This window comes from Pseudomonas sp. NPDC087690, assembly GCF_044743175.1.
Lineage (GTDB): Bacteria > Pseudomonadota > Gammaproteobacteria > Pseudomonadales > Pseudomonadaceae > Aquipseudomonas.
Map to the genome: position 1 here is coordinate 294,580 of NZ_JBIUVX010000002.1, position 111,748 is coordinate 406,327.

Here is a 111,748-nt window from a genome sequence, read left to right on the forward strand (position 1 = left end):
CTACGTTCTCAACATCTCCGACATCGTCTACAAGATCTTCAACCGCTCCTTTGAGACCGTTGATTCGTTCGTAGCGTTGTGCGATCGCATGATCGCCGCGATGCACGAAGACGAAGCGCGCCTGAACATCAAGAAGCCGGACATGGAACCGCGCGCCACGGATCACATTCCGGGCATGCACGCGATGATCCAGACCTTGATCGACAAGGGTTACGCCTACGCCCCGGGCAACGGTGACGTGTACTACCGCGTCGCCAAGTTCATGGGCTACGGCAAGCTGTCGCGCAAGAAAATCGAAGACCTGCGCATCGGCGCCCGCATCGAAGTCGACGAGTCGAAACAGGACCCGCTCGACTTCGTGCTGTGGAAAGCCGCCAAACCGGGCGAGCCGAGCTGGGAATCGCCATGGGGCGCCGGGCGTCCGGGCTGGCACATCGAGTGCTCGGTGATGTCCACCTGCTGCCTCGGCGAGACCTTCGACATTCATGGCGGCGGCAGCGACCTCGAATTCCCGCACCACGAAAACGAAATCGCCCAGAGCGAAGCGGCCACCGGCAAGACCTACGCCAACGCGTGGATGCATTGCGGCATGATTCGCATCAATGGCGAGAAGATGTCCAAGTCCTTGAACAACTTCTTCACCATTCGCGACGTGCTGGAAAAGTACCACCCGGAAGTCGTGCGCTACCTGCTGGTGTCGAGCCACTACCGCAGCGCCATCAACTACTCGGAAGACAACCTCAAGGACGCCAAAGGCGCACTCGAGCGTTTCTACCACGCGTTGAAAGGCCTGCCGAGTGTGGCGCCTGCGGGCGGTGAAGCGTTTGTTGAACGTTTCACTGCGGTGATGAACGACGACTTCGGTACGCCGGAAGCCTGTGCCGTGCTGTTCGAGATGGTGCGTGAGATCAACCGTCTGCGTGAGAGCGATCTCGATGCGGCGGCGGGTCTGGCGGCGCGTCTGAAAGAGCTGGCGAGCGTGTTGGGTGTGTTGCAGCTCGAAGCCGATGACTTTTTGCAGGCGGGCGCTGAAGGGCGTGTCGATGCGGCTGAAGTTGATGCGCTGATTGCGGCGCGTCTGGCGGCTCGGGCGGGTAAGGATTGGGCTGAGTCCGATCGGATTCGTGATCAGCTGACGGCGATGGGTGTTGTGCTGGAAGACGGCAAGGGTGGGACTACCTGGCGTCTGGCTGACTGATAGCTGTGTTTAGCTTCAAAACAAAACCCGCCTTGTGCGGGTTTTGTTTTGATCGTTCCCACGCTCTGCGTGGGAACGATCAAGATCGCAGCCTTCGGCAGCTCCTACAGTGATTGCATTTCCATGTAGGAGCTGCCGAAGGCTGCGATCTTTTGATCTGTGCTTTTAGCCGAGGTTGCTTTTGCTCTGCGCGTAGGTCTTGATGTCTGACGCAGCCGGATGCTGCGTCGATGACGATTCTGCAACGGAGGAATCATGGCCAATCACTACCGCGAACTGTTCGCGACCCCCGGGGCCACCGGGTTAGTGCTCGCGAGTTCCATCGCCCGATTGCCTCAGGCAATGATCGGCATCGGCATCATCACCATGCTCGTGCAGCAAACGGGTGTTTATTGGCTGGCCGGTACCGTCGCCGGTACCTTCACCCTGTGCAACGCGCTGCTCGGCCCGCACATCTCGAAACTGGTAGACCAGCATGGCCAGAGCCGCGTGCTGCCCATCGTCACGGCGTTCAGCATTGTCATGTTGCTGGCACTGATCATCGCCGTTTATTTGCGCGCGCCAGCCGCACTGCTGTTTGTGCTGGCGGCACTGGCGGGGACGATGCCGAGCATGCCGTCGATGATCCGCGCGCGATGGTCGCAATTGTTCCGGGGCAAGCCGCAGCTGCACACGGCGTTTTCGCTGGACACGGTCCTCACCGAAATGGCCTACATCGTCGGTCCGCCGCTGGCGATCGGTTTGAGCGTGAGCTTTTTCGCTGAAGCCGGGCCATTGGTCGCGGTCGGGTTGCTGGCCGTCGGGGTGACGGCGTTTCTCTTACAACGGCAGACTGAACCCAAGGTTGTCGTGGGCCACGCTAGCCATAGTGGCTCGACCTTGCTGATCCCCGGCGTTCGCACCATTTTTCTGGCGCTGTTGGCGATGGGGGTTATCGGCGGAGCAATCGATGTCGCGGTTGTGGCCTTCGCCAATGCGCAAGGCTGGCCAGCGTCAGCAACCTTCATCCTTGCCGCTTATGCATTTGGTTCGCTGGTGGCAGGCCTGACGTTCGGGGCGATGAGGGTTTCCCTGGCGATTGAAAAACAGTTCCTCATCGGGATATTGGTCACAGCGTTCACCGGTGTGCTGCCCATTTTTGCAACGGATGTTTATGTGCTGACCGTGGCGCTGTTTATCGCCGGCATCTCGTTTGCGCCGACGATGGTCGTGGTCATGAAAATGGGCACGATCATTATTCCGCCGTCGCGGATGACCGAAGGGCTGACGTGGATGACTACCGGTATCAGCGTGGGTGTTGCACTCGGCGGCATGCTGGCGGGGTTGGTTATTGATGCCTTTGGCGCGCGCGCGGGATTTGCGGTGGCCATTGGTGCAGGTTTGATGATGGTGGTGGTTGTGCTGGTGGGGTTGCGCACATTGGAGGCGGCTTCGGCTGTGCATGTTGAGCCGGAATTTTCGCCCTCACCCTAACCCTCTCCCGCAGGAGAGGGGACTGAATGGGGGATGTTCGAGAGATACGCCGACCTGAGCGATTTGCGCCGAATCCATAATTGCCACGATGTTTCAGGTCGATGTCCAACGCCATCTCGGTCCCCCAAGAGAGGGGACCGATTGGGGGATGTTCACGAGAAACGCCGACCTGAACGTGCTGTGCCGAATCCATAATCAACCCGGTCTCTCAGGTCGATGTACAACGCCAGACACCTCGGTCGGCTCCCTCTCCTGGGGGAGAGGGCTGGGGTGAGGGGAAGGGCGGTTCACTCAACCTTCAATCTGACGCAACCGCTTATAAAGCGTATTCCGACTCACCCCCAACCGCCGCGCCAGATGCGAAATATTCCCTCCGGAAGCCTTCAGCTCCCGATTCAAAGCCTCCACATCATTCAGATCAACCCCCAACGGCACCGCGCTCTCCACCGGCTCCATCTCCAGATCAACAAAAAAATCATCCGGCAAATGCTCCGGCCGTACTGGCTGTTCCTCGGCCATCGCCAAAGCCACTTGCATCACGCTACTGACTTGCCGCAAATTCCCCGGCCACGGATGCCGATCGAACAACTCCAACACTTCCTGACTCAATCCCGCCCATTGCGTCGGCTCACGATGCTGTTCCCACAGCCGTTTAAACAACGCCTCCTTATCACTGCGCTCGCGCAGCGGCGGCAGTTCCAGGGTCAATCCACCAATGCGGTAGTACAAATCCTCACGAAACCGCCCCAGTTGCACTTGTTCACGCAGCGAGCGGTTAGTCGCCGAGATAATCCGCAGATCCACCGCAAACAACTCGCTACTCCCCACCGGTTGCACGCAACGCTCCTGCAATACCCGCAGCAACCGCGCCTGAGTCGGCAGCGGCATATCGCCAATCTCATCAAGAAACAGCGTGCCTTTATCCGCCTTGCGAATCAGGCCGGTGCTGCCTTTCTGGTTGGCGCCGGTGAACGCGCCTTTCTCGTAGCCAAATAACTCGGACTCAACCAGTTCGGCGGGGATCGCTGCGCAGTTGACGGCGATAAATGCCTGTTTGCTACGCGAGCTGGCTTGGTGCAGAGCTTTGACGAAGACCTCTTTGCCGACCCCGGTTTCGCCATGGATCAGCAGCGGAATGTCTTTCTCCAGCAAACGCTCAGCCTGACGCACGGCTTTTTCCACGCGGCTGTCGCCGAAGTGCAGGGTGTTGAGACTGATGGCGGTGGGCGCGGCGGTTTTCGGTTCAGCAGCAAAAACGCGCGGTTGAACCGACGCCTGTTTCGGCCGCTTCAACAAGCATTGAAAACGGTTGCGACCAGAGGTCTGCAAGGCAAACGGCAAGCCGTCCGGCTGATTGATCAACTCCAATAACGACACTTTGAACAGGCTCTCAACGCTGACCCGCGACAAACGCACGCCGAGCAGATTATCGGCACGGCGATTGGCCGACAGCACTTGACCGCTCTCATCAAAGATCAACAACCCGGCCCACTGACTGTCGAGGTTGTTCAACCCGGTGTTGAAGGTCAGTTGAAAATGCTGGCCATGGAACAGATTGAGGATCAGCCGGTTCTCCACGGTCTGGCTCATCATCTTGACCATGCCCAGGGTGTGCGAGGGCGGCAGGTAGCTGTCGCTGGACACGTCGAGCACCGCAATCACCTTGCGCTCTGCATCGAAAATCGGCGCGGCGGAACCGGTCATGAAGCGGTTGGCTTTCAAAAAATGTTCATCGTGTTCGATATGCACCGCTTGCTCGCAGGCCAGCGCCGTGCCGATCGCGTTGGTGCCACTGGTGCGCTCCACCCAACTCGCCCCGGCCTGAAAACCCCGCGCCAGATTCGGCTCGATAAAGCGCTGCGTGCCCCACGAGGTCAGCACCTGGCCCTGATTGTCGGCGAGCATGATCAGGCAGTTGGAATTACTGAGGATGTTTTCGTAATAGGGCAGGACTTCCTGATGCGTGGTCTGCACCAGCGAATGATGGCTGTCGAGCAACTGCGCGATGCCGGCGGCAGGCAGTTGATCGAAGGCCGGCGTGCTTTGGTGGTCGAGACCGAACGCGCGGCAACGTTGCCAGGATGTCTGGACGATCGCGTCGTGGGACAGCGGCGGGGCAGGTGCGGCCATGGCAGTGGGCCTCTGATGCAGCGATTTTTATTGTTGTTATGAACCCGATCTTCGAAACCTGCACAGATCCCTGTAGGAGTGAGCCTGCTCGCGATAGCGGTCTATCAGACGGATTTGCATTGACTGACACACCGCTATCGCGAGCAGGCTCACTCCTACAGGGATCTTCCGTGTTTACGAGATCGGGCAAAAAGCGTTCATAGAGTGTTGTTCACTATTGTTCATTGTCAATCGCCCAACTGTTCAAATGTGTTCAGCAATGAACGCTCAATCCCCACGCTTTCAACGATTTTCACACCAAATCAACCACTTGCCATTTCTGGCACGAAACTCGCTCCCGTGCACAGGTCGCTTGACTCCAATAATAAAAAGGCCGAGCCATGTCACTCACCCTGGAGCACGTCAGCCGTACCGTCGAGGGCCAGACCTGGATCGACGATGCGTGCCTGAAATTCGAAGCCGGTTCGTTCAACGTTTTGCTCGGCCGTACGCTGTCCGGCAAAACCAGCCTCATGCGTTTAATGGCAGGTTTAGACAAACCCGACAGCGGTCGCATCCTGATGAACGGCGTCGACGTCACCCAGCGCCCGGTGCGTTTGCGCAACGTGTCGATGGTTTATCAGCAGTTCATCAATTACCCGACCATGACCGTGTTCGAGAACATTGCCTCGCCGCTGCGCCAGGCCGGTGTGTCCAAAGAGATCATCCACAGCAAAGTGCAGGAAACCGCGAAGATGCTGCGCATCGAGAAGTTTCTGCAGCGCTATCCGCTGGAACTGTCCGGCGGTCAACAGCAACGCACGGCCATGGCCCGTGCGCTGGTCAAGGACGCCGAGCTGATCCTCTTCGATGAGCCGCTGGTCAACCTCGACTACAAACTGCGCGAAGAACTGCGTCAGGAAATGCGCGAGCTGTTCAAGGCGCGCCACACCATTGCGATTTACGCCACCACCGAGCCCAACGAAGCGCTGGCACTCGGCGGCACCACGACCATTCTTCATGAGGGCCGGGTGATCCAGAGCGGCCCGTCGACCTCGGTTTACCACCAGCCGCAAACCGTTCTGGCCGCCGAATTGTTCTCCGAACCGCCGATCAACCTGATGCCCGGGCGCATCGCCGGCAACGAAGTCAGCTTCGCCAACTTCGTACACTTCCCGTTGAACGTCGATCTGCGTCCGGTGGGCGAGGGCGAGTTCCGTTTCGGCGTGCGCCCCAGCCACATCTCGCTGGTGCCGAGCAACGATGACGATCTCGAACTGGCGGTCACCGTCGAAGTCGCCGAGATCAGCGGTTCGGAAACCTTCCTGCACGTGCGCAACGAACATTTCCTGCTGGTGCTGCACCTGCCCGGCGTTCACGAATACGACGTCGATGCGCCGATCCGCATCTACATCCCGACCCACAAACTGTTCGTTTTCGATGCGCAAGGCCGTCTGGTGCAAGCACCGGGCCGGCGTGTCGCGAGGGTTGCCTGATGGCCGAAATCCGTTTGCAGCACCTCGCCCACAGCTACAGCAAAACCCCGAGCGGCGCCGAGGATTACGCGATCCGCGAGATGGATCACGTCTGGGAGCAGGGCGGCGCCTACGCGTTGCTCGGGCCGTCGGGTTGCGGCAAGTCGACCTTGCTCAACATCATTTCCGGCCTGCTCAGCCCCTCGCAGGGCCACGTGTTGTTCGACGGCAAAGCGGTCAACGACCTGACGCCGGAGAAACGCAACATCGCCCAGGTTTTCCAGTTTCCGGTGGTGTACGACACCATGACCGTGTTCGACAACCTGGCTTTTCCCCTGCGCAATCAGGGCATGGCCGAGGCGAAAGTGCACAGCAAGGTGCAGGAAATTGCCGAAGTCCTCGACCTGCAAAACCTGCTGAGCAAGAAGGCGCGCAACCTCACCGCCGACGAAAAACAGAAAGTCTCGATGGGTCGTGGCCTGGTGCGTGATGACGTTTCAGCGATCCTCTTCGATGAACCGCTGACAGTGATCGACCCGCACCTGAAGTGGAAACTGCGGCGCAAGCTCAAACAGATCCACGAGCAGTTCAACATCACCATGGTCTACGTCACCCACGATCAACTAGAGGCCTCGACCTTCGCCGACAAGATCGCGGTGATGTATGGCGGCCAGATCGTCCAGTTCGGCACGCCACGGGAATTGTTCGAGCGGCCGAGCCACACCTTTGTCGGCTATTTCATCGGCAGCCCGGGAATGAACCTGATCGAAGTGCAGCCGCAACCCGGCGGCGTCGGTTTCGCCTCGACGCACTTGCCGTTGTCCGACGCCATGCAGCGCCATATCGAGCACGGCCAGTGGAAAAATCTGAAGGTCGGTATCCGTCCTGAATTCATTCACGTGTGGGACGAACCGTTTGATGACGCGATGCAGGCAAACGTCGTACACGTCGAAGACCTTGGCACCTACAAGATCATGACCCTCGACCTCGATGGCGCGCCGTTGAAAGTGCGCCTGGCCGAAGACAAACCAGTACCGCAGGGCACCGCGTACATCAGTTTTCCGGCGCAGTGGCTGATGGTCTATGCCGATGAGTTTCTGCTCGAAGCCGATGAAGAGGTGCAGCCATGAACAAGGTGCAGAACAACAAAGCCTGGTGGCTGGTGTTGCCGGTGTTCCTGCTGGTGGCGTTCAGTGCGGTGATCCCGATGATGACCGTGGTCAACTATTCGGTGCAGGACATCTTCGACCAGTCCAGCCGCTACTTCGTCGGCGCTGACTGGTACAAACAAGTGCTGCTCGATCCGCGTCTGCACGACTCGTTGCTGCGCCAGTTCATCTACTCCGCGTGTGTGTTGCTGATCGAAATTCCGCTGGGCATTGCCGTTGCGCTGACCATGCCGACCAAGGGTCGCTGGTCATCGGTGGTGCTGATCATTCTGGCGATTCCGCTGCTGATCCCGTGGAACGTGGTCGGCACCATCTGGCAGATCTTCGGCCGTGCCGACATCGGTCTGCTCGGTTCCAGCCTCAACGCGATGGGCATCAGCTACAACTACGCCGCCAACACCATGGACGCCTGGGTGACGGTGCTGGTGATGGACGTCTGGCACTGGACTTCATTGGTGGCGCTGCTGTGTTTCTCCGGATTGCGCGCAATTCCCGACGTGTATTACCAGGCCGCGCGGATCGACCGCGCTTCGGCCTGGGCGGTGTTCCGCCATATCCAATTACCCAAACTGAAGAGCGTGCTGCTGATCGCGGTGATGCTGCGCTTCATGGACAGTTTCATGATCTACACCGAGCCGTTCGTGCTCACCGGCGGCGGGCCGGGTAACGCCACGACCTTCTTGAGTCAGACGTTGACCCAGATGGCCGTAGGGCAATTCGACCTCGGTCCGGCAGCGGCGTTTTCGCTGGTGTACTTCCTGATCATCCTGTTGGTGTCGTGGCTGTTCTACACCGCCATGACGCACTCCGACGCCAACCGCTGAGGCCCGGCCATGAGCAAAAGAAAGCTTATTCCGTTGCTGGTGTACATCCTGTTCCTGCTGGTGCCGATCTACTGGCTGCTGAACATGTCGTTCAAGAGCAACACCGAAATCCTCGGCGGCCTGACGCTTTTCCCACAGGCATTCACGCTGGCGAACTACAAAGTGATCTTCACCGACCCGAGCTGGTACACCGGTTATCTGAACTCGTTGTATTACGTGAGTTTGAACACGGTGATCTCGCTGAGCGTGGCGCTGCCAGCGGCGTATGCGTTTTCGCGCTACCGTTTTCTCGGCGACAAGCATCTGTTCTTCTGGCTGCTGACCAACCGCATGGCGCCGCCGGCGGTGTTCTTGCTGCCGTTCTTCCAGTTGTATTCGTCGATTGGCCTGTTCGACACGCACATCGCCGTGGCCCTGGCGCACTGCCTGTTTAACGTGCCATTGGCGGTGTGGATTCTCGAGGGCTTCATGTCCGGCGTGCCCAAAGAAATTGACGAAACCGCCTACATCGACGGCTACAGTTTCCCCAAGTTCTTCGTGAAGATTTTCATCCCGCTGATCGGTTCCGGCATCGGTGTCACGGCATTTTTCTGCTTCATGTTTTCCTGGGTCGAACTGCTGCTCGCACGCACGTTGACCTCGGTCAACGCCAAGCCGATTGCGGCGGTGATGACGCGCACGGTGTCCGCTTCGGGTATCGACTGGGGCGTGCTGGCAGCGGCGGGGGTGTTGACCATTCTGCCGGGCATGCTGGTGATCTGGTTTGTGCGCAACCACGTGGCCAAGGGCTTTGCCCTCGGTCGGGTCTGAGGAGCTGATGATGGAATGGATGAGCTGGACGACACCTACCGCAGCGTTCTTCATCGTCATCGGCTTGATTCTGGTCGGTATGACGACGTGGGAATTGCGTTCGCCGAGCATCTTGCGGCGAGGTTTTCTGCCGATTGCCACCACCCGTGGCGATCGCTTGTTTATCGGTCTTCTCGGCAGCGCCTACCTGCATTTGCTGGTGATCGGCGCCACCGACTGGAGCATCTGGGTAGCGTCCGCGTTGTCCCTGGTGTGGCTGTTGGCTGTGATGCGTTGGGGCTAGTCGAGTCGTTCGGCAACGCGGCTCCACAACTTAAACAGGAGGTCTCTATGTTCGACAAAAACAATAAGCTGCGACATAGCATTTCATTGGCAGCCATGCTGGCACTCAGCGGTTTGAGCGCATCCGCCTGGGCCGATGCCTACGAGGACGCGGCGAAAAAATGGATCGGCAGTGAATTCAAACCGTCGACCCTGACGGCCGAGCAGCAACTCGAAGAACTGAAGTGGTTCATCAAGGCGGCCGAGCCGTTTCGCGGCATGGACATCAAGGTCGTCTCCGAGACTCTGACCACACACGAATACGAGTCGAAAGTGCTGGCCAAGGCCTTTAGCGAAATCACCGGGATCAAGCTCACCCACGACCTGCTGCAAGAAGGCGACGTGGTGGAAAAAATGCAGACGGTGATGCAGTCCGACAAGAACATCTATGACGGCTGGGTCAACGACTCGGACCTGATCGGTACGCACTTTCGCTACGGCAAGACCGAATCGATCACCGACCTGATGGCCAACGAAGGCAAGAACTTCACTTCGCCGACCCTCGACATCAAAGACTTCATAGGTATCTCCTTCACCACTGCACCGGACGGCAAGATCTATCAGCTGCCTGACCAGCAGTTCGCCAACCTCTACTGGTTCCGCGCTGACTGGTTCGAGCGCGCCGACCTGAAAGCCAAGTTCAAGGAAAAGTACGGCTACGAATTGGGCGTGCCGGTGAACTGGTCGGCCTATGAAGACATCGCCAAATTCTTCAGCGAAGACGTCAAGGAAATCGACGGCAAACGCGTTTATGGGCACATGGATTACGGCAAGAAAGACCCGTCGCTGGGCTGGCGTTTCACCGATGCCTGGTTCTCCATGGCCGGTGGCGGCGACAAAGGCATTCCCAACGGCTTGCCGGTGGACGAGTGGGGGATTCGTGTCGAGGACTGCCACCCGGTCGGCTCCAGCGTAACCCGTGGCGGCGACACCAACGGCCCGGCAGCGGTGTTTGCCACCACCAAGTATGTCGACTGGCTGAAGAAGTACGCGCCACCGGAAGCGGCGGGCATGACCTTCTCCGAATCCGGCCCGGTGCCGTCCCAGGGCAATATCGCTCAGCAGATTTTCTGGTACACCGCGTTCACCGCCGACATGACCAAACCGGGCCTGCCGGTGGTCAACGCCGACGGCACACCGAAATGGCGGATGGCGCCATCGCCGCGCGGGCCGTATTGGGAGGAGGGCATGAAGCTTGGGTATCAGGACGTGGGTTCGTGGACGTTCATGAAATCCACGCCTGAAAAACAGAAACTGGCGGCGTGGCTGTATGCCCAGTTTGTGACCTCGAAAACCGTGTCGCTGAAGAAAACCATCGTCGGCCTGACGCCGATTCGCGAGTCGGACATCAACTCGCAGGCGATGACCGATCTGGCGCCGAAGCTCGGTGGCCTGGTCGAGTTCTACCGCAGCCCGGCCCGCGTGCAATGGACCCCGACCGGCACCAACGTGCCGGACTATCCGCGTCTGGCACAACTGTGGTGGAGCCACATCGCCGAAGCGGCCAGTGGCGAGAAGACCCCGCAACAGGCGCTCGATGGTCTGGCCAAGGATCAGGACGCGATCATGACGCGTCTGGAACGCTCCAAGGCTCAGGCTGTTTGCGCACCGAAGATGAACCCGGAACGCGATGCCCAGTACTGGTTTGATCAGCCAGGAGCACCGAAACCGAAACTGGCCAACGAGAAGCCGAAGGGCGAGACCGTGAGCTACAACGAGTTGCTGAAATCGTGGGCGGATGCGCGCAAATAACAGCTGAAATGTGAAAGGCGAACGGCACCGCAAGGTGCCGTTTTCTTTGCTGCCTGATCTACCGCAATCGCGAGCAGGCTCACTCCTACAGGGGATTGAGGCGTACGCATCATCTGTGAACGACACAAAAACCTGTAGGAGTGAGCCTGCTCGCGATAGCGGTGTGTCAGATAACAAAGATGTGACTGACCCGCCGCCATCGCTTGCAGGCAATCTCCCACAGATTGCAGTGGTGTTCACAAAACTCAAAAACACCCTGGCCACTGCAGCAGCTATTAAAGGGCATCGGTCAATGCCAGCTTCATGCTTGAGTTTCTTCAAAGGTATCAAGCATGGCATCAGGCAATGGCGAATCGAAATCTTCAGGCAGCACCAACTTGCCTTTCATAGCGCCAATTCGTGGTGTGCCGGTTTTTCCTGTGTGAGCGAGAAGGCGCTGCGCCCGACTTTGGGCTGCCAGAGTCTCGATTTCTGCAACCAACTCACAAAACATATCTCTGCTCATAGTTTGCCCCGCATCGTTCTTCTATCTGCAAAGACATTCACCATAGAACGGTCGACTCAAGGCTGGCTGTAGGACGAAACGGATGTTAGGGCGGGAGCTTTCGGAGTTTGTGCGGAGACGAGAGCGTATCGGTAAGAAATCGTACAAACTCCCGATTTCCATTCTGACATTCAACATGGATATCGCCTGATCCGACGCCATCGCGAGCAGGCTCACTCCTAGAGGTTTCTGTGGTAGTCACATATTCCGGGTACACCCGAAATCACTGTGGGAGCTTGCCTGCAAGCGATGGGGCCATCGGTGTTACCGCAGGAAACCCGAGCCGGAACACGGTCAGCGCCCCCGGCAAGCTCTTAACCTCCGCCACACCCTGATGCAGGCTCATGATCGAGCGCACGATCGCCAGGCCCAACCCGGTGCTGCCCTGCGAACGTGAGCGGCTGCTGTCGACGCGGTAGAAGCGGTCGAACAGATGTGGCAAATGTTGCGCTTCAATCCCGACGCCGGGGTTGCTGACCAGCAGGGAGGCCTGGGTCGCACCTTGTTCGATCAGCAATGTCACGGTTTTCCCGTTCGGGCAGTGGCGCAGCGCATTGGACAGCAGATTGGAAATCGCCCGCTGAATCATCAGCCGATCCCCCAGAACCGATGCGCTGCCGAGCACATTCAAATGAATCTGCTTATCCTGCGCCGACAACGAAAACATCTCGGCCACCTTCGCCACTTCAACCTCCAGCGCCACCGGTTCAAACGGCGCTAGCGCCGACGGATGACTCACCTGCGCCAGAAACAACATGTCCGAGACAATCCGCGCGACCCGCTCCAGCTCCTCGGTGCAGGACACCAGCACATCCTTGTATTCCTCAACCGAGCGCTCGCGGGAAAGCGTCACCTGCGCCTTGCCCATCAGATTGTTGATCGGCGTGCGCAACTCATGCGCCAGATCGTCGGAGAACTGCGACAACTGCTGCACCCCGGCATCCAGCCGATGCAGCATGAAGTTGATGCCCCGCGCCAGTTCGCTCAGCTCCTGCGGCATGTTTACCACGGACAATCGATGGTCCAGATCCTGGGTCGAGACCATCGCAGCCACTTTGCGAAATTCACGCAGCGGCGCGAGCCCACGCTGCACCGCACCCCACGCGGTGAGGCCGATAAACACCAGCAACAGCGGCAAGGCAATCAGTGTCGAGCGCAGATAGGCACTGAGCAAGGCCTGATCGTGGGCGTTGTCCATCGACAGCAGCACCGGCACGCTGCTGCCATCCTTGAGGCGAATCAGCTTCGACACGGTGAGGAATTTCGCTCCCTCAGCATCAATGCTGTCGGAGTAGGCCAGTTGATCAGTGGTCGCCCGCACCGCCTTCAATTCAACCCGTGGATCGCTCAAGCCGCTGCCGGACTTGAGCAGCGGCGAACGCAAATTCAAGCGGTCATAAATCGTCAGCGTGAGGTTGTCATGCCCCATCACCTGATCAAGCAGGATGTGCGGTTTACCGCTGATTTCATTGGCGTCTACGTACAGCGACAGGCTGTGCTCAACCTGCGCCATCTTCTTTTCCAGGCTGTCCCGAGACAGCGCATTGAGCTCATGGGTCAAGGCGAAATAGGCGAGGATCGCCAAAAACACCACCAGCAGCGCGCCGAGAATACTCACCGTCAGACCCAGGCGCATCGACAGGCTGGCCGGCTTCATTCTCGTGCCTCCAGCACGTAGCCGACACCGCGCAGGGTGTGGATCAGTTTGCTGTCGAACGGGTCGTCGATCTTCGCTCGCAAGCGGCGTATCGACACCTCGACCACATTGGTGTCGCAATCGAAATTCATGTCCCACACCAGCGAGATAATTTGTGTGCGCGTCAGTACTTCGCCGGACTGGCGCATCAGCAGATGCAGCAGGGCGAACTCCTTGGTGGTCAGGTCGATACGCTGGGCACCACGAAACGCGCGGTGGCGGCCGGGATCGAGTTCCAGATCAGCGACTTTCAGCACCTGCGGCACCGGGATGTTTTCGCTGCGGCGCATCAACGTACGCACCCGCGCCAGCAGTTCGGGAAACTCGAACGGCTTGACCAGATAATCGTCGGCGCCCAGATCGAGGCCGCGAATCTTGTCGGCCAGACGTCCTCGCGCAGTCAGCATCATCACCCGCGTGGAATGGGTGCGGCGCAGTTGTTCCAGCACGCCCCAACCGTCCAGTTCGGGAAGGTTCACATCGAGAATAATCAGGTCATAGGTCTGTTGTTGCGCCAGATGCAAACCATCGGCGCCGGTGGCGGCGTGGTCAACGACATAACCACTTTCGGTCAAACCCTGATGCAAGTATTCGGCAGCTTTAAGCTCGTCCTCGACGACAAGGATTCGCATGATCTATCACCACTTTTATTTAATGGATATTTAATTAAGGTGGCCGGGAAAGTTATTGTTTTTGTAGGGGGTTCCGGATGGTGTTGTCTGTCTTGCAAGTAAATGTCCTACAGGGATTTCTCACTGCGCAGGCGTGCACGGTAAAGGCTGAAGTGGCTACAGAGTCAACGCGTGATGGCTTTAAATCGGCCTCTCGCGACAGTCTGTCGCAGCAGAAAAGCCAAAGTCCGCATGGCTTTGATTCCGGCAAGTGCTGTTCAGCGGATAACTACGGTGTATTTGTTTCGATGTATTACGGAAATGCCCTTTGCACTTCGCATCCTAGAGCAAAACAACTTCTGCAAACCGTGGATAACGGATTTGTAATGTTTCAGTCACCTTGTCGATAAGTTCAAAACCCTACCGTGGCGGCATCAAAGGTTCTTCACTAAAGGAAGTCTTCCATTGCCCGGTTTAATTGAACGGACGGCGCGATCACGCCTGCAAAAAGCCGTCAGCGGCATGCTCTTGTTGGCCAGTGCGAGCCTGGCCAGTGCCTCGACCCTGACCCTCGATCAAGCCCTGCAAAGCGCCTTCGCCAGCAACCCGGATTTAGCCGCTGCGCAATGGGAAATCGGCATCGCCGAAGGTGACCGCCAACAGGCCGGCCTGATCCCCAACCCCGAAGTGTCGTGGGAAGCCGAAGACACTCGCCGCGAGTCGCGCACGACCACGGTAATGCTCAGTCAGCCAATCGAACTGGGCGGCAAACGCGGTGCACGCATTGATGTCGCCAGCCGCGCGCAGGACGCCGCCGGCATCGAATTGGAGCGCAAGCGCAATGCCTTGCGCGCCGATGTAATTCAGGCGTTCAACAGCGCGCAAACCGCGCAACAACGCTTGCAGCTGTCGCGCCAGTCGCTGCAATTGGCCGAGCACGGTTTGCGTGTGGCGCAGGGGCGAATCGAGGCGGGTAAATCGTCGCCGGTCGAAGGCACGCGAGCACAAGTGCAGCTCTCGGAAGTGCGCCTTGAATTGAGCCGCGCCGAACGCGATCAGGCCACCGCCTACCAAAAACTGGCGCAGCTCATGGGCGCGCAGCTACCGACCTCGACCAAGGTGCAGGCGCCCACGCAAAGCATGCCGGCCGTTCCACCACCGACAAGATTGCTTGAGCGCTTGAACGAGACCGCCGAACTGCGTCTGGCCAAACTGCAGATCGATCAGCGCGAAGCATCGCTGGGCCTGGAAAAGTCCCAGCGCATTCCCGACCTCACCGTGAGCATCGGCAGCCAGTACAGCGAAACCGAGCGCGAGCGGGTCAACGTGGTCGGGCTGTCGATGCCGATTCCGTTGTTCAACCGCAATCAGGGCAACGTGCTGGCGGCGGCGCGTCGAACCGATCAGGCGCGGGACTTGCGCAATGCCACCGAACTGCGTTTGCGCACCGAAATCCAGACCAGTCTAGAGCAATGGCAGACCGCCAACGGCGAAGTCACCGCGTTCAACCAGACCATCCTGCCCGCCGCGCAAAGTGCGGTCGATAGCGCCACGCGCGGTTTTGAAATGGGCAAGTTCGGCTTCCTCGATGTACTCGACGCCCAACGCACACTGATCGCCGCGCGCAGCCAGTACATCCAGGCCGTCAGTGAAGCCACCGACGCCCGCGTTCGCATCGAACGGATCTTCGGCGACCTCAGCGTCCGCCCTTGAATTTCACTTTTCAGACAACTGCGCGCAGGTACGGCGCAGAGGAGTTTCCATGGATAAAAAACTGATGGTGGTCGCGGTGGCGACGTTGGCGCTGGGCATTGGTATCGGCTCGCAGTGGTCAGGTAACGCAAGCATCGACGCGCATGCCGACGAGTCTGCCGAACATGCCGATCACGCTGAAGAAGGTGCAGCGGCTGAACATGCCGAAGAAGGGCACATCGAATTGAGCGGCGAGCAGATCACGGCTGCCGGTATTCAACTCGCCGAAGCAAAGGCGCAGAACATCAGCCGCGGCCTGCCGTTCCCCGGCGAAGTGCGCTTCGACGAAGACCGCACTGCCCACGTCGTGCCACGCGTGCCGGGCGTGGTCGAGTCGGTGGCAGTCAACCTCGGGCAAACGGTGAAGAAGGGCCAGTTGCTGGCGGTGATCGCCAGTCAGCAGATCTCCGATCAACGCAGCGAGCAAGCCGCCGCGCAACGTCGTTTGGCCTTGGCGCGTACCACTTATGAACGGGAGAAAAAACTCTGGCAGGACAAGATTTCTGCCGAACAGGATTTCCTCCAGGCGCGCCAGGCACTGCAAGAAGCCGAAATCGCCGTGAGCAATGCGCAGCAAAAGATCAGCGTGCTCAGCGGCAGCGTGGTCGCCACTGGCGGCAACCGCTACGAATTGCGCGCACCGTTCGATGGCGTCGTGGTGGAAAAACACCTGACGCCGGGCGAAGTCGTCGATGAATCCACGGCGGCCTTCACGCTCTCGGATTTGTCGCGGGTGTGGGTGACGTTCGGCGTTTCACCAAAGGATCTGAACAAAGTGCAGGTGGGCAAAGCGGTGACCGTCAGCGCCCCGGAATTGAACGCGGAAGTGGTCGGCAGCGTGGCCTATGTCGGCAGTTTGCTCGGCGAGCAAACCCGCACTGCGACCGTTCGCGTCACTCTGGAAAACCCGCAAGGCTCGTGGCGTCCCGGCCTGTTCGTCACTGCGCTGGTCGCCACCGACAGCCGCGAAGCCAAAGTTGCCGTGCCGGAAACCGCGATCCAGACGGTAGAGGACAAACCCACCGTGTTCGTGCGCACCGATGACGGCTTCGAAACACGAACGGTGGCGTTGGGCAGCCGTGCGGACGGCCACGTGGAAATCACCCAAGGCCTGGAACCGGGCGCGCAAGTCGCCAGCGCCGGCAGCTTCGTCCTCAAATCGGAACTGGGCAAAGCCTCAGCCGAGCACAGTCATTGATTGCGGAAGACTCCCATGTTCGAACGCCTGATCCAGTTTGCCATCGAGCAGCGCATCATCGTCCTGCTCGCCGTTCTGCTCATGGCCGGCCTCGGCATCGCCAGTTATCAGAAACTGCCGATCGACGCCGTGCCCGACATCACCAACGTCCAAGTACAGATCAACACCGGCGCCGCCGGGTTCTCGCCGCTGGAAACCGAGCAGCGCATCACTTTCCCGATTGAAACCGCGATGGCCGGTCTGCCGTCACTCGAACAGACCCGATCGCTGTCGCGCTCCGGCCTGTCGCAAGTGACAGTGATCTTCAAGGACGGCACCGACCTGTTCTTCGCCCGCCAATTGGTCAACGAGCGCTTGCAGATCGCCAAGGAGCAATTGCCCGAAGGCGCGGAGGCGGTCATGGGGCCGATTTCCACCGGCCTCGGCGAGATCTTCTTATGGACGGTGGAAGCCAAGGAGGGCGCACTGAAGGACGACGGCACAGCCTACACGCCGACCGATCTGCGGGTGATTCAGGACTGGATCATCAAGCCGCAATTGCGCAACGTGCCGGGCGTGGCCGAGATCAACACCATCGGCGGTTTCGCCAAGGAATACCAGATCGCGCCGGACCCGAAACGGCTGGCGGCGTACAAGCTCACGCTGACCGATCTGGTCACCGCGCTGGAACGAAATAACGCCAACGTCGGTGCCGGTTACATCGAGCGCAGTGGTGAGCAATTGCTGATACGCGCTCCGGGGCAAGTGGCGAGCACCGAGGACATCGCCAACATCGTCATGGCCAATGTCGACGGCACACCGATCCGGGTGAAGAACGTCGCTACGGTGGAAATCGGCCGCGAACTGCGCAGCGGCGCGGCCACGGAAAATGGCCGGGAGGTGGTGCTCGGCACCGTATTCATGCTGATCGGCGAGAACAGCCGCACTGTTTCGCAAGCGGTCGCCAACAAGCTGGAACAGATCAATAAATCCTTGCCCCAAGGCGTGATTGCCGTGCCGGTGTACGACCGCACGCACCTGGTCGACAAAGCCATCGCCACGGTGAAAAAGAACCTCATCGAAGGCGCGATTCTGGTCATCGCGATTCTGTTTCTGTTCCTCGGCAACATCCGCGCGGCGCTGATTACCGCCATGGTGATTCCGCTGTCGATGCTGTTCACCTTCACCGGGATGTTCAGCAACAAGGTCAGCGCCAACCTGATGAGCCTCGGCGCGCTGGACTTTGGCATCATCGTCGACGGCGCGGTGGTGATCGTCGAAAACACCCTGCGAAGGCTGGCCCATGCGCAGCAGCATCACGGGCGTTTGTTGACCCGTGCCGAGCGCTTCAAAGAGGTGTTTGCCGCGGCGAAAGAAGCGCGACGACCGCTGATTTTCGGCCAGTTGATCATCATGGTCGTGTACCTGCCGATCTTCGCCCTGAGCGGTGTCGAAGGGAAAATGTTCCACCCGATGGCGTTCACCGTGGTCATCGCTTTGCTTGGCGCGATGCTGTTGTCGGTGACCTTTGTGCCGGCGGCGATTGCGCTGTTCGTGACCGGCAAGGTCAAGGAAGAAGAGGGCGCGGTGATGCGCGGCGCACGTCGTGTTTATGCGCCGGCGCTGGCCTGGGTGATGAGTCATCGTGCTGTCGCGGTGGGCGCTGCTTTGGGCGTGATCGTGCTCAGCGGTGTGCTCACCAGTCGCATGGGCAGCGAGTTTGTGCCGAGCCTCAGCGAGGGTGATTTTGCGCTGCAAGCGCTGCGCGTGCCGGGCACCAGCCTGACGCAGTCGGTGGACATGCAGCAACGCCTGGAGACGTTGATTCTGGCGAAAATGCCGGAAGTCGAACGCGTCTTCGCCCGTACCGGCACGGCGGAAATCGCTTCTGACCCGATGCCGCCGAATATCTCTGACAGCTACGTGATGCTCAAGCCGAAGGAGCAGTGGCCGGATCCAGGCAAATCCCGCGAAACCTTGATGGCGGAACTGCAAACTGCTGCGGCGACGTTGCCGGGCAGCAACTATGAACTGTCGCAACCGATTCAGTTGCGCTTCAACGAGCTGATCTCCGGTGTGCGCAGCGATGTTGCGGTGAAGGTCTTTGGCGATGAGATGGAGGTGCTCAATGCCACGGCGGCGAAGATTGCCGCAGCGATGCAGAAGGTCGATGGCGCCTCTGAGGTGAAGGTCGAGCAAACCACCGGGTTGCCGGTGCTGACCATCAACATTGATCGCGATAAAGCCGCGCGTTATGGGCTCAACGTCGGTGATGTGCAGGACACCATTGCCGTTGCGGTGGGTGGACGGCAGGCGGGGACGTTGTATGAGGGCGATCGGCGTTTCGACATGGTTGTGCGTTTGTCCGATGCCATGCGCAAGGACATCGACGGCTTGGCGGCGTTGTTGATTCCGGTGCCGGCGGTGACTGGCGCGGCGAATCAGATCGGCTTTATTGCGCTGCAAGAAGTCGCCAGCCTCGACCTGGTGCTCGGGCCGAATCAGGTCAGCCGCGAGAACGGCAAGCGTCTGGTGATTGTCAGCGCCAACGTGCGCGGGCGTGATATCGGTTCATTCGTCAGCGAGGCCGGCGCAGTGATCGAACGTGATGTGCAGGTCCCGGCTGGTTACTGGACCAGTTGGGGCGGGCAGTTCGAACAACTGCAGTCAGCGGCCAAGCGTTTGCAGATTGTCGTGCCCGTGGCGTTGCTGCTGGTGTTCGGCCTGCTGTTCATGATGTTCAACAATCTGAAGGACGGCTTGCTAGTGTTTACCGGGATCCCGTTTGCGTTGACCGGGGGCGTCATGGCGTTGTGGGTGCGCGATATTCCGCTGTCGATTTCGGCGGGGGTCGGGTTTATCGCGTTGTCCGGGGTGGCGGTGTTGAACGGCTTGGTGATGATTGCGTTTATTCGCAATTTGCGTGAGGAGGGGCGGTCGCTGTCGGATGCGATTCACGAAGGTGCTCTCACTCGTTTGCGGCCAGTGTTAATGACAGCACTGGTGGCGTCGCTGGGGTTTATTCCGATGGCGCTTGCCACCGGCACCGGCGCCGAAGTGCAGCGGCCGCTCGCTACCGTAGTGATCGGCGGAATCCTCTCCTCGACGATTCTCACACTGCTGATCTTGCCGGCGCTCTACCAACTCGCCCATCGCCGGGATGAGGACACCGTTCCATCTGAATAGGTAATCCCCCCTGCAGGAGTGAGCCTGCTCGCGATAGCGGTCTATCAGTCAGATCTACATTGACTGACCCACCGCTATCGCGAGCAGGCTCACTCCTACAGGTTTGTGTTCGACTTCAGAAGAGGGCCCGGGAGATAACGGATATGTAATTTCCCCGCCACCGTCACGAAAGGTGCGCCTTGTTACCTTGATCCCGTCAGCTACTTAAACGAGGAATCAAAGATGAAACTTGCCCAACTCAGTGCTTTCGCAGTCGCTCTGGTGATCTCTTCCGTGGCCCTGGCCGAAGGCGGCGGCGACCGTACTTTCGAGCGGATGATGACCAACAACGACCGCTCCATGGAGCTGTTTGTCGCCAAGGAAAAAGCCGCCGGCAACCCGGTTGTCGTCACTGACAAGAAAGACGACAAAACCCGCGATCTGTAAGCCTGCTGCAGCTGAACAAGCCCTTCATCGCGCATCGATGCCGGGCTTTTTTTACGCCAGGACGGGAAGGAAATGGATATGAAATTACTCAAGTTGATCGCATTCGCCGCTGTCATGGCGATGTCGGTGAATGTGCTGGCTGAAGGCGGTGGTGACCGCACCTTTGAACGCGCGCTCAGCGCCAATAGCAAAGCCATGGAACAGTACGCTGCCAATCAGGGCAAAGCGCCGCCGGTGGTGAAGGATTACGAATACGGCATGAAGCTGGACGTGGTCAAAGTGGTGAGCGTGGTGAAGCCGCAGCCTGGGTGCAAAGTGGTGCCCACCGCGATGACCTACGAGGATTCCAAAGGTCAGATCAATACCATCAAGTACAGCGTGATGGGCGTGTGTCGGAACGGCGGCAGCTGAATCTGTAACGTCTAAACGCGGTCCACTGTAGGAGCTGCCGAAGGCTGCGATCTTTTGACTTTGATGTTAAAGATCAAGATCAAAAGATCGCAGCCTTCGGCAGCTCCTACACGTTCTGTGCGCGGGAGACTTCGAGTCTGTCGGGTTTGCTCAGTTGCCCGGGTTCCAACCTGCGTACAGCTGCCACCCTTTCGCGTGGAACCAAAAGGGTCAGCTCCACCTTCAAGCTGAGTAAAACATTATGAAAAAGCCAACCCCAAATCCCCCAGAAACAGACGCAATCCCCGACGCCAACTCAACATCCCCCTACGCCTCCGTCGACACCCGAAAACTCCACGAAGCCGCCGACCGCGCCCTCGACTTCTAGCTCAAACCGTCGGCCGCCATCATGTCCGCACCGTACATCCCCAACCAGATGTTCCTGGTCAATCCCAAAGCCGACACCGAATCATTACTGGCCAACGTCAGCGAATCCCTGGCCTCGGCCACAGTGATGCTCGGCGACTTCGCCGCGCTGTTGGGCGGCACCCATCGCGAGACCCTGCTGGGTATCGCTCAGGTCGTCATGCTCGGCGAACTGGCGGTGAACGAAGCACTGGATAACGTCGATGTCCACCGCATAACCCTTGTAGGAGTGAGCCTGCTCGCGATAGCGTCGGTACAGCCAACATCTTCATCGACTGGTCCAGCGCCATCGCGAGCAGGCTCACTCCTGCAGTTGACCGAGTGAAGTCCAGACATAAAAAAAGCGCCCCGAAGGACGCCAAAGGATTCACCTCTTACCAAAGGAGCAAGGAGCTTCTAAAGGTGAATTTGCATCAACCGCGCAATCAAAGAATCGCCAACGGATACTCGACAATCACCCGCACTTCATCCAGATCCGACTCGAACGCCGTGGCGCGGGTGGTGGCCTGGCGCAAGCGCAGTGACAGGTCTTTCATCGAACCGCTTTGCACCACGTATTTGACTTCGATATCGCGCTCCCAACGCTTCTGATCGGTCAGCGGATTGCCCTCGGCATCGCGGCGCATGTACACCGCGTTGGCGTTGGAATAGTCGGCATCCGTACCGCGCGCGTAACGGGTCATGAACGACAAACCCGGTACGCCGTAAGTGCTCATGTCGAGGTCATAACGCGCCATCCACGAACGCTCTTTCGGCGAGTTGAAGTCGCTGTACTGGATCGAGTTGTCGAGGAATATCGAATCGGACTGGCGCAGGTAATCGAAGTCGTCATTGCCGTTGTTGCGCTGGTGGGAGAGGGCGACCGAGTGGGCGCCGAGCTTCACGCCAATGCGCGCGCTCCAGATGTTGTTGTCGAACTCGCCGAGCAGTTGTTTGCCCTCGTCGACGGCCTTGTAATAGTTCAGGCCACCGAACAGCGACACATCATCGGACAGTGGATAGGTCCAAGCGGTACCGGCGTAATACTGATTCCACGCGTCTTTGAGGCGACTGGAATAGAGGCTGACGCTGAGGTTCTTGTTCAGCGCATAGTCGCCGCCGCCATAAGCAATCCATGGTGAGTTGACCGGTCCGGCGTAGAACGTCGCGAAGTTTTCACGCAGGTCGCTGGACACCGGCTGGCTCATTGCATGCAGTCGCCCCCCCTGTACCGACAGACCTTCGATGCTGGTGTTGGTCGCCGTTACACCGCGAAAGCTTTCCGGCAGCAAGCGTGAGTCACCTGCCGCGACAACCGGGTTGGCCGGGAATACATCGCCGATCCTGAGCACCGTATCAAACGCCCGCACTTTTGCCGCACCACCGACCTTGGTGTATTCATCCCGCGCCTCGCCGTCGCTGTTGACCGGTAGCACATCAAACGAGCTGCGACCACCATTGCGCCCGTCGCCGGTGTCGAGCTTCAAGCCGATCATTGCAAATGCATCAACACCCACCCCGACGGTGCCTTGAGTGAAGCCGGATTCGAACTTGCCGATCAGCGCATGTGCCCAGGCTTCTGAATAGCCATTGCCTGTAGGGCTGGACTGGCCGTTGCGGTGATCTCGATTGAAGTACAAGTTGCGGTTGAGTAGCGTCAGGCTGCTGCCTTCGATAAAGCCTTCCGGCTTGTCCTCCGCCAACACTATGGATGGTGCGCAACCAGCCACTACCGCTAATGCGGCCATCGACATTCTTGAATTGTTAACCATCATTCACTCCTGAGGTTGGGCAGAACGGGAACGTGCTTCGGCGTGGGTTTTATTGTGCGGCGGGCAAGGCAAGGGCCGCCGGCATGGTCGCCGGGTGACATCGTTGCAGGCTGCTGATAACGCCAAGGTGATGAGGGCGTTACAATTTCGTCATGTGCAGGTGTATCGATTCAGATCCGCCAACCCGAAAATGTGGCGAACGCGCAGGGCGACAAACGGTCGATAGTGGCCACTGAATCAACACGGTTTTACCCGGTCGTATGGGCGGCTGCGCGCACCGCGTCCCGAAGGTGAGGGCGTGGGCAGCGCGGCCGATTCCGTCGTCAAGACCTTGGTTTTAGGGATGTGTTGAATGAAGCGCGCAACAACGATGCTGCTGACTGTGACCGCCGCCGTATTGCTCGGTGGCTGTGTCGCGGATTTTGATGATGACCACCGCCATGGCCGGCATTACGACCGCGATCACGGGCGCAATTACGATCATGATCGGCGCTGGGACGACCGCGATGACCGCCGCGATGGCCGTCGTTACTATCGTGATCGGGATGATGACTGATTGATTGACCGGCCAGAGGGCGTTCCCGTCAAGGAACACCCTCTGTCATTGCCTCTCAATTAAAAATGAGCGCTCGCCTGGACGCTGGATCGCGCAGGCCTTGAGGCCTCGATGTCCAGCAAATGGGTGGCGAGGATGTCGCTCAGAAAGCGGAATTGATCGTTGATGCCGACCACTTCATTGCTGAAATGGTTGCTCGCAGCAGGCATCAGCAGATCGTCGAAATCTTCGTTGAACACCAGCGCCTGAGTCTTGTGCGATACGGCGTGCTGATCGTAATAGTTGCTGCCGAACACCGGGAAACTCACGGAGAGTGTGACGTGGGTGTGAATCATGTTGTGAACTCCTCGTTGTGTCTCGGATGGGGCAATCGTGCCTTTCGTTGGCTGCGAGCGGAAGGCATTCGTGGCGATGGTGAATATCGACGGCAGTGATGGTCCGGGTATTTGTGGTGAATTTTCTGGCCCCATCGCTGGCAAGCCAGCTCCCACAGGGATATGTGTTGTAAACACAATCTCATTCACAACATGGGGCCCTGTGGGAGCTGGCTTGCCAGCGATGAGGCCGGTACATCCAACATCAGGCTGAATTGACCCACCTATACTCAAATCTGCATCCTCCCAATTTGAAGGAAACCCCTACCGTGAATCCGCGTGCGCTGCTCGTCGCCGCCCTGTTGCTACTGGCCGGTTGCGCCACCTCGGCGCGGGCACCGGTGTCAGCGCCGCAAGCCGTGTTCGTCTCGCCGCAGACCTGGCAGCAGATCGACCGCGAAATCGTCAGCGCTTCGCAGCAGTCCACCGAGCAGGTCAAGCTGTTCGCCCGTGGCTCGATGGAACATTGGCGTACTCGCGTCTATCAGCAAACTGAAGAAAATTTCATCCCGTGGTTCAGCAGCTACTGGACCCAGGAATGGCTATCGATGAAGGTCAGTTGGTACACGGTCAGCGCTGGCGGCGAACAGGACGCTTCAGCCAAGCGCCTGGCGGCGTATCTGCTTGAGCAATATCAGGAAAGAGTGCTGGCGCCGGTGGCGGTGGAGATCGACCCGGACGCGATCCTCGGACAGGCCACCGAGTTTTATACGCAACTGATGGCCAAACAGATGCCGCTCATCGCCCAGCGTCACGGTGTGCCCGTCGCGCAGCTCAACGGGCATTTGCAGAAGATCCCGGCCATCGCCCTCGGCCCGCCGCCGGCACGGGATGCGTCGCTGCTGCAAGTGATCAGCACCGCGCCGTTGAACACCTTGCCGGCGTATGCCGCGCTGATCGACAAGATCCACACCGAGGGTGGCGCCAAGGGCATTGCCTCGACGGATGCCGGCATGGCCCCGGTGGCCAAGCGTGCCAGCCAGCGGATGGAGGCGGAAATGGCCCCGCGCGGGGCTGCCAGTGCGGTTGCCGCCGCTGCAGGTAAATTGGCTGGCGGGCTGATTTCGGTCGGTGTGGCGGGCATCCGCGCGATCATCCAGGCCAATGATCGGCCCGACAGCGAAGCGTTGATCCGCAGCAGTCTTGGCAGCACCTTCGACAAAGCCTGGCTGAAACTGGTGCAGAACCCGACGACTGGCGTCATGGCCGGCACATTGCACATGGCCGGGCAGGTTGAGCGCAATCTGGGTGAGGGCGATGAGCCGTCGGTCGGGTTGGGTGTGAATCATGTCGAATGGCAACCGCCGCAATCGACCAGTCAGCAGATCGAACCCAACGTACAAGGAGAATGATCATGGCTTACATCGATATTTTTGTGGCGCCGGTGCCGACTGCCAATCGTGAGCAGTACAAAAAACACTGCGATATCGCGGCAAAACTGTTCAAGGAATACGGCGCGCAGGACGTGGTGCAGTGCTGGGGCGATGACGTGCCGGACGGCAAAGTCACGTCATTTCCGATGGCGGTCAAACTCGAGGAAGGCGAAACGGTTTCGGCTGGTTGGCTGATCTGGCCGGACAAAGCCACCCGTGATGCCGGCATGGCAAAAATGATGGAAGACCCGCGCATGCAACCGGACGTCAACCCGATGGGGTTTGACGGCCAACGGATGATCTTTGGCGGCTTTAAAAACATCCTCGAACCCTGAGGCCAGCGCAAATCTCTTGTAGGCCTTCGTCTGCTCACGATGGCGCTTGCACATTCAAATCGTCATTGACTAACACACCGCTATCGCTGGCAAGCCAGCTCCCACAGGTTTTTTGTGAAGCCAGCAATGGTGGGCGCACCGCACGACCTTGTGGGAGCTGGCTTGCCAGCGATGGCGTCTGCACATTCAACACCTCATTGGCAGACCTGCCGCCATCGCGAGCAGGCGAAGGCCTACAGGTTTTGTGTTCACTCCGATGTGGGGGTGATACGGCAGCTTTTGCGCTCGCGGATCTGCTCGTCCGTCGGGCGTTCGCGGACGAATTCAAAGCGCGGCTCACCCTCGCTGTAGTGCACCAGCCAGCCCCATTCCAGTTCCTTCTCATCCTGACCGGGATGCGGCGGGCGGGCCCACCACGGTTCTTTGCTGAGGATCTCGCGCATGGCCGCCTCCGGTTTGATGGCAATCCTTGAACTATAGCTGCCTGTCGCGAGTCGTCAGATCAGGCTGTGTAGAATCCGGCAGGTCACGATGAACAGGGGAGCAGGGCCATGACCGATGAAACAAAACGACTGTTTTTCGCCCTCGATTGCCCTCCGGTGCAACGCAAGGCGATTGCACAATGGCGAGCAGAGCTGGGCTTGCGAACCGGCAAACCGGTACCGGCCGACAATTTTCATCTGACGCTGCTGTTTCTCGGCGCGGTGCCATTGGCGCAGATCAACGAAGTCTGCGAGGCCGCCGGCCAAGTGCGTACGCCGGGTGAGGCGCTGAAGATTGCGCTGGATCGCTTGCAGGTCTGGCATCGCGCCGGGGTGTTGTCGCTGGCGCCGGAGCAGGCGCCGCAGGCGTTGTTGCGCCTGGTCTATGCGCTGGAGCAGGCGATGTTGCCTTTTGGCTTTGAAGAGACGCCTCGCGAGTTTCGCCCGCATCTGACGCTGGCCCGTGAGTACCGCGCGCCGGAGCCGGAATCCGCTACGCCGCCGGCGTTTTTTCTGCGCGCTGAACGCTTTGCTTTGTTCGAATCACACAAGGGCCGCTATCGGATTCTGCAGGATTGGCCGCTGATCTGAAGGCACAAAAAAAGGCGCCCGAGGGCGCCTGAGAATTCACCTGAACCGAGGGAGCCAGGTGAGGCCGTTCATAGCAGGGTGCAGCGGTGGTAAGGCGCTGCGTGAACGGGAAATTTTTCAGCACTGCATTGCTTCATTGTGGGAGAGAGCCTGCTCGCGAAGGCGTCGGCACATCCAATATTTTCGTCGCCTGTCTTACCGCTTTCGCGAGCAGGCTCGCTCCTACATTGTTGATCATCGGTGTTTTTATTTACCGAGCTTCACCCGGGTCCAGCCACGGGTCATGATCCGTTGCGTGGCAATCGGTTGATCCGGTACCGCATACAACGTTGCCATCACCGCTTGCGACGGGTACGAGCCCGGGTCGTTGCGGATCGCTTCATCCACCAATGGCGTAGCCGCCGCGTTGGCGTTGCTGTAGCCGTTGCTGTTGGTGATCTCGGCGATGATGTCCGGACGCATCAGGAAGTCCATGAACAGGCAGGCGTTCTCGACGTTGGCGGCATCACGCGGGATGGCGACCATGTCGTAGAAGCTGCCGGCGCCTTCCTTGGGAATGCTGTAGTCGATGACCACGTTGTTGCCCGATTCCACCGCGCGGGCCTTGGCCTGCAGCACGTCACCGGAGTAACCGACCGCCACGCAGATGTTGCCGTTGGCCAGATCGGAGATGTACTTCGAGGAATGGAAATACGCCACGTTCGGGCGAATCTTCATGAACAGCGCCTCGGCTTCCTTGATGTGCGCGGTGTCCTTGTCGTTCACCGGGTAACCCAGGTAGTGCAGGGCGGCCGGAATCATTTCCGTCGGCGAGTCGAGGAAACTGATGCCGCAGGCTTTCAGTTTTTCAGCGTTTTCCGGTTTGAACAGCAAGTCCCAGGAATTGGTCGGGGCGTCGGCGCCGAGCACTTCCTTGACCTTGGCCGGGTTGAAACCGATGCCGATCGAGCCCCACATGTACGGGAACGCGTGGGCGTTGTCCGGATCACTGGCGGCGGCGTTTTTCAGCAGCACCGGGTTGAGATTCTTCCAGTTCGGCAGCTTCGATTTGTCCAGCGTCTGATAAACGCCAGCCTTGATCTGCTTGGCCAGGAAACTGTTCGACGGCACGACCAAGTCATAGCCGGATTTGCCCGCCAGCAAGCGCGCCTCAAGGGTCTCGTTGCTGTCGAAAACGTCGTAGGTCACGCGGATGCCGGTCTCGTCTTCGAACTTCTTGACGGTGTCCGGCGCGATGTAATCTGACCAGTTGTAAACACGCAGCACCTTGTCGTTGGCCTGGGCGCCCATGACGATTGCGCCCATTAAGGACAGTGTCAGCAGAGTCCTGCCAAACATTTTCATCGGTACAACTCCATTCTTTTTATTCACATTGCACGAAGCCCCCTCACCCTGACCCTCTCCCGAGGGAGAGGGGACTGACCGAGGGGCTGACTATATTTGTGTAGGAGCTGTCGAGTGAAACGAGGCTGCGATCTTTTGATCTTCAAAAACAACGTCAAAAGATCGCAGCGTGCCGCAGCTCCTACTGGTCAAGCGGTGGCGGCTTGTTGCGGTTGCTGCCACGACTCATTCGCGGTTTGATCCATCGCTTCCTGAATCGCCCGTTTGCGGTTGGCTTCTGCCTTGCGGCCGAAGTACCAGACCAGGAAGGTCACCAGCGACACCGCCAGCAGAATCAGGCTGGCCACGGCGTTGATTTCAGGCTTCACGCCCAGACGCACGGCCGAGAACACTTCCATCGGCAAGGTCGTCGAACCCGGCCCGGAAACGAAGCTCGCCAACACCAGGTCATCCAGCGACAGGGCGAACGACATCATCCCGCCCGCCGCCAGCGACGGCGCGATCATCGGAATGGTGATCAGGAAAAACACCTTGAACGGTTTCGCACCGAGGTCCATCGCCGCTTCTTCGATCGACAGATCCAGCTCGCGGAGGCGGGCGGAGACTACCACCGCGACATAAGCGGCACAAAACGTGGTGTGGGCGATCCAGATGGTGACGATGCCACGCTCCTGCGGCCAGCCGATCAACTGTGCCATCGCCACGAACAGCAGCAACAGCGACAGACCGGTGATCACTTCGGGCATCACCAATGGCGCAGTCACCAGGCCACCAAACAGCGTGCGGCCCTTGAAGCGCGTTACACGGGTTAGGACGAAAGCGGCGAGAGTGCCCAACGCTACGGCGGCAATCGCGGTGTAGCAGGCGATTTCCAGCGAGCGCACCACCGAGCCCATCAACTGCGTGTTGTCGAGCAAACCGACGTACCACTTCACCGACCAGCCACCCCACACCGTCACCAGTTTGGATGCGTTGAACGAGTAGATCACCAGAATCAGCATCGGCAGATAAATGAACATCAAACCGAAGATCAGCATGAACTTGGAAAAATTGAAGCGTTTCATCCCCGCGCCTCCATTTCTTTGGCCTGACTACGGTTGAACAGCAGAATCGGCACAATCAGGATCAACAGCATCACCACCGCCAGCGCGGACGCCACCGGCCAGTCGCGGTTATTGAAGAACTCTTGCCACAGCACGCGACCGATCATCAGCGTCTCCGGGCCACCGAGCAGCTCCGGAATCACGAACTCACCGACCACCGGAATGAACACCAGCATGCAGCCAGCAATAATGCCGTTCTTGGCCAGCGGCACGGTGATTTTCCAGAAGTTGTTGAAGTTGCTCGAGCCCAGATCCTGCGCGGCTTCCAGCAAGCTACCGTCGTGCTTCACCAGGTTGGCGTACAGCGGCAACACCATGAACGGCAAATACGCGTACACGACGCCGATATACACAGCGGTGTTGGTGTTGAGGATCTCGATCGGGTGATCGGTCAGCCCGGTCCACATCAGAAACCCGTTGAGCAAACCGTTGTTGCTGAGTATGCCCATCCACGCGTAAACGCGGATCAGGATCGCGGTCCAGGTCGGCATCATGATCAACAGCACCAGCACCGTTTGCATCTCTTTACGGGCAGTGGCGATGGCGTAGGCCATCGGGTAGCCGATCAGCAGGCAGAGGATGGTGCTGATCAGCGCCATCTTCAGCGAGCCGAGGTAAGCGGCGATGTACAACTCGTCGCCCGCCAGCATCGCGTAGTTGCCCAGGTTCAGCAGCAGTTGCAGCTTCTGCTCGGCGTACGTGTAGATCTCGGTGTACGGCGGGATGGCCACGTCGGCTTCGGCGAAGCTGATCTTCAGGACGATGAAGAACGGCAGCATGAAGAACAGGAACAGCCAGATGAACGGGACCCCGATGACCAGTTGGCGGCCATTGGGGATTATTCGGTTGATGCGGCGTTTGAATTTGCGCATGTTCATGAGCGAAGTACCACGCCGCTGTCGTCTTCCCACCAGACGTAGACCTTGTCGTCCCAGGTCGGACGCGCACCGCGGCGTTCGGCGTTGGCCATGAACGACTGGACGATTTTGCCGCCGGGCAATTCGACGTAGAACACCGAGTGACCGCCGAGGTAGGCGATGTCATGCACCTTGCCTTCGGACCAGTTGTAGCGGAATTCAGGTTGGGTGGTGCTGACGAGCATTTTTTCCGGACGGATCGCGTAGGTGACCGACTTGTCCTGCACCGAAGTGCTGACGCCGTGACCGACGTAGATCTTCTGCTGCAGGTCCGGGCTGTGGATGATCGCGTGACCTTCAAGGTCTTCCACCACGGTGCCGTCGAAGGCGTTCACGTTGCCGATGAACTCGCAGACCATGCGGCTGACCGGTGCTTCATAAATGTCGACCGGGCTGCCGATCTGCGCGATCCAACCGAGGTGCATGATCGCGATGCGCTCGGCCATGGTCATGGCCTCTTCCTGGTCGTGGGTCACCATCACGCAGGTCACGCCGACGCGTTCGATGATCTGCACCAGCTCCAGTTGCATCTGCGAACGCAGCTTTTTATCCAGTGCGCCCATCGGCTCGTCGAGCAGCAACAGCTTCGGACGCTTGGCCAGCGAGCGGGCGAGGGCGACGCGCTGACGCTGACCGCCGGACAACTGGTGCGGACGGCGTTTGGCGTATTGAGTCATGTGCACCAGACGCAGCATCTCATCGACACGGGCATCGATTTCGCTGGCGGGCAAACGGTCTTGCTTGAGGCCGAAGGCGATGTTCTGCGCGACGGTCATGTGTGGGAACAGCGCATAGGACTGGAACATCATGTTGATCGGCCGCTCGTACGGCGGCATGTCGGTGATGTCCACGCCGTCGAGCAGAATCCGCCCTTCGGTCGGGCGCTCGAAACCGGCGAGCATGCGCAGCAGGGTCGATTTGCCCGAACCGGAGCCACCGAGCAGGGCGAAGATTTCGCCCTGATGGATCTCCAGGGACACATCGTCCACGGCCACGGTTTCGTCGAACTTCTTGGTGACACGATCGACTTTCACCAGCACCTTTTTCGGTTGCTGATGACCTTCAAGTGCCTTCCTGTAAGTGCTGGAGGCGTTTGCCATGTGAAACTCCCAACAGGTTTCGTTCGCCGGGCCAATGTGGCCGGGCTTAAGTGGATTGCAAGCCTGTAAGCGCAATTTCAGTCATTACACATCCCCTGTAGGAGTGAGCCTGCTCGCGATGAGGCCATGTCAGTCGACATCTCTGTTGACTGGTCTATTGCTATCGCGAGCAGGCTCACTCCTACAGGGGAATTGCGCATTCCTGACTGACCTTGCACTGCCGAGGGCTTGTTCGGCGCCGCCGTCCTGGCTGCCTGGGTCGTACTTGTTGTTATTACGGGTGTTGTTGTTCACGAATGACGGATGTGCGCAGGCACACCCGACGTCCGTGGGGGCAGTAAATCGTTATGTATTCTTTGCTTGGGTCAGCGCTGGTTGCGCCGCGCCGCCCGTTGCCGGCAAGCCGCGCCGAATGCCTGGAAAATCTTCAGGTAGTTCGGGTTGTCGAGCACTTGCCATTCCGGGTGCCATTGCACGCCGAGGGCGAAGGTCGGGCTGTGTTCGACCGAGACCGCCTCGATCAAACCGTCCGGCGCCACTGCTTCGGCACGCAGGCCGGGGGCGAGGCGGTCGATGCCCTGGCTGTGAATCGAGTTCACCTGGAACTCGCCCGGCAACTCCAGCGCTTCGAACACGCCGCCGGCCAATACCGTCACGGCATGGGCCGGTGCGTATTGCACGGCCACATCCGGGCTGTCGGCTTCGCGGTGATCGAGCATGCCCGGTAGCTCGTGCACCTTCTGATGCAGGCTGCCGCCGAACGCCACGTTCATTTCCTGGAAGCCACGGCAAATGCCGAGCACCGGAACGCCCGCCGCGATGGCTGCACGCAATAAAGGAAGGGTGGTGGCATCCCGCGCCGGATCATGATCCGTGCCGGGGGCGCTGGCCGGGCCTTGATAGTGGAAGGGTTCCACGTTGGAGGGCGAGCCGGTCAGCAGCAGACCGTCGAGTTGACCGAGCAGGTCTTCGATTTCAGTCAGCTTGCCAAGGGAAGGAATGACCACTGGCAGCCCTTCAGCGCCAACGCTGACAGCACGTACGTACTTGTCGCCGCTGATGTGATAGGGGTGCAGGCCAATCTGTTTGACGCACGCAGTAACGCCGATCAATGGCTTGAATGCCATTTTTATTCACCTCGAAGTTTGACACTTGAACGAGCTTTTCCGGAGCTTAGCCTCGTTGATTTTAATTAACAACTGCCATGTAAAAAATTCTAAACGCCGTTCATCATATCTTCATGATTCTCGGGGCTCTGGCGCCTGTATTGGCACGCAAGTGTTAAAAAAAGCCCGAAAAATAAACCCTGAGCGGCCATCTGTTCGCTATTGACTTCACTTTGCCGTTCGGGTTGACTGGCTCGGCGAAACAGCAGTGAACATAATAATTAACAGCTAAATTGGTGCATCATGTCGGTCCCTCTGCGTACCGTTCAACTCAACGAAGCAAACGCATTCCTTAAGAAATATCCTGAGGTTTTGTACGTCGACCTTCTGATTGCGGATATGAACGGTGTGGTGCGCGGCAAGCGCATCGAACGCACCAGTCTTCATAAGGTTTACGAGAAAGGCATCAACCTGCCGGCCTCGCTTTTCGCCCTCGACATCAATGGCTCCACGGTGGAAAGCACCGGCCTGGGTCTGGACATCGGCGACGCCGACCGCATCTGCTACCCGATCCCCGGCACGCTGAGCATCGAGCCGTGGCAGAAGCGCCCAACCGCACAACTACTAATGACCATGCACGAAATCGAAGGTCAGCCGTTCTTCGCTGACCCGCGTGAAGTGCTGGCCAACGTCGTACGCAAATTCGATGACCTCGGGCTGACCATCTGCGCAGCATTCGAACTCGAGTTCTATCTGATCGATCAGGACAACGTGAACGGCCGTCCACAATCGCCACGTTCGCCGGTGTCCGGCAAGCGTCCGGTGTCGACTCAGGTCTATCTGATCGACGATCTCGACGAATACGTCGATTGCCTGCAAGACATCCTCGAAGGTGCGAAAGAGCAGGGCATCCCGGCTGACGCGATCGTCAAGGAAAGCGCCCCGGCGCAATTCGAAGTCAACCTGCATCACGTCTCCGACCCGATCAAGGCGTGCGACTACGCGGTACTGCTCAAGCGTCTGATCAAGAACATCGCTTACGACCATGAGATGGACACCACCTTCATGGCCAAGCCGTACCCGGGCCAGGCAGGTAATGGTCTGCACGTACACATTTCGATTCTGGATAAAGAAGGCAACAACATCTTCGCCAGCGAGGATCCCGAGCAGAACGCCGCACTGCGTCACGCGATCGGCGGTGTGCTGGAGACCCTGCCTGCGCAAATGGCGTTCCTCTGCCCGAACGTCAACTCGTACCGCCGCTTCGGCGCGCAGTTCTACGTACCGAACTCGCCGAGCTGGGGCATCGACAACCGCACCGTTGCGGTACGTGTGCCAACCGGTTCGGCCGACGCTGTGCGTATCGAACATCGCGTGGCTGGCGCTGACGCCAACCCGTACCTGCTGATGGCTTCGGTGCTGGCCGGTATTCACCACGGTCTGACCAACCAGATCGAGCCGGGCGCTCCGGTCGAAGGCAACAGCTACGAGCAGAACGAACAGAGCCTGCCGAACAACCTGCGCGATGCATTGCGCGAGCTGGACGACAGCGAAGTCATGGCCCGCTACATCGACCCGATGTACATCGACGTGTTTGTCGCGTGTAAGGAGAGCGAGCTGGCCGAGTTCGAGAACTCGATCTCTGACCTTGAGTACAACTGGTATCTGCATACGGTGTGATGGGTTGAGGCCCTCAAAAGCTGAAGAGCCCCTCACCCTAACCCTCCCGAAACGTCGGACCGCCCCGAGGGAGAGGGGACTGACCGGGTTGTATCGATATATCCGGCGACCTGAACGATCCAGTCGATTATGGATTCGGCAAAGATTTTTCAGGTCGGCGGAGATTCTGAGCATCCCCGAATCGGTCCCCTCTACCCCTGGGAGAGGGCTAGGGTGAGGGCAGCCATCCCAAGCCAGACATCGCAGCCAGACAACACCCCCAATCCCCCTTGTCGAGCCACAACAATGACAACGACCCGCAACGACTGGGAACAACGCTTCCAGTCCCTGACCATCGAAGCCCGCGCATTCATCAACGGTGAATACCGCCCGGCCATCAGTGGCGACACGTTTGAATGCCTGAGCCCCGTCGACGGCCGTTTCCTCGCCTCCGTGGCCAGCACCGATGAAGCCGACGCCAACCTCGCCGTTGAAGTCGCGCGCCAGTCTTTTGAATCCGGCGTGTGGGCGAAAAAAGCCCCGGCCGAGCGCAAGCGCATTCTGATCCGCTTCGCCGATCTGATCCTGCAGAACCAGGAAGAACTGGCGCTGCTGGAAACTCTCGACATGGGTAAACCGATCAGCGATTCGATGAGCATCGACATCCCGGCGACCGCCAACGCGATCCGCTGGAGCGCCGAAGCCATCGACAAGATCTACGACGAAGTCGCCGCCACACCCCACGACCAACTGGGCCTCGTCACTCGCGAGCCTTCCGGCGTGGTTGCGGCCATCGTGCCGTGGAACTTCCCGTTGATCATGGCCAGCTGGAAGTTCGCTCCAGCGCTGGCAGCAGGCAACTCGTTCATTCTCAAGCCTTCGGAAAAGTCGCCACTGACGGCGATCCGCATCGCCCAGCTCGCGCTGGATGCCGGCATTCCGAAAGGCGTGTTCAACGTCCTGCCAGGCTTCGGCCATACCGTCGGCAAGGCGCTGGCGTTGCACATGGACGTCGACGTGCTGGCCTTCACCGGCTCCACGGCGATTGCCAAACAACTGATGATTTATGCCGGCCAGAGCAACATGAAACGCGTCTGGCTCGAAGCAGGGGGCAAGAGCCCGAACGTGGTGTTTGCCGACGCACCGGACTTGCGCGCGGCAGCACAAGCAGCGGCCGGCGCCATTGCCTTCAACCAGGGCGAAGTCTGCACCGCCGGTTCGCGCTTGCTGGTCGAGCGTTCGATCCGTGAGCAGTTCATTCCACTGTTGGTGGAAGCGCTGCAAGCGTGGAAACCGGGTCATTCACTGGATCCGGCGACCACCGTCGGTGCTGTGGTCGATCAGCGTCAACTCGATAACGTGCTGCGCTACATCAGCATCGGTCGTGAGCAGGGCGCCGAGCTGATCGCCGGCGGCCAACGCACCCTCGAAGAAACCGGCGGCCTCTACGTGCAACCGGCGCTGTTTGACGGCGTGACCAACGCGATGACCATCGCCCAGGAAGAAATTTTCGGCCCGGTGCTGTCGCTGATCACCTTCGACACCGCTGAAGAAGCGCTGCAGATCGCCAACGACAGCATCTTCGGTCTCGCCGCCGGCGTGTGGACCAGCAACCTCAGCAAGGCGCACACCTTCGCCCGTGGCCTGCGTGCCGGCAGCGTCTGGGTCAACCAGTACGACGGCGGCGACATGACCGCACCGTTCGGTGGCTTCAAGCAGTCGGGCAACGGCCGCGATAAATCGCTGCACGCGTTCGACAAGTACACCGAGCTGAAAGCGACCTGGATCAAGCTCTGACTCTATTACAGCGGTGGTCGCCTTCTATTGGCGGCCCTCGGAGAAACGTATGAAACAGCAACACGTAAACAGCTACTACGCCGCCACTCGCAACGAAGTCATCGACTTTCCGGTTCTGCAAGAGTCGGTCGAGTGCGATGTCTGCATCATCGGCGCCGGCTACACCGGCCTGTCCTCGGCGCTGTTCCTCACCGAAGCCGGCTATAAAGTGACGGTGCTGGAAGCGGCGAAAGTCGGCTACGGCGCCAGCGGTCGCAATGGCGGTCAACTGGTCAACTCCTACAGCCGTGACGTCGACGTGATCGAAGAGCGCTACGGCGACAAGACTGCGGAAATCCTCGGCAGCATGATCTTCGAAGGCGCCGACATCATCCGTTCGCGCATCAAGGAGTACGACATCAAGTGCGACTACCGCCCGGGCGGTATCTTCGCGGCGATGAACAAAAAACAACTCAACGGTCTGGCCGAGCAAAAACGCGGCTGGGAACGTTACGGCAACCGCAATCTGAAGATGCTCGACGCGGCCGACATTCGTCGCGAGGTCGGTTCCGATGCTTACGTCGGCGGTCTGCTGGACATGCAGGGTGGTCACGTTCACCCGTTGAACCTCGCGCTCGGTGAGGCGGCTGCGATCACGCGTTTGGGCGGCAAGATTTACGAGCAGTCCGCAGCCGTCGAAATCAAATACGGCGAGCCGAACGTTGTGCGCACCGCCAAAGGCCAGGTGCGCGCCAAGTACCTGTTGATCGCCGGCAACGCCTACCTGCCGCAAGGTCTCGACAACCGCGTGACCGCGAAAAGCATGCCGTGCGGCTCGCAGATCGTCGTCACCGAGCCGTTGACCGAGAAGCAGGCGCGCAGCCTGATCACCAACAACTACTGCGTCGAAGACTGCAACTACCTGCTGGATTACTACCGTCTGACTGCCGACAACCGTCTGTTGTACGGCGGTGGCGTGGTCTACGGCGCGCGTGAACCGGACGACATCGAACAACTGATCCGCCCGAAGATCCTCAAGACCTTCCCGCAGCTCAAAGACGTCAAAATCGACTACCGCTGGACCGGCAACTTCCTGCTGACCATGTCCCGCATGCCGCAATTCGGCCGCATCGAAAAGAACGCCTACTACATGCAAGGCTACAGCGGCCACGGCGTCACCTGCTCGCACCTGGCCGGCAAACTGATCTCGGAAATGATCCGTGGCGACGCCGAGCGTTTCGATGCGTTCGCCTCGTTGCCACACATGCCTATGCTCGGCGGTCGCACCTTCTCGGCGCCACTCACCGCCCTCGGTGCCGTCTACTACTCGCTGCGCGACCGCTTCGGCCTCTAGGTTACCTCCCCGGCGGCGGTCCCAAGACCCCGCCGGTTTTTTACCTGCCAGTACATGCACCATCAATCTGACTGAAACAACCCAGATCAAAATGTAGGAGTGAGCCTGCTCGCGATGAGGCCAGCTCAGCCACCATCCCTCCCACAGAAACACCACAAACCCTGTGGGAGCGAGCCTGCTCGCGAAAGCGGTCTATCAGTCAAAAATAATGGTGAATGTGCCACCGAATCTCGAGCAGGCGAAGGACTACAGGTCCGTATTACCAAGGCAACAAGAACTTTTGCCCCACCGTCCATCGAACCTGCTGAGCAACACCGGCAAACGTGATTTAATAGCCGCCTTTCACGGTTCCGGGACACGGGAGCAACGTGATCCGCGCCCCTCGCGCGGCACCCGCCACCCACCCCCATTACCCGTGGGTCTGCGCGAGAACCGCCGAGCGGCGATCAGGCAAGGCAAAAACAGGCGAGGAAGCGGAGTGTAGGGCCCTACATGAGCATTCCGAGCCTGTTTTTAACGCAGCATGATCGTCGCGCAGGCAGTTTTCGCGCAGAGCCTAAGTACTTCTCACATAAGGCAGTCATGGATACGGGTTCTCGACTCAAACTAGTACGCGAAAGCTACAAACTCTCCCAGCGCGAGCTGGCCCGACGTAGCGGCGTGACCAATGCCACCATCTCCCTGATCGAACAGAATCGCGTCAGTCCTTCCGTCAGCTCACTGAAAAAGCTGCTCGAAGGCATACCGATGTCCCTGGCCGACTTCTTCACCTTCGACCAACCCCCGCGCGAACACCAATACGTCTTCCGCGCCAACGAACAACCCGACCTAGGCCGCCACGGCCTGCGCCTGCTGCTCATCGGCGCCTCCGTACCCAGCCGGCAAATGCGCTTGCTGCGCGAGCAGTACGCACCGGGCGCGAGTTCCGGGGAAGAGCCGATTGTTCACGCTGAGGGCGAGGAGTGCGGGCTTGTCACCCGTGGCACGGTGGAGTTGACGGTGGATGGGTCGGTGAGTGTGTTGAATGCGGGGGATGGGTATTACTTCCCGACGACGCTGCCGCATAAGTTTCGGAATATTGGGGCGGATGAGGCGGAGATAATTAGTGCGAATACGCCGGCGAATTTTTGATTGGCAATTGAAGATAAAGCTATAGCTATTCTGGTTTTTTGTAAGGGAAAACGAAATGGAAAATGGAGCATTTTGGAAACAGCTGACGTTGCCGATTGTGGTTTTGTCTTTACTCTTGATTGTTGCAACAGTTGCGGGGATGTTGTTGTACTCTGAATCAAGAGGTGTTGTTTTTCGTGTGTGGGGGCACGACTTCGGAACGGTAAAAAACTCGCCTGATGTGTATGGCGTGCTTCAAGAAAAAATGGCGACGCTTGAGTCTCGTCTTTCGTTACTTGAAAAGGCAAAACAGTCAGTGGTCGATGAATTGCCTGGAAAAGGTGTGACAAAGCCTCTGAATAAGACTCGCGTTTTAGATGTTGGCCAACGACTGGATGAAAGCTCTCTGCCGTTCAGTGTCTATGTCAAGTCAGCCAATGGTCCTGAGGGGGCTTTGAATTTTTCGATAGACTTGCAGACGCCTGAATCTCCTGTTTACTCCGTCAGAGTGACGAAAGGCTGGAGTCGGAGTTTTGATTTGGGTTCAAGGTCGTTTAGTTTTCGTGTCGTTGATGTCGATCAGAAACTAGCCACCATCACGGTATTGCTGAAAGAAACCAGCGAGTAAAGAACGAAAAGGTGACAGATCTATTTATTAAGTGATCTGTCACCAGTGCGGATTATTTCTTTTTAGATTTACCTGCATCACTTCGCTTGTCGCGAACTTGACCGTCATTATTTCTGGAACGAGGCTGCTCACCACCGCCAGGCTTCGGTACAGTCACGTTTGGGTTAAAAGGTCTTCTGTCTGTCATTTTTTCTTCCTTACATTAATTGAAGGGGGAAATGAAAAAACACAGCCTTGATTCACTAAATAATCGGCAATTCAAGTTTCACCGAACTGCTGATGGCCAATGGCTGATCCGGACGCTATCAAAATCGCTATCGCTATTTCCATCCCCAGATTATGAAAAGAAAGATTATCGAAATTGCGTGGAGGCGGAATGCCCCGCGCTTTCCTTACCTGTTCTTTTTAAGAGGCGGCTCAAACCCTCGCTGCTCAATCATACGAAACACATCACTCACATCCTGCACTAGGATCCTGGCGATGCCCTCGACGGACGAATCCCCTCACCACACGGCGCATTTTTTCTACGCTTTTTCAGAACTCAAATCCGCACCTCGATTTGGAACTTTCCTAAAAAGCGATGTCAATTTGATGGCGTGTCGCGACGCTCATTGAACAGGATCAACCAGTGCCAGGCTGTTACCTGGCAACCCAAGGAAATGTGTGATGAGACTATTACTCGCCATGTTGTTGATGTTCAGCAGTTACACGTTCGCCAGTTGCGGCAACATCGATGACCACGATCAGCGAGCCTATTGCAATGCGCGGGAGAGTGGCAGCAGTTGCGGCAACATCGACAATCACGATTTACGCGCCTCGTGCAACGCCGAGTTGGGTGGCAGCTCCTGTGGCAACATCGATGACCACGACCAGCGCGCCTATTGCAACGCGAAGAAGAGCGGCAGCAGTTGCGGCAATATCGATAATCACGACTTGCGTGCGCGGTGCAACGCAGAGCAGGGCAACAGCTCCTGCGGCAACATCGATGACCATGATCAACGAGCCTATTGCAACGCCACGACTGGCGGCAGCAGTTGCGGGAATATCGACAACCATGACCTGCGCACTCGCTGCGAAGCCCTGAAACGTTGATCCTTGCAGATCAGGTTGAATTGATGGCATTGCGATATCAATGATAAAGTCCCGGGCCATTTTTTCAAGGAAGACCACTGTGCTACGTAATCGTCTCTTTCTCTGTGCTGCATTAGTTACTTGCAGCTTTTCCGCACAAGCCATCTCAAAAACCGAATATCTGAAAGGCTGCAAGATCTTGGAAAACGCCGCGATGGTCGTGATGCAGGCGCGTCAGGATGGCGCTCCCATGGCGACGCTTTGGGACATTTCGGAAAAAAATGAGAATAAGTTGATCACCAAGATGTACCAGAGGCTCATTCAAGATGCGTATGAAGAGCCACGGCGCGAAACCGCGGAGCAGCAAACGGCCGCGACCACTGAATTCCAGAACAAATATTTCTCTGCCTGCTTGGTCAGTACGCCCAAAGAATGAGTGCCGATTTAAAGATTCTGCGCAGCCAGTGTGAAGCGCTGATATCCGGTTCCTGTCACCAATAGGGGAAACCGATGCCTGAACAGGCGCCGGTTTTTTTCGCTTAAACCATGACCATTCATCCAATACACCGCACCTTCGTGCCAGGCACTCTTCAAATGCTGTAACTCACCCAGCAAAGGAAGAGTCACCATGCTGAACCATAAAATCGCGGTGTTTACCCTCGCGGCGTTGCTGTCCGGTAGTTCGCTGTATGCAATCGCGGCCGGCGAAACGTCCACCCCGACAGCGAACGACGGCACTAGCCAGACTCGCGACCCGGCGTCCCCCGCCACCAATGCCGATCCAGATGCTGATTCGCTACCCAAAGGTGGCGACGGCGGCAAGACTGACAACGGACCGGTGCCTTCAGCCACCAAGCCCAGTGGTGCCGGGCAAACGTCCGGTAGCAGCAGTGGCGGTAGCGGTGGCGGCTAATGAATGTCGCACACTGAAAAGCCCGGTTTTTTGAGCCGGGCTTTTCTTTGCGTATCGCCAGCGCAAATATCAAACGCTTACTTCGCCTTCCAATGCCCGCCGCCATTCTCACAATCAATCCGTGCCTGCGCCAAATGCTCCACGTCGTAGTAATACGTGGTCACTTGCGCGTTGTCGGGGATGTTCAACGCTTTGGCATTCTTGTCTTTGCTGGTGGAGTGCGGGTTGGCCAGGGATTCCTGGGTAATCGTGGCGATACACGAGGCCTGGTAGTGATCGGCGCAGTGTTCAACCTTGGTTTTAGTGCTGCTGAGCATGTCTTTGCTTTCGTTGCTGCACGACCAGTTGATGGAGTTGACCGGCATGCCTTCGTATTCATAACAACTGTGGGTTTCCACCGCTGGTACCGAGGCGCTGGAGGATTGGGTCTGGACGTCGCAGCCTTCGGCCATGACGCAGGTGGGGATGACGGCGAAGCTGGCGATCAGAAGCAGGAAGCGAATGTTCATCGGGGTTTCCTCTTCAGGGGCGCCGTGTCTGATCGGTGATTTTTGGCGCTTTAAAGTTTCGAGGCGGCGTAGAGGAGGGAGGTTCCATCGGGTTTTTGATTTGCTCCCGTGGCGTACACTGCGAAACAATCGGAAACATTCAGCGCCCAAGGATTGGAACATTGCCATGATGGTCATCGGTAGCCGCAACAACGCTCCCACGCCGCAACATAAAACCCACGACGTCTATATTTTCAGTATCGACCTGACCCGGCCGGCCACGCCTTTGTGTTTCGAGCAGTCAATAGGCGGCGGGCATGCCGAGCAGGGTGGTGCGCGGTGGCTGGCGCTGGATGAGCTGGACGCCTGGCCCGGCGATTGGCGTGAACATCTGAGAAAGGCTGATTGCGCCTGGGTCGCTGAGATGATCGATGCCGATCCGCAAGCAGACCAAATCACCATAGTGTCGTTGATTCTTCAGCGTCATTCCGCGCCAGCCGAACCAGTCGGGCGCCTCAAGGCTATCGGCAACTGGCTCAAGCACAACATCCACGTCGGCGGCCGCTATGGCGTTTAATCCACGGAGACTCCCATGACCCAGACCCTCGAACGCGCTATCGCCATCGCCGCCACGGCCCACGCCGGGCAGGTCGACAAGGGCGGTGCGCCGTACATTCTGCATCCGCTGAAAGTCATGTTGCGCATGAGCACGCTGGAACAACGCATCGTCGCTGTGCTGCACGATGTGGTTGAGGATTGCGGGGTCAGCCTCGATGACTTGCGTAAGGAAGGCTTCAGCGAGGAAGTTTTGAGCGCTATCGAATCGGTGACTAAAGTGCTGGGCGAGTCCTACGAGGATTTCGTCGACCGCGCCGCGCAGAACCCTATCGGTCGGGTGGTCAAATTGGCAGATCTGGAAGAGAACAGCGACCTGTCGCGAATTGCCTCGCCAAGTTGGGAAGATCTCGAACGAATTGAAAAATACCGCCGCGCGATTGGCCGGTTGCGCGGGTAAAAACAAATAAATCCCCTGTAGGAGCTGCCGAAGGCTCGGGCCGCGATCGGACGATCTTTTGATCTTGATCTTCAAAAACAAAGGCAAAAGATCGTCCGATCGCGGCCCGAGCCTTCGGCAACTCCTACACGGGGTTGTGGTGTGTCAGGTAAATAGCCAGGAAGGCGACTATGAAATCCATTCTGTGTTTGTTGATTGCGGCCGGTTTCGGCGCGCTGTTGCAGTTCGAAGGTGTGCCCCACGGTTTGTTGTTGGGGTCGATTGTGGTCACCGCGTTGTTCGCCAGCAAAACCGGCATCGCCCCGGCAACCCCTTATGGACTTGGCTACATCCAGGTCACGCTGGGCATCGCCACTGGGTTGATGTTCGAAGCGTGGGATAGCGAGACGGCGTCAACGATGTTGCCGAGCCTTGGTGTGTTGTTGATTTGCCTAACGGTGCAAATCGCGTTGGCCGGATGGTGGCTGACACGCGGCGCAGGCTGGAACCGCACCGATGCACTGTTGGCGGTTTACCCCGGCGCACTGGCAGCGGTGTTTGATTTGCTTGAATCGGAGAAGGCGTCGAGCAAGGTCATCATCGTGCACTTGATGCGCCTGCTGCTGATCACTGTGCTGGTGAGTTTCCTGATTCCCGGCCAGGCCGCTGCGGTAGCCGTCGCCGACGGTGATCCACTGACCACAGGCATGGCACTGACCGCGTTTTCGGTGATCGCGTTGAGCGTACTGCTCGGGCGCTTGCTGCTGGTGATCGGCGTTCCGGCGCCGTTCATGCTTACCGCGATCATCATCACGGCAGTGTTTGTGAAATCGGGATGGCTGCACGGTTTTCACATGCCGGAATGGAGTTTGAATCTCGCAGCGCTGATTCTCGGCGTGCGGATCGGCTCAAGGTTTCAGGGGCTTGGCTTCGCGGAACTGGGGCGCCATGGCCGCACGGCGTTGGTCTCGGTCGGGTTGATGATCGTGGTTGCGGCGGTATTTGCGGAAGTGGCGGCGCGGTGGTTGGGCAGTGATCCGCTGTCGCTGTGGCTGGCGTACATGCCGGGGGCGATTGAGACGATTGCGATTGTCGCGTTTGGTGGCGGGCTGAATGTGGTGTTTATCTTGACTCATCATTTGAGCAGGATGGTGTTGCTGCATTTTGCGCCGGCGTTGTTGGTGCAGCTGCGTCGGGCACGCGAAGAAGCCTGACCGGAGCTACTGATGCCTGCATGTTGCGGCGTGTCAGTTAGATCCATCCCCCTCACCCCAGCCCTCTCCCCCAAGGGGGGCGAGGGGGAAGGGAGCCGATTGTGGGCTGTTCAAAACTTGAGTTCGGCTCGATATACCAGGTCGGCGTAGCTCGAAAAAACAACTCGGTCAGTCCCAGGGGGGGGCGAGGGGGGAAGGGAGCCGATTGTGGGCTGTTCGAAACTTGAGGTCGGCTCGATATCCCAGGTCGGCGTAGCTCGAAAAAACAACTCGGTCAGTCCCAGGGGGGCGAGGGGGAAGGGAGCCGATTGTGGGCTGTTCAAAACTTGCGTTCGGCTCGATATCCCAGGTCGGCGTAGCTCGAAAAAACAACACCAGCCCTCTCCCTCAAGGGGGCGAGGGGGGAGGGAGCCGATTGTGGGCTGTTCGAAACTTGAGGTCGGCTCGATATCCCAGGTCGGCGTAGCTCGAAAAAACAACTCGGTCAGTCCCCTCTCCCTTTGGGAGAGGGTTAGGGTGAGGGGCTTTTGCTCTACGTGGTCGATGCGGCGCTAGCGGATGTGTGCTGCGAAGCCTTCGCTATCCGGCGCGATATCGCTCTTCAAGGTCAAAGCAGGAATCTCATACTCCCCCGCATTCTGCTGCCGAAACCCGATCGGCCGTGCACTCCACAACTCATCCAGCCGCCGCCCCAATTCATCACAAGTCTCGGCATAGCGCGCCGCATCCATCCGGCTAGTCCGATACACCACAAACGGTGGCACCACTTCAAAACCGGGGTAGTACAGAATCCCGTGTTGAATCGGAAACAGCAAATCATCAATCGGCCCGTTGATCCCACGCGGCGCATAGTGCGATTCCCAGCCGCCAGTGGTGACCATCAACATCGCCCGTTTGCCTTTCATTTTTCCTTCGCCATATCGCTCACCCCAACGGCTGTCGGAGTGTTCGCCGACGCCATAGGCAAAACCATAGGCGTACACCCGATCGACCCAACCTTTGAGAATCGCCGGCATGGTGAACCACCACAGCGGAAACTGCAGAATCAGCGCATCGGCCCACAACAGTTTTTCCTGCTCACGGGCGATGTCGGCAGCCTGGGTGCCTTCGGCGTACGCGACTTTCGAGTCGAGCGAGGCATGGAACGGTTTCGTCGCATCGCGCTGCGGGGCGTCGTCGGCGTCGAGGGTGGCTTTCCAGTTCATCGCGTAGAGGTCGGAGACCTGCACGGTGTGGCCGGCGGCTTGCAGGCGCTGGACGCTGAAGTCGCGAAACGAGCCGTTGAGGGAAGTCGGTTCTGGATGGGCGTAAACCAGTAACACGTTCATGTTGAAGCTCCGTTAGCTGAGTGACTGCAGGATCGGCGTTCAACCGGTATATTGGAAATGAATGTCTGATATGTCTGGTATAGCCATGAATAATTTGAGACGGCTGGATATCAATCTGCTGCTGACCCTCGATGTGTTGCTGTCGGAGCACAACGTCACCCGCGCGGCGCAGCGCCTGAACCTGTCGCAGCCTTCGGTGAGTGTGCATCTGGCCAAGTTGCGCGACATCTTCGGCGATCCGCTGCTGTTGCCCGGGCCGCGTGGTATGCGCCCGACGGCGCGCGCCGATGAGTTGCGTGAGCCGTTGCGCGAAGCGTTGGAGGCGTTGGAGAGGGCGGTGGCGCCGGCCAGTGCGTTCGCCCCGGCGCAGGCGACGCACACCTGGAAAATCGCCGCGACCGATTACGGTGAGTCGACGGTGGTGTTGCCGGCGCTGAGCAGTTTGCGCGAACAGGCACCGGGCACGCGGCTGGCGGTGATCGATCTGACGCCGGCGCATTTGGTCAAACAGGCCGAGCAGGGGGTGTTCGATCTGGCGCTGCACATCAGTGAAGACGCGCCGCCGGAACTGCATCGGCGACCACTGTTCACCGAACGTTATGTGCTGGCCGGTCGTGTCGGGCATCCAGGTTTGATGCGTGCGCCAAGCCGTAAACAATTCTGCGCGCTGGAGCACGTGATGGTGTCGCGCGAGGGCGGTGGCTTTTTCGGGGTGACCGATCGGGCGCTGGCCGATGTCGGGCTGATGCGCAAAGTGGTGTTGTCGGTGCCGCACTTTCTGATGGCGATGTCGGTGTTGGCCAGCACCGATCTGGTGGCAATGCTGCCGTCACGCCTGGTGCGCGGCAACCCGGCATTGCAAGTGGTCGACGCGCCGCTGGAAGTACCCGGTTACGAGATGGCGATGTTCTGGGGCGAACGTTCGCACCGCGATCCGGCGCACAAATGGCTGCGTGAGCAGTTGCTGGCGTCGGTCTGAGGCGCTGTCAGGCGTGACCCAGTGCCACCGCAAACGACACAACGATCATGCACGCAAACGCAAAATTGAGATTCATGAGGTGTTCATCCTGAGCCTTTTAGAAGTGGTGCCATTGTGAACAGGCTGAAAGCAAAGAAAAAATTCGCCTTGTTGATTCCAATGATCGAAACAATTGATACCCCGCCTGTTTGTGTTTGTTGAAGGCTTTCGCTACTCTCGCAAAACCTGCAATTACAAGCATAAACAGGCATGACCATGCACGATCATTCTGCGGCTGAACTGCCGTCCCTGCGTCGACAGAAAATTCTTTTGCTCCTTGAACGCGACGGCAAAGTCATGGCGTCCGAGTTGAGCCAGCACTTTGCGGTGTCCGAGGACACCATCCGCCGCGACCTCGCCGAACTGGACAACGCCGGGCTGGTGCAACGCGTGCACGGCGGTGCGCTGCCGCGTCCGAAAGACTCCGGCAAGGATTACTTCACGCGGCTGGACGAGACGGATGAGGTGAAAGTTCGCCTGGCGCAACGGGCGGCGCAGCAGATTGAAGACGGCCAGATTGTGCTGTTCGACTCCGGCTCCACCACGTTGCAGGTGGCGCGCTCGTTGCGTGCCGATATCAGCATCACGGCGGTGACTGCATCACCGATGACGGCGATTGCCTTGTCCGAATTCAAGGCAGTGAAAGTGATTCTCGCTGGCGGCCAGCTGAATCCACGGACGATGGCGGCGGGTGGGCATGAGGCGCTGCGTTTGCTCGCGGGGATCAAGGCGGATCTGGCGATTACCGGGGTGTGTGCGATTCATCCGGAGGTGGGGATCACTTCGCTGCATTTTGATGAAGTACCGGTGAAGCAGGCGATGCTCGATGGTGCCGCGCGAGTGATTGCCGTGACCACGGCGGACAAGCTCGGGGCGGTGGAACCGTTTGTGGTGGCGCCGTGTACGCGCCTGCATACGCTGATTACCGAGCGGCATGTGGCGTCGGGGAGTGTCGAGGATTACCGGCGGTTGGGGATTGTGGTGGAGCAGTTGCCGGATTGAGGTTTTGTGGCGGTTTTGATGGCCTCATCGCTGGCAAGCCAGCTCCCACAGTTTCCGTGGCGTACACGAAATCCCTGTACACCACTAAAACCTGTGGGAGCTGGCTTGCCAGCGATAGGGCCGGTGCAATCACCGCAACTTTTCGAGCATCTGGTAGTACCACATCCCGGCAGCCAGTAACGGATTGCCGAGCAAATCCCCCATCGGCACGCGTATGTGCTGGCACTGGGCAAACGTATCGAACTGCTCCATCTGCCCGGTGATCGCCCGGCTCATGATTTCGCCCATGATGTGCGTCGTCGCGATGCCGTGCCCCGAGTAGCCCTGGCAATACCAGACGTTGTCCGAGAGCTTGCCCAGTTGCGGAATGCGGTTGATGACGATGCCCATCGCGCAGCTCCACTGATAATCGATCTGCACGCCTTTGAGCGCCGGAAAGGTTTGTTCGATGCACGGGCGCAGTTCGGCGGCGATGTCACGTGAATCCTTGCCGCTGTAGTTGGCGCCGCCGCCGAACAGCAAGCGGCCATCGGCGGTGAGGCGGTAGTAGTCGAGGACGAAGCGGCAGTCGTACACCGCCAGATCTCCCGGGTTGATCTGCTTGGCCAGATCACCGAGCGGCGCGGTGGTGACGATGCCGCCCATGGCCGGAAAAATCTTGCCCTTGAGCTGCCCTGGTTCGAGCTTGTGATAGACGTCGCCAGCGAGCATCACCTGATTGGCGTCGATCTGCCCGTGAGCCGTGCGCACACCGGGCGTAGCGCCGTGAATGATCTCCAGCACTTCGCTGTTTTCGAAGATCAGCGCGCCGAGACTTTCCGCCGCCCGCGCCTCACCGATGCACAGGTTAAGCGGGTGCAGATGCATGTTGCGGGTGTTCTTGATCGCGCCGTGGTACAGGTCGCTTTGCAGCAGGTCGCGCACCTGGCTGCGGTCGAGCAGGCTGACCTCATCGCCCAATCCGCGCCGCACGGCTTCTTCATAATCCTTGCGCAAGTCGGTCATGTGGCTGGGCTTGTACGCCGCGTGCAAGTGGCCGTGTTTCAGGTCGCATTGAATGCCGTATTTGTCGACGCGTTGCTGGATGATTTCGTGTCCGCGCCAGCGCAGGTGCCAGATGAAGTCATCGACCTCGTCGCCGAGTTTCGCGCGCATCTGTTTGCGCATCGCGCCGTCGCCGGAAAGGCTGCCGGTGACTTGGCCGCCATTGCGCCCGGTGGCGCCCCAGCCGATCTTGTGGCTTTCGACGATGGCGACTTTCAGGCCTTTTTCCGCGAGTTCGACAGCGGTGGCGACGCCAGTGAAACCGCCGCCGATGATCACCACGTCAACCTTGTGCCGGCCCTGCAGGGTCGGGTAGTCGGTGTCCTGGTTGAGGGTGGCGGTGTAGTAGGAATTGCAGCGTTCGGTCATGTCAGTATCCACACAAAGTTCGGAAGTCGGGATGCAATTCCCTGTGGGAGCTGGCTTGCCAGCGATAGCGGAGTGTCAATCACCACAGAAGGTGAATGTGCCGGCCTCATCGCTGGCAAGCCAGCTCCCACAGGTTCGGTGTCGGATCGTTAGGCCTCGGTGAGATACCAGCGCCAATCCTGCTCACCCACCTCGGCCATGAACTGCCGATACTCGGCACGTTTCACCGCCAGATACACCCCGAGAAATTCCTGCCCCAAGGCATCCCGCGCCCACACCGAATTCTCCAGCGCCTGCCGCGACGTCAGCCAATCGGTCGGCAACAATTCCTTCGCCTGCGCATAACCATTGCCCTCGACCGGCGCACCCGGATCAAGGTCTTCACGAATGCCACGATGAATCCCGGCAAGGATCGCTGCCGCTGCCAGATACGGGTTGGCGTCGGCGCCGCAGATGCGGTGTTCGATGTGCCGAGTGTTGGCCGGGCCGCCCGGAACGCGCAGGCTCACGGTACGGTTGTCGACACCCCAGGTCGGCGCCAACGGTGCATAGCTGTTGGCCTGAAAGCGCCGGTACGAGTTGGCGTTCGGGCAGAACAGCAGCAGCGAATCGAGCAAGGACGCGAGCATGCCGCCAATCGCTGTGCGCAGCAGCGGAGTGCCGGCCGGGTCTTCCGAGGCGAACAGATTGTGCCCCGCGCCATCGGCCAGACTCACGTGCATGTGCATGCCGGTACCGGCCAGATCATCGAACGGCTTGGCCATGAACGTCGCCTGCATGCCGTGCTTGTGGGCGATGGCTTTGACCAGACGTTTGTAGCGCACGGCCTGATCCATCGCCTCTAGTGCGTCGCCATGTTCAAGGGTAATTTCCACCTGACCCGGCGCGTATTCGGAGATCGCCGTGCGCGCCGGAATACCGTGCAGTTTGCAGGCGCTGTAGAGGTCGGCGAGGAACGGTTCGATCTGTTCCAGCTCACGCAAGCCGTAAACCTGAGTATGTCGCGGTCGACCGCCGTCCGCGTCCAGTGCCGGTTGCGGGCGGCCGTTGTGATCGCGTTTGGCGTCGAGCAGATAGAACTCCAGTTCACACGCCATCACCGGGTGATAACCCTCGGCTTTGAGGCCGTCGATGATCTTGATCAGCAGGTGGCGTGGGTCAGCGATGCTGGCGGGCATACCCTCGGTCGGGTGCATGCTGACCTGCACGGCGGCGGTCGGAATCTGCCGCCATGGCAGGCGCACCAGACTGCCCTCAAGCGGATAGGCGCGGCAGTCGATATCGCCGACGTCCCAGACCAGACCGGAGTTCTCGACGTCTTCACCCTGCACGGTCAGACCGAGGATGGTGCTGGGTAGCGGTCGCCCGCTTTGGTACACGGCAAGCAGTTCTTCGCGATGCAACAGCTTGCCGCGTGGCACGCCGTTGGCGTCGAGGATGAACAGTTCGATCATGTCGATATCGGGGTTCTGTTCAAGGAACAGGCGTGCGTCTTCGATGGCTGCGAATTTCATAATCAATCACTCACGATGGCGCCGCACAGGCGCGCAGATTCGGGCCGGACACGACGCAGCAATAGGCGTGGCTGTCCTGGCAGGGATATCAAGGAATAGAAGGCTGTCGCGGTTCTTTAACGGACGCGATCAGACAGACCGGGCGATATCCGGCGGGCGTGCGGAGTGACGCAGCTTGGAACGGCGCAGGGCCATGGGGAGATTGACGATACGATTCATACGCCGCCCCTGTGAGAGAGGGCGCGCAGGGTAGAGACGTTCAACGATTCTGCTTGTTGTAGTGACGTACTCATAACGCGTGTTTCCGTTGGCGGAAAACGTCGGTGGCGGGCTGACCCGCCGACCGGTGTGCCCGGATAGTAAGGGGGAATTCCCAGGCGTGTAAACGGGAGATTCGCAGGCCAGGGTTCAGCGCATCAGGTGAAAGCCCAGCCCGGCGAGGGCGCAAACGATCAACACACTGATCACGCCGCGTTTGAAAACGAACAAAGCCAATGCTGCCGCAACCGCCAGCATCAGCGAAAACACATCAAGCGCCCCGGCAAAACCGTTTGGCCACAACACGTGATAGGCGAAGAAACACGCCAGATTCACAATCACCCCGACCACGGCGGCGGTGATCGCCGTCAGCGGTGCGGTGAACTTCAGTTCGTTGTGCGTCGATTCCACCAACGGCCCGCCGGCCAAAATGAACAGAAACGAGGGCAGGAAGGTGAACCAGGTCACCAGCGTTGCGGCCAGTGCGCCGGCGGCAAACGCATGTTCGGCGCCGAACGCCGGTTGCACGTAGGCACCGACGAAACCGACAAACGCCACCACCATGATCAGCGGGCCCGGCGTGGTTTCGCCGAGTGCGAGGCCGTCGATCATCTGTGTCGGCGTCAACCAGCCGTAATGTCCGACGGCGCCCTGATAGACGTAAGGCAGTACCGCGTAGGCGCCACCAAAAGTAAGCAGCGCAGCTTTGGTGAAGAACCAGGCCATTTGTGTGAACGTGCCATCCCAGCCGAATAACGCCGTCAACAACGCCATGGGCAAACACCAGAGCACTGCGCCGATCAACGCCAGACGCAGCAGCTTCGGCGGGCTGAAACGGGCATGTTCGGGGGCCGGCGTATCGTCGTCGATCAACGCCGGGCCGAAGGATTTATCGCTGTTGCGCGCACCCGCGTTGCTGAACCGCTGCGGCGCGAATCGTCCGCCCAGATAGCCGATCAACGCAGCCCCGAGGACGATCAAGGGGAAGGGCAGATTGAAGGCGAAAATCGCCACGAACGAGGCGCCGGCAATCGCCCACAGCCACGTATTTTTCAACGCGCGCGAGCCGATGCGATGGGCGGCGTGCAGGACAATCGCCGTGATTGCCGGTTTGATTCCGTAAAATACCCCTGCCACTGCTGGCACGTCACCGAAGGCGATGTACAGCCAGGACAAGGCGATCAGAATGAACAACGATGGCAGCACAAACAGCGCACCGGCTATCACGCCACCCCATGTGCGATGCAGCAGCCAGCCGATATACGTTGCCAATTGCTGAGCCTCGGGGCCGGGCAGCAACATGCAGTAGTTGAGTGCGTGCAGGAAACGTTTTTCGGAGATCCAGCGCCGACGCTCGACCAGCTCCTGATGCATGATCGCGATCTGCCCGGCCGGCCCGCCGAAACCGATGCAGCCGAGTTTCAGCCAGAAACGCCAGGCCTGGCGCAGGGTGACGGGGTCGGGGCGGGGCAGGTGGTTCGGCGCTGTGCTCAAGCGAGACTCCGGAGTTGGGTCCTGGCGGAGCGACTATCTAATCAGACTTTCAACCCTCACCCCAGCCCTCTCCCAGAGGGAGAGGGGGCCGACCGAGTTGTCTTGTGTTATCCATCGACCTGAAAGATCGAGTCGATTATGGATTCAGAGCCAATCTTTCAAGTCGGTGAATCTCTGCAATATTCCCCAATCAGTCCCCTCTCCCTCGGGGAGAGGGGGCCGACCGCGGTGTCTGGCGTTATCCATCGACCTGGAAGATCGAGTCGATTATGGATTCAGAGCCAATCTTTCAAGTCGGTGTATCTCAGAAATATCCCCCAATCAGTCCCCTCTCCCTCGGGGAGAGGGCTAGGGTGAGGGGCTTTTGCTTTTCAGGCATGCGCCAGACTCCAGCGCAACGCCGCATCCCGATCGCTCTCACGGCCCTCGACCCAATGCGCACCCTGCGCCGTAGTCTCGCGCTTCCAGAACGGCGCGCGGGTCTTGAGCACGTCCATGATGAATGCGCAGGCTTCGAACGCCATATGCCGATGCTTGCTGCTGACCCCGACAAACACGATCGGCTCGCACACCGACAGCGCGCCGACCCGATGCACAATCTCCACCCCCAACAGCGGCCAGCGCTCGCGGGCTTCTTTGGCGATCTGCTCGAGGGCCTTTTCGGTCATGCCCGGATAGTGTTCCAGAAACAGCTCACTCACGCTCTGACCAATATTCAGATCACGCACATAACCAATGAAATTCACCACCGCGCCCACCCGTGGATTGCGCGCATGCAGATCAGCTGTCAACTGGCCGACATCAAAGCTTTTGTGCTGGACTCGAATAGCCATTGATCACCCCCCGGTCACAGGCGGAAAAAACGCGATTTCATCGAAATCCTCAATCGCCTGACCGGGCTGACACAACTCTTGATTCACCGCGCACATCAGGTTGCCGGCGCCGAGCACTTCACGCCACAGTTCACCGCGCTGCATAAGCATTTGCCGCACATCTTCAACGCTGCCCAAAGCCTCAGTCAGCGGGATCTTTTCACCACCCAGATTCAACCGATCACGGTAGCTGGCGAAGTAGTTGATCAGAATCATTGCGCGCCCTCCCATTGAAAGTGACCGGAGCGCCCGCCCTGTTTGCTGAGCAGGCGGATATCGCCGATGACCATCGCCCGGTCCACGGCTTTGCACATGTCGTAGATGGTCAGCGCGGCAACGCTGGCGGCGGTCAACGCTTCGAGTTCGACGCCGGTCTGGCCGGTGAGGCGGCAGGTGCTGGTGATCTGCACCCGATCCGGTTCGCAGGCCTTGAGTTCGACGTGAATCGAACTGAGCAACAGCGCATGGCACAGCGGGATCAGTTCGTGAGTGCGCTTGGCCGCTTGAATCCCGGCGATCCGCGCCACCGCGAAGACATCGCCTTTCGGGTGGCCGTTGGCCTGAATCATCTGCAGGGTTTGCGGGCGCATCTGCACCCAGGCTTGCGCCGTGGCTTCTCGGCGGGTCGCGGCTTTGTCGCTGACGTCGACCATGTTGGCACGGCCCTGATCGTCGAGGTGGGTGAGGGTGTGGCTCATGCGGAAATCTCCTGGAGCGGGCTGTAAATTCGCGGGGCGTTGCGGTGTGGCACATGGATCAGATTGAGTCGATGCTTGAGCGCCCAACGCACGGTCAACGCGGTAGGTGCCGAAAGACTGACGAGGGTGCCGAGGCGGGCGCGCACGGCTTTGTGAATCAGTTCGAGACTGCAACGGCTGGTGACCACGACGAAGCCTGCACGCGGGTCGATGGCGTCGCTCTGCATCGCGCCGATCAGCTTGTCGAGGGCGTTATGGCGACCGATGTCTTCACGGCACAGCAACGCTTCACCGCCGGCGTCGAAGTACAGCGCCGCGTGCAGGGCGCCGCTGCTGCGCGCCAGTTGTTGAGCGGCTTCGATGCGTTGGCGGATGCCGTCGAAATGCTCGGCTGGCGGCAGCGGTGAAGGTTGCAGAATCTGCAGATGCGGCAGCGCCTGCTCCAGCGCTTCAACGCCACAGATGCCGCAACCGCTGGTGCCGGTCATTTGCCGACGGTGATCCTTCAAGGCCCAGAAGGCGCGGCTGGAAATCTGCACATCGGCCTGACAGGCCTGGTCGAAATGCGTGAGGCGGACGTCGTAGATCTCGTCAACGCTGTCGATGATCGCGTTGCTCAGGCTGAAGCCACGGATGAAGTCTTCAAGGTTGCCGGGCGAGACCATCATCACTGCTTGGCTCAGGCCGTTGTAGCTGATGGCGAGGGCGATTTCGGAGGCCAGCGCGGCGTGGGAGATGGCGGCGTCGGGCAGGTATTCGCGAAACGCCACCTGCGCCGGTTGCGGGGCGGGGGCGTTGGGTTCGCTGGTGGATTCTGTGATGGTTTCGAGGTGGCAGAGCATCTTGAAAGTCCTGAAGCGCTGAAGAGTGTTCAGGCTACGGGGGCGTTAAAAGTGCGTCCAATCGCTTGTTCTGATGTGGTGATTGCTTTGGTCGATCAACCGAGATGTGTATTGACTGGTCCGGCCTCATCGCGAGCAGGCTCACTCCTACATTTGGAATGCGTTCCCCTGTAGGAGTGAGCCTGCTCGCGATGAGGGCCTGACATCCAACATCAATTACTGAGCAGACACTTCTACCCCAAACAACTTCCGCGCCTCGGCAAAACACTTCTCGGCAATTGCCGAACGCGGCTCGGTCTTGCGCATCACCAGGCCCAGCGGCGCCAGCACGCTGGCATCCGGCAGTTGCATGAACGACAGGTGTTCGATCGGCTCTTCCAGGCCACTGTCCAGCGGCATGATTGCGCAGCAGAAGCCCTGGTGAATCGCCTGCAGCAGCTGATAGGTCGAGTCGCTTTCCATGATCGGCTGCGGGCTCAGCCCACGGCTGCGAAAGCTCAAATCAATGGATTTACGGTAATGCATGCCGGCGGTGATCATCCCCAACGGCAACTCGGCGGCGTCTTCCCAGCTCATCTGCGAGCCTTCGAACTGGAAGTGGCGGTTGTCGTAGAGCAGGCCGACACGGGTTTCGCCGATCTCGAAAAACTCGAAATAGTTCGGGTTGACGTGGTCCAGATAGCACACGCCGAGATCAAGCTGATTGTTGCCTAGCCCGGCGATGATCTCGTCGGAACTGAGCGACGATAGGCTGAACTTCAACTCCGGATACGTCCCCGACAACCCCTGAATGTAATTGACCGGGTTGAAGCTGCTCAGCGGCACCAGACCCAGACGCAGACTACCCACCAGCTGCCCGCGACACGCCGCCGCTTCGGCGAACAAACCGTCATGGGCGGCGAGCAAGGTACGCGCCCAGGCCAGCACACGCTCGCCGGCCTGGGTGAAGCCTTCAAAGCGCTGGCCACGGTTGACCAGCACCAGATCCAGTTCGTCTTCCAGATTGCGCAGGCGCATCGACAACGTCGGTTGGGTGATGTGGCAGCGTGCGGCGGCCTGGCCGAAGTGGCGGGTTTCGTCCAGCGCGATCAGGAACTTGAGTTGTTTGATGTCCACGATGGCACCTGCTCGATGAGGATTTTTTGATTGAGTATTGACGCAGATGCGCGAGGCGCACGAAAAGCGCAGGGTGCGACGATCTCATCTGAACGATTGTTCGTCCAATCGGAAGTATTTAAGGCACTATCGATAAGCTCTATCAGGGCCGGTTTTACGGGCCCTGAACAACGTGAAAGGCACCGATAGAGCCGGTCGATAATGTGGTTGGCCAGAGTGATTAGACAGTACTCATAAGTGGCACTTAGGCTGCTCGGCAATGTTGATTGACTGCTGCCGGAGAACTGCCATGAGCGCCAAAGCCGATGCCCTGTTTGTCCCCCTGAATATTGCCGTGCTGACGGTCAGCGATACGCGCGATTACGCCAGCGATACGTCGGGCCAATTGCTGGTCAGTCGTTTGCTGGAGGCCGGGCACACGTTGAGCGAGCGCAACTTGCTCAAGGACGATCTGTACAAGATCCGCGCACAGGTGGCGAACTGGATTGCCGACGACACCGTTCAAGTGGTGCTGATCACTGGCGGCACGGGTTTCACCGGTCGCGACAGCACGCCGGAAGCGGTGGCCTGCTTGTTTGATAAGCAGATTGACGGCTTCGGCGAACTGTTCCGGGCGATTTCGATTCTGGATATCGGCACCTCCACCGTGCAAAGCCGCGCGCTGGCCGGGCTGTCGAACGGCACGCTGGTGTGCTGTCTGCCGGGCTCAACCGGTGCTTGCCGTACGGCGTGGGAAGGCATTCTTGCCGAGCAACTGGATAATCGTCATCGCCCATGCAATTTCGTCCCGCACCTGAAAGCCGCGCAAGCCTGCGGGCCACGCGGATGAGCAAGGCGCCGCTGATGCCGGTCGAAGACGCCCTCGACCAATTGCTCGGCATGGCCAATGAGCAACGTCTGGCCGACAGCGAACTATTGGCGCTCGACGATGCGCGTGGGCGGGTGCTGGCCAGTGATCTGGTGGCGACACTCGACTTGCCGCCGTGGCCGAACAGCGCCATGGACGGTTACGCGCTCAATCTCGCCGATTTGCACCGACAGCCGTTGAAGGTCTCGCAGAAGGTTTACGCCGGGCTGGCGCCGGACACGTTGCTGCCCGGCACCTGCGCACGGATTTTTACCGGCGCGCCACTGCCGCCCGGCGCCACCTGCGTCGAGATGCAGGAGAACGTCGAAGTGCTGGAGGACGGCCGCGTGCGCTTCTTGCAGCCGCTGAAAGCGGGGCAGAACATCCGCGCGCAAGGTCAGGAAAATCGCGTCGGCGACATCCTGCTGCGGGCCGGCAAACGCCTTGGGCCGTTCGAACTGGCGGTCGCCACCGGGCAAGGGCTGGCGCAACTGCACGTGGTGCGTCGCCCGCGTGTGGCGCTGCTGTCGACGGGTGATGAACTGGTCGAGCCGGGCCAGCCGTTGCGCCCCGGCAGTATCTACAACAGCAACCGCGTGTTGCTCGGCCACTGGTTGCGCGAGCTGGGTTGCGAAGTGATCGACGCCGGCATCCTCCCGGATCGCCCGGCGCAGACGCGGCTCAAACTTGAGCAACTGCAAGTGCGCGCTGATCTGATTCTGACTACGGGTGGCGTGTCAGCCGGTGATGCCGATTGCCTCGGGCAGGTGCTGCGCGACAGCGGCAAACCGCTGGTGTGGAAACTGGCGATCAAGCCTGGCAAACCGCTGACGGTCGGGCATTTTGGTGCGGTGCCGGTGATTGGGTTGCCGGGTAATCCGACTTCGGCGCTGGTGACGTTTGGCTTGTTGGCGCGGCCGTATCTGTTGCGCATTCAAGGTGTGGATGACGTCATGCCGCTGAGCTTCACCGTCAATGCAGGTTTCGACTGGCACAAGGCTGGCGGCCGCCGTGAATACCTGCGGGTGAGGCTGGAGGCGGGGCGTGCGGTGCTCTATCCGAATCAAAGCTCCGGCGTCCTGCTCGGCGCCACCTGGGCCGACGGCCTGGTGGAACTGCCCGAGAACAGCACGCACAACGCCGGCGACCCGCTGCGCTTCATCCCCTTCAACGAACTCTTCTGACCTCACCACCAATCAAAACTGTGGGAGCTGGCTTGCCAGCGATGGTGGCATGTCAGTCACATTGACGTTGGCTGACACAGCCTCATCGCTGGCAAGCCAGCTCCCACAATGATTTGTGGTGATGCTTGATGTTGAGGATGTACACAGAACGTGTGGGAGCTGGCTTGCCAGCGATGGCGGCATGTCAGTCAACATTGATTTTGGCTGATAGGGCCCCTTCGCGAGCAAGCTCGCTCCCACAGGGTTTTGAGGAGTTTGCAGAGCTAAGGATCAGCTCAGCACATAGTCCACCGGCTTCAGCGCCGGCGGTACGTCTGCGCCCAGTTCGCTGAGGATATCGCGTTCGATGGTGCGCACCAGCGCATCGGTCGGCAGGTCGTTTTCATCGCGGCCGAAGGGATCTTCCAATTCATCGGCAATCGCATCCAGGCCAAAGAACGTGTAGCTGACAATCGCCGTGAACAGCGGCGTCAGCCAGCCCAGCGGCTCCGCCATGGCAAACGGCAACAGGATGCAGAACAGATAAATCGTTCGGTGCAGCAACAGGGTGTAAGGAAACGGCAGCGGCGTGTTTTTAATCCGTTCGCACACCGCTTGCGCCTGGGTCAGGCTGGTCAGGTGATTGGCCAGCAACATGTAGCGCCATTCAGTCAGTTGACCGTCCTGATGCAGATCGGAACACTGCTGGCCGACCGTTTGCAGAATGCGGCCACTGTAATCCGGTGTCTGTGGATCAGGTTTGGGCATGATCCATTGGCTACTCGCATCGGCCTCGCTTTCTTTACGCAACCGCGCGTTCAACGCATGAGCAAAGCCACACAGGTTAAGCAGCAACGGCTTGCGCTCAGCCGACTCACGTATGACATGGGTTTCACGAATCACCGAACGAATATGCATGATCACTTCACCCCAGGCTTTACGCGCTTCATACCAGCGGTCATAGCAAGCGTTGTTGCGAAAATTCATAAAGATCGACAGCGACAAACCGAGCAAGGTAAACGGCGTGGCATTGACCTTGGTGAAGTTGCTCGGATGAAGGATTTCCACCAGCACAATGGCCGAAGCGAGCAGGGTAACCATCAACGTGCGCAGGGCGATGCGCTTGGCGATCGAACCCTTGAGGGTGAAGAGAATGGCGAATTGATTGACCTTGGGTCTGATGATCATGCTGTGCGGTTCCGATAACCGATGAAACTGGCGGGATCAGCCGCCGGTCATGTTCATGAAACGCACGACCTGAACGTCGTCGTTCACTTCGAAATTGTGTCGATACGGCTTGAGTTTCATCGCCTCGATGATGGCTTTCTCCAGCCGTTGCGGTTGCCCCGGGTGCGCACGCAGTACCGCTTTGAGATCGACCGAATGCTCGTTACCCAGACACAGTAGCAGGCGGCCTTCGACGGTGAGGCGCACGCGGTTGCAGGTGCCGCAAAAGTTGTGGCTGTGCGGCGAGATAAAGCCCAGACGAATCTCCGGCGCCTCGGCCAGCCGCCAGTAGCGTGACGGGCCTTGCGTCGACTCGGCAGAGTCAATCAGGGTATAGCGCTCGGCAATCTTTTCCCGCACCTGCGCGCTGGAGAAAAACGACTCGGCGCGGCTGTGTTCGCTGATGATCCCCAGCGGCATCTCTTCGATGAAAGAGACGTCGAGCCGACGGTCGATTGCGAAACTGACCAGATCGTTGATCTCCTCATCGTTACGGCCCTGCATCACTACGACATTGAGTTTAGTGCGGGTAAAACCGGCCTTGCGCGCGGCATCGATGCCGTTGATCACCTGCGCCAGATCGCCGGTGCGAGTCATCTGCTTGAAGCGCTGCGGATCGAGGCTGTCGAGGCTGATGTTCAGGCGTTTGACCCCGGCATCGAACAGCGGCGCGGCGAGTTTGCCCAGTTGCGAGCCGTTGGTGGTCATGCACAGTTCACGCAGGCCGGGCAGGGCGGCGATCTGCTCGCACAACTTGACCACGCCCGGACGGATCAGCGGTTCGCCGCCGGTGAGACGAATCTTGCGCGTGCCGAGGGCGACGAAGCTCTGCGCCAGTTGATAGATCTCCTCCAGCGTCAGCACTTGCTGGCGTGGCAGAAACTGCATGTCTTCCGCCATGCAATAGACGCAGCGGAAATCGCAGCGGTCGGTCACCGACATGCGCAGATAGTCGACGCGGCGGTTGTAACCATCGATCAAGACACGCTCTGACATGACAGCCTCACAGGAATGAAAACCCCGGTTGAAGGAGTTTGGTTAGCGCAGGTTATGGCTAACGTTAAGTGCCGTCCAATCACTGTTGATGAACAATTGATTGATGCCGTCGATGATGAATTATTTTTCGCCGAAAGTTGCTCCGTTAGTTCCGCAAGGCCCCGTAAATAAAGAGTTTTTAGTGGTGATAGATGCTTTCGATAAGGCGGTCATTAATAGCGATTAGACAACGTTTTGTAACGGTTCATATCCTTGCCCCGGCAAAACCAACGACCACTTTTCAACCTTGAAAGTCGGCCGTCGCTGTTTAACCGAATCAGGTTCATGCCTGTGTGCATCGTCATGGAGAGTCCCATGTCACAAGTCGACCGTTACAAACCCTACAAAGGCGCCGCTGCCGGTTGGGGCGCTGTCATCAGCCTGACCAAGAGCTGGCTGGGCAGTGAAAACGCCCTGAAAAACATCCGCGCCATGCTCAAGACCAACCAGAACGGCGGCTTCGACTGCCCGGGTTGTGCCTGGGGTGAAGCGCCGGGCGCGAGCATGTTGAAGTTCTGCGAGAACGGCGCGAAAGCGGTGAACTGGGAAGCGACCGGGCGTTTGGTCGACCCGGCGTTCTTCAACAAGTACACGGTGTCGAGCCTGGCCGAGCAGAGCGACTACTGGCTGGAATATCAGGGCCGTCTGACCCACCCGATGCGCTACGACGCGCGGGTCGACCGCTATGTGGAAATCAGCTGGTCAGACGCTTTTGCGCTGATCGCGGATCACCTGAAAAACCTTGATTCGCCGCATGAGGCCGAGTTCTACACCTCCGGACGTGCGAGCAACGAAGCGGCGTTTCTCTATCAGTTGTTCGTGCGGGCGTTCGGCACCAACAACTTCCCCGACTGCTCGAACATGTGCCACGAAGCCAGTGCAGTGAGCATGAACGAGACCCTTGGCGTCGGCAAAGGCACCGTGGTCTACGAGGACCTGCACCACGCCGATGCGATTTTCGTCATCGGCCAGAACCCCGGCACCAACCACCCGCGCATGCTCGAACCGTTGCGTGAGGCGGTGAAACGTGGCGCGCAAGTGGTCTGCATCAACCCGTTGAAGGAACGTGGCCTGGAGCGTTTCCAGAACCCGCAGAACCCGCTGGAAATGCTCAGCAACGGCTGGGAAGCGACCAACACCGCGTACTTCCGCCCGGCCCTTGGTGGCGACATGGCGATGATTCGCGGCATGGTCAAATTCCTCCTGCAGTGGGAGCGCGAAGCGCAAGCGACTGGCGGCGAAGCGGTGTTCGATCACGCCTTCATCGCCGAGCACACCTCAGGCCTCGACAGCTATCTGGCTGAAGTCGATGCAACCAACTGGGAGCACATCGTCGAACAGTCCGGCGTGCCGCTGCATGACATCGAACTGGCCGCGCGCATGTATGGCCGCGCCAAGAGCGTGATCATGTGCTGGGCCATGGGCCTGACCCAACACGTGCATTCGGTGGCGACCTTGCAGGAAGTCATCAACCTGCAACTGCTGCGCGGCAACGTCGGCCGTCCGGGCGCAGGTCTGTCGCCGGTTCGCGGCCACAGCAACGTGCAGGGCGATCGCACGATGGGTATAAACGAACTGGCGCCGAAAGACTTGATGGACGCGCTGGAAAAACGCTTCAACTTCGACGTGCCGCGCATGCACGGGCACAACACGGTGATGGCGATCGGCGCCATGGAGCGTGGCGAAGCCAAGGTGTTCATCGGTCTGGGCGGCAACTTCGCCCAAGCCACGCCGGACACGCCGCGCACCCACGCGGCGATGCGCAAACTCGACCTGACCGTGCACATCGCGACCAAGCTCAACCGCAGCCATTTGGTCACCGGTCGCGATGCGCTGATCCTGCCGTGCCTCGGGCGCACTGACATCGATATCCAGGCTGAAGGCCCGCAAGGCGTGACCGTCGAAGACACGTTCAGCATGGTGCATTTGTCGTTCGGCCAGTTGAAGCCGAAGTCGGCGCAGTTGAAATCCGAGCCGGCGATCATTGCCGGAATTGCTGCTGCAACTTTGGGTAAGCATCCGATCGATTGGGAATGGGTGGTGGGCGACTACGGACGCATCCGCAACCTGATTGCCGACGTGATTCCGGGCTTCGAGAACTTCAATGAAAAACTGTTGATCCCGGGTGGCTTTCACCTCGGCAACGACGCTTCGGATCGGGTCTGGAACACCGAGAGTGGCAAGGCGCAGTTCACCCCGTGCGTGCTGCCCGAGCACTTGATCAGCGAGGGCGTGCGCAACCTGCCGGTCAAGCCGCATCTGATTCTGCAAACCATGCGCTCCCACGATCAGTACAACACCACGCTGTACGGCCTCGATGACCGTTATCGCGGGGTTTACGGCATGCGCGACGTGATCTTTGCCAACGAGCAGGACATCCAGCGCCTGGGTTTCGAGCCGGGGCAGAAGGTTGATCTGGTGGCGCTGTGGGATGACGAACGTGAGCGTCGGGTCAGCGGTTTTACCTTGATCGCCTACGACATTCCCGCAGGGCAAGCGGCGGCGTATTACCCGGAGACGAATCCTCTTGTGCCGCTGGAAAGCTACGGCGACCGGACGTATACGCCGACCTCCAAGTTCGTGGCGATCCGCCTCGAAGCCGCGAAGGTCAGCAACCTGATCCCGTCGTCGGTGGCGTAACCCGCGACTCATAAAAACACTGGCAATTTGACTGGCTGCAGGCGTTCGCGCCTGGCGGTGGCCCGGGTTCGTGCTGCCGCTTTTCAGCCTGGATGAGGACATCATCATGTTCACTCTGGAGGCACTGGACCTGGCGCGAATTCAATTCGCGTTCACGGTTTCGTTCCACATTATTTTCCCGGCGATCACCATTGGCCTGGCGAGTTTCCTCGCGGTACTCGAAGGTCTGTGGCTGAAAACCCGTAACGACACGTACCGCGATCTTTACCATTTCTGGTCGAAGATTTTCGCCGTCAACTTCGGCATGGGCGTGGTATCGGGCCTGGTCATGGCGTACCAGTTCGGCACCAACTGGAGCGGTTTCTCGGACTTTGCCGGGAGCATCACCGGGCCGTTGCTGACCTATGAAGTGCTGACGGCGTTCTTCCTTGAGGCCGGGTTCCTCGGGGTGATGCTGTTCGGCTGGAACCGCGTCGGCCGGGGTTTGCACTTTTTCGCCACGGTGATGGTGGCCATCGGCACGTTGATTTCGACGTTCTGGATTCTTGCGTCCAATAGCTGGATGCAGACGCCGCAGGGCTTCGAAATCGTTGACGGGCGGGTGATGCCGCTGGACTGGCTGGCGATCGTGTTCAACCCGTCATTCCCGTTCCGTCTGGCGCACATGGCGATTGCCGCTTTTGTGGCGACGTCGTTCTTCGTTGGTGCGTCGGCTGCCTGGCATTTGCTGCGCGGCAATAACACCGCGCCGGTGCGCAAGATGTTTTCCATGGCGTTGTGGATGGCGCTGATCGTTGCGCCGATTCAGGCAGTGGTCGGTGACGCCCACGGTTTGAACACGCTGGAGCATCAACCGGCAAAAATCGCCGCCATCGAAGGTCACTGGGACAACGCCGACAACGGCCCGACGCCACTGGTGCTGTTCGGTATCCCTGATATGCAGGCGGAGAAGACCAAGTATGCGCTGGAAATCCCCTATCTCGGCAGCCTGATCCTCACTCACAGCCTCGACAAGCAGATCCCGGCGCTGAAGAGCTTCCCGAAGGAAGATCGGCCGAATTCGACCGTGATTTTCTGGAGCTTTCGCGTCATGGCCGGGCTGGGGATGTTGATGATCCTCGTCGGTTTGCTCGGTCTGGCGTTGCGCCGTGGCGGCAAGCTTTACCGGCATCGCGGCTTTCAGCGACTGGTGTTGTTGATGGGGCCGAGCGGCTTGATTGCGCTGCTGGCCGGTTGGATCACCACGGAAGTCGGGCGTCAGCCGTGGGTGGTGTATGGCTTGCTGCGCACCCACGACGCCGCGTCGCATCACTCGGTGGCGCAGATGAGCACGTCATTGGCACTGTTCGTGGTGATCTATTTCACCGTGTTCAGCGTGGGCATCGGCTACATGCTGAATCTGGTGAAAAAAGGCCCGCAGCCGCACCACGAGCATCCGCCTGCTGGCGATGAATTGCAGACGCCGCGTCGGCCGATTTCGGCGGCTACCGCCCCTATGAAGGAGCATTGAGTCATGGCTATTCAAGGTATTGATCTCTCGTTGATCTGGGGCGTCATCATCGCCTTCGGGGTGATGATGTACGTGATCATGGACGGCTTCGATCTGGGGCTGGGAATCCTGTTTCCGCTGATCCCGGATGAGCAGGAACGCGATGTGATGATGAACACCGTGGCGCCGGTCTGGGACGGTAACGAGACCTGGCTGGTGTTGGGTGGCGCGGCGTTGTACGGCGCGTTTCCGCTGGCGTACGGGGTGATTCTCGAAGCGTTGTATCTGCCGCTGATCCTGATGCTTTGCGGGCTGATTTTCCGTGGCGTGGCGTTCGAGTTTCGCTTCAAGTCTTCGCCGAAAAAACGTCACTGGTGGGACAAGGCGTTTATTGGTGGTTCGCTGCTGGCGACGTTCTCCCAAGGCGTGGTGATTGGCGCATACGTGTCCGGAATTCCGGTGATCGATCGACAGTTTTCCGGTGGCGGCCTGGACTGGCTGGCGCCGTTTCCGCTGGTGTGTGGCGTGGGTCTGGTGATTGCGTATGCGTTGCTCGGCAGCACCTGGCTGCTGGTCAAGACCGAGGGCATGCTGGAGTCGCGGATGCGTCTGTTCACCCGGCCGCTGGCCTTGCTGTTGATGGCGATGGTGCTGGTGATTGGCGTGTGGACCCTGCAAATGCATCCGGAGCTGGCGGCGCGTTGGTCGACGCACGGGCATCTGCAAGTGTTTGCCGGGTTGGTGGTGTTGGCGTTGCTGGCGCTGTTCGGGCTGCTGCGCACGTTGCGTCAGCGGCATACGCACTGGCCATTCGTGTTCACGCTGGTGCTGATGTTGCTCGGTTACATCGGCCTGGCGCTGAGCATCTGGCCGAACATCATCCCGCCGTCGGTGAGCATCTGGGCCGCCGCATCACCGCCGTCGAGCCAGTTGTTCGCGCTGATCGGTGCACTGTTCATCCTGCCGGTGATCCTGATGTACACCTTCTGGAGCTACTACGTATTCCGCGGCAAAGTGAGGATTGGCGATGGCTACCATTGATTCGCGCGAAGTGAAAAGCAGTCGCTGGTACAAGCGTCTGGGCTGGCTGTTGTTGATCTGGCTGGGCAGTGTGGTGTCGCTGGCCGTGGTCGCCAGTCTGCTGAAACTGGCGATGTATGCAGCGGGCATGAGGACCCACTGAGCCTGAAAAACCGCAGCCTGGCTGCGGTTTTTTATTGCCTCAATCTTCCGAGCGACTGCTGGCCCCATCGCTGGCAAGCCAGCTCCCACAGGGTTTTGGATTAGGCAGGGATAATGAGGGTTACACCGATCATTGTAGGAGTGAGCCTGCTCGCGATGGCTTCGTGTCTGCCGATACTGATGTGTCTGAAACACCGCTATCGCGAGCAGGCTCACTCCTACAGGGCGTTGGTGTTGGTCAGCGAATATGAGAACGCCGCCAGACATTGTGGGAGCTGGCAAGCCAGCTCCCACAGGGTTTTGGATTAGGCCGGGATAATGAGGGTTACACCGATCATTGTAGGAGTGAGCCTGCTCGCGATGGCTTCGTATCTGCCGATACTGATGTGTCTGAAACACCGCTATCGCGAGCAGGCTCACTCCTACAGGGCGTTGGTGTTGGTCAGCGAATATGAGAACGCCACCAGACATTGTGGGAGCTGGCTTGCCAGCGATGGCGGTGGTTCAGTCAATGGAGATGTTGACTGGACTGGCCTCATCGCTAGCAGGCTAGCTCCCACAGTGCTTTGCGGTGTGTTTGAGATTGGGCTTATTGGGCGCCGAACATCGCGGTCCAGTAAATGCCGGCGCTGCTTTTCGGGTCGGTCGCGTAGGCGGCGCCGAGTTCCTGGTATTGCGGGTTCATCAGGTTGGCACAGTGGCCAGGGCTGGCGAGCCAGCCTTCGACGACTTTGTGTACGGTGTCTTGCCCGGCGGCGATGTTTTCGCCGACCAGCTGGCCGCTGTAACCGGCCAGTTCCGCGCGATCGCCCGGGGTACGCCCGTCGCGGTCCTTGTGGTCGAGGTAATTGTTGTTGGCCATGTCGCGGCTGTGATCCTGGGAGATCGTGCCCAGCGTCGCGTTCCAGGCCAGCGGTGCAGCGGCCGCAAACGCCTGGCCGCCACACTGACGCGCCTGACTGCGAGCAACGTTGAGTTCACTCAGCAACTTCTGCCCTTCACTTTGCGCATCGCCCAATTTGGCCGACAGCAGCGGCCGCGCCAGCACAATGCGCCAGTCACGGTCGTCGCGGCTGACGCCGACATCGACAAACTGCGGATCGAGCACCACCTGACAGAAACTTTCCTGAATCGCTTTCATCGCCGACGCCGCATCACGCGGGCCGTTAAGGGTGATCGCTTGCACGTTGACCATCGGATAACTGGCGCTGGCCATGGCTTGTTGCAGGTCGACAGCACCGCTGGCCCGCAGCCGCAGCCGTGGATCAGCCGACAACGGTGGCAGTTCATTCGACGCCTGCGAACCGCACCGCTGCGGTTGGCTGCGGTAGCTGTTGATCGATTCGATCAATTGCGACTCATCGCTGGCCAGCGCCGGGATAGCAAACACAACGCTGGCGGACAACGCGGCAAGACGCAAAACGGGTGGCATGAAGCGCATGGAAATCTCCCTTGAGCTGAATGCGCCCATGATGCGCGAAACGACCCCGGTGAGTGCAATGTCTTTTTTCTTCATTCGGCCGGTTTTCTGCGCAACTTTGCCGATGGATTTGCCGTCTACACTCACCGAAGACCCCGGGAACCGGGCGTCTCCCCGACGTAACATCTTGCCCGACTCGGGCGCTGCCGGAAGAACAGACATGGGATTGAAAGGCTTGGCAGGTTGTCTCGTATTGACCTTGTTGGCAGGCTCCGCATGGGCCACCGATCAGGCCCCGATCAAAGCGAAGGCCGAAGAGAAAGCTCAAGTGCTGGAAGAGAAAGCGGCGGACAAAGTCAGCGCCGCGCCGGCGCCGAAAGCCGAAGCGATCACCCCGACCGAAGTGCAAGCGGTCGACCCGGCCGGCGCTGCACCACTGGACGATCCGATTACCTGTCTGGCGCGCAGTATCTATTGGGAAGCCAAAGGCAAAGACACCCCGGAAATGGAAGCCGTGGCCAGTGTGGTGATGAATCGCCTCGGTCACGAGGGCTTTCCCGACTCCGTGTGTGCTGTCGTCAAACAAGGTTCGGAAACCAAAAGCTGCCAGTTTTCCTGGTGGTGCGACGGCAAACCGGATCAGGTCAAGGAAGATGCCGAATACACGCTGGCCAAGGATATCGCCCGCAAAGCACTGAATCGCCAACTCAAGGATCGCACCAACGGCGCGCTGTATTTCCACGATCGCAACGTGCATCCGAGCTGGGCCAAGGAGTACCGCAAGACTGCCGAAACCGGGAAATTCCTCTTCTATAAACCGGCTGGCGGGGATGCGCGCTAGGCGCAGACTTCCCGCACGCAATCGCGCAACCAGCGATGCGCCGGGTCGGCATCCATGCGCGGATGCCAGAGCATCGACACGCTGATGTCCGGCATCGCGAAGGGCAGGGCGAAACTGTGCAGGCCCGTGCGCAGTTTGCTGGTGTGGCGCTGCGGGACCGTGGCGATCAAGTCGGATTCGCGCACCAGCGTCAGCGCCGCCGAGAATCCGCCGAATGAGGTGACGATATCCCGCGTCAGGCCGAGCGCGAGTAAGGCTTCGTCGACCGGGCCGCTGCTGCGTCCGCGTCGTGAAATGAGAATGTGCTCGCCGCCGGCAAAGCGCTTGCTGGTGACCTTCCCCGAACTCAAGGAGTGCCCCTCGCGCACCACACCGATCCACTGATCCCGAAACAGGATGCGGCTGTGCAGGGTCGGATCGGTCGTGTCGTCGACCACGCCGGTTTCCAGATCGACGCGGCCTTCGCGCAACGGCGTACTGTCCTTGTCGGCTTTTTGCACAAAGCGCAGACGTACGCCGGGCGCCTCTTGAGCGATGCGCGCAAGCAGGGCGGCGGCAAAGGTTTCGACAAAACCGTCGGTGTTGCGCAGGGTGAAGGTGCGTTGCAAGCGGCCAGGATCGAGCACCTCGGCCGGACGCAAAACCGCCTCGGCGTCCTGCACCAGATGACTGACTCGCTCGCGCAACTCCAATGCGCGCGGCGTCGGCACCAGACCTCGACCCGCCCGCACCAGCAACGGATCGCCAGTGGTTTCGCGCAGACGGGCGAGGGCGCGACTCATCGCCGACGGGCTCAGCCGCAGACATTTGGCGGCGCGGGCGACGCTGCCTTCGCGTAGCAAGACGTCGAGGGTGATCAACAGGTTCAGATCCGGTGCCGTCATGACATGGCGTTCCATGCAGGTATTAAGTGCAAAGCATGCGTCTTGCGCCGTGTGTTGTCGAGGCTCAGGCTATGCCGGGTCACCTTTGCATTGTGAGCCCGCCATGCCCCAAGAATCCCTTAGCACTCCCGCCCGCTGGGCGCTGACCAGTCTGGCCCTGTCGATGTTGATGCCGTCCCTGGACACCAGCATCGCCAACGCCGGGCTGCCGATTCTCGCATCGGCGTTTGCGGCGACGTTTCAACAGGTGCAGTGGATCGTTCTGGCGTATTTGCTGGCGGTCACCACATTGATTGTCAGCGTCGGGCGTCTGGGTGATGGTGTGGGGCGACGGCGATTGCTGCTGATCGGGATCGGCATTTTCACCAGCGCTTCGTTGGCTTGCGCGCTGGCACCGGGACTGGGTTGGCTGATTGGCGCACGAGCGGTGCAAGGCGTTGGCGCGGCGATCATGTTCGCCTTGACCGTGGCGCTGGTGTCAGAAGCCGTGCCCGAATCGCGGGCGGGCAGTGCGATGGGGTTGCTGGCAACGATGTCGGCGACGGGCACCAGTCTCGGGCCGTCGCTGGGCGGGCTGTTGATGACGCATGTGGGCTGGCAGGCGATATTTTTGCTCAACGTACCGTTGGGCTTGCTGAATATCTGGTTGGTGTACCGTTTTCTGCCGGCGGACCGGGCAACAGGCCCGCGTGCTGCGTTCGATTACTCTGGCAGCGCAGTGTTGGTCTTGACGCTGGCGGCTTATGCGCTGGCGATGACGCTTGAAGGTTTACTGTTACCGCTGCTGCTGGCCAGCTTGTGCGGCGCGGGATTGTTCATCGTCGTCGAGTTGAAGGCCAAGTCGCCGCTGATTCGTTTGTCGCTGTTCAGCGACGCGCGACTGAGCAGCAGTCTGGCGCTGACCTTACTGGTGACGACGGTGATGATGACCACGCTGGTGGTCGGGCCGTTTTACCTGCACCGGGGGTTGGGCCTCAGCAGCACGATGGTCGGCGTGGCGTTGTCGGTCGGGCCGTTGGTGTCTGCGTTGAGTGGAGTGCCGGCGGGACGTCTGGTGGATCGCTTCGGTGCGCACCGGATTGTGCCGGGCGCATTACTCGGCATGGCCGGCGGTTGCAGCTTGCTGGCGCTGCTGCCCATGAGCATGGGCCTGCCTGGGTACGTGCTGCCGATCATGGTGGTTGCTGTCAGCTACGCGCTGTTCCAGGCGGCCAACAACACCGGATTGATGGCCGGTGTCAGTCAGGATCAGCGTGGGGTGGTTTCGGCGATGCTCGGGCTGGCGCGCAACCTCGGGTTGATTACCGGTGCCGCGGTGATGGGCGCGGTGTTCGCGCTGGCGGCGGGCGATCCGACCCAAGCGCCGGCAACGGCGATTGCCAGCGGATTGCACATCACTTTTGGTATAGCGGTGGCGTTGATGCTCATGGCATTGATCATCAGCCGAGCGCAGTTCAACTGTAGGAGTGAGCCTGCTCGCGATAGCGAACTATCTGCCGACGAAGGTGTTGTAGGTGCTGGCCTCATCGCTGGCAAGCCAGCTCCCACAATGATCGGCGCTCAATCCAGGTCTCTGGCCAAACCAAAACCCTGTGGGAGCTGGCTTGCCAGCGATGACGGCGGAACAGTCGATCAAGATCATTGGCGGGCGGGGAAGTAGAGTTCAAAGCAGGTAACGCCATCCGCGCTGCTCGCGCTGTATCGGCCCTGATGCAACTGCATGATGGTTGCCACGATCGACAGGCCCAGCCCATTCGATTGCGCCGAACGCTCGCGGGACTGGTCAACGCGGTAGAAGCGTTCGAACAGTCGCGCCAAGTGTTCAGGGGCAATGGTTGTGCCCTGATTGCGTACCCGCAGGTAGGCGCCATCCGGTTCGGCAATCGCCTCCACCTGCACCGTCGAATCCGCCGCGCCATACTTGATCGCATTCGCGCACAAATTGGCCAGTGCCCGGCGCAGCAGCATCGGCTCGGCCCAGATCACTCCGCTGCCGCGTGCCTCGATACACACTCCGACATCCGCCGCCAGCCCTTCAAAATAATCGGCAATACGCTGCATCTCGTCCGCCGCGTCCAGTTCCTGGCGCTGGCTCAAGGCACTGGCCGGGTCGGTGCGGGCGAGAAACAGCATGTTGTCGAGCATCCGCGTCAGGCGTTCGAGCTCCTCGACGTTGGAGGCGAGCAACTGTTGATAGGCCTCGCTGCTGCGATTCTGCTGCAGCGCGACCTGGGTTTCGCCGAGCAGGTTGTTGATCGGTGTGCGCAATTCGTGGGCCATGTCGGTGGACACCTGACTCAGTTGCGCAAAACCCTTGGCGAGCCGATCGAGCATGGCATTGAACGCCTCGATCATTGGCTGTAATTCTCGCGGCGCACCGCTGCTGGCAAGGCGTTCGCCAAGGTTGCCGACACCAATGCCATGAGCGTGCTTCGCCAGTCGCCGCAACGGCAGCAAACCGCGATACACCAGCAGACAACCCACCAGCGCCAGCAACAGTGCCGCCAGCGAGGCGAGGCCATAAACGCTCAAACGGTAATTGGCGAGCATTGCCGTGCGCTCGCTCATCAGGCGCCCGGTGGTGACTTGCAGGTTGCCCAGTTCGCCGGAATCGATCCGCGCCGCCACCGCCGAAAACGGCACGCCGTCGACGCTTGACAGGTGCTGTACGTCGTTGAGCGTCATCGCATGGTCGATCGGCACCGCCGGCAACGTCGGTGTCTTCAGGTTGCCCGGGTTGACCACCAGCAGCGGCGGTTGCCCTGGCGCGCCGATGGTCAGCAGTGCTTCGCGATTGCCGAGCATGTTCTGGAACAACGCCGGTTTGTTCTTGATCAGCTCCAGGGTGTTGCTGTCATTGAGAAAGGTGCGCAACTGATCGACGCGGCTGACCAGCGCAGTGTCATCACGGCGGATCAGCTGTTGCTCCAGTTCGTTGTACAGCGCGGCACCGAGGCCGGCCAGCGAGGCGAACGCGAGCAGGGCGAACACCAGCGCCAGACGAAGGGTCAGCGAATGCGGGCGTTGGGCACTCATGGCTGCGTATCGAAGCGGTAGCCGATACCGCGCACGCTATGGATCAGCTTGAGCTGGAACGGATCATCGATTTTCGCCCGCAGACGACGCACGGCGACATCGACCACGTTAGTGTCGCTGTCGAAATTCATGTCCCACACCCGCGACGCGATCAGCGAGCGCGCCAGCACTTGCCCGGTATGCGTGGCGAACAACTGCAGCAACGCGAACTCCTTGTTGGTCAGGGTGATGCGCACCCCGGCGCGGGTCACGCGGCGTTTGAGCACGTCAATCTGCAGGTCGGCCACTTGCAGTTGTTCATCTTCATGAATCGGCCCGCGCCGGGTCAGGGTACGCAGGCGCGCCACCAGTTCGGCAAAGGAGAACGGCTTGATCAGGTAATCGTCGGCGCCCAGTTCGAGGCCTTTGACGCGGTCGGCGATGTCGTCGCGGGCGGTGAGGAACAGCACCGGCGTGTCGGCTTCCTTGCGCAGCCGGCGCAAGACTTCCCAGCCATCCATTTTCGGCATCATCACATCCAGCACGATCACGTCGAAGCTGTGTTCCAGCGCCAGGTGCAGACCGTCGGCACCGTCGCGGGCGAGGCTGACGCTGTAACCCAGTTCCTGCAAACCGTTGAGCAGGTAATTGCCGGCCTTGGGCTCGTCTTCGACAACCAGAATATTCATCGATCAGTCTCAATGGTCATTGATGCAGCCGCTGCCTTGTACCTGATAGTCCAGCACATGTTCGCGGCCCTGATGGTCGAGATAATTCAATTGCGCCGGCACCACGCCGCACGCTTGTGAAATATCGGTGCTGGACAGGACTTTGTCGACATCCAGATTGACGTAGAAGCCGGATTTGTCATGAATCACTGCGGTGTCGGGCATGTTCGCGGCGAACGCGCTGCCGGTGGCGAGGAGGGCGGTGAAGGCGAGCAGGAGGGTTTTCATGGTCAGTCACTCAGTGGTCGGAGTTGATCGGCATTGGCGCCGGGACAACTTCAGGCTACCGAGCGATCCGCACGGCAAACCGACAGCTGAATGACAAAGTTGTAATGAAGCGTGGGGCTGACAGAGATCAATTGTAGGAGTGAGCCTGCTCGCGATAGCGGTGTATCAGTCAGCATCTGTGCTGGGTAAGACACCGCTATCGCGAGCAGGCTCACTCCTACAGGGGTTTGCGGCGTTCTTTTTAGCTTGCGTGGGTACTGAGAATGCTCGCCACCTGCTGCGGCTGGCAGTTGAGGTACGGCGACGATTTCAGCCAGCGCTGATCCGGGTACCAGGAAAACATGAACTGGCCATTCTTCAGACGATCAATCACCTGTTTGGCAATCTGTGGCCGAACCGCCGGGCAGCCCTGGCTGCGGCCGATGCGCCCCTGTTTCTTGCTCCACAGCGGATTCACGTAACTGGCGGCATGAATGACGATGGCGCGATCGCGAGCCATGTCATTGAAGCCTGGCTCCAGACCGTCCATGCGCAACGAATAGCCGTGGGCGCCGCTGTAACTTTCCTGGGTGCGGAACAAGCCGAGACTGGATTGATAACTGCCTTCACGGTTGGAGAACTGCGTGGCGAAGTTTTCCCCGGAGTTGGAACCGTGGGCGACCAGATCGCGTAGAACCAACTTCTGCTTGCTCAGGTCGAAAATCCACAAGCGGCGCTCAGTGGACGGTTGCGAGTAATCAATGATCGCCAGGTGGCGGGACGGTTTCGCACCGTTGTTGACCGCACATTGCATGGCGTTCAGAGCACCTTTCAGCGCTTGGGGATTGAGTTCTGGCGCGGCGTGCGCGAGGCTGTTGTAGAGAATCGGCGATGGCTTGCCGGTGGCAAAAGCTGGACTGGACACGGCGACGAGGGTCGCAGTGGTCAGCAGAAGTCGGCGCAAAAACGTCAACATTTATAAAGTGTCCTCACTTGCTACTTATTTGGCACTTTGGCTCCTGACTCCCAGTCGTTACCGGCAAGCCCGTTGATCGAGCCTGACTGTTCAGCGCACCTGATGTAAGGTTGACCGTCATCTGGACGGCCATGGATTGGAGTAAAGCAGTTGTTCAAAAAGTACGCATGCTACTTGAGCATTTGCCTGATCGCTGCGCCGTTTGTCGCTTGTGCCGATGAGCCGCTGCCGCCCTTGCAGACGCTGCCGACGCCACCGGCCGAAATGCCCGTCGAGCCGCAAAGTCCGTTGCAGGCGGTGTTGATCAGCCTGCCCCAGGCTTGCCCGGCGATTGGCACGCAGCTTAACGGCCCGGCGCTGACGCAGCTGCAAGCGTTCTATGAGCAGCAGGACTGGATGCCGGTGTGGGCGAGCGAAACTGCACGATTGCCGGCTTTGCACACGCAATTGCTGCTGTTGGCCGACGATGGCCTCAATCCGAAACGCTACCCGGTCGCCGCCGTCCCCCCGCAGGACGGTGAGTTGTGCGCCGACATCGAGATCAGTCGCTACTACCTTCAAGCCTTGCAGGATTTGCATTACGGCCGTCTGTTGCAATCGCACTTCGAACCGCTGTGGCATGCCGACACGAACCCCCGCGACCGTCAGGCGGAATTGTTGGCCATTGCCGTGCCGGGCATGCATGACATTGCGGCGGCGTTCGATCTGGCGCGCCCGCGTCTGGCGCAATATCAAAACCTGCGTCAGCTGTACGCCGCGCAACGCCAGAAGGCCCTTCCGCAATGGCAGTCGGTAGGCGACGGCCCGTTGCTGCGTCCCTCAATGGAAGACAAACGCGTGCCGCAACTGGCTCAGCGCTTGTTCAACGAAGGTTACCTGACCCACGCCATCGGCACGCCGGACAACGCCTATAGTGGGGTGCTGGTGGACGCGGTGAAAAGTTTTCAGGTCAATCATTCGTTGCAGGCCGATGGGGTGGTCGGGCCGGGGACGATTGCCGAACTCAATATCAGCCCGCTGATCCGCCGCGAACAGTTGCGGGTCAATCTCGAACGCTTCCGCTGGATGGCCCAGGACATGGAGCCGGACGGCTTGCTGGTCAACGTTGCCGCTGCCGAATTGAGCCTCTATCAAGGCGGTCAGGTGGTGTGGCAGACCCGCACCCAGGTCGGTCGCGCCGAGCGCCAGACACCCTTGCTCAAATCCCGCGTCACGCGCCTGACCTTGAATCCGACCTGGACCGTGCCGCCGACCATCTGGAAAGAAGACAAGCTGCCAGCGATCCGAAAGGATCAGACTTTCCTCAGTCGCCAGAACTTGCAGGTGCTCGACGCCAACGGTCAACCGATCGCGGCGGCAGACGTCGATTGGGACAACCCCGGCAACATCCTTCTGCGCCAGGACGCCGGGCCGCGAAATCCGCTGGGGCAAATGGTCATTCGCTTCCCCAATCCGTTCTCGGTGTACCTGCATGACACGCCGAGCAAGGCACTGTTCGACAAAGGCCCACGGGCGTTCAGCTCCGGTTGCGTGCGGGTCGAGCATCCGATGCAACTGCGCGACCTGCTGCTCAGTCCGGCAGAAAAGGCCCGCACTGAAACACTGTTGGCGACGGGCACCACGCATGAATTCCGCTTGTCGGCACCGGTGCCGATCCTGATGACCTACTGGACTGCGCAAGTCGGCAGCGATGGCCATGTACGCTATGCGCCCGATATCTATAGCCGCGACAGCGCGCTGCTGGCGGGACTCGACCGGGCGCACTGAACCTCAGCGCTGGTGGCGCTGCCAGAAGCGACGGGCCAGCGCCGCATCAAGGCTGAGACGACCTGCCCCGGCGAACACCAGCGGCAACAGTGCAACCAGATAGATCGCTGGCAGCTTGAAGTTGCCGAAACCCTTGTTGGTGATGGCGTAACCCTGCGCCAGTTCACTGAGGCTCGACCAGTCTGCCGGCCAGTGCACGGCGGCGGTGGCAACAATGGTTACCACGATCAGCGAAAGGGCAAAAATGCGTGTGCCGAAACCGAGCAGAATCGCCAGCGCACCGATCAACTCCACCCACATCGCCAGCTCCCAGTTCAGCGTCGCCGGCAGGTGATCGAAGGGAAACGGAAATTTGTCCTGAATATCATCGAACCAGTTCTGGCCATTGAGTTTTTCCACGCCTGACTCGAAAAACTCCCAGGCGATGAACAGCCGCAGGGTCAACGGCGCGAGCCAGAGTCCGGCGCGGTCGAGGTGCAGGTGCAGGGTTTTGAGGGTGATCATATGAGTTCTCCGGTGCGAGGGGGGAAGTGCTTCGACCGGGGTATTTCAGCGCTGGGGTGTATCCAGGTTGTGTCGTCGGCGGTTGGCTTTTCGGGCCCGGTGTGTCTGCGTGGACGCCATATACATTGCGATACACGCCATCCCCGCTCCCACAGTGATGTGTGATCCAGCGCGCTTGCGCAGCGTCTAGCCCCAGTGTCCCCGCGATCCCATGGGGCGAGACTTCGGAACCCGGCATGCAAGCGCTGTTGAACGAGATCCTTGACGCTGTCCGGCCCTTGATCGGGCAGGGCAAAGTGGCTGATTACATTCCTGCCCTCGGCACCGTGCCGGCCAATCAACTGGGCATCGCCGTGTACGGCAACGACGGCGAGATGTACTGCGCCGGTGACGCCGAGACGCCGTTCTCGGTGCAGAGTATTTCCAAGGTGTTCAGCCTGGTACAGGCCATCGATCATTCCGGTGAGGCGATTTGGGAGCGCCTCGGTCACGAACCATCCGGTCAGCCGTTCAACTCGCTGGTGCAGCTGGAGTTCGAGCGCGGTCGGCCGCGCAATCCATTCATCAACGCTGGCGCGCTGGTGATTTGCGATATCAACCAATCACGCTTCGCCGCGCCGACCCTGTCGATGCGCGATTTTGTGCGGCGCCTGTCGGGCAACCCGCAAATCATGATCGACGGCAAAGTCGCCGACTCCGAATACCAGCACCGCGCGCGCAACGCGGCGATGGCGTACCTGATGCAGTCGTTCGGCAATTTCCACAATGACGTCGAGGCGGTGTTGCGCAGTTACTTCAGTCACTGTGCATTGCGGATGAATTGCATCGACCTGGCGCGGGCCTTCTGTTTTTTGGCCAACGACGGTTATTGCAAGCACAGCGGCGAGCAGGTTCTGGCGCGGCGTCAGACCCAGCAGGTCAACTCGATCATGGCCACCAGCGGGCTGTATGACGAGGCGGGCAACTTTGCCTACCGCGTCGGGCTGCCGGGCAAGAGCGGCGTCGGTGGCGGGATCGTTGCGGTAGTGCCGGGGCAGTTCACCGTGTGCGTGTGGTCGCCGGAATTGAATGCCGCCGGCAATTCGCTGGCGGGAATGGCCGCACTGGAGATGCTTAGTTCGCGGATTGGCTGGTCAGTGTTCTGACCCGATCCGCCAAACACTACAAAACCCTGTGGGAGCGAGCCTGCTCGCGAAGGCGTCAGGTCAGCCAACATTGATGCATCAGATCCACCGCTTTCGCGAGCAGGCTCGCTCCTACAGGGTTAGCGGTTGCTTTGCAGGATTGTGTTCCTATACATTTTCCGGCCGCCCTTTGCATGGTGAATCCGCTTCATGTCTCTTGCACTCGAACGTCTCGTCGCTGGCACGCCGATCCCTTTCGCCGGTAACCGCGTCACGCTGGTCAGCCCCGAACTGGCCGCGCGTTTTCAGCCCGGTGACCACCTTCTGGTGGAGCAGGTGAGTGGCGAGTTGTTGTTGATTCCCGTGGCTGATCAACAAGCCGCGGCGGTGGCAATCGAACGTGCTGCTACTGCGTTTACCGCGTTGTCGGCGGTCTCGGATGAGGCGATCAGCCAGTTCTTCGACTTGTTTGCACAACGCCTCGAAACCCCGGATTGCTGGGCGCACATTGAAACCGCCAACCGCGCCGATATCGAGCGGGCCAAGGCGCGCGGTCGCTCGACCACCCGTCTGCTCGCCGATGAGCGCATGCGCCGTGACATGATCGCGGGCCTGCGCGCCTGGCGTGATGCCGCGCCAACCCGGGGAAAAATCATCAGCAGCGTCGAACACGATGGCTGGAAGGTCGAGCAAGTCGTCTCGCCGTTGGGCATCGTTGCTTTTGTCTTCGAAGGGCGGCCGAATGTGTTTGCCGACGCTGCCGGCGTCCTGCGTACCGGCAACACGGCGGTGTTGCGCATTGGCAGCGATGCCTTGGGCACCGCGCAAGCCATCGTCACTCACGCCTTGAACCCGGCGCTGGCCAATGCCGGTTTACCGGTCGGTGCGGTGTCGTTGGTGGAAAGCGTCAATCATGCGGCCGGCTGGGCGATGTTCGCTGACCGCCGTTTGTCGTTGGCGGTGGCGCGTGGTTCGGGGCGAGCGGTCAGTCAATTGGGCAGCATTGCCCAGCAGGCCGGCACCGCTGTCAGCCTGCATGGCACGGGCGGGGCGTGGCTGATTGCTGATCGTGCTGCCGATGCAGCGCGCTTTGCGGCGGTAGTACGTAACTCGCTGGATCGTAAAGTCTGCAATACGTTGAACGTCTGCCTGATCCAGCGTGATCGCGCGGCGGAACTGGTGCCGTTGTTTCTTGATGCATTGCAACAGGCCGGCGCCGCGCGTGGCCAGGGCTGTAAATTGCACATCGTTGAAGGCAGTGAAAGTTGCCTGCCAATTGAATGGCAGAACGCGACGGTCGAGGTTTACCGCGCTGAGGGGTATCAGACTGAAGCACTGGCTGAGCCTTTGGCGGAATCCGCATTGGGCCGCGAATGGGAATGGGAAGAAACCCCGGAAGTCAGTCTGATGATTGTCGACGATCTGGATCAGGCGATTGCGCTGTTCAACCGCTACAGCCCGCAGTTCACTGTGTCGCTGATCAGTGAAGATGCAGCCGTACAAGAACGTTTCTACAACGCGGTGAATGCGCCGTTCGTGGGCAACGGCATTACCCGTTGGGTCGATGGGCAGTACGCGTTGAACAAGCCGGAGCTGGGTCTTTCGAACTGGGAGAGCGGGCGTTTGTTTGCGCGCAGTGCGATTCTTTCGGGGGACGGCGTGTTCACTGTGCGTAGCCGCATGACCCAGATCGATCTCACAGTAAAACGCTGATCTGGCGGACAGTGATCGTTCCCACGCTCCAGCGTGGGAACCCAGCCCGTGACGCTCCGCGTCACTGGACGCAGAGCGTCCCCTGAGGCATTTCCACGCAGAGCGTGGGAACGATCAGTTGCTCAGGCCGCGTGGGTGGCCTGTGCGTGGATCGCGCAAGTCGCCGGTTGCTCGGCCAGCGGCACAAACGTGCGGCGGTCCGAGGACAGCGCATCGACCGAGCCGGTCTCGATGTCATACACCCAGCCATGCAGATTCAGCAGGCCTTTCTCCTGAGCCAGACGCACGCTCGGGTGGGTCTGAATATTCGCCAGTTGCGCAATCACGTTCTCGCGCACCATCGAACTCAATTTCGCCGCGTCACTGGCATGCGTTCGCGCTTCATTCACCACTTTCGCCGACTCGGCATGCTGCAGCCAACCGCTGACGGCGGGCAGATGATCCATGCATTTGCACTGGGCGATTGCGGTCATCGCGCCACAGTCCGAATGGCCGCAAATCACAATATCTGTCACGCCAAGCACCGCCACTGCGTATTCCACCGTTGCCGAAACCCCGCCCGGATGAGGGCTGTAGGACGGCACGATATTACCGGCGTTACGGATCACGAACAGTTCGCCGGGTTCTTGTTGGGTCAGCAATTCGGGCACTACACGGCTGTCGGAACAGGTAATGAACAGCGTTCCTGGCTGTTGCGTGGTTGCCAGGTGTTTGAACAGTTCGGTGCGTTGCGGGAACGCTTCGTTCTGGAATTTCAGGAAGCCATCAATCAGGTTTTTCATGGTCTTGTCCTCTTAGTTCGAGCAACCGCTGCCGAATTCGCTGTATTGAAGAATGTGTTTGCCGCCGTGGCTGTCCAGATACGTCATCTCCACCGGCACCACGCCACACACATCGGCTACCGGGGTAATGCTCAGCACTTGGGCGATATCCAGTGGCATGCCGTAGCGGTAGGCGACGGCCTCGTCAGCGGCAGATGCCTGGACGGAAAAGCCGCCGAGCAGGGCCAGAATCAACAGAATTTTTTGCATGGGGCAGCCTCCAGATATGTTTGGTGACGGGTAGCCATTTGGGGTGTGTTGGCCCGCACGCAGGGTGCGGGCCGGTGCGGATCAGAACGGACGCAGGGGCAGGAATTTGCCGTCGAGGGTGACCACGGCGCGGGAGCCGCCTTCCGGGTCTTCGACTTTCTTGATGTCCAGTTTGAAGTTGATCGCGCTGATGATGCCGTCGCCGAATTGCTCGTGAACCAGTGCCTTGAGCGTGGTGCCGTAGATCTGGATCATCTCGTGGAAGCGGTAGATGGTCGGGTCGGTCGGTACCCCACTGAGGCTGCCACGCAGAGGGATGATCTGCATTGCCGCGACATCGTCGGCGGCCAGTTCGAGCTTGTCGCCGACCACTTGGGCGGCATTTTCCGGCAGTGGGTGCTGGCCGAGCAGGGCGGCGGTGACGTACGCCAGGCTCAGGCCGGTGCCGTCGGCGAGATCCTGCCACGACAGATCTTTGCGTGCCTTGGCGTCGAGAATGCGGGTAGTCAGGGCCAGGCTGGTGTCGTTATAGGCGTGGGACTGTTGCATGGTGTCACTCCTTTCAGGGTTGGCTTGCTGTGTGGGAGCAATCTTCTGCCGATTGATCTATAGCGTCCAAGATCGATATACAATACTTCGCATAAGTTCTGCCTATAGATGGTGTGCCCCATGCTGCTGCGACATTTGCGTTATCTGCTGGCCGTTGCCGATCACGGCGGCTTCACCCGTGCCGCCGAGGCGCTGCACGTGTCGCAGCCGACCCTGTCGCAACAGATCCGCCAACTGGAAGAGTCTCTCGGTGTGAATCTGTTTGATCGCACCTCACGCACAGTCAAACCCACCGATGCCGGCGAGGCTTACATCGAGTGCGCGCGGCGGGTGCTGGTGGAGCTGGAAGCGGGTAAACGCGCGCTGCATGACGTCAAGGATCTGTCTCGCGGGACGTTGCGCCTGGCGATGACACCGACGTTCATGGCCTACCTGGTCGGGCCGTTGGTGCGCGATTTCGCGGCGCGGTATCCGGGAATCCATCTGCAGGTTTTTGAATTGTCGATGGACGACATCGAGGCGGGGCTGGCGGATGACTCGCTGGATGTTGCGATTGCGTTTACACCGGTGCGTAACCCGGAGATCGAATGCATTCCAGCGTTCACCGAACGCTTGGGGATCATGGTCGGGCGTGAGCATCCGCTGTATGACAGCCGCTCAGTACTGACGCCGGATGACATCGCCCAACTGGATTTCGCCTTGTTGGCGCCGGACTTCATTACGCGGTTATCGATTGATGAGTATTTCCGTCAGCACGGGATTACACCGCAGGTGCGGATCGAGGTGAACTCGGTGAGTACGTTGCTGGAGGTGGTACGTCATTCGCCGATGGCGACGATGTTGCCGCAGGCAATTGCCACCGAGGATCGGGCGTTGCGCCGGTTGCGGGTAGAGAGCGAGGCGCCGCAGCGAGGGGCGGCGTTGTTGCGGCGGCGCAATAATTATCACAGTGCGGCGGCGGTGGCGTTTGTGGAATTGGTGTTGGACATGGGAAGCCCCTCACCCTAACCCTCTCCCTCGGGAGAGGGCTGGGGTGAGGGGCTACAATTCCAGTCACGCCAAATCAATGCAAGCGAACAAAAAAAGGCCTGCTTCCGTTAAGGAAGCAGGCCTTTCAATTATTTAATGACTAACTCAGCAGAACCGATCAATCACCCGAACACCGTTGTTGTTCTGCATCGAGTCCCACGCCTGTTTCAGCGTTTGCAGAACATTGCCGATGAAGTCCTTGTCGGCCGCAGCCTTCTTGCCAACATAACCGTGGCCGCGACGGTACATCTTCAGGCGGGCCAGCAAGTTCTGATGGTTGCGGTCGAATTCGTCTTCGTCAGCATGGGTCGCCAGGCAGTCGATATGCACCTGCCCCGACTTGCTGATCCACAGAATATGGCTGTCGTGGCTGTCTTTCTGCGCAGCGAACATACGAGCCAGTTCTTCGACAGTGGGTTGATTGTTCAGATTCATGATATTGCCCCTTGACCAGTCTGGTGATCTTTCAAAGTTGATTCGCTAATACAGGTAGCCCATCGGTTAGTTGATCCCTGGCACCGAAACCAGGACGTCAGCGCTCGCCCGTGGAAAGTACGGGGTCGTGCATCTGTTGCATGTAGTCGTGTTGAATAACTGCTACGCAATAGCGTCACAACGAGGAGAAGCAGCGAAAACCGGGAGGCTCCTTGACGACATTTACCGTGTCGACCACAAGCGTCTTGAGAATTTTCGCCAGCGCTTCTCGTCCTTGTACTGGACGTTCAGGCCAGGTCAGCTTCTTCAATCTGCCTTGTGGGCAGCGTGTATCCGGAAAAAACAACTCGGCGGTCAGACGAGTTTGCTCAAGCATGTTGCCAGTGTTCCCGATCGGGGAACGTCTTCATCATGCAAAAGCAAAACGACGCCGTCAACGGTTTTGTAGTGATTATTTTTGAGCACTACATATTGTCCGACAAAGCTGTTTTGGAATGAGAAAGAATCCGTTCAGATCACGGAAAAAGGCGTGCGCAGCGCGTAGAAGGTGCACGGATAACCGTCCACTTCGCGCTGCTGCAGGGTGCATTCGCCGCCGCTGATTTGCGGAATCAGCCCGGCCCAGAAGCGCTGCGCCGGCAGGTTGGCGTCGATATGGAAAATCTGCCATTGACCGGGGATGCGGCTCAAGAGGGCAGAGACGACAAACTGCGCGACGCCTTGGCCACGAAAGCGTCTTGCGAGGAAAAAGTAGCCGATGTTGTGTTCGGCACCAGGGATATGGATTTCGTTATCGACGCTCACGAAGCCGGCCAGTTCGCCGTCGACCTGAATCAGAAATGGTTGGGTGGCCGGGTGGTGCCAGTAGTCGGTTTTCGGCTGGATGGAGAAGAAGCCATGTGAAGCGAGCTTCAGCGGCAGCCATTCGCTGAAGTCGTACATGTAGAACTGCATAAGGTTTTCGATGATTTCCAGCTCATCGCGCTGAGCGGGGTGCAGTTCGATATTGGCCATGCGCCGGGTTCCTGAAAGTGCTGAGCCTTGCAGAAACAGTAGCGGGTTTTATTTGCCTGCCGCTTTCGGCGCGCGTTTGGTTGTACCCGTGGTTTTGCTGCGGGTCGATGATTTGCGCTTCTTCTTCCAGGGGGCCGCCGCTTTACCGGCCGGTGGCGGGCCGCTGATGGTCAGGCTGAGGCTGGAGCAGCGCGTCACTTGCTTGCTCATCCACGCCGCTTGTTTGGTGACGAATTCTTCCAGACTCATTTCGCCGCTTTGCACCATGTCCAGCGCCTGTTCCCAGATCGCCGTGGTGCCGGGGTCGGCGATCGCGCGTGGCACGGCGTCGATCAGGCTGAACGCAGCCGGGGTGGCGGCGAGGGCCTTGCCGTTTTTCACCAGATAGCCACGATCCAGCAACCCCTGAATGATCGACGCGCGGGTGGCCTCGGTGCCGATACCGGTGGTGTCCTTGAGTTTCTGTTTGAGAAGTGGATCCTCGACCAGTTTGGCGACGTTCTTCATCGCCTTGATCAGATCACCCTCGGTGTAGGGTTTCGGTGGTTGCGTCCACAGATCCTTGAGTCTCACAGACGCGATGGCGCATTCGACACCCTGGCTCAGGGCCGGCAAGGTTTGTGGCGCGGGTGCCTCGCGGCCCTTTGCCGCCGCCAGTGCTTCGGGCAATGCGCGTTTCCAGCCCGGCTCGATGATCTGCTTGCCGACCGCGCGCAACGCTTCACCGGCGCAATCGAAATCAGCCTGGGTGCGATCGTATTCGTGATTGGGCAGAAACTGCGCCAGATAGCGTGCGCGAATCAAGGTGTAGACCGCGCGGTGTTTGCCGGTCAGGTGTTCAAGATTTTTCGCCGCTGCGGTGGGGATGATGCCGTGGTGGGCGCTGACCTTGGCGTCGTTCCATGCGCGAGACTTGCGCTGCGGTTCGAGAAAGCCTTGCAATGCTTGAAGGCCCGGATCGGCCTGACGCAACGCGGCGAGAATCCCCGGCGCCTCACTGTGCTGGCTCAGCGGCAAGTAGCCGCAATCACTGCGCGGGTAAGTGATGACCTTGTAGGTTTCATAGAGCGCCTGGGCGATGTCGAGGGTTTCCTGCGCGCCGAGGCCGAGTTTCTTCGAGCAGACTTCCTGCAAGGTGCCGAGATCGAAGGGCAGGGGCGCCACTTCGCGCATGCGCTCGGTTTTCAGCTTGACCACCCGGGCACTCGCAGCGCTGCCGATCGCAGCCGCCGCTTGCTGGGCCAACGCCTGGTTCAGGCAGCGCTCCTGATCATCACAGACATCCGACGGCGCCCGCCACTGTGCGGTAAACGGAATGCCGTTGTGCAGCAGATCGACATCGATCGCCCAGAATGGCACCGGCACGAAATCGGCGATGCTGCGGTCGCGGTCCACCACCAGGCGCAACGTCGGCGTCTGTACGCGGCCTACCGGCAACACCCCTTGATAACCCGATTGCCGACCGAGCAGCGTGAACAGCCGGCTCATGTTCATGCCGATCAGCCAGTCCGCCCGCGAGCGGCCCAGCGCCGAGTGATACAGGCTGAAGGTTTCGGCCCCCGGTTTCAGCGCGGCCAAGGCTTTGCGGATCGAGGCTTCGTCCAGCGCCGACAGCCACAAGCGGCGGATCGGCCCGCGATAACGGCAATGCTCGACCAGTTCCCGGGCAATCATCTCGCCCTCACGGTCGGCGTCGGTGGCGATGATCAGTTCGCTGGCCTCGCCGAGCAGGCGCTTCACCGCTTTGTACTGGCTGGCGGTGCGTGGCTTGACGGTCATTTTCCATTTGTCCGGAATGATCGGCAGGTCGGCCAGCACCCAGCGCTTGTAACGGGCGTCGTAGGCATCCGGCGGGGCGGTTTCGAGCAAGTGGCCGATGCACCAGGTGACTGTGACATCCGTTCCCAGCCAGCAGCCGTCGCCCCGGCGCTTGGCACCGAGCACGGCCGCAATGTCTTTGGCCTGGGAGGGTTTTTCACAGAGGTACAGCCGCATATCCACCATCGCCGATCAAGGTCTGAACAGGTGCACAGAATGGCCGGAGTTGGCGCTCGGAGCAACTTTTATCTGTATGGATATACAGATAAAAAGATTGCCGCAAGTGACGGTAAAAACCGGGACGCAGCACCGCACTATCGAGAAATTGATTAGCGCCAGGGGTCTGCGCCGTGTCAGCTTCGGCGCGTTTGCAACGCGAGTGACAGGACGATCTCGCCAGTAGATCGCCGTGGTCTGTCGGACACTGACTACCCAGAAACAAGGACGTAAACCATGCTTCAAACCTCCTTCAACACCAGCACTGCCTTTACCGAAGTCGACACGTTCAGCCATCTGTACGACCGTGGCGGCGATGCGCTGGTCAATGGTAAACCATCGTTCACCGCCGACCAGGCCGCCGATGAAATCCTGCGCAAGGGCCTGTCGTGGGGCGACAAGAACGCTGACGGCAAGATCGACCTCAGTTACAACTTCCTCAGCGAGAAACCGGCGAACTACAACGTCAAACTGGGCAACTTCAGCGAATTCAGCGCGCAGCAGAAGGCACAAGCCGTGCTCGCGATGCAATCCTGGGCTGATGTTGCCAACGTCACCTTCAGTGAAGGCAAGGGCGGCGATGGCCACATGACCTTCGGCAACTACGACGTCAGCACCGGTGGCGCAGCGTTCGCGTATCTGCCGAGCGGCGGTGGCTATGACGGTCAGTCGTGGTACCTGATCAACGATCAATATCAGGTCAACAAGACTCCGGACACCAACAACTACGGGCGTCAGACCCTGACCCACGAAATCGGCCACACCCTCGGTCTGTCGCACCCGGGCGCGTACAACGCCGGTAACGGCAACCCGACCTACAACGACGCCAAGTACGCTGAAGACACGCGCGGCTACAGCCTGATGAGTTACTGGAGCGAAGCCAACACCGACCAGAACTTCAGCAAGGACGGCAGCGGCGCCTACGCTTCGGCGCCATTGCTGGACGATATCGTCGCGGTGCAAAAGCTGTATGGCGCCAACTACGCGACCCGCGCCGATGACACTACGTACGGCTTCAACTCCAATGCCGAGCGCGATTTCTACAGCGCCTCTTCGGCGTCCTCCAAAGTGGTTTTCTCGGTGTGGGATGGCGGCGGTAACGACACGCTGGATTTCTCCGGCTTCAGTCAGAACCAGAAGATCAACCTCAACGAAGGTTCGTTCTCCGATGTCGGCGGTCTGGTGGGCAACGTGTCCATTGCTTACGGTGTGACCGTGGAGAATGCGGTGGGCGGTGCGGGCAATGACCTGCTGATCGGCAACGCCGCCGTCAACGAACTGGTCGGCGGTGCCGGTAACGACATCATTTACGGGGGAGGCGGTGGCGATACCTTGTGGGGCGGTGCAGGCGCAGACACCTTCGTGTTCGGTGCCGCCAGCGATTCGACCATGACCGCGCCGGACTGGATCATGGATTTCACCAGCGGCCTGGACAAGATCGACCTGTCGGGCATTGCCGGTTTCGCCACGGGGGCGGCGTCGCTGAACTTCGTCAGCGGCTTCACCGGGCATGCGGGCGATGCGATCCTGACCTACTTCGCGCAGACCAATCAGACCAGTTTGATGGTTGACCTGACGGGGCAGGGTTCTGTGGACTTTGCTGTGGGTGTGGTGGGGCAGGCGGTGGCGACTGATATCGTTGCGTGATGCCTGAAAAGCGGCCCTCACCCTAACCCTCTCCCAGGGGGAGAGGGGACTGAATGGGGAATATTGGCGAAACTCACCGACTTGAACGATTGGTTTTGAATCCATAATCGACTCGATTTTTCAGGTCGATGGATTTCGCCAGACAACTCGGTCAGTCCCCTCTCCCTCCGGGCGGTCCGACGTTTCGGGAGGGCTAGGGTGAGGGGCTTTTGATGTTAAAGGGCCGTTCAGCTGTAAACCCAACCCAACCCGTACCAATGGGCTATACCTGAACCGGTCTCTTCGCCGTACTCAGGAGAACCCCATGAAAACCTCCGGCCCAAGTCCAGTCATCGCCCTCGAACAACTTGCCGGCTGTCTGCTGGTGAAATTCCACGGCATCCAGGTCGCCGCCTCTTCCCACGTCATGATTCTCAACGAAGCCAACTACCCGCCGGTCTATTACGTCCCCCGCGAAGACATCGACGAAAAGTATTTCGCCCGCACCGATCACACCAGTTACTGCCCGTACAAGGGCGACGCCAACTACTTTAGTCTGCAAGTGCCGGGGCATGAGGGCGCGAATGCGGTGTGGACTTACGAGAATCCGAAAGTGTCAGTGGCGCCGATCCGCGACTACGTGGCGTTTTATCCGGATCAGGTGAAGTTCGAGGTGATCAAGGCTGATGCCTGAGCAAAAAAATCGGCGAGGGTAAAAGCCCTCGCCGATATTTGTCTGGTTGAGTGTCAGTTCTTGTCGAGATCGATATTCTTCGTCTCACGCAAACAGATCATCCCCACCACCAGGCTCACCCCGGTAATCAGCACTGGATACCACAGCCCGTAAAAGATGTCCCCGGTGTACACCACCAGCGCGAACGACACCGTCGGCAGGAATCCGCCAAACCAGCCGTTACCAATGTGATACGGCAGCGACATCGAGGTGTAGCGAATCCGCGTCGGGAACAGCTCCACCATCAGCGCCGCAAGAGGCCCGTAACACATGGCCGAGATGATGATCAGCGCGACGATCAGCGCAACGATCATCGGCTTGTTGATCTGCTGCGCATCCGCCTGTTGCGGGTAGCCGGCGAGGGTGATTGCGCCGCGTAATGCCGCCTCATCGAAGCCGTCGAGTTTGACGTCACCGACGCTGATTTGCACCGCGCTGCCGGCAGGCGCAGCGGCGCTGGAGTAGGGCAGGCCTTGCTTGACCAGAAAGGTTTTGGCCTTGTCGCACGGGCTGTCGAATTTGGCTTTGCCGACCGGATCGAACTGGAAGGTGCAGGTCGCCGGATCCGCCAGCACGGTGATCGGTGCCTGGCGGCTGGCCTGATCAATCGCCGGATTCGCATAGTGCGCCAGCGATTTGAAGATCGGGAAGTACAGCGCCGTGGCCAGCAGCAAGCCGAGCATCAGCACGGGTTTGCGCCCGACCTTGTCCGACAGCCAGCCGAAGATGATGAAGAACGGCGCGCCGATCACCACGCTGATGATCAGCAAGGTGTTGGCCACCGCCGGGTCCATTTTCAGGAACTGGGTGAGGAAGAACAGCACGTAGAACTGCGCCGCGTAGAAGGTCACCGCTTGCCCGGCGTTGATGCTGAACAGGGCGATCAGCACGACTTTGAGGTTTTCCCATTTGCCGAAGGATTCGCGGATCGGCGCTTTTGAGGTTTTGCCTTCCTCTTTCATTTTCAGGTACGCCGGCGACTCGTGCAGGCTCAAGCGAATCCAGGTGGAAATGCCCAGCAGCACGATCGACAGCAGGAACGGAATGCGCCATCCCCAGACTTCAAACTGATCGCCGGTGAAGTAGCGGCAACCGAGTACCACCAGCAGCGACAGCAGCAGGCCGAGGGTGGCGGTGGACTGAATCCAGCTGGTGTGGAAGCCGCGTTTGCCAATCGGCGCGTGCTCGGCAACGTAGGTCGCAGCGCCGCCGTATTCACCGCCGAGCGCCAGCCCCTGAAGCATGCGCAGCACCACCAGAATGATTGGCGCGGCGATGCCGATGCTGGCGTAGGTCGGCAGCAGACCGACGCAGAACGTCGCCACGCCCATCAAAATGATCGTCGCGAGGAAGGTGTATTTGCGCCCGATCATGTCCCCCAACCGACCGAACACCAGCGCCCCGAACGGCCGCACGATAAAGCCTGCGGCGAAGGCCATCAGCGCAAAGATGAACGCCGTGGTGTCGTTGACTCCGGCGAAAAACTGCTTGCTGATCACTGCCGCGAGGGCGCCGTAGAGGAAGAAGTCATACCACTCGAACACCGTCCCCAGTGAGGACGCGAAGATGACTTTGCGTGTATCCGGGCTGGTCTCCGCGCTGCGCACGGCGTCCAGCGGCTGAACGTGTTCTGACATATCGGTATCCCTCACAGTGATTGTTTTTGTTGTTCCACTGGTGCTCGATGTCCATGAATCAAACGCATATCCCCTGTAGGAGTGAGCCTGCTCGCGATGGCGGTGTATCAGTCAACACAGATGTCGAATGTTATTCCGTCATCGCGAGCAGGCTCACTCCTACAGGTACGGTGTTTACAGCTTTGGAATTGAGAATGAGTTGAGCAGCCTTCTCGGCAATCATCAGCGTAGGCGAACACGTATTGCCCGAGGTGATGCGCGGCATGATCGAGGCGTCGGCGATGCGCAAGCCGGGCACGCCGTGTACACGCAGCTGTGCGTCGACCACCGCCTCAGCGTCGTTGCCCATGCGACAGGTGCCGACCGGGTGGAAAATCGTCGTGCCGATCTTCGCCGCCGCTTGCTGCAACTCTTCTTCGCTTTGCAGGTTGGCGCCGGGCAGATACTCGACCGGTTTGAACGCTTGCAGGGCAGGGGCGCTGACGATGCGTCGGGTCAGGCGGATTGCGTCCGCTGCCACGCGCAAATCTTCCGGATGACTGAGATAGTTGGGCTGAATCAACGGCGCCTCCTGTGGATCCGCCGAACGAATATCAATGCGTCCACGACTCTGCGGACGCAGATCGCAAACCGACGCGGTGAACGCCGGGAAACTGTGCAACGGCTCGCCAAAACGCTCCAGCGACAGCGGCTGCACGTGGTACTCAAGATTCGCCGAGGTCTGCTCCGGCCCTGAACGCGCAAACGCGCCCAGCTGACTTGGCGCCATTGACAGCGGCCCGCTGCGGTCATAAAGGTAACGCAGGCCCATGCCCATCTTGCCCCACACGCTGCCAGCGATCTGGTTCAGCGTGCGCGCATTTTCCAGTTGGTAGATCAGGCGTAACTGCAGGTGATCCTGCAGATTGCCGCCGACGCCCGGCAACTCGTGAATCACACCGATACCGAGGCGTTCCAGCAGTGGCCGAGGACCGATCCCGGAGCGTTGCAAAATGCTTGGCGAACCGACCGAACCGGCGCACAAAATGATCTCCTTGCGCGCCTTGAACTGTTTGCTCTGGCCTTCATGACGCGCACTGACTTTGGACGCGCGACCGTTTTCCAGCAGAACCCGATCGACTTCAACCCCGGTCAGCACCGTCAGATTCGCCCGGTTGCGCAGCGGTTTCAAAAAGGCCTTCGCCGCATTCCAGCGCACGCCGGCCTTCTGATTGACCTGAAAGTAGCCGCAACCCTCGTTATCGCCCTGATTGAAATCATCGATGCTGGCAATACCGCTCTGCTCGGTAGCGCTGCGAAACGCGTCCAGAATCGGCCACGACAGCCGCTGCTGTTCCACCCGCCATTCACCCTTGGCGCCGTGAAATTCAGCCGCACCGGCAAAATGGTTTTCGCTCTGTTTGAACAGCGGCAGCACATCGTTCCAGGCCCAGCCCGGATTGCCCTCGGCGGCCCAGCCATCATAGTCGTTGGCCTGACCACGCATGTAGATCATGCCGTTGATGGAAGAACAGCCGCCGAGCACTTTGCCGCGCGGATAACTCAGCGCGCGACCGTTGAGGCCCGGTTGTTCTTCGGTCTTGAAGCACCAGTCGGTGCGCGGGTTACCGATGCAGAACAGGTAACCGACAGGAATGTGAATCCACGCATAGTTGTCGCGCCCGCCGGCTTCCAGCAACAGCACACGCTGCTGCGGGTCCGCCGACAGCCGATTGGCCAGCAAGCACCCGGCAGGGCCGGCGCCGACCACGATGTAGTCGTATTCATCGAGGGAAGTCTGCATTCCCTGACCTCGCTTTTTGTTTTTATTGTCGGACACTCTAGTTGTTAGCTTTCGTTAAAAGAATGTTAGTTTTTGCGCAGCCGCTGTGCGTTTTTGAACAGCCTCACTAGACGATAGCCGACAAGGACACAGCATGTTCGACTGGAACGACCTGCGGTTTTTTCTCGAACTGCAACGCAGCGGCCGCCTGCTCACGGCCGCCCGCCGTCTGAACACCACGCACGCCACCGTCGCCCGCCACATCGAAGCCATCGAAAAAAGCCTCGGCACTGCATTGTTTGTTCAGCACGCGCAAGGCTATGAGATGACCCCGGCGGGGGAGGCGCTGCTCAAGCATGCCGAGGCGATGGAAAATGTTGCGTTGTTGGCGCAGGAGGAAATCACCCAGTCGACAGCACCGTTGGGCAAAATCCGCGTAGGGGTGACGGAAGGGCTCGGGATCAAGTTTCTCGCCAGCCGCATGATCGGCCTGTTCGAACGGTATCCGGGACTGGAAGTGGAACTGGTCGCGGTGCCGCGCTTTGTCAGCATCCTCAACCGTGAGGCGGAAATCAGCATCCATCTGGAGCGCCCGGCGGCAGACATGCTGGTGACGCGCAAACTCACGGACTATCGACTCGCGTTATACGCCAGCCAACGCTATCTCGATAAGGCACCGCCCCTGCAAAGCCGCGAAGACCTCGGGCGACATGCGTGGATCGGTTATGTCGATGATTTGCTCTTCAGTCAGGAACTGATGTTCCTCAACAGTTTCTGTCGCAGCCCTCGGGTGGTGTTTCACAGCACCAGCGTTATTGCCCAGCAGGAAGCCGCGCGGTCGGGATTGGGGATTGCGGTGTTGCCTTGCTACATGGCCGAGTCGGATGCCGATCTGGTGCCGTTGCTGGCGGATGAAAGCATCGAGCGTAGTTACTGGATCAGCACGCGGCGCGAGTTGCACAAGTCGGTGCGGCTGCGGGTGGTCTGGGATTATGTGGTGGGGTTGTGTGAGGCGGAGCAGGGGTTGTTGCTGGGTAGATCGCAGGCCGGCATCCGTTAATCCTCTTTGGCTGTGCTGCTGTTGGCGCCGCTTTTGCTTGAACTGCGCCAAAGCCTTTGGCAATGGAGAGCAGCAATGAGGGAATGGCTTAGCGTTCGCGACATCAAAGCGGACACCTTGAAGGCCATCAGTGACGGCGTCTTGCGGCATGGCCGAGCCTTGTCTGAGGCGCGCGGCGGGCAAGCTGAAGCCATCGCCTGTGCGCTGATGGAGGAGGGAACACTGATCGGCGGCGCTACCGGTAGAACCGAATTCAGGCGTCTGTTTGTCAATTACCTGTGGATCGACGCGCAATGGCGCGGAACCGGGCTGGGTACTGAGGCGTTGCACAAGCTTGAGGCGTTAGCGGTTGAAAGGGCGTGCGTGGATGCCTTGATCGAAACGCTGGATGACAACGTCGCCCGGTGGTACATCCGCTGCGGATATAGATTGATCGCGCATGTGCCTGAGTACTGCGGCCCGTGGAGTCGTCATTCGCTGTTGAAAACCTTTGGCGCAACCCTAGGAAATGCCGCCGATGACCAATAGCGATCTGGGCAGTAAACCTAAAACCGGCATGCTTCATCACGTTGAAATCAACGTCTCATCGCTGGAAGTCTCGCTGCGCTTTTGGCAGCCGCTTCTCTTGATGCTGGGTTATGCGCAGCATCAAAACTGGCATGCCGGGCGCAGCTTTATTTTCAACGGCACCTACCTGGTGTTCGTTCAGGCAAGCGATCTGCAACAGGGCTTTAATCGCCGGGGGGTGGGTTTGAATCATCTGGCGTTCCAGGCGGGTTCGCAGGCGCAAGTGGATGAAATGGCGGGTTGGCTGCGAACGTCCGGTTTTCGTCTTCTCTACGAGAGCGCCTATCCGTACGCCGGCGGCCCGGAGCACTACGCCCTCTACTGTGAGGATCCGGACAAGGTCAAAGTAGAGATCATCGCGCCGGCGATATAGATCTGACGCTCCCTTCGCAGGTTGGCACTGTCTGGCGGAGGGTGACGACAGGCGCTCCCGCAGGGTTCTTTGGCCGAGGGCATTTGTTGGGTTGATTTATATATGGATATCCGTATATTCGAATTTCCGTATGTGTTGGGTCCGTTTCATGATCACCCCCACCGAAGTCTTCAAGAGCCTCGCCGACGAAACCCGCGTCCGCGCCATGCTGCTCATCACCGATCAAGGTGAACTCTGCGTCTGCGAGTTGATGTGCGCACTCGGCGACAGCCAGCCGAAAATCAGCCGCCACCTCGCGCAACTGCGCAGCAATGGTTTGCTGCTTGATCGCCGTCAGGGCCAGTGGGTCTATTACCGGCTCAATCCGGAGCTGCCGGCGTGGGTGCGTGAGATTCTGCAAGTGACGTCAAAGGCCAACGCCGATTGGCTCAAAGACAACACTGCCCGTCTGCAAAATATGGATGGCCGTCCTGTCCGTGAAACCGCCTGCTGCTAAGGAGAAAACCATGCGAGTTCTGTTTATGTGCACGGCCAACAGTTGCCGTAGCATCCTCTCTGAAGCCATGTTCAATCACTTGGCACCTGCCGGGTTTGAAGCGGTGAGTGCCGGCAGTTTTCCCAAAGGCCAAGTCTTGCCGCGCAGCCTGTTGACCCTGCAAAAGCATGGCATCGCCATTGATGGCTTGCACAGCAAAGGCAACGACGCTTTTGAAAGCAACCCGCCGGACATCGTCATCACCGTGTGCGACAAAGCCGCTGGCGAGGCCTGCCCGGTGTATTTCGGCCCGGCGTTGAAATCCCACTGGGGGCTGGAAGATCCGTCCGATGTTAAAGGTGACGACACGATGATTGAGGCGGCCTTTCGCGCGACATTGACGCGCATCGGCCAGCGCTGCCAGGCCTTCCTCGATCTGCCCTTTGAAACCCTCAGCCGCGATGAACTGAAAATCGCGCTCGACCGCATCGGCACGCGTTAAGGAGGATTTATGTCCGAACTGCCCAACCTCGATCTCAATCTGTTCGATAACGCCAAACCGTCGCAAGCGGGCGAACACAAACCACGCATCCTGCTGCTCTACGGCTCGACCCGCGAACGTTCCTTCAGCCGTTTACTGGTGGAGGAGGCCGCGCGCCTGCTCGAACACTTTGGCGCCGAAACGCGGATCTTCAATCCGTCCGGCCTGCCGCTGCCCGACGACGCTCCGGTCGACCATCCCAAGGTGCAGGAACTGCGTGATCTGGTGCTGTGGTCGGAAGGCCAGGTCTGGTGTTCACCCGAACGTCATGGCGCCATGTCTGCCGTGTTCAAGGCGCAGATCGACTGGATCCCGCTGGAACTCGGCGCGGTACGCCCGACCCAGGGCAAAACCCTGGCCGTGATGCAAGTCTGCGGCGGTTCGCAGTCGTTCAACGTGGTCAACCAGTTGCGCGTGTTGGGCCGCTGGATGCGCATGTTCACCATCCCCAATCAATCCTCGGTGCCGAAGGCCTACATGGAGTTCGACGATGTCGGGCGGATGAAATCGTCGCCGTTCTATGATCGTGTGGTGGATGTGATGGAAGAGCTGGTGAAGTTCACCGTGCTGCTGCGCGATCGACAGGCGCATCTGGTTGATCGTTACTCCGAGCGCAAGGAAAGCGCCGAGCAACTGATGGCGCGGGTGAATCAGCGTTCGATTTGAGGTTGTCCCTCGACAAGGGAGGGCGGACTCAACTCTGCGGCGGCTCGCGGGTGCTGCGTTGCCCAGCGGTGCGCGGTTGCCCGTCGGGAATCGACAACGTCGCGCGCAGGCCGCCCTCAGCGCGGTTGACCAAAGTGATCCGTCCGCCCAACTGTGTGGCGATGGTGTTGACGATGGTCAGTCCCAGCCCCGCCCCCTGGGCATTGCCGCGACTGTAGAAGCGTTCGAACAAGCGTGCCCGGTCCGCTTCATCAATGCCCGGCCCCTGATCTTCGACGCTCAAGTGATAAAACCCCTCGGACTGGCTGAGCAGTACGGTGATCACTCCGTGTTCGGGGGAGAAGTTCGCAGCGTTGGTGATCAGGTTGTTCAGGGCAATGTCGATCGTGCCGGCGCTGGCCATGATGTTGAACGGCTGGGTGCTGTCTTCAAAGGCCAGTTCCAGCTGTTTGCTTAGCAACCATGGCGTCAGTTGCACCAGGCTATTGCGCACTGTTTCACTGAGGTCGATGGGTTGCAGCGGCGGTGGATTGGGTTTCGGCTCCAGGCGCGCCATGGTCAGCAACTGGTTGACCAAGCGACTGGTGCGGTCGACCCCGGCGATCAGAAACGCCAGCGATTCGCGGCGCTCCTGTTCGGTGCCAGCCTCCTGCAGATTCTGCGCATGCACCCGCAGCACCGCCAGCGGCGTGCGCATTTCGTGGGCGGCATCGGCGATAAAGCGCCGCTCGCGGCCAAGCACTTCCTGGATCTGCGCGAGCATGCGGTTGAGCGCCGCCTGCATCGGCTCCAGCTCACTGGGCAGCGGCGCCAGTTGCAACGGCTCCAGCGAACCGCTGTGGCGGCCGCGCAAGGTCTCGGCCATGTTCGCCAAGGGCTTGAGGCCCCAGCCGATGGCCAGCCAGACCATCGCTGCGAGCAGCAAGCTGCCGACCACATTCGGCCACAGGGTGTGGCGGACGATGCGGTCGACCAGATCGGCGCGCACATCGTCACGCTCACCGACCCAGATGCGCAGGCCGTTCTGTTTGTCTTCAAGGAGAAAGGCGCGCCAGTGCCGATTGTTCAGATCCACCACATCGCTGAAGCCGGGCTGAGTCGGCGGCGCCCTGAAGGACGGGGCGCTGGCGGTGTGCACCAACACATCACCGGCAGGATTCCACACCTGAAAAGCGATTTTGCGTTCGTACGGATGACCCTCGCCGCGCGGCGCCGCTTCGCCCAGCGCCGAGTTGAACGCCTGGTACAGTTCGGCGTGCTGTTTGCTGGCCAAGGGCATGCGCATCACGCCTTGCAGCAGGCGCGCGTTCTGCGCCAATTGCGCGTCGTAGACTTCGGCGATTTCGTGGTTGCTGTCGTGCAGGTTGAAGGTGCTGAGCACCGCGAGGCCGGCCAGCAACAGGCCGATGATCAAGGTCAGCGTGCGGCGGCGGATCGAGGTCATCGACGCTCCTCCACCAGATAACCGACACCACGGATGGTGCGGATCAGGTCGGTGGAAAACTTCTTGCGCAGGTGATGGATGTGCACTTCGAGGGTGTTGCTTTCGGCTTCTTCGTTCCAGCCGTAAAGCAGCTGCATCAGTTGATCGCGGGTCATCACTCGGCCCGGCGGCGATAGCAGTTCGTGCAGCAACTGATATTCCTTGGGCGTCAGGGCCACAGGCTGGCCCTGATAGCTGACTTGCTGGGTGCCGGGGTTAAGGCTGATGCCGGCATGCTCGATCAACGCCTGGGCGCGCCCGGCACTGCGCCGCAACAAGGCGCGCAAGCGTGCCTTGAGCTCATCCAGGTCGAACGGTTTGATCAGGTAGTCGTCGGCCCCGGCGTCGAGCCCGGCGATGCGATCTTCAGTAGCGTCGCGAGCGGTCAGAATCAGCACCGGCAGATTCGAACCGCTGTCGCGCAGGCGGCGCAGCACTTGCAGGCCGTCCATGCGCGGCAGACCGAGGTCCAGCACGGCGACATCGAAGGTTTCGCTGAGCAGCGCGTGCAACGCGCTGCTGCCGTCCTTGAGCCAGTCGACGGTGTAACCCTCGCGGCCCAGCGCCTGATGAATGCCTTCACCCAGCGCGACGTCATCCTCAACCAGTAATAAACGCACGCGGACTCCTGTCAGTCGAGTTTCTTGTTCACGTCCACCAGCAGGGCGGCGATCTCTTTGCGGCGCCCGGCATCGGCACTTTCCCGGCCCGGGCGCGGCGCGGCTTGCTGAGCTTTGAGCAGTGCAGCTTTGGCTTCAGCGTAGCGCTTCTGACGGTAGAGGTGATCGCCCCAGAAGTACAGGCTGTCGATGCCGTTGGGGTTGAGTTGCAAGGCTTGCTTGAGCAGTTGCTCGGCCTTGTCGCTGTCGCCGAAACCGATGGGCCAGCCGGGCACGCGGTCATACAGTGCGGCGAGGCTGGTGTAAGCCGAGCCTTGCAGGGCTTTGGGGTCGAGGGTCAGGGATTTTTCCAGATCGGCCTTGGCGTCCTTGGCTTTGCCCAAGGCACCGAGACCGCCCTCGGCACCGGCCCAACTGCTGGTGACGATGCCTTTCCAGATCCACGCTTCGGCCACCGCCGGGCGTTGCGTGGTGAACGTGTTGGCCTCGCGGGCCAATTGCTCGAACGCGGCGGCGCGCTGTTTTTCCGCCACTTCATATTGAATGTGCGCCCAACTCTGCTGGATGCCCTCGAGGCGTTGCTGGTCGGCCGGTTCCAGCGCCCAGACGCTTTGACTCAGGGCGGCGAGCAACAGGCATGCGGATAGTTTTTTCATGGCTTTGGCGACTCGTTGTCAGGTTGTTCACTGAGGCGGCGGATCAGCGGCAACTGCTTGCGCAGGCCTCGATCGACCAGATGCGGGAGCAGATTGTTCAGGCGGACGAAGAAGCGTTCCGGCCAGCCCAGGTAGAGGTCGCGACGATCACCGGCAATCGCGTGGATCACCGCCGAGGCCACGGTTTGCGGATCGTCGACGTTGGCCTTGAGTGCGTCGTTCAACGCTTGTGCGGCGGCGCTGTTCATCGAGGTGCGCGTGGCTCGCGGCGCGACGTACAGCACGCTGACGCGGGTGTCAGCGAGCTCCCGGCGCAGCGCCTCGGAAAATCCGCGCAAAGCGAATTTGCTCGCGCAGTAACTGGCGTAACCCGGGTAGCCGATCGAGCCGTAGGTCGAGCCGACGTTGACCACCATCGCGCTGTCGGCCTGCTTGAGCAGCGGCAACAGCAGTTTGGTCAGGCATATCGGCGCACTGATGTTCACCGCCAGCATCGCATTGATGTCGCTGTCATCGAGCTGTTCGAGCATGGCGAAGTGATTGACCCCGGCGGCGTTGATCAGCAGGTTGATACCACCGATGGCTTCGGCGGCGACCAGCACTTTGCGCCGGTCGCTGAGGAAGGTCAGGTCGGCCGCGACCCAGCACAACGAGTCGGGGTAGTGCTTGAGCAACGGCGCCAATGCCTCCTGATGCCGCGCCACCGCGAGCACATGGGCACCGGCGGCGCACAAGGTTTCGGCGATGGCCAGGCCGATGCCGCCACTGGCACCGGTCAGCACCACCCTTGCATCACGCAGCTGCATGTTGAGCCTCCGCGTCACGCGGCAAGCCACGGAACATGTCGGTGTACAGGCGATAGACGACTTTCGAGGCATGGATCACGGCGGCTTGATCGGCAGGATCTTCGAGTTGATTCATCAGGCGCCGGTAGGTTTGCATGTGCTCGATATCGAGCGAACCGTGGGAGCTCAGGTAACTGAACGCCGTTTCCGGCAACGCCAGACGCTCGCGAATGCTGCCCGCCGCGTGGGTAGCCAAAGCGATGCTGGTGCCTTCGAGCACGTTGACCATGCCGAACAGACCGACCGGATTGCCCCGGGCGATCAGGTCGTAAAGGAAGCTGACCATCAACTCGATCGACAACGACGGCTGACCGTCGCGCACCGCGTCACGATCACCGCCACACGCGGCGATGTCGTTGAGCACCCAGTGCTCGTGGCCGTATTCGTCTTCGATGTACTCGGCCACCGCTTTGCGCAGCCATTCCAGACGCGTCGGCAGACTTGCACCGCAAGCCATCATCAGCGGCACGGTGTGGCGCACGTGGTAATACGCCTGCGCCAGAAACGCCCGATAACTGTCGAGGCTGACCTTGCCTTGCAGGGCATCGACGATGATCGGCAGGTTGAACAGTTCGTGGCGTTCCTGTTGCGTGGCTTCTTGCAGGGTGTCAAAAAAACTCATGATGCGGACTCCTCGGAAACAGCGGATTCGGTCAATTGGTTGTGGTACTGCGCGACGATGGCGTCGCGGCGCGGACGGCCATTGGCGGTGAGCAAGCCATTGGCGGCGGTGAAGGGTTGCGGCAAGCGCGTCCACTGATGCACCTGGGCGTAATCGGGCAAAGCCTCGTTGGCTTCGGCGACGGCAGCGGCCAGTTCGGCATCGGTGCAGTCCGGACGATGTGGCCAGAGCAGGGCGTGGTTATGCGGCAAGGCCTCGCCGTAAACGAACGCCTGAGCGATGTGACGGCGCTGGGTCAGCTCGGACTCGACCCATTCCGGGTTGACGTTGCGCCCGAAACTGGTGACGAACTGGTGCTTCTTGCGGCCCTTGAGATAGAGAAAACCTTCCGGGTCGAACTCGCCCAGATCGCCGCTCGGCCACCATTCCTCGGCGTAGGGCGCGTCGCCCAGATAACCGAGCAGCGTCGAGCCCTTGATCAGCACTTCGCCGTCCTCGGCCAGGCGCACTTCGACATGCGGCAACGGCCGGCCGACGCTGCCGGGGCGGCGCGCGCCGGGGCGATTGAGGCACACCACCGAGGCGCATTCGGACAAGCCGTAACCTTCATAAACCGGCAGCCCGACCCGTTGCGCGCGATGCAGCAGATCCTCCGAGACCCGCGCACCGCCGACAGCGGCAAAGTTTAGGGTTTGCGGGTCGAAGGCTTTTTGTTCGGCGGCGCTGACCAGCAACAGCAGCAACTGCGGCACCAGGATCAGACTCTCCGGCGCACGGCTGGCCAGATAACCGAGCAGACGCGGAATCTCGACGCCGCTAGCGCCCTGAATGCCGAGGGTTTTCTGGCTCGGCAAACTCAGCATGGCGCCGGCATACAGCGCGGCATAGCAACCGAGGTTCTCCAGCAGAATCGCCAACGGCAACAGCGCCAGATGATGCTGCGGGCCGGTGGCTTCGCTGGCCTGATCCAGCTCCCGTGCAACCCGCAGCAGGCTGTCGGCGCTCAGGCACACACCTTTCGGCGTGCCGGTGGTGCCGGAGGTGAAGGTGAGTTTCGCGGTGCCGGCGGGCATACGACTGGGGCCACTGAACGCGCGGCACCAGAACTCGCCACGTTGTTCATAGCCGGCCGCGAGCAGTTCGGCACCCAGTTCCGGCTCGGCAATCACCCGTTCGGCCTGGCTCTGTTGCAGACAATGGGCGCGCTGCGCCGCACTGAAAAACGGCGGCAGCGTCACGCAGGTCAGGCCTTCGAACAGCACGGCCAGATCCCAGAGCATCGCGTCGACGCCGTTGTCCAACGCCAGCGCAATCACCTGCGCCTGCTCGTCGCGCAAACGCTCCTGGCGATACAACACCTCGGCGTACAGCGTGGCGTAATCGAGCTTCAGCGTGTCGCCCCACAGGGCCGTCGCGTGGTCATTGCGCCGGGCATGGTCGCGCAGGGTTTCCTGGAAGCGTTGCAGTTCAAGCGACATGACAGGCTCCTTCAATCGAACCGGGCAAACCCAGGCGGGCAAACAGACCGATATCGCGCAAATGGACGAACCCGGCGCGAATGTTGCCGACGTGCACCCAAGGTTTGCTTTCGTAATAACTGCCCCAGTGTTGACGCTCGTCACCCAATCGTTCCGGGTCAGCGGCGCACAATGTCACTGGCTTCAAACCCAGGCGATGGAAGCTGTTGACCAGGCCGATATTGCCGGTGAACGTCACCCATTCCAGGCCGCCCATGGCTAGCAGGTAGGTGATGGCGATGATGCTCAGGCGCGCACTGCCGGTGTCGCTGGCGGCGAGGTTGCCGACTTCGACGATGGCGCTGCGCTCGACCGGGCGATCTGCCGCCGCGCTGATCAACGGCTCGATCGGCTCATCCAGATAGCGCTCAAGGAACAGTGATTCCAGATGCGCGCGACGCACCCCGGCCACGGCGCACAACTCGCCATCGCCGTTGTGCATGCCGAACAGCTCGGGCATGAAATGGCGGATGTCGGCGCCGTGGGCCTTGCGAAAGCGTTGCTGGATAAAGCTTTCAAACGTCGCTCGCAGAGTGTCGTCGGGCAGCGCGCCGGTCAGTGTCATCTGCGGTGTTTCGGCTTGACCGAAGCGCAGGGGCAGGGCGATGTTCCAGTCAAAATCGGGCATGGGCAGAACGCCTCCCTCAATAGGTTTGAGGCGAGTATCGGAGGCATTTCTTAACGAAGTCTGAAGGTGAAAAAAGGTTAACGTGAGGGTCTGTCTTCAGACTCTCTTAAGACTGGGCGGGCAGGGTAACGCCGTCGGTTCGCCCAACAACCGGAGCGAGGCGGTCGAACGAATCGGCCGTCACTCACGACTATCACGAGGCGCAGCTTATGACCCGCGACACCGCCGTAACCCGTTATGGAAAACTCTCAATCACCCTACACTGGCTGATGCTGGCGCTGTTTGTCGGCGTTTACGCATGCGTCGAAATCAAGGGCTACCTGCCCAAGGGCAGCGAAGCACGCGGCTTGCTGATGGGCTTCCACGGCCTGTTCGGCGCGAGCATCTTCGCTCTGGTCTGGCTCCGCCTGCTCGGCCGCCTCAGCCCACGCCCGCCGATCACGCCCAAACCACCGGCGTGGCAGACCGGCATCGCGCACCTGACACACCTGGCGCTGTACGGCCTGATGATCGCCACGCCGATCCTCGCCTGGCTGATGCTCGCCGCCGCCGACAAACCGTTCCCGTACTTCGGCTTCCACGTCCCGGCACCCGTGGCCATCGACCCGGACTTCGCCAAACAACTGAAGTACTGGCATGAACTGATTGGCAGCACCGGTTACTGGCTGATCGGGCTGCACGCGCTGGCGGGGTTGTTTCACCATTATTGGGTGCGGGATAACACCCTCGTGCGGATGCTGCCGGGCCGCACGGAATAACCCTTATCCACTACAACCCCTGTGGGAGCGAGCCTGCTCGCGAAAGCGGTGTGTCAGCGTCTGATGATGTTGGCTGACACGGCCCCTTCGCGAGCAGGCTCGCTCCCACAGTTTTTTGTGGTGTGTTCGAGTAACCGACACTTCAGGTTTTTCGCCTGCCTGCCGATGAAATCTGCACGATTTCAACGGATGCCATTCATGAACAAGGTCGTTGCTGTACTGACGCTTAGTGCCCTCGTTGCTGGCTGCAAAAGCAGCAGTTCTTCTACCCAGACCGCAGATATCTCCAATCTGCGCTGCTTCGCTTACTGGGACGATAAATCCATTAGCTCGCTGGAAGTCAGCTATATCCGCGATCTGAGTAAGAGCGGTAACCTGCCGTGCACGATCATGCTGGGCGACCTGTACGAGAAGGGGCGCGGTGTGCCCCAGGACATTTCCAAAGCCAAAGCCCTCTATCAATCCGTAGCCGATAAAGACCCCGGCGCCTACGGCCAACTTGGCCGCATGGCCGAAGAAGGCATCGGCGGGCCGATCAACGACAGCGATGCTCGGCAGTATTATCAGCGTGCTGTGAGCAAGCCCGAACAGCGGCGCAGTGAAGCCAAACTGGCCAAATACATGGAGGAAGGACGAGGTGGCCCGCAGGATCTGCAAGGCGCGCTGACGCATTACTTCAACGCCACGCAATACCTCGGCGATGCCTCTTGGCAAGGCATCGAACGCCTGCGCGGCCAAGGCTTGGCTCTGACGATCGAGCAGCAACAGCGCTACAACAATATTTTTGTCAGCAGTGTTCAGAGCGGCCTCAGAAAACGCGTTGAAGTCATAGAGAAATCTCTGGAGAACAACGTCAATTCGACGTCTGCGAGCAAACCGGTGCAAGTGCAGCTGGAGTACACCCCTGGCGCATTGGCTCCAGTGGTTTCGATACGGCAAAGCTCGGGCGATATCGCCCTTGATCAGAGAGTCATGCAAGCCTTTAGCGACTATCGCTTTCCCGGCGACCCGATCCTGCCACCGGGCCAGAAGAGCTATCAGGCGATTCCGGTCGTCAGGACAGACGGCAAGAGCCCGCTGCAGAGGTTCAACGAGAGCAGAAACAAATAAGCCTTCACCCTGCCAAAATCATTTACAGGCGTGCCATTCAAGGACGAATTCCGGATGAATTACATGAGTAAGGCGGTTGCTTTTCTGGCCCTCGCGACCCTTGTAGCAGGCTGCAAGAGCACTCCACCCAATCCACAGGAAGAAAGCCTCACCGGCACCCGCTGCATGGCGTTCTCGAGTGTGAAAGACCTTTCCACCGAACACCTCGACTATGTTCGCGAAGCCAGCAGCAACGGCAACCTCAAGTGCAAGATTGCGCTTGGCGTGTTGTATGAGTTCGGTCGTGGCGGCTTATCACCAGATGTGCGCAAGGCCCGGGCCCTGTATGAGTCTGTCGCTGTCGTGGATGGCGCCGGGTATGAGCAACTGGCGCGCATGGCCGATGAGGGCAGCGGTCAGGCGCCCGATGCTGTCGAAGCGCGACGACTTTATCAATTGGCGCTCGCGCATCGTCAGAGCGTCTACAGCGAGTTCGCGCTGGCACGGTTGATGGAAGCAGGGCGAGGCGGCCCACAGGATCTGTCCGGGGCGCTGACGCATTACCTCAATGCCACTCAGCGCATCGATGACGAGGCATGGGCCGGCGTGCAGCGGGTCCGCGCCCAGGTGTTGACGCTGACCACCGAGCAGACACAGCGCTACAACGAAAAATGGTACGACGGCGTCGGCAACAGCCTCGCAGCAGCGATACACGATACCGAGTTGCTGTTGAACAGACAGATCAAACCCGGCACCGCGAGTAAACCCGTCACGCTGGAGGCGAAAGGCAAACCCGGTTCGCTGGTGCCGCACATCACCTTGGTCGAAAGCTCCGGCAACAACGACGTGGACCAAGCGGTGGTCAAGGCCCTCAGCGAATACCGTTACCCGGCGCAGCCGATTTTGAAGGCTGGGCAGGAGTCCTGGTCATCAGAGTTTCCGGTCAAGGTCGGAGTGAACTGAACTGGCCGGGCCGGTCCGGGCCACTTGCCGGAACAGTCTCTCGCGTCCACTCTATGACCTGCCGACAAGGAGCGTCCGCCGACCCTCCGTCGTGATTACTGGGCGCTTGCAGCATGAGCGAAGACAACAAGGTAAAAGGCCCGGCGTCGTACTTCCCCTCCATCGAGAAAAAATACGGCCAGCCCATCGATCACTGGCTGAGCCTGCTCGCCGGCATCACCGACAAGAAACACATGGAACTGGTGGCGTGGCTCAAGGAAGAACACGGCATGGGCCACGGTCATGCCAACGCCTTGGTTGCGCATCATCTGGCGGGTAAAAAGTGAGGGCAGGGCAGCGATGAATTTCACCCACCGGCCTGTGACGGCCGACGACGTCCACACCCTCTGCAGCTTTCCCCAGGGCGAACAAGAGCTGTTCTTCATGTTCCCGAAAGCCAACTTCCCGCTGACGGAAGAACAGATGCACAGCGCAATCAGCCAGCGCTTCGACTCCACGGCTTTTCTGGCCAACGGCGAGTTCGTTGGCTTCGCCAATTTCTATCGGGCTGAGCACGATGGCATCTGCTGCATCGGCAACGTCATCGTCGCGCCTTACGCCCGAGGCCAAGGTGTGGCGCGGTACATCGTCGAAACCATGACCGCGCTGGGTTTCGGAAAATACCGGGCCAAGGAAGTGCAACTGTCCTGCTTTAACGAAAACACCGCTGGCCTGCTGCTCTATCCGAAACTTGGCTTCGTGCCGTACTCCATCGAAGAACGCCCGGCGCCAAATGGCGGACGTTCTGCCCTGATCAACATGACGCGCCACCGGCCCTAACCATCCCCAATCCCTGTGGGAGCCGGGCTTGCCCGCGATGACGCTAGCCCGGCCGCCGCGAACCCAGAAGCCCAACACAAAACCTGTGGGAGCGAGCCTGCTCGCGAAGACGCCAGCCCAGTCACCCCATCAACCACTGACCGAAATAAACAGTAAAACCACCACTGTTTAAACGAAGCCTCAGGTAACCACCTAAACCCTACAACGCCTTGCGCCGTTGCCTACGACTAAGCCAGAATCCGCCGGCTTGTGCGTCTAGGTCGCGGGTTTTATCGTCTGTCGGTCACTGAAAAGCAGTGATCGGGTTTGGTAGCCCGCCATAACTAGTCGCATCGCGAACCGTTCGCAGACCTCGTCAGGTCTTTGCTCAATGGTGGCCATGCGCAGGACACCTTCGGGTGTGCCGGGTCCTAGTTACCGGTCTACCAACCCGCGTATGGCCGCCACCTTCGTTTGGTAGCGAATGTGAAGGCTCCTTTATTAACTAGGAGTTTCACCATGATCAAACCAACACCCAACCCACCCGAAACCGACCCCACATCTCCCTACGAATCCCTCGACTCCAAGCGATTCCACGAAGCCGCCGAACGCGCCCTCGACCACTACCTCAAACCCGCCAGCCAAATCATGGCCAGCCTCCAACAACCCGAACGCATGTACCTGGCCAACCCGAAGTACGACAACGAATCCCTGCTCGCCAACGCCAGCGAAACCCTCGGCTCCGCCAGTGAAATGCTGATCAACTTCGCCGCCATGCTCGACACCTCCCACCGCAAAACCGCGCTCGGCATCGCCCAAGTCGTGATGCTCGGCGAACTCGCCGTCAATCAAGCGCTGGATAACGTCGAAATCGCCAGCTAGATGTGAACGATCCCTGTAGCGATTCCTCTGTTCTTCGCTACAGGGATCTATTACCCCACATTGTTCAGGCGTCGCTTTAAATAGACATGTGCTACATCGCTTGTAATGGCCTGACTTGACGCGATAGCGTTGGCGTCCATCTCTCGACCGAGCAGTTCTCCAATGGCGTTACACGAATGCATGCACACATTTGAAGAGTTAGCCAAAACGGTTCTGCCCGGCCATATGACGAGAATGAAAAGCTCTCTTGAAACTCCGCGAGAGATGAAGGACTTTTCAGTGCCCGGTGTTGGCGTTAAATCGTTGCTGAAGCAGTTCAAACTGTCGCAAGATTTTTCGGGTTGCTACGTGCTGATCGACAACGGCGTGCCTATCTACGTTGGTATTTCAAGAAGCGTGATCAGTCGGCTTCGTCAGCACGTCTTCGGTAAAACACACTTCGACGCTAGCCTGGCTTTTCGAATCGCGATGGCAAAACATCCAGATCAAACGATTTCCAAGCTGACGCGCGCGAAGGCAATGGATGATCCTCTATTCGGTACATCATTCGCAGAGGCTCAGTCCTATCTCAAGTCACTCCAGGTGGCAGCGATAGATATTGAGAATCCGCTTGTGCTTTACGTTTTCGAACCCTACTGCGCGCTGGATCTTGATACTCACCAGTGGAATTCGTTTGAGACCCATTGATTCGGAATTCTCTGCATCTCAACTGACCTATTAAACAGATGATCTACATGTTTGTTTAATAGGCGTCTCTCAATGCTGGCCACGCCCTACAACTCCTTGCGCCATCGCCTACGACTAAGCCAGAATCCGCCGGCTTGTGCGTCTGGCACTCCCTCCGTACCTTGATTCCCGTCACTGCTCATCAGTGATCGGGTCTGCAAGCCCGCCGGAAAAACCAGTCGCACAGCCAGCCAAAAGGACACTCGTTCGTGTCCGCTCAATGGCAGCTTTGTGCGGGAGACCTTCGGGTCTGCCGGGTGCCTGGTTTCCCGGTCTTGCAGACCCGCGCATAGCTGCCACCCATCATCTGCAAGTGATGCCGGTAGCTCCTAGTGAACAATCAGGAGTTTCACCATGATCAAACCAACACCCAACCCTCCAGAAACCGACCCCGCATCCCCCTACGAATCCCCCGACTCCAAGAGATTCCACGCCGCCGCCGAACGCGCCCTCGACCACTACCTCAAACCCGCCAGCCAAATCATGGCCAGCACCCACCAACCCGAACGCATGTACCTCGCCAATCCGAAGTACAACAGCGAATCCCTGCTCGCCAACGCCAGCGAAACCCTCGGCTCCGCCAGCGAAATGCTCCTCAACTTCGCCGCCATGCTCGACACCTCCCACCGCAAAACCGCGCTCGGCATCGCCCAAGTCGTAATGCTCGGCGAAATCGCCGTCAACCAAGCGCTGGATAACGTCGAAATCGCCAGCTAACCCCCACCCCGACGAGGGGAAACCCTCGTCGAACCCCGCGGGCACACCTTGGCTGGCACACGGCCACGGCTTGCGCGCAAAAGTCTCGGCTGTCACCCTTCGGGCCGTTCTCAAGGATCAGAACCAGGAAACATGGATGAGTGGCTACGTACCCAACCCCCCGAAAAATTATCGCTACGAAGAAGCCAAACCCGTCGATATTCACGCCCAGCGTTGGGCGGAATATGAGAAGCACGGGAAAGAGCCTGCGCGCGAACCTGAGAAAATCGGGATCGCGTTGAGGATTGGGGTTTTCTTTGATGGCACTGGGAATAATGCGAACAACACGGCGGCTGGATTGCTGTGTGGGGCGCAGCATCCGATTGCGCCGGAAGATATTCCTGCTAGCTGTCAGCCCTATATGAGAGATCCGGACAGCAGTTATGGCGCCGGGCCTACCAATGTGAAGAAATTATTTTCCTTATATAAAAAGACCCAGAAAGCCGAGGGAGATGGCTTTCTAAAGGACGTATCAAGCCCAATTTATGTCGAAGGTATCGGCACCGACAGCAATAAAAAAGACAGCGTCGTGGGCTCCGGAATGGGGCGGGGTGAGACTGGTGTTGTGGGGCGTGTGCAGGCGTCTTTTACGCAAATAAAACAGGCTATAGAAGAAGCACTGCAAGAAAACCCAAACTGTGAGATAGCCTCTCTGACTTTTGATACATTCGGTTTCAGTCGTGGGGCCGCCGCTGCACGGCACTTCTCGAACGAAGTCGTGCGGGGTAAGCAGGGTGCTTTAGGAAGTCTGCTAAACAGTAACGCCAGAGATTTCAGCCGCGACTTTGATAGCCAATTCGGAGGCGGCATCAAAATGGGATTCATCGGGCTATTCGATACGGTGCCCTCCATAGCCGGCTTTACCAATTTTGGTCGCGTGAAGAGTCCCATCGCTCCTGGTGTGAGGCTTTACTTGGGTCGTCGATACTTCACGGATGTAGTCCACCTCGTAGCCCGTGATGAATGCCGCGCCAATTTTGCCCTCAGCCGAGTAAAACCCGTACATCCTGAGTTCGCCTTTCCCGGGGTCCATTCGGATATAGGCGGCAGCTATCTCGATGAAGTCGAGGAGTGCGTTCTAGTCAGTCCTATGCAAACTCTCGCGGTACCGCTGTATGTCGACGTTTCAACCACGTCGATTTATCAAGATGCTGCGCGTGTGAAAAACGAGTGGATTGCTAAAGGATGGCCGGCTCATCTACTGGAAATTGTCACCCCCGCTTCCTTCGAAATACCCCAAGAGCATCAAGACAGACTTTCGCCGGGGCAGAAGCGCGTGTTCGCCGCTCTACAACTAAAACGTCCCGTCAGCGGTAAGCTCTCAAGGATCTACCTGAGAGTCATGTATCAACTGGCAAAAGAAAAGGGTGTTCAGTTTTCCGACATACCTGAAGATGACGAATACTCCGTCCCCGCAGAACTCCAATCCCTGTGTGATCGATTTCTCGCCGGAAACTACAGAACCACTCCAGAGGATGAATCTCTGCTTAAGCTCAAGTACATCCACGCCTCCGCGAACTGGAATCATCCCCTCGGAAGAAGAGACGGAAGCGGTATTGATGCTGTTTACATCAACGCCCCGACGCAAGACGCGATCCGTGTACAACACCCCCACGTACCTGATTGGAAGCTTTGGTGATGAAGGTAGCGATAGCTTTGCTCTGCGTTCTACTGTTGATGGGCTGCCAGACCGGAGTTTCCGAAAGTGGAGAAAATGACCCTAAGTCTCCTTGGTGGCAACTAGGATTCGTTGAACCGAGTTATATGAAAATCTGGGTGGAAGACAGCTCAGTCCTCGACATCAATAACATGATGTTTTTCAGAGTCGGCGCAAAATCCGCCCCCGGAGGCGAACCAGAAGATGGGACGGAGTCTGCCCGAGGTTGGGGAACTGTAGGTGGCTCCGGGGTTCCGGTTACCGGCGCTGATCTTCCAAGGATGATCTTTGTCCGTTGGCAGTCCATATCAGAGCAAAAAACCTATAAGGGCTTTATAGCAATTCCAGAAGAAGCGAGGCAACTGATGGTGAGGTCAACACATCATCGCTGCCCGGAGACTCCAGAAAGAGCCGCCCGATATATGGCTACGTTGTATGTGGGCCTAGCCCCTGGCGGTGTGCTTCAAGCTTGGGTCAGAGATTCATGCCACCGCCCAATAAAAGTTGCCCATGCCCAGGGAGAGATCGAACCGTTGGGCCCGGAGCAGGGAAAACACGGTGGTCGTTACGCCTACCCAGTGAGTGAAAAGGCCAAGCGGTATATCGACGAGTACGGCATTCCGTACGGGAGTTGGTAAACCGTCAGCCAATGAAGCAACTCATTACGATGCTTTGCATCTTGCTAGTCACGGGATGCCAAGTTGCTGTTCCACTATCAGCCAAAAACGATCCGAAATCCGAGTGGTGGGAGTTGGCGTTTACCGAGCCGGACTACATGAAGGTCTGGGTAGAGAACAGTTCTGTTCAAGACATTATAACGGCAGGATTTTCTACAAAACCGGCGGTGGCACTGCTGCGGGGGGAGAACCTGAAGATGGTACGGAGTCCGCCCGAGGTTGGACAGGTGGGGTAGGCGGCAGTGGAAGGAGAGTGGTGGGAGCAGATTTACCTGTTCGCATCTGGGTCCGTTGGCAATCGATTGTCGAACAGAAAAAGTGGCAGGCATGGGTAGAAATCCCAGAGGAAGCCAGGCAGTTGATGGTGGCGTCCGTCAATCAACGTTGCCCGCAGACGCCTGATCAGGAAGCGAGATTTATGGCGTCGGTTTATCTAGGGTTGGCCCCCGGTGGTGTTGTGCAGGTTTGGGTAAGAGACTCTTGCCACCACCCGGTCAAAGTCGCTCGAGCGCTGGCTGAAATCGAGCCGCTGGGGCCGAGCCAAGGTAAGAACGAAGGGCGTTACGCTTATCCGGTGAGTGAAAAGGCAAAGCGGTATATCGACAAATATGGCATTCCGTACGGAAGTTGGTAGTCGTGACACTTAACTGAATGGATCTTTTGTAATGAAAGCAAGGATTGCGCTGCTGGGCGCTTTATTGTTGTCCGGCTGCCAAATCACAGGCCCAGAAACCGGCGAAAATGACCCTAAATATCCATGGTGGGAGTTAGTGTTCGTTCAGCCGAATTACATGAAGGTCTGGGTAGAGGACAGCTCCGTCCAAGACATCAATGACAGAATTTTCTTTCGCGCTGGCAAGAGCACTGCTGCTAGCGGTGAACCCGATATCAGCACAGAGTCTGCTCGTGGTTGGGGGGCAGTATCGGGGACCGGGAGACCTGTGACGGGCGCTGATCTTCCAAAACAGATCTTTGTCCGCTGGCAATCCATAACAGAGCAAAAAACCTATCAAGGTTTCATCGAGATTCCGGAAGAGGGCAGGCAATTGATGGTGAAGTCAACACACCAGCGTTGTCCGGGAACACCGGAGAAAACTGCTCGCTTTATGGCGTCACTTTACGTGGGGCTCGCTCCGGGCGGCGTGCTCAAAACATGGGTTAGAGATTCATGTCGAAATCCGGTTGAGATTTCTCGCGGTCAAGGAGAGATAGAGCCTCTGGGGCCGGACCAAGGGAAGCACGGTGGTCGTTATGCCTATCCGGTAAGTGAGAAGGCTAAGCGATATGTGGAAAAGTACGGCATTCCGTATGGAAGCTGGTAGGAAAGAGGTAGAAGTCACTTCTCTTGCCTGCTTTCAGTGGCGCTGTCTGGAGTGAATCACCTTTGACAGCCACCGCGTCAATGCTGAGCTCAACGAAGGTCCGCTTTCGGCCAATAGCGGACGTTCGACCAAGGACTGCCACTGGTGAAAGGCAGCCGCTCATGATGAAAAATTAATCTGTCCTATTTTGCTGGCCATTTTTTGCTGAGTAGAAATCCAAGCCTAGATTGGGAGTTGAGGGGCGAGCGAAATGAGTACATCTGGTGGGCTATGACCCCCCACCCAGGTAGGCATCTCCGTCCTGTACAACATGGCATGTAAAGATCAGTGTCGACTGCATGCTACCGATCACGGTCGTTCGGCAGCCTTCAGCCAATCGACTACGCCATTGACTCCAAGTGAAAGTAGAGTGTCTTGTATTCCCACAACGCGCTGTAGCATCGCGCCACAGTCAGATTCTTCTCGTTCTTCTGCTTCCGCAAAGAGCCGGGTCATAAGCTGGGTAAGACTATTTTTATGATCAAATAAATGTCGCTTTTCATGACGGACATAAGCCAGATAGCGTTCGGTTGCGTACAAAGCTTGTTCTGGATCATTTTGTACAATCGCGTTAAGCCATTCATGAAATCCGAAGAGACGATGATGTCTATTTTCGCTATCTTCATCATTCTCAAATACTGAAAAACAGCAATCAATTAGTTCTATTGGAACCGAAATCGCATCAGCTTCATCGTTGAATATTTGAGTCATCTGCTCGGCAACGTTTAGGGCACGAGTGCCGCCTGTGTTTAAACCTGACTTTATACCGGCAAGACACTGTTCTCGATTCTGCCGAATATTTCCATGGTTTGTCCACACGGTTGCTGCACCACGCCAAGCGTCTGTGTTATCCAGAGCGTTCAAGTCTCCTAGGAATTCCGCAAAATTGATGTGCTGGGTCATGGTAGCTAAAGCCGAAATACGTCCCCATGTTTCTAGGTCTTTGCCGCTCCCCTTGTTGCGAAGACACGCTAGCAGAGGTCTTACTACTTCAAAATGATTGTGGTAAGAATAATAAAGACACGGTTCGGCGACTTGCCAAAGTCCACCTCCATCTTGTACGGCGAGATCGAACAACTCCCATCCTAGATCGAAATAAGTGCTTTGCAAATACGGTAAGCGACGTAAGATCATGGCACGGATAGCAGGGTGTTCGTCACTCGCAAAGCGACGCAACATGGGCGCTAGCAATTCAGGAAATTCAATGCCTCTCTGTAGAAAATTATTAGCCAAGATCATCAAGGCATCAGAAACGTCTCCCTTTGCCATATTGATTCCGAGATCTATTAAATCTACACCGTCCCCCTCGACTGGATCAGCTTCTTGAAGTCCCACAAAGTCTTCGGCCAAAGATATGAGCCGCGATGCCTCTCGAGCATCCTGTATGACGTTTGCACAGGCTTCAAGTGCTTTGGCCGTGGAGCGTTTGTGTTGCCATTCGGCTGAATGAAGCTCTAGCTCATCAAAAATTCGGCATACCAAGAGGGAGACCTGAGGCTCTTCGACCGATTGCCATGCATCGTGGGGGCGTAAATTTCCATAACGATAAGCTAGATATGTAGCTACCCCATCCATAATGTCATCACGAAAACTTTCTGGAATTACTAACCAGTGAATAGACAAAAAGCCCAAGAATCGGGAGGGGTTCCGAGATGAGGCCTCTCGCAATTGCGAGCCAACCTCCCGCTCGCCCCCGATAAGAAAGTCAGCCATATGCCAATTCGAGTATCCGTTGTAGTGCGCTAATAATTTCAATACCCCGCTATCACTCGCACCTAAAAATATTTCAAATGAGAATGGTGCGCTTACCATACCGCCAGCCGAACGGATTTTCGGCTGACGAACCAGTACTCCTGCTTTTTCCTCATATGAATCCACTACCGCTTGCACTTCGGGGGAGCGCAGGTAGCAAGGAATCGGCAAAATCAGCTCCGCTTGCGCTCTCAATACCCAAAGTCTGGATTCCTCGGCAACTTCTTCGTTCCAAATAGTTAAAATGCTCGTCGTCACTGCATCTTGCACTGGCACGGCCAAAAGATTAAATGCCGACTGTATTAGCGAACCCAGTTCGTAAGATAATTCAAATTCCAACATCCTTGTATCACACAACATACGGGCTATTATTTCAATATTCGCCGCAGGCGAGGCAGTGCAGGCGAGTATCGAGAAATACAGCAACGCTCCTTCATGATTAAAACAAAGACGCTCTTGGTTTTTTTGCCACCAGCCTGAGTTGTTTTTTGCTTGCTGCAGAATAGCCGCCTCAACTGCATCAAGTAGAAC

General features: G+C 59.2%; 109 protein-coding genes and 2 pseudogenes (1 of these 111 cut by a window edge). 63 read left to right on the forward strand and 48 right to left on the reverse strand.

Features of this window, described 5'->3' with window-relative positions; genetic code table 11:
* Together cysS and ACIPIZ_RS05410 are read left to right on the forward strand one after the other, a co-directional pair.
* Positions 1–1,198: cysteine--tRNA ligase (cysS, locus tag ACIPIZ_RS05405; RefSeq protein WP_401164442.1), on the forward strand; the 1,198-nt coding region annotated here is incomplete at its 5' end.
* A 255-nt stretch (positions 1,199–1,453) separates the two neighbouring features.
* Positions 1,454–2,671, forward strand: coding sequence for an MFS transporter (locus tag ACIPIZ_RS05410; protein ID WP_401164443.1), 1,218 nt, complete (start codon positions 1,454–1,456; stop codon positions 2,669–2,671).
* Between the two features lie 291 nt (positions 2,672–2,962).
* On the opposite strand, the gene ACIPIZ_RS05415 is transcribed toward ACIPIZ_RS05410, so the two are convergent.
* Positions 2,963–4,801 (reverse strand): sigma-54-dependent Fis family transcriptional regulator, encoded by a 1,839-nt coding sequence (locus ACIPIZ_RS05415; protein ID WP_401164444.1) that lies wholly within the window; start codon positions 4,799–4,801, stop codon positions 2,963–2,965.
* 380 nt (positions 4,802–5,181) lie between these two features.
* On the opposite strand from ACIPIZ_RS05415, the gene ACIPIZ_RS05420 reads away from it, so the two are divergent.
* Genes ACIPIZ_RS05420 through ACIPIZ_RS05445 form a run of 6 tightly spaced genes read left to right on the forward strand, consistent with a single transcriptional unit; the run spans position 5,182 to position 11,131 of the window.
* The gene (locus ACIPIZ_RS05420) at positions 5,182–6,276 is read left to right on the forward strand and encodes an ABC transporter ATP-binding protein (protein WP_064117772.1); all 1,095 of its coding nucleotides are present in this window, start codon (positions 5,182–5,184) and stop codon (positions 6,274–6,276) included.
* Entirely contained in the window at positions 6,276–7,385 is a 1,110-nt protein-coding gene (locus ACIPIZ_RS05425; RefSeq protein ID WP_105704895.1) for an ABC transporter ATP-binding protein, read from the forward strand. Before ACIPIZ_RS05420 ends, ACIPIZ_RS05425 begins: the two co-directional genes overlap by 1 nt.
* Entirely contained in the window at positions 7,382–8,248 is an 867-nt protein-coding gene (locus ACIPIZ_RS05430; protein ID WP_007912484.1) for a carbohydrate ABC transporter permease, read from the forward strand. The genes ACIPIZ_RS05425 and ACIPIZ_RS05430 overlap by 4 nt, the downstream gene beginning before the upstream one ends.
* A 9-nt stretch (positions 8,249–8,257) precedes the next feature.
* A complete protein-coding gene (locus ACIPIZ_RS05435) occupies positions 8,258–9,058 on the forward strand; it encodes a carbohydrate ABC transporter permease (RefSeq protein WP_090284391.1) in 801 nt (266 codons plus the stop codon).
* Positions 9,059–9,068: 10 nt separating this feature from the next.
* Positions 9,069–9,341, forward strand: coding sequence for a DUF2160 domain-containing protein (locus ACIPIZ_RS05440; RefSeq protein WP_007912485.1), 273 nt, complete (start codon positions 9,069–9,071; stop codon positions 9,339–9,341).
* Positions 9,342–9,388: 47 nt separating this feature from the next.
* Entirely contained in the window at positions 9,389–11,131 is a 1,743-nt protein-coding gene (locus ACIPIZ_RS05445; RefSeq protein ID WP_064389298.1) for an ABC transporter substrate-binding protein, read from the forward strand.
* Positions 11,132–11,432: 301 nt separating this feature from the next.
* Here the strand turns inward: ACIPIZ_RS05445 and ACIPIZ_RS05450 are convergent, their stop codons facing one another.
* From ACIPIZ_RS05450 to ACIPIZ_RS05460, 3 genes are all read right to left on the reverse strand, one after another.
* Positions 11,433–11,636: a type II toxin-antitoxin system prevent-host-death family antitoxin gene (locus tag ACIPIZ_RS05450; protein WP_224790791.1), complete on the reverse strand. Its 204-nt coding sequence runs from the start codon at positions 11,634–11,636 to the stop codon at positions 11,433–11,435.
* Positions 11,637–11,898: 262 nt separating this feature from the next.
* Complete coding sequence (locus tag ACIPIZ_RS05455; protein WP_401164447.1) at positions 11,899–13,332, reverse strand: heavy metal sensor histidine kinase; 1,434 nt, start codon at positions 13,330–13,332, stop codon at positions 11,899–11,901.
* Entirely contained in the window at positions 13,329–14,003 is a 675-nt protein-coding gene (locus ACIPIZ_RS05460) for a heavy metal response regulator transcription factor (RefSeq protein WP_122661495.1), read from the reverse strand. The genes ACIPIZ_RS05455 and ACIPIZ_RS05460 overlap by 4 nt, the downstream gene beginning before the upstream one ends.
* A 444-nt stretch (positions 14,004–14,447) precedes the next feature.
* Here ACIPIZ_RS05460 and ACIPIZ_RS05465 point away from each other — a divergent pair, with 444 nt between their 5' ends.
* From ACIPIZ_RS05465 to ACIPIZ_RS05490, 6 genes and pseudogenes are all read left to right on the forward strand, one after another.
* Positions 14,448–15,695, forward strand: coding sequence for a TolC family protein (locus tag ACIPIZ_RS05465; RefSeq protein ID WP_401164448.1), 1,248 nt, complete (start codon positions 14,448–14,450; stop codon positions 15,693–15,695).
* 49 nt (positions 15,696–15,744) lie between these two features.
* On the forward strand, positions 15,745–16,932 hold the full coding sequence (locus ACIPIZ_RS05470) for an efflux RND transporter periplasmic adaptor subunit (RefSeq protein ID WP_253484658.1): 1,188 nt from the start codon (positions 15,745–15,747) through the stop codon (positions 16,930–16,932).
* A gap of 15 nt (positions 16,933–16,947) precedes the next feature.
* A complete protein-coding gene (locus ACIPIZ_RS05475) occupies positions 16,948–20,097 on the forward strand; it encodes a CusA/CzcA family heavy metal efflux RND transporter (protein WP_401164451.1) in 3,150 nt (1,049 codons plus the stop codon).
* A gap of 222 nt (positions 20,098–20,319) precedes the next feature.
* Positions 20,320–20,523: a co-regulatory protein PtrA N-terminal domain-containing protein gene (locus ACIPIZ_RS05480; protein ID WP_064389305.1), complete on the forward strand. Its 204-nt coding sequence runs from the start codon at positions 20,320–20,322 to the stop codon at positions 20,521–20,523.
* A gap of 78 nt (positions 20,524–20,601) precedes the next feature.
* The gene (locus ACIPIZ_RS05485; RefSeq protein ID WP_122661491.1) at positions 20,602–20,934 is read left to right on the forward strand and encodes a DUF2790 domain-containing protein; all 333 of its coding nucleotides are present in this window, start codon (positions 20,602–20,604) and stop codon (positions 20,932–20,934) included.
* 241 nt (positions 20,935–21,175) lie between these two features.
* Positions 21,176–21,544: pseudogene (locus ACIPIZ_RS05490) on the forward strand (DUF6124 family protein); the annotation flags it as partial.
* A 220-nt stretch (positions 21,545–21,764) separates the two neighbouring features.
* Here ACIPIZ_RS05490 and ACIPIZ_RS05495 read toward each other — a convergent pair.
* Positions 21,765–23,090 carry an OprD family porin gene (locus tag ACIPIZ_RS05495; protein ID WP_150647250.1) on the reverse strand — a complete coding sequence of 442 codons (1,326 nt, stop codon included), beginning with the start codon at positions 23,088–23,090 and terminating at the stop codon, positions 21,765–21,767.
* 352 nt (positions 23,091–23,442) lie between these two features.
* On the opposite strand from ACIPIZ_RS05495, the gene ACIPIZ_RS05500 reads away from it, so the two are divergent.
* Complete coding sequence (locus ACIPIZ_RS05500; protein ID WP_007918829.1) at positions 23,443–23,646, forward strand: hypothetical protein; 204 nt, start codon at positions 23,443–23,445, stop codon at positions 23,644–23,646.
* 59 nt (positions 23,647–23,705) lie between these two features.
* On the opposite strand, the gene ACIPIZ_RS05505 is transcribed toward ACIPIZ_RS05500, so the two are convergent.
* Positions 23,706–23,981, reverse strand: coding sequence for a hypothetical protein (locus tag ACIPIZ_RS05505; RefSeq protein ID WP_064389308.1), 276 nt, complete (start codon positions 23,979–23,981; stop codon positions 23,706–23,708).
* A 308-nt stretch (positions 23,982–24,289) separates the two neighbouring features.
* On the opposite strand from ACIPIZ_RS05505, the gene ACIPIZ_RS05510 reads away from it, so the two are divergent.
* Positions 24,290–25,372: a hypothetical protein gene (locus ACIPIZ_RS05510; protein WP_064389309.1), complete on the forward strand. Its 1,083-nt coding sequence runs from the start codon at positions 24,290–24,292 to the stop codon at positions 25,370–25,372.
* Between the two features lie 2 nt (positions 25,373–25,374).
* Positions 25,375–25,728, forward strand: coding sequence for a DUF1428 domain-containing protein (locus tag ACIPIZ_RS05515; protein WP_122854270.1), 354 nt, complete (start codon positions 25,375–25,377; stop codon positions 25,726–25,728).
* A 248-nt stretch (positions 25,729–25,976) separates the two neighbouring features.
* On the opposite strand, the gene ACIPIZ_RS05520 is transcribed toward ACIPIZ_RS05515, so the two are convergent.
* On the reverse strand, positions 25,977–26,171 hold the full coding sequence (locus ACIPIZ_RS05520) for a hypothetical protein (RefSeq protein ID WP_105704904.1): 195 nt from the start codon (positions 26,169–26,171) through the stop codon (positions 25,977–25,979).
* A gap of 108 nt (positions 26,172–26,279) precedes the next feature.
* Here ACIPIZ_RS05520 and thpR point away from each other — a divergent pair, with 108 nt between their 5' ends.
* On the forward strand, positions 26,280–26,801 hold the full coding sequence (thpR, locus tag ACIPIZ_RS05525) for an RNA 2',3'-cyclic phosphodiesterase (protein ID WP_401164455.1): 522 nt from the start codon (positions 26,280–26,282) through the stop codon (positions 26,799–26,801).
* A gap of 246 nt (positions 26,802–27,047) precedes the next feature.
* On the opposite strand, the gene ACIPIZ_RS05530 is transcribed toward thpR, so the two are convergent.
* The 5 genes from ACIPIZ_RS05530 to ACIPIZ_RS05550 form a co-directional block, all read right to left on the reverse strand.
* Positions 27,048–28,145, reverse strand: coding sequence for a polyamine ABC transporter substrate-binding protein (locus ACIPIZ_RS05530; RefSeq protein WP_401164457.1), 1,098 nt, complete (start codon positions 28,143–28,145; stop codon positions 27,048–27,050).
* A 188-nt stretch (positions 28,146–28,333) separates the two neighbouring features.
* Positions 28,334–29,209, reverse strand: a complete 876-nt coding sequence (locus tag ACIPIZ_RS05535; protein WP_064389313.1) for an ABC transporter permease subunit — start codon at positions 29,207–29,209, stop codon at positions 28,334–28,336.
* Entirely contained in the window at positions 29,206–30,087 is an 882-nt protein-coding gene (locus tag ACIPIZ_RS05540) for an ABC transporter permease subunit (RefSeq protein WP_401164785.1), read from the reverse strand. The genes ACIPIZ_RS05535 and ACIPIZ_RS05540 overlap by 4 nt, the downstream gene beginning before the upstream one ends.
* A gap of 35 nt (positions 30,088–30,122) precedes the next feature.
* A complete protein-coding gene (locus ACIPIZ_RS05545) occupies positions 30,123–31,265 on the reverse strand; it encodes an ABC transporter ATP-binding protein (RefSeq protein WP_007919249.1) in 1,143 nt (380 codons plus the stop codon).
* A 365-nt stretch (positions 31,266–31,630) separates the two neighbouring features.
* Positions 31,631–32,392, reverse strand: a complete 762-nt coding sequence (locus ACIPIZ_RS05550) for a gamma-glutamyl-gamma-aminobutyrate hydrolase family protein (RefSeq protein ID WP_401164460.1) — start codon at positions 32,390–32,392, stop codon at positions 31,631–31,633.
* A gap of 282 nt (positions 32,393–32,674) precedes the next feature.
* Between ACIPIZ_RS05550 and ACIPIZ_RS05555 the strand changes: the two genes are divergently transcribed.
* The 8 genes from ACIPIZ_RS05555 (at position 32,675) to ACIPIZ_RS05590 (ending at position 40,882) form a co-directional block, all read left to right on the forward strand.
* Complete coding sequence (locus ACIPIZ_RS05555; RefSeq protein WP_401164463.1) at positions 32,675–34,051, forward strand: glutamine synthetase family protein; 1,377 nt, start codon at positions 32,675–32,677, stop codon at positions 34,049–34,051.
* Between the two features lie 285 nt (positions 34,052–34,336).
* Complete coding sequence (locus ACIPIZ_RS05560; protein WP_064389317.1) at positions 34,337–35,827, forward strand: aldehyde dehydrogenase; 1,491 nt, start codon at positions 34,337–34,339, stop codon at positions 35,825–35,827.
* 49 nt (positions 35,828–35,876) lie between these two features.
* A complete protein-coding gene (locus ACIPIZ_RS05565) occupies positions 35,877–37,160 on the forward strand; it encodes an FAD-binding oxidoreductase (protein WP_253484643.1) in 1,284 nt (427 codons plus the stop codon).
* Positions 37,161–37,742: 582 nt separating this feature from the next.
* On the forward strand, positions 37,743–38,291 hold the full coding sequence (locus ACIPIZ_RS05570) for a cupin domain-containing protein (RefSeq protein WP_007950154.1): 549 nt from the start codon (positions 37,743–37,745) through the stop codon (positions 38,289–38,291).
* A 55-nt stretch (positions 38,292–38,346) separates the two neighbouring features.
* On the forward strand, positions 38,347–38,898 hold the full coding sequence (locus ACIPIZ_RS05575) for a hypothetical protein (RefSeq protein WP_064389319.1): 552 nt from the start codon (positions 38,347–38,349) through the stop codon (positions 38,896–38,898).
* A gap of 666 nt (positions 38,899–39,564) precedes the next feature.
* On the forward strand, positions 39,565–39,990 hold the full coding sequence (locus ACIPIZ_RS05580; protein ID WP_007919295.1) for a hypothetical protein: 426 nt from the start codon (positions 39,565–39,567) through the stop codon (positions 39,988–39,990).
* A 79-nt stretch (positions 39,991–40,069) separates the two neighbouring features.
* Complete coding sequence (locus tag ACIPIZ_RS05585) at positions 40,070–40,405, forward strand: hypothetical protein (protein ID WP_064389320.1); 336 nt, start codon at positions 40,070–40,072, stop codon at positions 40,403–40,405.
* Positions 40,406–40,597: 192 nt separating this feature from the next.
* On the forward strand, positions 40,598–40,882 hold the full coding sequence (locus tag ACIPIZ_RS05590) for a hypothetical protein (RefSeq protein WP_064389321.1): 285 nt from the start codon (positions 40,598–40,600) through the stop codon (positions 40,880–40,882).
* Positions 40,883–40,959: 77 nt separating this feature from the next.
* On the opposite strand, the gene ACIPIZ_RS05595 is transcribed toward ACIPIZ_RS05590, so the two are convergent.
* Positions 40,960–41,391 (reverse strand): hypothetical protein, encoded by a 432-nt coding sequence (locus tag ACIPIZ_RS05595; protein ID WP_401164466.1) that lies wholly within the window; start codon positions 41,389–41,391, stop codon positions 40,960–40,962.
* A gap of 166 nt (positions 41,392–41,557) precedes the next feature.
* Between ACIPIZ_RS05595 and ACIPIZ_RS05600 the strand changes: the two genes are divergently transcribed.
* The 3 genes from ACIPIZ_RS05600 to ACIPIZ_RS05610 all read left to right on the forward strand — a co-directional run bounded on the left by ACIPIZ_RS05600 (position 41,558) and on the right by ACIPIZ_RS05610 (position 43,578).
* The gene (locus tag ACIPIZ_RS05600) at positions 41,558–41,947 is read left to right on the forward strand and encodes a hypothetical protein (RefSeq protein ID WP_401164468.1); all 390 of its coding nucleotides are present in this window, start codon (positions 41,558–41,560) and stop codon (positions 41,945–41,947) included.
* 15 nt (positions 41,948–41,962) lie between these two features.
* Positions 41,963–42,385 (forward strand): HD domain-containing protein, encoded by a 423-nt coding sequence (locus ACIPIZ_RS05605; RefSeq protein ID WP_122661476.1) that lies wholly within the window; start codon positions 41,963–41,965, stop codon positions 42,383–42,385.
* A gap of 170 nt (positions 42,386–42,555) precedes the next feature.
* Positions 42,556–43,578 carry an AbrB family transcriptional regulator gene (locus ACIPIZ_RS05610; RefSeq protein ID WP_122854259.1) on the forward strand — a complete coding sequence of 341 codons (1,023 nt, stop codon included), beginning with the start codon at positions 42,556–42,558 and terminating at the stop codon, positions 43,576–43,578.
* A gap of 551 nt (positions 43,579–44,129) precedes the next feature.
* Here the strand turns inward: ACIPIZ_RS05610 and ACIPIZ_RS05615 are convergent.
* A complete protein-coding gene (locus ACIPIZ_RS05615) occupies positions 44,130–44,906 on the reverse strand; it encodes an NAD(P)H-dependent oxidoreductase (protein ID WP_122854258.1) in 777 nt (258 codons plus the stop codon).
* Positions 44,907–44,991: 85 nt separating this feature from the next.
* On the opposite strand from ACIPIZ_RS05615, the gene ACIPIZ_RS05620 reads away from it, so the two are divergent.
* Both ACIPIZ_RS05620 and ACIPIZ_RS05625 read left to right on the forward strand, forming a co-directional pair.
* Positions 44,992–45,885, forward strand: coding sequence for a LysR family transcriptional regulator (locus tag ACIPIZ_RS05620; protein WP_205895491.1), 894 nt, complete (start codon positions 44,992–44,994; stop codon positions 45,883–45,885).
* 255 nt (positions 45,886–46,140) lie between these two features.
* Positions 46,141–46,926, forward strand: coding sequence for a DeoR/GlpR family DNA-binding transcription regulator (locus tag ACIPIZ_RS05625; protein ID WP_122854257.1), 786 nt, complete (start codon positions 46,141–46,143; stop codon positions 46,924–46,926).
* 129 nt (positions 46,927–47,055) lie between these two features.
* Here the strand turns inward: ACIPIZ_RS05625 and ACIPIZ_RS05630 are convergent, their stop codons facing one another.
* The 8 genes from ACIPIZ_RS05630 to ACIPIZ_RS05665 all read right to left on the reverse strand — a co-directional run bounded on the left by ACIPIZ_RS05630 (position 47,056) and on the right by ACIPIZ_RS05665 (position 55,133).
* Positions 47,056–48,339 carry an NAD(P)/FAD-dependent oxidoreductase gene (locus ACIPIZ_RS05630; protein WP_401164472.1) on the reverse strand — a complete coding sequence of 428 codons (1,284 nt, stop codon included), beginning with the start codon at positions 48,337–48,339 and terminating at the stop codon, positions 47,056–47,058.
* Positions 48,340–48,488: 149 nt separating this feature from the next.
* The gene (locus ACIPIZ_RS05635; RefSeq protein WP_401164473.1) at positions 48,489–49,853 is read right to left on the reverse strand and encodes a glutamine synthetase family protein; all 1,365 of its coding nucleotides are present in this window, start codon (positions 49,851–49,853) and stop codon (positions 48,489–48,491) included.
* A gap of 408 nt (positions 49,854–50,261) precedes the next feature.
* The gene (chrA, locus tag ACIPIZ_RS05640; protein ID WP_401164476.1) at positions 50,262–51,605 is read right to left on the reverse strand and encodes a chromate efflux transporter; all 1,344 of its coding nucleotides are present in this window, start codon (positions 51,603–51,605) and stop codon (positions 50,262–50,264) included.
* Between the two features lie 371 nt (positions 51,606–51,976).
* Positions 51,977–52,438 (reverse strand): molybdopterin synthase catalytic subunit MoaE, encoded by a 462-nt coding sequence (gene moaE, locus ACIPIZ_RS05645; RefSeq protein ID WP_401164478.1) that lies wholly within the window; start codon positions 52,436–52,438, stop codon positions 51,977–51,979.
* A 3-nt stretch (positions 52,439–52,441) separates the two neighbouring features.
* On the reverse strand, positions 52,442–52,693 hold the full coding sequence (locus ACIPIZ_RS05650) for a MoaD/ThiS family protein (protein ID WP_122609186.1): 252 nt from the start codon (positions 52,691–52,693) through the stop codon (positions 52,442–52,444).
* Positions 52,690–53,175, reverse strand: a complete 486-nt coding sequence (moaC, locus tag ACIPIZ_RS05655; protein WP_064389333.1) for a cyclic pyranopterin monophosphate synthase MoaC — start codon at positions 53,173–53,175, stop codon at positions 52,690–52,692. The genes ACIPIZ_RS05650 and moaC overlap by 4 nt, the downstream gene beginning before the upstream one ends.
* On the reverse strand, positions 53,172–54,017 hold the full coding sequence (gene fdhD / locus ACIPIZ_RS05660) for a formate dehydrogenase accessory sulfurtransferase FdhD (RefSeq protein WP_401164481.1): 846 nt from the start codon (positions 54,015–54,017) through the stop codon (positions 53,172–53,174). The genes moaC and fdhD overlap by 4 nt, the downstream gene beginning before the upstream one ends.
* A gap of 216 nt (positions 54,018–54,233) precedes the next feature.
* Positions 54,234–55,133, reverse strand: a complete 900-nt coding sequence (locus ACIPIZ_RS05665) for a LysR family transcriptional regulator (RefSeq protein ID WP_150647264.1) — start codon at positions 55,131–55,133, stop codon at positions 54,234–54,236.
* A gap of 289 nt (positions 55,134–55,422) precedes the next feature.
* Here ACIPIZ_RS05665 and moaB point away from each other — a divergent pair, with 289 nt between their 5' ends.
* Both moaB and glp read left to right on the forward strand, forming a co-directional pair.
* Positions 55,423–55,962, forward strand: coding sequence for a molybdenum cofactor biosynthesis protein B (moaB, locus tag ACIPIZ_RS05670; RefSeq protein WP_064389336.1), 540 nt, complete (start codon positions 55,423–55,425; stop codon positions 55,960–55,962).
* A complete protein-coding gene (gene glp, locus ACIPIZ_RS05675) occupies positions 55,959–57,164 on the forward strand; it encodes a gephyrin-like molybdotransferase Glp (RefSeq protein ID WP_401164787.1) in 1,206 nt (401 codons plus the stop codon). Before moaB ends, glp begins: the two co-directional genes overlap by 4 nt.
* A 270-nt stretch (positions 57,165–57,434) precedes the next feature.
* Here glp and ACIPIZ_RS05680 read toward each other — a convergent pair whose 3' ends face one another.
* Both ACIPIZ_RS05680 and moaA read right to left on the reverse strand, forming a co-directional pair.
* Positions 57,435–58,331 (reverse strand): bestrophin family protein, encoded by an 897-nt coding sequence (locus tag ACIPIZ_RS05680; RefSeq protein ID WP_401164484.1) that lies wholly within the window; start codon positions 58,329–58,331, stop codon positions 57,435–57,437.
* Between the two features lie 36 nt (positions 58,332–58,367).
* The gene (moaA, locus tag ACIPIZ_RS05685) at positions 58,368–59,366 is read right to left on the reverse strand and encodes a GTP 3',8-cyclase MoaA (protein WP_401164486.1); all 999 of its coding nucleotides are present in this window, start codon (positions 59,364–59,366) and stop codon (positions 58,368–58,370) included.
* A 354-nt stretch (positions 59,367–59,720) separates the two neighbouring features.
* Here moaA and ACIPIZ_RS05690 point away from each other — a divergent pair, with 354 nt between their 5' ends.
* The 4 genes from ACIPIZ_RS05690 to ACIPIZ_RS05705 all read left to right on the forward strand — a co-directional run bounded on the left by ACIPIZ_RS05690 (position 59,721) and on the right by ACIPIZ_RS05705 (position 64,717).
* Entirely contained in the window at positions 59,721–62,045 is a 2,325-nt protein-coding gene (locus tag ACIPIZ_RS05690) for an FdhF/YdeP family oxidoreductase (protein ID WP_401164488.1), read from the forward strand.
* A gap of 106 nt (positions 62,046–62,151) precedes the next feature.
* A complete protein-coding gene (locus tag ACIPIZ_RS05695; RefSeq protein WP_401164490.1) occupies positions 62,152–63,555 on the forward strand; it encodes a cytochrome ubiquinol oxidase subunit I in 1,404 nt (467 codons plus the stop codon).
* 3 nt (positions 63,556–63,558) lie between these two features.
* Positions 63,559–64,575 carry a cytochrome d ubiquinol oxidase subunit II gene (gene cydB, locus ACIPIZ_RS05700; RefSeq protein WP_122660984.1) on the forward strand — a complete coding sequence of 339 codons (1,017 nt, stop codon included), beginning with the start codon at positions 63,559–63,561 and terminating at the stop codon, positions 64,573–64,575.
* Entirely contained in the window at positions 64,562–64,717 is a 156-nt protein-coding gene (locus ACIPIZ_RS05705; RefSeq protein WP_081265204.1) for a DUF2474 domain-containing protein, read from the forward strand. The genes cydB and ACIPIZ_RS05705 overlap by 14 nt, the downstream gene beginning before the upstream one ends.
* 588 nt (positions 64,718–65,305) lie before the next feature.
* Here ACIPIZ_RS05705 and ACIPIZ_RS05710 read toward each other — a convergent pair.
* Complete coding sequence (locus tag ACIPIZ_RS05710; protein WP_150647430.1) at positions 65,306–66,157, reverse strand: CAP domain-containing protein; 852 nt, start codon at positions 66,155–66,157, stop codon at positions 65,306–65,308.
* A 199-nt stretch (positions 66,158–66,356) separates the two neighbouring features.
* Here ACIPIZ_RS05710 and ACIPIZ_RS05715 point away from each other — a divergent pair, with 199 nt between their 5' ends.
* Complete coding sequence (locus tag ACIPIZ_RS05715) at positions 66,357–66,977, forward strand: cell wall hydrolase (RefSeq protein WP_064389342.1); 621 nt, start codon at positions 66,357–66,359, stop codon at positions 66,975–66,977.
* Here ACIPIZ_RS05715 and ACIPIZ_RS05720 read toward each other — a convergent pair.
* Entirely contained in the window at positions 66,974–67,861 is an 888-nt protein-coding gene (locus ACIPIZ_RS05720) for a LysR family transcriptional regulator (RefSeq protein ID WP_064389343.1), read from the reverse strand. The genes ACIPIZ_RS05715 and ACIPIZ_RS05720 overlap by 4 nt on opposite strands.
* 103 nt (positions 67,862–67,964) lie before the next feature.
* Between ACIPIZ_RS05720 and ACIPIZ_RS05725 the strand changes: the two genes are divergently transcribed.
* Entirely contained in the window at positions 67,965–69,521 is a 1,557-nt protein-coding gene (locus ACIPIZ_RS05725) for an MFS transporter (protein ID WP_256585370.1), read from the forward strand.
* Here the strand turns inward: ACIPIZ_RS05725 and ACIPIZ_RS05730 are convergent.
* From ACIPIZ_RS05730 to ACIPIZ_RS05745, 4 genes are all read right to left on the reverse strand, one after another.
* Positions 69,500–70,897 (reverse strand): heavy metal sensor histidine kinase, encoded by a 1,398-nt coding sequence (locus tag ACIPIZ_RS05730; RefSeq protein WP_401164493.1) that lies wholly within the window; start codon positions 70,895–70,897, stop codon positions 69,500–69,502. The two genes, ACIPIZ_RS05725 and ACIPIZ_RS05730, sit on opposite strands and share 22 nt — an antisense overlap.
* Positions 70,894–71,565, reverse strand: a complete 672-nt coding sequence (locus ACIPIZ_RS05735; protein WP_016985270.1) for a heavy metal response regulator transcription factor — start codon at positions 71,563–71,565, stop codon at positions 70,894–70,896. Before ACIPIZ_RS05735 ends, ACIPIZ_RS05730 begins: the two co-directional genes overlap by 4 nt.
* A 9-nt stretch (positions 71,566–71,574) precedes the next feature.
* Entirely contained in the window at positions 71,575–71,832 is a 258-nt protein-coding gene (locus tag ACIPIZ_RS05740; RefSeq protein ID WP_064389346.1) for a DUF2790 domain-containing protein, read from the reverse strand.
* Positions 71,833–72,073: 241 nt separating this feature from the next.
* A complete protein-coding gene (locus ACIPIZ_RS05745; RefSeq protein WP_253484608.1) occupies positions 72,074–72,787 on the reverse strand; it encodes a murein L,D-transpeptidase catalytic domain family protein in 714 nt (237 codons plus the stop codon).
* Positions 72,788–72,937: 150 nt separating this feature from the next.
* Between ACIPIZ_RS05745 and ACIPIZ_RS05750 the strand changes: the two genes are divergently transcribed.
* Entirely contained in the window at positions 72,938–74,554 is a 1,617-nt protein-coding gene (locus tag ACIPIZ_RS05750; protein WP_401164498.1) for a murein L,D-transpeptidase, read from the forward strand.
* A 3-nt stretch (positions 74,555–74,557) separates the two neighbouring features.
* Here the strand turns inward: ACIPIZ_RS05750 and ACIPIZ_RS05755 are convergent, their stop codons facing one another.
* Complete coding sequence (locus tag ACIPIZ_RS05755; RefSeq protein WP_105704942.1) at positions 74,558–75,058, reverse strand: DoxX family protein; 501 nt, start codon at positions 75,056–75,058, stop codon at positions 74,558–74,560.
* Between the two features lie 236 nt (positions 75,059–75,294).
* Between ACIPIZ_RS05755 and glsB the strand changes: the two genes are divergently transcribed.
* Both glsB and ACIPIZ_RS05765 read left to right on the forward strand, forming a co-directional pair.
* Positions 75,295–76,203 carry a glutaminase B gene (glsB, locus tag ACIPIZ_RS05760; protein ID WP_122854241.1) on the forward strand — a complete coding sequence of 303 codons (909 nt, stop codon included), beginning with the start codon at positions 75,295–75,297 and terminating at the stop codon, positions 76,201–76,203.
* Between the two features lie 189 nt (positions 76,204–76,392).
* Positions 76,393–77,895, forward strand: coding sequence for an aldehyde dehydrogenase family protein (locus ACIPIZ_RS05765; RefSeq protein WP_401164500.1), 1,503 nt, complete (start codon positions 76,393–76,395; stop codon positions 77,893–77,895).
* A gap of 122 nt (positions 77,896–78,017) precedes the next feature.
* Here ACIPIZ_RS05765 and ACIPIZ_RS05770 read toward each other — a convergent pair whose 3' ends face one another.
* The 3 genes from ACIPIZ_RS05770 to cynS all read right to left on the reverse strand — a co-directional run bounded on the left by ACIPIZ_RS05770 (position 78,018) and on the right by cynS (position 79,475).
* Positions 78,018–78,677, reverse strand: coding sequence for a carbonic anhydrase (locus ACIPIZ_RS05770; RefSeq protein ID WP_105704944.1), 660 nt, complete (start codon positions 78,675–78,677; stop codon positions 78,018–78,020).
* Positions 78,678–78,689: 12 nt separating this feature from the next.
* Complete coding sequence (locus tag ACIPIZ_RS05775; RefSeq protein WP_401164503.1) at positions 78,690–78,926, reverse strand: DUF2790 domain-containing protein; 237 nt, start codon at positions 78,924–78,926, stop codon at positions 78,690–78,692.
* 81 nt (positions 78,927–79,007) lie between these two features.
* On the reverse strand, positions 79,008–79,475 hold the full coding sequence (gene cynS, locus ACIPIZ_RS05780; protein ID WP_122854238.1) for a cyanase: 468 nt from the start codon (positions 79,473–79,475) through the stop codon (positions 79,008–79,010).
* Positions 79,476–79,595: 120 nt separating this feature from the next.
* On the opposite strand from cynS, the gene cynR reads away from it, so the two are divergent.
* Positions 79,596–80,483: a transcriptional regulator CynR gene (cynR, locus tag ACIPIZ_RS05785; RefSeq protein ID WP_064389355.1), complete on the forward strand. Its 888-nt coding sequence runs from the start codon at positions 79,596–79,598 to the stop codon at positions 80,481–80,483.
* A 126-nt stretch (positions 80,484–80,609) separates the two neighbouring features.
* Here the strand turns inward: cynR and ACIPIZ_RS05790 are convergent, their stop codons facing one another.
* From ACIPIZ_RS05790 to ACIPIZ_RS05805, 4 genes are all read right to left on the reverse strand, one after another.
* The gene (locus tag ACIPIZ_RS05790) at positions 80,610–80,939 is read right to left on the reverse strand and encodes a hypothetical protein (protein WP_122854237.1); all 330 of its coding nucleotides are present in this window, start codon (positions 80,937–80,939) and stop codon (positions 80,610–80,612) included.
* Between the two features lie 175 nt (positions 80,940–81,114).
* The gene (locus ACIPIZ_RS05795) at positions 81,115–81,315 is read right to left on the reverse strand and encodes a hypothetical protein (protein WP_158260938.1); all 201 of its coding nucleotides are present in this window, start codon (positions 81,313–81,315) and stop codon (positions 81,115–81,117) included.
* 134 nt (positions 81,316–81,449) lie between these two features.
* Entirely contained in the window at positions 81,450–81,953 is a 504-nt protein-coding gene (locus ACIPIZ_RS05800; RefSeq protein WP_401164506.1) for a GNAT family N-acetyltransferase, read from the reverse strand.
* A gap of 48 nt (positions 81,954–82,001) precedes the next feature.
* Positions 82,002–83,948, reverse strand: coding sequence for a DNA topoisomerase III (locus ACIPIZ_RS05805; RefSeq protein ID WP_401164507.1), 1,947 nt, complete (start codon positions 83,946–83,948; stop codon positions 82,002–82,004).
* A 276-nt stretch (positions 83,949–84,224) separates the two neighbouring features.
* On the opposite strand from ACIPIZ_RS05805, the gene ACIPIZ_RS05810 reads away from it, so the two are divergent.
* Positions 84,225–85,634 carry a serralysin family metalloprotease gene (locus ACIPIZ_RS05810; protein ID WP_105704948.1) on the forward strand — a complete coding sequence of 470 codons (1,410 nt, stop codon included), beginning with the start codon at positions 84,225–84,227 and terminating at the stop codon, positions 85,632–85,634.
* A 304-nt stretch (positions 85,635–85,938) separates the two neighbouring features.
* Positions 85,939–86,307 (forward strand): DUF427 domain-containing protein, encoded by a 369-nt coding sequence (locus tag ACIPIZ_RS05815; protein ID WP_064389359.1) that lies wholly within the window; start codon positions 85,939–85,941, stop codon positions 86,305–86,307.
* 53 nt (positions 86,308–86,360) lie between these two features.
* Here the strand turns inward: ACIPIZ_RS05815 and ACIPIZ_RS05820 are convergent, their stop codons facing one another.
* Both ACIPIZ_RS05820 and ACIPIZ_RS05825 read right to left on the reverse strand, forming a co-directional pair.
* On the reverse strand, positions 86,361–87,983 hold the full coding sequence (locus tag ACIPIZ_RS05820; protein WP_064389360.1) for an MFS transporter: 1,623 nt from the start codon (positions 87,981–87,983) through the stop codon (positions 86,361–86,363).
* A 130-nt stretch (positions 87,984–88,113) separates the two neighbouring features.
* Positions 88,114–89,766 carry a GMC family oxidoreductase gene (locus tag ACIPIZ_RS05825; RefSeq protein ID WP_401164510.1) on the reverse strand — a complete coding sequence of 551 codons (1,653 nt, stop codon included), beginning with the start codon at positions 89,764–89,766 and terminating at the stop codon, positions 88,114–88,116.
* Between the two features lie 133 nt (positions 89,767–89,899).
* Between ACIPIZ_RS05825 and ACIPIZ_RS05830 the strand changes: the two genes are divergently transcribed.
* From ACIPIZ_RS05830 to arsH, 6 genes are all read left to right on the forward strand, one after another.
* The gene (locus ACIPIZ_RS05830) at positions 89,900–90,805 is read left to right on the forward strand and encodes a LysR family transcriptional regulator (RefSeq protein WP_401164511.1); all 906 of its coding nucleotides are present in this window, start codon (positions 89,900–89,902) and stop codon (positions 90,803–90,805) included.
* 75 nt (positions 90,806–90,880) lie between these two features.
* Positions 90,881–91,333 carry a GNAT family N-acetyltransferase gene (locus ACIPIZ_RS05835; protein WP_150647283.1) on the forward strand — a complete coding sequence of 151 codons (453 nt, stop codon included), beginning with the start codon at positions 90,881–90,883 and terminating at the stop codon, positions 91,331–91,333.
* Complete coding sequence (locus tag ACIPIZ_RS05840) at positions 91,323–91,745, forward strand: VOC family protein (RefSeq protein ID WP_401164513.1); 423 nt, start codon at positions 91,323–91,325, stop codon at positions 91,743–91,745. Before ACIPIZ_RS05835 ends, ACIPIZ_RS05840 begins: the two co-directional genes overlap by 11 nt.
* A 148-nt stretch (positions 91,746–91,893) precedes the next feature.
* Positions 91,894–92,241 (forward strand): metalloregulator ArsR/SmtB family transcription factor, encoded by a 348-nt coding sequence (locus tag ACIPIZ_RS05845; protein ID WP_150647284.1) that lies wholly within the window; start codon positions 91,894–91,896, stop codon positions 92,239–92,241.
* 10 nt (positions 92,242–92,251) lie between these two features.
* A complete protein-coding gene (locus ACIPIZ_RS05850) occupies positions 92,252–92,722 on the forward strand; it encodes an arsenate reductase ArsC (RefSeq protein ID WP_401164516.1) in 471 nt (156 codons plus the stop codon).
* A 9-nt stretch (positions 92,723–92,731) separates the two neighbouring features.
* On the forward strand, positions 92,732–93,427 hold the full coding sequence (gene arsH, locus ACIPIZ_RS05855; protein WP_150647286.1) for an arsenical resistance protein ArsH: 696 nt from the start codon (positions 92,732–92,734) through the stop codon (positions 93,425–93,427).
* Positions 93,428–93,455: 28 nt separating this feature from the next.
* Here arsH and ACIPIZ_RS05860 read toward each other — a convergent pair whose 3' ends face one another.
* Genes ACIPIZ_RS05860 through ACIPIZ_RS05890 form a run of 7 tightly spaced genes read right to left on the reverse strand, consistent with a single transcriptional unit; the run spans position 93,456 to position 99,798 of the window.
* Positions 93,456–94,871, reverse strand: a complete 1,416-nt coding sequence (locus ACIPIZ_RS05860; protein WP_150647287.1) for an ATP-binding protein — start codon at positions 94,869–94,871, stop codon at positions 93,456–93,458.
* Positions 94,868–95,530: a response regulator gene (locus ACIPIZ_RS05865; protein ID WP_007910671.1), complete on the reverse strand. Its 663-nt coding sequence runs from the start codon at positions 95,528–95,530 to the stop codon at positions 94,868–94,870. Before ACIPIZ_RS05865 ends, ACIPIZ_RS05860 begins: the two co-directional genes overlap by 4 nt.
* An 11-nt stretch (positions 95,531–95,541) precedes the next feature.
* A complete protein-coding gene (locus ACIPIZ_RS05870; protein ID WP_150647288.1) occupies positions 95,542–96,186 on the reverse strand; it encodes a tetratricopeptide repeat protein in 645 nt (214 codons plus the stop codon).
* Positions 96,183–96,992: an SDR family oxidoreductase gene (locus ACIPIZ_RS05875; RefSeq protein WP_150647289.1), complete on the reverse strand. Its 810-nt coding sequence runs from the start codon at positions 96,990–96,992 to the stop codon at positions 96,183–96,185. Before ACIPIZ_RS05875 ends, ACIPIZ_RS05870 begins: the two co-directional genes overlap by 4 nt.
* Positions 96,979–97,653, reverse strand: coding sequence for a TenA family transcriptional regulator (locus ACIPIZ_RS05880; RefSeq protein ID WP_150647290.1), 675 nt, complete (start codon positions 97,651–97,653; stop codon positions 96,979–96,981). The genes ACIPIZ_RS05875 and ACIPIZ_RS05880 overlap by 14 nt, the downstream gene beginning before the upstream one ends.
* Positions 97,650–99,131, reverse strand: a complete 1,482-nt coding sequence (locus ACIPIZ_RS05885; RefSeq protein WP_401164520.1) for an AMP-binding protein — start codon at positions 99,129–99,131, stop codon at positions 97,650–97,652. The genes ACIPIZ_RS05880 and ACIPIZ_RS05885 overlap by 4 nt, the downstream gene beginning before the upstream one ends.
* Complete coding sequence (locus ACIPIZ_RS05890; protein WP_150647292.1) at positions 99,121–99,798, reverse strand: thermostable hemolysin; 678 nt, start codon at positions 99,796–99,798, stop codon at positions 99,121–99,123. The genes ACIPIZ_RS05885 and ACIPIZ_RS05890 overlap by 11 nt, the downstream gene beginning before the upstream one ends.
* Before the next feature lie 209 nt (positions 99,799–100,007).
* On the opposite strand from ACIPIZ_RS05890, the gene ACIPIZ_RS05895 reads away from it, so the two are divergent.
* From ACIPIZ_RS05895 to ACIPIZ_RS05950, 12 genes and pseudogenes are all read left to right on the forward strand, one after another.
* Positions 100,008–100,556, forward strand: coding sequence for a cytochrome b (locus ACIPIZ_RS05895; protein ID WP_095111530.1), 549 nt, complete (start codon positions 100,008–100,010; stop codon positions 100,554–100,556).
* Between the two features lie 63 nt (positions 100,557–100,619).
* Positions 100,620–101,666: a tetratricopeptide repeat protein gene (locus ACIPIZ_RS05900; RefSeq protein WP_401164522.1), complete on the forward strand. Its 1,047-nt coding sequence runs from the start codon at positions 100,620–100,622 to the stop codon at positions 101,664–101,666.
* A gap of 63 nt (positions 101,667–101,729) precedes the next feature.
* Positions 101,730–102,608, forward strand: coding sequence for a tetratricopeptide repeat protein (locus ACIPIZ_RS05905; RefSeq protein ID WP_401164524.1), 879 nt, complete (start codon positions 101,730–101,732; stop codon positions 102,606–102,608).
* A gap of 113 nt (positions 102,609–102,721) precedes the next feature.
* A complete protein-coding gene (locus ACIPIZ_RS05910; RefSeq protein ID WP_123374929.1) occupies positions 102,722–102,934 on the forward strand; it encodes a DUF4287 domain-containing protein in 213 nt (70 codons plus the stop codon).
* Between the two features lie 13 nt (positions 102,935–102,947).
* Entirely contained in the window at positions 102,948–103,427 is a 480-nt protein-coding gene (locus tag ACIPIZ_RS05915; RefSeq protein ID WP_150647296.1) for a GNAT family N-acetyltransferase, read from the forward strand.
* Positions 103,428–103,925: 498 nt separating this feature from the next.
* Complete coding sequence (locus ACIPIZ_RS05920) at positions 103,926–104,288, forward strand: DUF6124 family protein (RefSeq protein ID WP_150647297.1); 363 nt, start codon at positions 103,926–103,928, stop codon at positions 104,286–104,288.
* A 180-nt stretch (positions 104,289–104,468) separates the two neighbouring features.
* On the forward strand, positions 104,469–104,975 hold the full coding sequence (locus ACIPIZ_RS05925) for an excinuclease ABC subunit C (RefSeq protein WP_191631068.1): 507 nt from the start codon (positions 104,469–104,471) through the stop codon (positions 104,973–104,975).
* 393 nt (positions 104,976–105,368) lie between these two features.
* Entirely contained in the window at positions 105,369–105,731 is a 363-nt protein-coding gene (locus tag ACIPIZ_RS05930) for a DUF6124 family protein (protein WP_401164525.1), read from the forward strand.
* Positions 105,732–105,867: 136 nt separating this feature from the next.
* On the forward strand, positions 105,868–107,409 hold the full coding sequence (locus ACIPIZ_RS05935) for a phospholipase effector Tle1 domain-containing protein (RefSeq protein ID WP_401164528.1): 1,542 nt from the start codon (positions 105,868–105,870) through the stop codon (positions 107,407–107,409).
* Entirely contained in the window at positions 107,409–108,065 is a 657-nt protein-coding gene (locus tag ACIPIZ_RS05940) for a DUF2931 family protein (protein WP_401164529.1), read from the forward strand. The genes ACIPIZ_RS05935 and ACIPIZ_RS05940 overlap by 1 nt, the downstream gene beginning before the upstream one ends.
* Before the next feature lie 11 nt (positions 108,066–108,076).
* Positions 108,077–108,738 (forward strand): annotated as a pseudogene (locus ACIPIZ_RS05945) (DUF2931 family protein).
* A gap of 31 nt (positions 108,739–108,769) precedes the next feature.
* Entirely contained in the window at positions 108,770–109,426 is a 657-nt protein-coding gene (locus tag ACIPIZ_RS05950) for a DUF2931 family protein (protein ID WP_122660957.1), read from the forward strand.
* Positions 109,427–109,774: 348 nt separating this feature from the next.
* Here ACIPIZ_RS05950 and ACIPIZ_RS05955 read toward each other — a convergent pair whose 3' ends face one another.
* A protein-coding gene (locus ACIPIZ_RS05955; RefSeq protein ID WP_401164532.1) for an AAA family ATPase crosses the window boundary here: on the reverse strand, positions 109,775–111,748 show its 3' end. It continues 2,601 nt past the right edge of the window; 1,974 of the gene's 4,575 nt are visible here — the last part of the coding sequence; its start codon lies off the right edge, out of view; it ends in the stop codon at positions 109,775–109,777.

Excerpts from the sequence above, each read along its gene's own strand:
- ACIPIZ_RS05530 (WP_401164457.1), bottom strand. The coding sequence starts at position 28,145 with ATGAAAATGTTTGGCAGGACTCTGCTGACACTGTCCTTAATGGGCGCA.
- ACIPIZ_RS05735 (WP_016985270.1), bottom strand. The coding sequence starts at position 71,565 with ATGAATATTCTGGTTGTCGAAGACGAGCCCAAGGCCGGCAATTACCTG.
- ACIPIZ_RS05770 (WP_105704944.1), bottom strand. The coding sequence starts at position 78,677 with ATGAAAAACCTGATTGATGGCTTCCTGAAATTCCAGAACGAAGCGTTC.
- ACIPIZ_RS05610 (WP_122854259.1), top strand. The coding sequence starts at position 42,556 with ATGAAATCCATTCTGTGTTTGTTGATTGCGGCCGGTTTCGGCGCGCTG.
- ACIPIZ_RS05420 (WP_064117772.1), top strand. The coding sequence starts at position 5,182 with ATGTCACTCACCCTGGAGCACGTCAGCCGTACCGTCGAGGGCCAGACC.
- ACIPIZ_RS05725 (WP_256585370.1), top strand. The coding sequence starts at position 67,965 with ATGCCCCAAGAATCCCTTAGCACTCCCGCCCGCTGGGCGCTGACCAGT.
- ACIPIZ_RS05935 (WP_401164528.1), top strand. The coding sequence starts at position 105,868 with ATGAGTGGCTACGTACCCAACCCCCCGAAAAATTATCGCTACGAAGAA.
- ACIPIZ_RS05705 (WP_081265204.1), top strand. The coding sequence starts at position 64,562 with ATGGCTACCATTGATTCGCGCGAAGTGAAAAGCAGTCGCTGGTACAAG.
- ACIPIZ_RS05810 (WP_105704948.1), top strand. The coding sequence starts at position 84,225 with ATGCTTCAAACCTCCTTCAACACCAGCACTGCCTTTACCGAAGTCGAC.
- ACIPIZ_RS05615 (WP_122854258.1), bottom strand. The coding sequence starts at position 44,906 with ATGAACGTGTTACTGGTTTACGCCCATCCAGAACCGACTTCCCTCAAC.
- moaA (WP_401164486.1), bottom strand. The coding sequence starts at position 59,366 with ATGTCAGAGCGTGTCTTGATCGATGGTTACAACCGCCGCGTCGACTAT.
- ACIPIZ_RS05730 (WP_401164493.1), bottom strand. The coding sequence starts at position 70,897 with ATGAGTGCCCAACGCCCGCATTCGCTGACCCTTCGTCTGGCGCTGGTG.
- ACIPIZ_RS05445 (WP_064389298.1), top strand. The coding sequence starts at position 9,389 with ATGTTCGACAAAAACAATAAGCTGCGACATAGCATTTCATTGGCAGCC.
- moaC (WP_064389333.1), bottom strand. The coding sequence starts at position 53,175 with ATGAGCCACACCCTCACCCACCTCGACGATCAGGGCCGTGCCAACATG.
- cydB (WP_122660984.1), top strand. The coding sequence starts at position 63,559 with ATGGCTATTCAAGGTATTGATCTCTCGTTGATCTGGGGCGTCATCATC.
- ACIPIZ_RS05450 (WP_224790791.1), bottom strand. The coding sequence starts at position 11,636 with ATGAGCAGAGATATGTTTTGTGAGTTGGTTGCAGAAATCGAGACTCTG.
- ACIPIZ_RS05475 (WP_401164451.1), top strand. The coding sequence starts at position 16,948 with ATGTTCGAACGCCTGATCCAGTTTGCCATCGAGCAGCGCATCATCGTC.
- ACIPIZ_RS05570 (WP_007950154.1), top strand. The coding sequence starts at position 37,743 with ATGGATACGGGTTCTCGACTCAAACTAGTACGCGAAAGCTACAAACTC.
- ACIPIZ_RS05765 (WP_401164500.1), top strand. The coding sequence starts at position 76,393 with ATGTCTCTTGCACTCGAACGTCTCGTCGCTGGCACGCCGATCCCTTTC.
- ACIPIZ_RS05775 (WP_401164503.1), bottom strand. The coding sequence starts at position 78,926 with ATGCAAAAAATTCTGTTGATTCTGGCCCTGCTCGGCGGCTTTTCCGTC.
- ACIPIZ_RS05795 (WP_158260938.1), bottom strand. The coding sequence starts at position 81,315 with ATGCTTGAGCAAACTCGTCTGACCGCCGAGTTGTTTTTTCCGGATACA.
- arsH (WP_150647286.1), top strand. The coding sequence starts at position 92,732 with ATGTCCGAACTGCCCAACCTCGATCTCAATCTGTTCGATAACGCCAAA.
- ACIPIZ_RS05830 (WP_401164511.1), top strand. The coding sequence starts at position 89,900 with ATGTTCGACTGGAACGACCTGCGGTTTTTTCTCGAACTGCAACGCAGC.
- ACIPIZ_RS05950 (WP_122660957.1), top strand. The coding sequence starts at position 108,770 with ATGAAAGCAAGGATTGCGCTGCTGGGCGCTTTATTGTTGTCCGGCTGC.
- ACIPIZ_RS05755 (WP_105704942.1), bottom strand. The coding sequence starts at position 75,058 with ATGATCACCCTCAAAACCCTGCACCTGCACCTCGACCGCGCCGGACTC.
- moaE (WP_401164478.1), bottom strand. The coding sequence starts at position 52,438 with ATGGCTATTCGAGTCCAGCACAAAAGCTTTGATGTCGGCCAGTTGACA.
- fdhD (WP_401164481.1), bottom strand. The coding sequence starts at position 54,017 with ATGCTCTGCCACCTCGAAACCATCACAGAATCCACCAGCGAACCCAAC.
- cynS (WP_122854238.1), bottom strand. The coding sequence starts at position 79,475 with ATGCAACAGTCCCACGCCTATAACGACACCAGCCTGGCCCTGACTACC.
- ACIPIZ_RS05620 (WP_205895491.1), top strand. The coding sequence starts at position 44,992 with ATGAATAATTTGAGACGGCTGGATATCAATCTGCTGCTGACCCTCGAT.
- ACIPIZ_RS05930 (WP_401164525.1), top strand. The coding sequence starts at position 105,369 with ATGATCAAACCAACACCCAACCCTCCAGAAACCGACCCCGCATCCCCC.
- ACIPIZ_RS05625 (WP_122854257.1), top strand. The coding sequence starts at position 46,141 with ATGCACGATCATTCTGCGGCTGAACTGCCGTCCCTGCGTCGACAGAAA.
- ACIPIZ_RS05860 (WP_150647287.1), bottom strand. The coding sequence starts at position 94,871 with ATGACCTCGATCCGCCGCCGCACGCTGACCTTGATCATCGGCCTGTTG.
- moaB (WP_064389336.1), top strand. The coding sequence starts at position 55,423 with ATGAGCGCCAAAGCCGATGCCCTGTTTGTCCCCCTGAATATTGCCGTG.
- ACIPIZ_RS05550 (WP_401164460.1), bottom strand. The coding sequence starts at position 32,392 with ATGGCATTCAAGCCATTGATCGGCGTTACTGCGTGCGTCAAACAGATT.
- ACIPIZ_RS05890 (WP_150647292.1), bottom strand. The coding sequence starts at position 99,798 with ATGCCCGATTTTGACTGGAACATCGCCCTGCCCCTGCGCTTCGGTCAA.
- ACIPIZ_RS05555 (WP_401164463.1), top strand. The coding sequence starts at position 32,675 with ATGTCGGTCCCTCTGCGTACCGTTCAACTCAACGAAGCAAACGCATTC.
- ACIPIZ_RS05820 (WP_064389360.1), bottom strand. The coding sequence starts at position 87,983 with ATGTCAGAACACGTTCAGCCGCTGGACGCCGTGCGCAGCGCGGAGACC.
- glp (WP_401164787.1), top strand. The coding sequence starts at position 55,959 with ATGAGCAAGGCGCCGCTGATGCCGGTCGAAGACGCCCTCGACCAATTG.
- ACIPIZ_RS05790 (WP_122854237.1), bottom strand. The coding sequence starts at position 80,939 with ATGAATCTGAACAATCAACCCACTGTCGAAGAACTGGCTCGTATGTTC.
- ACIPIZ_RS05680 (WP_401164484.1), bottom strand. The coding sequence starts at position 58,331 with ATGATCATCAGACCCAAGGTCAATCAATTCGCCATTCTCTTCACCCTC.
- ACIPIZ_RS05425 (WP_105704895.1), top strand. The coding sequence starts at position 6,276 with ATGGCCGAAATCCGTTTGCAGCACCTCGCCCACAGCTACAGCAAAACC.
- ACIPIZ_RS05500 (WP_007918829.1), top strand. The coding sequence starts at position 23,443 with ATGAAGCGCGCAACAACGATGCTGCTGACTGTGACCGCCGCCGTATTG.
- ACIPIZ_RS05715 (WP_064389342.1), top strand. The coding sequence starts at position 66,357 with ATGGGATTGAAAGGCTTGGCAGGTTGTCTCGTATTGACCTTGTTGGCA.
- ACIPIZ_RS05835 (WP_150647283.1), top strand. The coding sequence starts at position 90,881 with ATGAGGGAATGGCTTAGCGTTCGCGACATCAAAGCGGACACCTTGAAG.
- ACIPIZ_RS05690 (WP_401164488.1), top strand. The coding sequence starts at position 59,721 with ATGTCACAAGTCGACCGTTACAAACCCTACAAAGGCGCCGCTGCCGGT.
- ACIPIZ_RS05600 (WP_401164468.1), top strand. The coding sequence starts at position 41,558 with ATGATGGTCATCGGTAGCCGCAACAACGCTCCCACGCCGCAACATAAA.
- ACIPIZ_RS05495 (WP_150647250.1), bottom strand. The coding sequence starts at position 23,090 with ATGGTTAACAATTCAAGAATGTCGATGGCCGCATTAGCGGTAGTGGCT.
- ACIPIZ_RS05805 (WP_401164507.1), bottom strand. The coding sequence starts at position 83,948 with ATGCGGCTGTACCTCTGTGAAAAACCCTCCCAGGCCAAAGACATTGCG.
- ACIPIZ_RS05565 (WP_253484643.1), top strand. The coding sequence starts at position 35,877 with ATGAAACAGCAACACGTAAACAGCTACTACGCCGCCACTCGCAACGAA.
- ACIPIZ_RS05840 (WP_401164513.1), top strand. The coding sequence starts at position 91,323 with ATGACCAATAGCGATCTGGGCAGTAAACCTAAAACCGGCATGCTTCAT.
- ACIPIZ_RS05875 (WP_150647289.1), bottom strand. The coding sequence starts at position 96,992 with ATGCAGCTGCGTGATGCAAGGGTGGTGCTGACCGGTGCCAGTGGCGGC.
- ACIPIZ_RS05745 (WP_253484608.1), bottom strand. The coding sequence starts at position 72,787 with ATGTTGACGTTTTTGCGCCGACTTCTGCTGACCACTGCGACCCTCGTC.
- ACIPIZ_RS05415 (WP_401164444.1), bottom strand. The coding sequence starts at position 4,801 with ATGGCCGCACCTGCCCCGCCGCTGTCCCACGACGCGATCGTCCAGACA.
- ACIPIZ_RS05920 (WP_150647297.1), top strand. The coding sequence starts at position 103,926 with ATGATCAAACCAACACCCAACCCACCCGAAACCGACCCCACATCTCCC.
- ACIPIZ_RS05595 (WP_401164466.1), bottom strand. The coding sequence starts at position 41,391 with ATGAACATTCGCTTCCTGCTTCTGATCGCCAGCTTCGCCGTCATCCCC.
- ACIPIZ_RS05635 (WP_401164473.1), bottom strand. The coding sequence starts at position 49,853 with ATGAAATTCGCAGCCATCGAAGACGCACGCCTGTTCCTTGAACAGAAC.
- ACIPIZ_RS05650 (WP_122609186.1), bottom strand. The coding sequence starts at position 52,693 with ATGATTCTGATCAACTACTTCGCCAGCTACCGTGATCGGTTGAATCTG.
- ACIPIZ_RS05695 (WP_401164490.1), top strand. The coding sequence starts at position 62,152 with ATGTTCACTCTGGAGGCACTGGACCTGGCGCGAATTCAATTCGCGTTC.
- ACIPIZ_RS05915 (WP_150647296.1), top strand. The coding sequence starts at position 102,948 with ATGAATTTCACCCACCGGCCTGTGACGGCCGACGACGTCCACACCCTC.
- ACIPIZ_RS05850 (WP_401164516.1), top strand. The coding sequence starts at position 92,252 with ATGCGAGTTCTGTTTATGTGCACGGCCAACAGTTGCCGTAGCATCCTC.
- ACIPIZ_RS05455 (WP_401164447.1), bottom strand. The coding sequence starts at position 13,332 with ATGAAGCCGGCCAGCCTGTCGATGCGCCTGGGTCTGACGGTGAGTATT.
- ACIPIZ_RS05575 (WP_064389319.1), top strand. The coding sequence starts at position 38,347 with ATGGAAAATGGAGCATTTTGGAAACAGCTGACGTTGCCGATTGTGGTT.
- ACIPIZ_RS05520 (WP_105704904.1), bottom strand. The coding sequence starts at position 26,171 with ATGCGCGAGATCCTCAGCAAAGAACCGTGGTGGGCCCGCCCGCCGCAT.
- ACIPIZ_RS05905 (WP_401164524.1), top strand. The coding sequence starts at position 101,730 with ATGAGTAAGGCGGTTGCTTTTCTGGCCCTCGCGACCCTTGTAGCAGGC.
- ACIPIZ_RS05740 (WP_064389346.1), bottom strand. The coding sequence starts at position 71,832 with ATGAAAACCCTCCTGCTCGCCTTCACCGCCCTCCTCGCCACCGGCAGC.
- glsB (WP_122854241.1), top strand. The coding sequence starts at position 75,295 with ATGCAAGCGCTGTTGAACGAGATCCTTGACGCTGTCCGGCCCTTGATC.
- ACIPIZ_RS05925 (WP_191631068.1), top strand. The coding sequence starts at position 104,469 with ATGCACACATTTGAAGAGTTAGCCAAAACGGTTCTGCCCGGCCATATG.
- ACIPIZ_RS05430 (WP_007912484.1), top strand. The coding sequence starts at position 7,382 with ATGAACAAGGTGCAGAACAACAAAGCCTGGTGGCTGGTGTTGCCGGTG.
- ACIPIZ_RS05440 (WP_007912485.1), top strand. The coding sequence starts at position 9,069 with ATGGAATGGATGAGCTGGACGACACCTACCGCAGCGTTCTTCATCGTC.
- ACIPIZ_RS05515 (WP_122854270.1), top strand. The coding sequence starts at position 25,375 with ATGGCTTACATCGATATTTTTGTGGCGCCGGTGCCGACTGCCAATCGT.
- ACIPIZ_RS05940 (WP_401164529.1), top strand. The coding sequence starts at position 107,409 with ATGAAGGTAGCGATAGCTTTGCTCTGCGTTCTACTGTTGATGGGCTGC.
- ACIPIZ_RS05590 (WP_064389321.1), top strand. The coding sequence starts at position 40,598 with ATGCTGAACCATAAAATCGCGGTGTTTACCCTCGCGGCGTTGCTGTCC.
- ACIPIZ_RS05485 (WP_122661491.1), top strand. The coding sequence starts at position 20,602 with ATGAAATTACTCAAGTTGATCGCATTCGCCGCTGTCATGGCGATGTCG.
- ACIPIZ_RS05720 (WP_064389343.1), bottom strand. The coding sequence starts at position 67,861 with ATGACGGCACCGGATCTGAACCTGTTGATCACCCTCGACGTCTTGCTA.
- ACIPIZ_RS05800 (WP_401164506.1), bottom strand. The coding sequence starts at position 81,953 with ATGGCCAATATCGAACTGCACCCCGCTCAGCGCGATGAGCTGGAAATC.
- ACIPIZ_RS05710 (WP_150647430.1), bottom strand. The coding sequence starts at position 66,157 with ATGCGCTTCATGCCACCCGTTTTGCGTCTTGCCGCGTTGTCCGCCAGC.
- ACIPIZ_RS05505 (WP_064389308.1), bottom strand. The coding sequence starts at position 23,981 with ATGATTCACACCCACGTCACACTCTCCGTGAGTTTCCCGGTGTTCGGC.
- ACIPIZ_RS05895 (WP_095111530.1), top strand. The coding sequence starts at position 100,008 with ATGACCCGCGACACCGCCGTAACCCGTTATGGAAAACTCTCAATCACC.
- thpR (WP_401164455.1), top strand. The coding sequence starts at position 26,280 with ATGACCGATGAAACAAAACGACTGTTTTTCGCCCTCGATTGCCCTCCG.
- ACIPIZ_RS05815 (WP_064389359.1), top strand. The coding sequence starts at position 85,939 with ATGAAAACCTCCGGCCCAAGTCCAGTCATCGCCCTCGAACAACTTGCC.
- ACIPIZ_RS05885 (WP_401164520.1), bottom strand. The coding sequence starts at position 99,131 with ATGTCGCTTGAACTGCAACGCTTCCAGGAAACCCTGCGCGACCATGCC.
- ACIPIZ_RS05545 (WP_007919249.1), bottom strand. The coding sequence starts at position 31,265 with ATGGCAAACGCCTCCAGCACTTACAGGAAGGCACTTGAAGGTCATCAG.
- ACIPIZ_RS05900 (WP_401164522.1), top strand. The coding sequence starts at position 100,620 with ATGATGTTGGCTGACACGGCCCCTTCGCGAGCAGGCTCGCTCCCACAG.
- ACIPIZ_RS05560 (WP_064389317.1), top strand. The coding sequence starts at position 34,337 with ATGACAACGACCCGCAACGACTGGGAACAACGCTTCCAGTCCCTGACC.
- ACIPIZ_RS05870 (WP_150647288.1), bottom strand. The coding sequence starts at position 96,186 with ATGAAAAAACTATCCGCATGCCTGTTGCTCGCCGCCCTGAGTCAAAGC.
- ACIPIZ_RS05605 (WP_122661476.1), top strand. The coding sequence starts at position 41,963 with ATGACCCAGACCCTCGAACGCGCTATCGCCATCGCCGCCACGGCCCAC.
- ACIPIZ_RS05630 (WP_401164472.1), bottom strand. The coding sequence starts at position 48,339 with ATGACCGAACGCTGCAATTCCTACTACACCGCCACCCTCAACCAGGAC.
- ACIPIZ_RS05410 (WP_401164443.1), top strand. The coding sequence starts at position 1,454 with ATGGCCAATCACTACCGCGAACTGTTCGCGACCCCCGGGGCCACCGGG.
- ACIPIZ_RS05480 (WP_064389305.1), top strand. The coding sequence starts at position 20,320 with ATGAAACTTGCCCAACTCAGTGCTTTCGCAGTCGCTCTGGTGATCTCT.
- ACIPIZ_RS05460 (WP_122661495.1), bottom strand. The coding sequence starts at position 14,003 with ATGCGAATCCTTGTCGTCGAGGACGAGCTTAAAGCTGCCGAATACTTG.
- ACIPIZ_RS05580 (WP_007919295.1), top strand. The coding sequence starts at position 39,565 with ATGAGACTATTACTCGCCATGTTGTTGATGTTCAGCAGTTACACGTTC.
- cynR (WP_064389355.1), top strand. The coding sequence starts at position 79,596 with ATGCTGCTGCGACATTTGCGTTATCTGCTGGCCGTTGCCGATCACGGC.
- ACIPIZ_RS05910 (WP_123374929.1), top strand. The coding sequence starts at position 102,722 with ATGAGCGAAGACAACAAGGTAAAAGGCCCGGCGTCGTACTTCCCCTCC.
- ACIPIZ_RS05470 (WP_253484658.1), top strand. The coding sequence starts at position 15,745 with ATGGATAAAAAACTGATGGTGGTCGCGGTGGCGACGTTGGCGCTGGGC.
- ACIPIZ_RS05880 (WP_150647290.1), bottom strand. The coding sequence starts at position 97,653 with ATGAGTTTTTTTGACACCCTGCAAGAAGCCACGCAACAGGAACGCCAC.
- ACIPIZ_RS05535 (WP_064389313.1), bottom strand. The coding sequence starts at position 29,209 with ATGAAACGCTTCAATTTTTCCAAGTTCATGCTGATCTTCGGTTTGATG.
- ACIPIZ_RS05845 (WP_150647284.1), top strand. The coding sequence starts at position 91,894 with ATGATCACCCCCACCGAAGTCTTCAAGAGCCTCGCCGACGAAACCCGC.
- ACIPIZ_RS05825 (WP_401164510.1), bottom strand. The coding sequence starts at position 89,766 with ATGCAGACTTCCCTCGATGAATACGACTACATCGTGGTCGGCGCCGGC.
- ACIPIZ_RS05435 (WP_090284391.1), top strand. The coding sequence starts at position 8,258 with ATGAGCAAAAGAAAGCTTATTCCGTTGCTGGTGTACATCCTGTTCCTG.